Origin of the sequence: Polaromonas sp. AET17H-212 (genome assembly GCF_002379085.1) — a bacterium.
GTDB lineage: Bacteria > Pseudomonadota > Gammaproteobacteria > Burkholderiales > Burkholderiaceae_C > Polaromonas.
In genome coordinates, this window is sequence record NZ_NBZW01000006.1 from 55,798 (window position 1) to 159,532 (window position 103,735).

Genomic DNA, 103,735 nt, shown 5'->3' on the forward strand with positions numbered 1-103,735 from the left:
CTTTGGTCATGCAGGCCAAAGGACTGGTCAAGCGCTACGGCCAGGTCACTGCGCTGGACGGTACCGACTTCGAGTTGCGCGCCGGTGAAATCCTGGCCGTGATCGGTGACAACGGCGCCGGCAAATCCTCGCTGATCAAAGCTTTGTCGGGCGCCACCGTGCCCGACGAAGGCGAGCTGCTGCTTGACGGCAAGCCGATGCGCTTCAAGTCACCCATCGATGCGCGCCGCGCCGGGATCGAAACCGTCTACCAGGACCTGGCCGTAGCCCCTGCCATGAGCATTGCGGAGAACCTGTTCCTGGGCCGCGAACTCATCAAGCCCGGCCCCCTGGGCCGGTGGCTGCGCCTGCTCGACAAGAAAAAGATGCTGGAACAGGCCATTGCCCGCATGCAGGAGCTCAAGGTCGGGATTCGTTCGATGACGCAGGCCGTGGAAACACTCTCCGGCGGCCAGCGCCAGTGCGTGGCCGTGGCACGCGCCGCTGCCTTTGCACAGCATGTGGTGATCATGGACGAGCCCACGGCCGCACTGGGCGTGAAAGAGGGAAACATGGTGCTGGAGCTGATTCGCCGGGTGCGCGACAAGGGCCTGCCCGTCATTTTGATCAGCCACAACATGCCGCATGTGTTTGAAATCGCCGACCGCATTCACATCCAGCGCCTGGGCCGCCGTGTGGCGGTCGTCAACCCCCGGACCATCAGCATGAGCGACACCGTGGCCGTGATGACGGGCGCCAAGACGGCCGAAGAACTGCCGGAGTCCGCGCTTGCTTGACTTATTGGCCCCCACGCTTGTCACTGCGTGTACTGCGCGAGGCCTTGCAGGCCGCCGCTCGCCAGAGGCCTCGCTTCTGTCGTCTGTCCAAACCTGCTCAAGCAGGTTTGGAGCCGCAGACTCCAGCCCCTCGGGGGCGCTGCGCCTGCGGCCCGGCGAAGCCGGTTCCGCGGCCCCGGCTGGTAAAGAGGAAACCCCCACGCTTGTCACTGCGGAACGCACGAGACCCACCCATGCTTAAAGGCATTGACCCCCTGCTCACGCCCGACCTGCTCAAACTGCTGGCCGAGATGGGCCATGACGACGCGCTGCTGCTGGCCGACGCCAACTTCACAGCCATGAGTGTGGGTGCGGGCAAACCCGTGCTGCGCCTGCCTGGCCACGGCATGGCGCGGACAGCGCGGGCTGTGGCTTCGCTGCTGCCCCTGGCCGAAGACGTGGATCATCCGGTGGCCTACATGCAGGTCAGTGGTACCGAGGCACCCTACCGTTCGGATCTGCAGCGCGAGGTACTGGCACTGCTGGCCCCGGGCTGGCTGCCGCACCAGCAGGCCGAGGCTGTTGAGCGCCATGCGTTTTATGAACGGGTACGCCAGGCCTATGCCATTGTGGTGACAGGTGAATTGCAGCCTTTTGGCAACTTCATCCTGCGCAAAGGGGTCATCGGCGAAAATCTGCGTCCATGACCGAGTCCCCTGCCACCGCCGCCACTCCCGCCGAATCCGAAACAGCCACTCCCGTGTGGCTGCGCCAGCGCGGCTCCAACCACGTGGGCATGCGCCAGTTCAATGAACGCGTGGTGCTGCAAGCGATCCGCCTGCACGGCAGCGTGCCCAAGGCCGAACTGGCCCGCCTGACCGGTCTGACCGCACAGACGATCGGGCTGATCACTACCCGGCTTGAAGAAGACGGCCTGTTGATCCGGCACGACCGCGTGCGCGGGCGCATTGGCCAGCCCTCGGTGCCGCTGGCGCTGAACCCCGACGGTGCTTTTTCCGTGGGTATCAAGATTGGCCGGCGCAGCACCGACTGGCTGCTGGTCGACTTCACCGGGCAGGTCCGCCAGCGCCTGTCGCTGGCCTATGCCTTCCCCGATGCCGACACGCTGCTCCCCGTGATCGGCCAGAATCTGCTCACCCTGCGTGAGCAACTCGGTGCACTGGCTCCGCGACTGGTAGGCGTGGGGGTGGCCGCGCCCTTCCAGCTCGGTGGCTGGCACCGGATGCTGGGGCTGTCGGCGCAGCAGTCGGACCGGTGGAACCGCATCGACCTCAGCGCGGAGGTGCAGGCCATGACCGACCTGCCCGTGAGTTTTGCCAAAGACACCTCGGCGGCCTGCGTGGCCGAACTGGTGTCAGGCCGCGGGCGCGACCTCAAGAGCTTTCTCTACCTGTTTGTCGACACCTTTGTTGGCGGCGGCCTGGTCATCAATTCACAACTCCACGCCGGCATCCACAACAACGCCGGCGCCGTGGCATCGCTGCCATTGCAGGTGGCCCAGGCGCCCGACGCGCCGCCCCAGCTGATCAGCCAGGCCTCTCTCTGGGAACTGGAGCAGTGTTTCAAGGCGCGCGGGCTTGACCCGGCTGCAGCCTACGACGAACGCGCCATGCAGCCGCCGTTCGAGTCCGACACCCAGGCCTGGGTGGCCAGCGCCGCCAATGCACTGGCCCACAGCGTGGTCAGCGCAACGGCTCTGCTGGATTTCGACGCCGTGGTGATGGATGGGTCCTTTTGCCGCCCCCTGCTGCAGCGCCTGATTGAAGCCACGGGCGCAGCACTGGGCCGCTACAACTGGGAGGGCCTCTGGCCCGCCCAGGTGATGGCCGGCAGCATTGGCTCCGATGCTCGCGCACTGGGCGGTGCCATGCTGCCTCTGCATGCCAACTTTGCCCCCGACCGCGACCTGTTTCTCAAGGGTGGTCGCTGATCCGCGCTTCGGGGCGGTACATGGCCTCGATCTCCTGCGCAAAACGCTTCATCAGGTTGTTGCGTTTGAGCTTGAGCGTCGGGGTCATCAGCGCGTTTTCGACCGTCCACGGCTCGCTGGTCAGCAGCACGGCGCGCGGCATGGCATAACGCGCGAAATTCGCGGTCTGGGCCGCCATGCGCTTGAGCGCGGCCCGGCGCACCGCTGGCAGGTTCAGGCTGGCCGCGTCATCCGGGTCGACCCCGAGCGCCTCGGCCAGTCGGCGCCATTCCGCCGGGTTCACCACCGCCACGCAGGCGATGAAAGGCTGGTTCTCACCGACCACAAACACCTGTGCGAACAGGGGATCGACCGCGATGGCCAGTTCCAGGTCGCCCGGCGGCACTTTTTCGCCGGTCGAGGTGACGATGATTTCCTTGATGCGGCCCATGATGCGGATGCGCCCGTCCGTGATGTCCGCCTGGTCGCCGGTGGCCAGCCAGCCGTCGGGCGTCAGCACCCGCGCCGTGTCTTCGGGCCGTTTCCAGTAGCCCCGCATCACTGACGGGCCACGCACCTGCAGCTCGCGGTTCTCGCCCAGGCGCACCTCCACCCCCGGCAAGGCCCGGCCCACGGTGGCCGGGTCGTTGTCTTCCACGCCGTTGGCCGCCACCACCGGCGAGGTTTCCGTCATGCCGTAACCCTGCAGCAGGGGCAGTCCCAGCCCCAGAAAGCAGCGGGCCACCGCGTGCGACAGCGGCGCACCGCCGCTGACGGCCACCCGCACACGCCCGCCAAACTGCGCACGCAGGGTGCGCGCCACCAGGCGATCCAGCAAGGGCCACACCAGCGGGTCCAGCCAGGCCCAGCTACTCCCCTCGCCCGGGGCGAGCGGCAGGCCCTGCGACCGGCAAAAACGCCGCCAGCCCACGGCTTGGGTGGCTTCGAACAGGCGGGTCTTCAATGGTGAGGTGGCCAGTGTTTCCTGCAGTTTGGCAAACACCCGCTCGTAGATACGGGGTACCGAGATCAGCACCGTGGGGCGCACGGTTTTCAGGTCCTCGGCCAGCAAGGGCACCGAACGCGCATAAACCACGCAGCTTCCGGATGCCATCGGCAGGTAGTAGCCCGCGGTGCGTTCGAAGGTGTGGGACAACGGCAAAAACGAGAGGAACACATCGTCCGGCGTGGGCACCACGCGCGCCAGGATGGCCTGCACATTGGCCACCACGTTGCGGTGCGTGAGCATCACCCCCTTGGGTTTGCCGGTGGTGCCCGAGGTATAGACGATGGCGGCCAGGTCGTCGCCGGACGGCGGCACCACAGCGCCATCCGTGCCCTGCCCGGCCGTCAGCCAGTCGGCCAGCGAACACACGGGCACGGCCGCGCCAGAAGGAATCGGCGCCACGGTCTCGCCGGTGACCACCACGCGCCTGAGTGCCGGCATGGCCACACCGAGCCCCTCGATGCTGCGCCACTGGGCGAGAGTCGAGACCATGAGCAGCGCCGCCTCGCAGTCCGCCAAGATGTAGGCAATGCTGCCCGGGTTGTCCAGCGCATGCAGCGGCACGGGCACATGGCCCAGCGCCAGGGCCGCCTGGTCGAGGCTGACGGCATCCAGCCCGTTGGGAAGCAGGATGGCAATGCTGGCGTGTTTCGGCAAGTCCATGGCCGCCAGCGCCTGGCGCCATTGGGCAAACCGTTCACTGGCCTGCGCCCAGCTGGTCGCGACCCAGCGGCCGGCGCCGGCATCAAATTCGCGGTAGGCCTCGGCCTGCGAGCTGCGGGCCACCCGAAAAGCCAGCAGCTCGGGGAGGGTGCGGACGGTGGAAAAATCGATCGCGGTGACAGTCATGGGCAGCTTGTTGGAAACGGGGGAGTTCCCCGGGGCAGTGTGCACCGCGCAGACGCGCCCGCCCTGCCCTGGGTCAATACAGCGGGTAAAAAACCCGTCAGTGCGCCGGTTGCCGGGCGGACCGGCTGGCTTTCCAGGCGCCGTACAACACAAACAGCCCGGGAATCAGGATCATGGCCCAGATGATCTTGCTCAGGTTGGCCTGCACCCAGGGCAGGTTGCCGAAGAAATAACCGGCCGAGCACAGGCCCACCACCCAGATCAGCGCGCCCACCACGTTGTAGGCGGTGAATTTGCTGCGGCTCATCTCGGCCACGCCCGCCACAAAAGGCGCAAACGTGCGAATGAAAGGCATGAAGCGCGCAATGATGATGGTGATGCCGCCATAACGCTCGTAAAACTCGTGCGCCTGGTTGAACGCGCGTTTGTTGAAAAACCGCGACTGCTCCCACTGAAACACCTTGGGCCCGAAGTGCCGGCCTATCGAATAGTTGCACTGGTCGCCCAGGATAGCTGCCACCAGCATCACGGCGATGGCCACCGGCAGGCTGAGCAGACCGACCCCGCAAAGGGCGCCCACCACGAACAACAGGGAATCGCCGGGCAGGAAAGGCATGACCACCACGCCGGTTTCCACAAAAATGATCACGAACAACAGGGCATAAACCCAGGTGCCGTAGCTTTGTGTAAAGGCCTCCAGGTGTTTGTCCACATGCAGGATGAAGTCCATCAGAAAAGCGAGAAGTTCCATGGGGGTGATTATCACTGCCCTGAAAGCACCCTTCGCGCCACAGGTTCATACGGCGCAGTACTTCTCCTGAATTTCTGCGTTGGCCAGCAATTCAGCGGCATCACCCTGATGCACGATCTGCCCCTGGTCGAGGATGTAGGCGCGGTCTGAAATGGAGAGGGCCCTCTCCACGTTCTGCTCCACCAGCAAGATAGTGGTGCCCTGCTGCTTCATGCGGGAAAACAGCTGAAACATTTCATGCACCAGCAAGGGCATGATGCCCTCCGAGGGCTCGTCCAGCAGAATCATGCGGGGCCGAGCCATCATGGCGCGCGCGATAGCCAGCATCTGCTGTTCGCCGCCCGACAGCGAGGTGCCGTCCTGATGCAACCGTTCCTTGAGGCGGGGAAAGGTTTGCGCAATTTCATCAATCATGGCATCCATTTCGCCACGCCGGGAACTGGCCAGCAGACCGAGCTGCAGGTTCTCCAGCACCGTCAGGCCGGGGACGATGCGGCGCTCCTCCGGCACATACGCCAAGCCGTGGTGAAAGCGTTCATGGGGTGGCAAACCCAAAAGACTTACGCCATCAAACGTCACCGCGCCACTGCATTTGTCCAGCAGGCCCATGATGGTACGCAGGGTGCTGGTCTTGCCAGCGCCGTTGCGTCCCATCAGAGTGACAATCTCTCCGCGTTTGACTTCAAAACTCAGGCCCTGGATCACGTGGCTGTGGTCGTACCAGGCATTGAGTTGTTCAACTTTCAGCATGATGGCCCTTCAGTTCTGACCCAGATAGACACGTTTGACTTCCGCGTTGGTGCGAATTTCCTCAGGGCTGCCATCCGCCAGCAGCTCCCCGTGGTGCAGAACGATGAGCCGCTTGCACAGCCCCATCACCATCTTCATCTTGTGCTCCACCAGAATCACCGTGCGCTCCGCCGACAGTTGGAGAATCAAATCCATCATGACCGTCGTTTCCTGCGGCGACATGCCTGCAGTGGGCTCATCCATCAGCAGCAGCCTGGGGTCGCACGCCAGCGCCATGGCCACTTCCAGCGAACGCTGCTGGCCATGCGCCAGATCGCCGGCCAGCTTGTTGCGACTGTCCGTCAGGCCCACTCTCTCCAGCAGCGCATCGGCTTGTTCTATCAATGTCACATAATCCTCGCGCGGTCTCAGGATCTGGAAACGCGTGGTACGCATCTGTAGCGCCACGCGCACATTCTCGTGACCGCTGAGCTGCTTGAAGACATTGGTAATCTGGAAACTCTTGGCAATGCCGAGGCGGGCAAAGTCATGGGGAGCCAGCCCGGTGATGTCGCGGCCCTCAAACAGCACCTGGCCCGCGCTGGACGGGATGCCCCCGCTGATCACATTGAAGAAGGTGCTTTTGCCAGCCCCGTTCGGGCCGATGATGGCGGTCAGCTCGCCGGGACGAAATGCCACGCTGATATTGTTGAGTGCCTGAAACTTGCCAAAGTAACGCGACACTGCTTTCGCTTCGAGAATGGGTGCGCCGGTCATACAGATCCACCCTGGCGACGTTGCCATCGCTCAATTTGATGCAGCAGCGTGCCCCATATGCCCTTGGGGAAAAACAGCACGAACACCATAAATATCGCACCAACCACGCCCATCCAGTAACGCGTCAGGTTGGTCACCACGTCCTCCAGATAAAGAAAGACAGCGGCACCAACGAAGGGACCAAAAAACGTGCCCATGCCCCCCAACAACGCCATCATGACCGCCTGACCCGATTGCAGGTAATGCAGCGAATCAATCGGAACAATCGACAGATGCAGTGCCCGCAATGCACCCGCCAGGCCACAGATGCCCGCCGACAGCACAAACACCAGCAACTTTGCGCGCGCCACGTCATAGCCACACGCGGCTGCGCGCTTTTCATTTTCGCGAATCGCTTCAATTACGGCGCCAAACGGCGAATTGAGCAGGCGCGACACGAACCACAGGGCCAGCGCCACAAACACCAGGATCACGTAGTACTTGTTGAGCGGGTTCAGAAAGTCAATGCTGATGCCCGGCAGGTTGATAGCTTCCACCTTGACACCACGCAGCCCATTTTCTCCGCCGGTCCACCTCTCGGCCTTGTAGAAAACGTAGTAAACAATTTGAGCCAGCGCCAGCGTCACCATCGAGAAATAGATGCCCCGCGTCCGGATGGCCAGGAAGCCGATGACCAGCCCGGCCAGGCATGATGCGGCAACCCCCACCACAATGGCAGCCCACCAAGGCCACCCCGCATGCACCACCGAAATGCCCGCCAGGTAGGACCCGACGCCCAAAAACGCGGCATGTCCAAACGACAGCATGCCGGTATAGCCAAACAGCAAATTGAAGCCCACGGCATACAGGCCGAAGATCAGGATATTGACGGACAGGGCGTCGTAGGGCATCAGAAACGGAAAAACCAGCAAAAAGGCAAGTGCCGTGGCAACACGATGTTGCCGCGCAAAGACAATGGAAGCAATGACAGTATTTTTCATGGCGTTTGTTATGACGTTCCGTCAGCTCATCAATCCGGCCTTGCCGAAAAACCCTTGCGGGCGGATCAGAAGCACCAAGGCCATCAGGACGAAAATCGACAGCTCGGCGTATTCGGGGGCCACCAGCGAGGTCATGGCAAACACCACCCCCACCAGCAGGCCCGCCACCACGGCACCAGGCAATGAGCCCATGCCGCCCACCACCGTCACGACAAACGATTCCGCCAGAATAGGTATCCCCATTTCCGGGTTGACTGCTCGCGTCGGGGCGGCCAGCAGGCCCGACAGGCCCGCGATCGCGGTGCCGATGCCAAACACCAGCCACCAGACCTTCGCAATATCGATGCCCAGCACCTTCACGATCTCAGCGTCCCGCGAACCCGCGCGGATGATCAGGCCGTAGCGCGTCTTCTCGATGAACAACCACAAGCCCAGCACGATCACGGCGGTCGCGGCAATAAGGAACAGGCGGTAGAGCGGGAAGTGCCCAAAACCCAGAAACACCGACCCCCGGAGCTCGGCCGGCGTCGACGTGGGCAAGCCTTCAATGCCAAAAGTAAAGCGCATCAGATCAATCAGCACATAGGACAGACCGAAGGTCAGCAACAAGGGGTAGTCGATGCCCCGGCCATACAGAGGCCGCACCAGAAACCGTTCGCACACCAGCCCGATGGCCCCGGTCGCCAGCGGCACCAGCAACAGGCTAAACCAGAAATTTCCGGTCAAACCAAGGCTGTAAACCCCGAGAAACGCCCCGACCATGAAGAAGGCACCATGGGCGAAATTCACCACAGTCAGCATGCCAAAAATCAGCGACAGGCCGATCGCCAGCAATGCATAAACAGCGCCCAGGGCAATGCCGGTCATCAACTGAAGCGCAAACAGTTGCGGTGTGATATCAAACATGCGGACTCTTCAGGGTTGGTCAAAGACACTCATGGCGCGCGCTGCGCGCCATGAGTCACGGACTTGCGAGGATCGTTCAGGTGGTGACCTTGTGGCCCAGCTCATCACACGAGCGCAGGTTTTTCTCGTCTGCTGCCTCGATGGCCAGCACATTGAAGACGTCGTATTTGTCTTTCATGTTTTTGGACTTGGACTCCACAATCACCACCGACTGCACCGACTGGTGATCACACTTGCGGTAGAACTGCTCGCCCTTGTACCAGTTGTAGCGCAGCTGGCGCAGCGCGATGCTGACCTTGACCGACTCGGTGGACTTGGCCTCACGCACCGCTTGCAGCACGCTGCGCACACCGGCATAACCCAGTGCACCGTAGTCGGACGGCACTGAGCCACCGTAGGCTTTGCGGAACTTGTCGTTGAACGCCTTGGCCGCCGGGATCTTGTCTTCCATGCCCCAGTAGTAGGACGTGCCGCCGAGGATGCCTTCGAAGGCTTCAGCGCCGCCGGCCTGACGGGAGGTGTAGAGCAGGACAGGCGCGATGATTTTGGTATTTGCCTTGATACCGAAATCGGTGGCCTGCTTGGCCGAGTTCACCAGGTCGCGACCGAAATTGCAGAGCACCAGAATGTCCGGCTTGAGCGACTGGATACGCGGCAGGAAGGCCGAGTAGTCAGCCGCACCTATTGGATGGCGGATATCAGCCAGCGTTTGTGCGCCCATCGCCTGGCCGGCACGCTGGAAGCCGCGCACCATTTCGTGGCCGTAGGCATAGTCGGCCGTCAGGTAAACCACCTTCTTGCCGAACTTCGGGAAGGCGTAACGGGCCACTGCACCGGCGGTCAGATGGGGGTTGAGCGCCTCATGGAAGGTGTACATGCTCCAGTCCTTCGCCTCATTGATGGCATCGGACTGGCTGATGGAGTTGAAGATGATCTTGCGGTCACGGCAAACCGCGTTGATCGACAACTGGGTTGCTGCCGACAACGAACCAACGACAAAATCCACCTTGTCTTTCTCGATCAGTTCGAGCGTACGGGTCGCCGCCTCGCCCGGATTGAGCTTGTCGTCACGCACCAGCAATTCGGCCTTGCGTCCGTTGAAGCCGCCACTCTCGTTGAACTCCTTGACGGCGATTTCCGCCGCACGCACCTGATCCTGCGCCTCGGCCGAAAAGGCACCTGTCAGCGGCACGGGAAAACCTATCTTGATAGGGGTGGTCTGCGCGCGGGCCATGCCGAGCCAAGCCGGGGCTACAGCTACAGCGGCGCCTCCGACGATGAGCGAACGGCGACCTGGGTTGAGGGGAGTTCTATTCAATGTCATGGTTGTCTCCGGTAGTTTTTTAGGGGCGAGGGGAAATTATTGGGGCTAGGCGTGCACTGCATCAGAGGCCCGGGCTGGGGCCTCAGGCGTGACTGACAAGTCAATCGCTGTCTCCATCATCACGTCATGGGCGTCGCGGACCAGCTGGTTCTCGCCCGTTCCTGAACTGGCGTGGGCCTGCATGTAAGCCCCCAGCCGGCGGGCGCGTCCCACGGCCTCTTGTCCGGGCTGCAAGCGGAGCTGCTCGAAAGCCAGCAAGGCGCGGGCCGTGGCACCGTGGGCCGTGATGCAGTCCGTCAGCGCCATCGCATCCTGCGCCGCCTTGGTCACGCCCATGCCTACATGAGGACGCGCGACAAAGGCCGCATCTCCCATCAGGGCAACGCGATCAAACGCAATGCGCTGACTGCTGCAGTCGTAAATCGGCTGCAAAAAGGGTTGGGCCGTTTTTTCCAGCATCTCTGCGAATTGAGGGGCCAGCTGCTCACGCGCGGCCTGCCTGGCAGCCGCCACATGCCGCCATGACACCTTGTTGGGCGGGAGACCCAGCGGATGATGATGCCCGTCGGCATCCGTCATGAGGGATTGCAGGGTGCCATCGTCCGGGGCGGGACGGTACCAGACAAAGTTGTAGCGGCGTTGCCCACGCTGCACCGAATTGCCGGCACCAGCGACCGGGTAGCCAATCAATTGCTCGCCAGGCGGCAAGCCAAAACCAAAGGTCTCGAACACGCTATCCAGCGTCAGTTGCGACAGCACCGATTCATCGCAAACGCCACGCCAGGCCACGTAACCCGCGTACTTCACCTCCACGTCAGGCGCCAGCTCGTTGCGCACCGCAGAACGAATACCGTCTGACGCTACGACCACATCGGCATCAAAGCTGCGACCATCGTCGCAAAGCGCCGTCACACCCTGCAAGTTTTGGCGAACCTGCCTGACGGATGCGCCCTGCATATAACAATCCGAAGGAAATGCCGCCAGCAACAAGGCGTAGAGACGACTCCAGGAGGTCAGGACCTGCGGCACGGTGCCCCGGGTGACGATACGGCCCTCGCGGTCCAGCACCACGCGTTGATCAATCGCAACCCCCAGTGGGGCATCAGGCGGTATGCCACAGCGCGTCAGTGCCGCCACCAAGGGGCGGTGCGTAACAATACCCGCACCGCGACCGTCCAGCGAATTCGCCGCCTTTTCAAGCACACGGACCTCATGACCGGCGCGACACAGCATGTTGGCGGCCATCAAGCCACCCAGTGATCCGCCGATGATGAGGATGCGGGCCATCAGTCCTTTGCCCCGGCGACCCTGGCATCCAGACGGGTCTTCTCGTCGGCCGGGTAGTTGAGCTCAACCACGAGTCCACAGGGATCGTCCAGAAACAGCTGGTGCAACCCAATGGCAGGAACCGTACGCTCACGACAGGCCACCCCCAAACGCTTCAGATGTGCCAGCATCGCCTCCAGCCCCGTTGTCATGAGCGCAATGTGATCCACGGCACCCGTGCCGTGCAGCGAGGAAACATCCCGGTCACCCAGGTAACGCTTCAATCCTTCGGGATCGTTTTTGTCAATGCCAATGACATGCACCATTGCATTGGCCACATTGGCGTGATCGCCGTTGTAGAGCCACAGGCCAGGGAACGGAAACGGCGGGCGCGGCCCCACCGTCAACCCCAGAACGGACTCATAGAACACACGCGTCGCATCAAGGTCAGTCGTACGGATCGAGAAATGATTCAGTGAATAGGTCATGACAGAATTTCCTTGGCTAATTCAGATGGGGAACCGGCGCGGCTGCTGGAACCTGCCAGCGGTTTTTTCCTGGAGACTGGCACATCGGCGTTCGACACAGGCGCCTTGACTACCGTACGGGTGGTCCCCATCACCTCATCGAGCGACAGCAAATAACCCCGCACACGATCGTGAATGAAGCTCTCATCAAAGGCCGCGGTGTCGCCGCCTTCAGCAGCATGGCCATAGACCCAGCGACGCATGCCCATGTAAAAAATGCCGCCATGCAACCCCATCAGCAATTCAAGCTCTCGCGCGGTCGGCTTGCCGCGATGGTTCAACCCCCGGTACCGGCGACTCTCGCGCACCAGTCGGGGGAACAGTTTCTCCCCCAGCATCGAGAAATAACGCTCGGTGATGTATCGGTCACTCAAGCCCGAAAAAATGAACACACGAACCCAGTCACGCTCCAGGATCACCCTGGCATATTCCACATAGAAGCGGGTGAACTTGGTCTCGACATCCAGGGATTTGTCGTCCAGCATGGTTTCCCATTCGGTGCGCCAGCGGCCTTCGAACAAATCGGAATAAACACGCTCGATCAGGGCCTGCTTCGTCGGGAAATAGTGGTACAGCAAGGTATGCGTGATCCCCAGCCCGCGGGCCAGATCTCGTAGCTGGCCATCGAGCCCGTGCTCCGAAAAAAACCGGACCGAACCATCCACGATCATGCGTTCGCGTTCGGACGGCAAAAGCCGTCGCCGCGGCGCACTGGTGCGGCCCGTTGCGGGACCTGCAGGGTTTTTCCGGATGGTTGACATCGAACGGCTGGTTGATAGTTGACCCTAATTTAACGGTTGGTCAATAAGCGTCAAATTGGGACAAACCCCAAGCCGCACCAAACAGATTCATCAAGGTACCGACATGGAACTCCAAGGCAGCGTGACCATTCCCGCAGCACCCCAGCAGGTCTGGCAAGCGCTCAACGATCCGGAAATCCTGAGACTGTGTATTCCCGGCTGCGAGGAGGTTCGCCAGATTTCCCCCCAGGAAATGCATGCCCGGGTTTTACTGAAGCTCGGTCCGGTCCGCGCCAACTTCGTCGGCAAGGTGTTATTGACCGATGTACGCCCTCTGCTCGGCTGCACCCTGAACTTCGAAGGATCGGGCGGCAGCGCGGGTTTTGCCCGCGGCAGTTCAGTCATCACCTTGAATGCCATCGCTGAGGACACGCGCCTGGACTACACGGCGCAGGCTTCGGTGGCGGGCAAACTCGGCCAGATTGGCGGACGGCTGATGGACGCCTCGGCCCGGCAGATGGCGGACCGGTTTTTCGCGGCCTTCAAGGCGCAAATCGCAGGCGTGGCAACCGGAGAACGTCCGATTGCCGTAGCAGAGTCCGCGGGGGCGGAGGCAACGACGGCTGCCCCGACTCATTTTCCTGTTGTGGCGCGGGCCGCAAGCGCCGCACAGAGCTCCCAGGGCGAGAGCTGGCTCGACAAGGAGAAGCCGCGGCTCCTGTGGTTTGTAGCGGGCGTGGCTGCCACCACCATCGGTGTGTGGATGGGTGCGCACTGGCTGCGTTGAAAACATTCCGGGAAGATCAACCGTCAAAGGTACCTCGACATGAAAGCTCCCCCGTTTTCCTACGCCCGGCCCAGACGACTGGCCGACGTGCTCTCCCTGCTTGAAAAGCACGGCGACGAAGCCCGCCTGCTGGCCGGCGGCCAGACCCTGCTGGCCACATTGAACATGCGCCTGTCCGAGCCATCCCTGTTGATCGACATGCAGTCGGTCCAGGAACTCAAGGGACTCAGCGTGACCGGCAACGGGTTGCGCATTGGTGCGATGGTGACCCACAGCGAAATCGAGTCCTCCGTACTGGTGGCGCAGCATGCGCCACTGCTGAGCCTGGCCGCCCCCCATATAGCGCACCGTGCCATTCGGAATCTGGGCACCTTTGGCGGCTCCATTGCCTACGGCGACCCGGCCGCCGAATGGCCAGCCTGCCTGTTGGCACTCGATGGCATGGTGATCGCCCGCAGTCTGCAGGGCGAACGGCGCATTGCCGCGCGCGATTTTTTCACCGGCCTGTACACCACCGAGCTGGCCGCCAACGAACTCATCGTAGCCTGCGAAATCCCTGTGGCGACACCCTCCCAGCGTTTCGCCTTTCACGAGTTGGCCCGCCGCCATGGCGACTATGCCGTTGTGGGCCTGGCCGCTTCAGCCCAATGGAACGACGGTGAGCTTGACCAGGTTCGCCTCGCCTGGATAGGCGTTGGCAACATGCCCCTGCGCTCCAGCGCCACGGAACAGATCCTGCAGGGGCAGTGCCTGTCGGATGCCCTGCTCGCCCAGGCGCTGCAAACCCTGCGCTCCGAGCTGCATGCCGAAGCCGATCTGACGCACAGCGCTGCGGCCAAGCAGCATCTGGCCGGCGTCATGCTCAAGCGTGCACTGAACACGCTGGGCAGGCCGCGCCAGCTTGCAGAAAATTCGAACATCGTCTGACAGACCACCCCACAAGGAAGACCATGACTGACCAGGAACAAGCCCCGGATGATCTGGCGACCGACGCCCGCGCCGTCAGCATCACGATCAACGGCACGTGCAGCCAGCACCATGTGCAGCCCCGAACCCACCTGGTCGATTTCCTGCGCGAGGGTCTCGGACTCAAAGGCTCGCATCTGGGCTGTGAACATGGCGTCTGCGGCGCCTGCACCGTGCAGCTCGATGGCCAGGTCGTTCGCGGCTGTCTGGTGCTGGCCGTGCAGGCCGACGGCCGGTCTGTCAACACCATCGAGGGCTTGAGTGACAGCGGTGCCATCCGTGAACTGCAGCAGGCCTTTGTACGGCACAACGCGCTGCAATGCGGCTTTTGCACCTCGGGCATGCTGATGGCCGCCCACGAACTGCTTGAAAAGAATCCCGATGCCAACCGCGAACAGGTGCGGGAATGGATCTCGGGCAACTACTGCCGCTGCACCGGCTACCAGGCCATTGTCGATGCGATTTGCGATGTGCTGGCCAGTCGCAAGACGGCGCAGCGTGAAGGAGCAGCAGCATGAACGCACCCGAAAGCCGCGAGCTGCGGCTGGCGCTGGCCGTTGCGGCCGCCAGAGCCGAGGCGCCGCACAGCCCGCCGGCAGACCCTGTCGCAGCGCCCCTCGCAGCGCCACTGCAGGATGCACGCCACATCGGCCAGGCCATCCCGCGCCCCAACATCGAACGCCTGACCCAAGGGCGCGGCCAGTATGTGGACGACATCGAACTGCCGCGCATGGCGCATGTGGTGTTCTGGCGCTCGCCGGTGGCGCATGCCCGCATCCGGCACATCGAGCGCGACTTTGCCCGCATGATGCCGGGCGTGCTGGCTGTCTACGACGGCAAAGACCTGGCCACCATCTGCAAGCCGTGGGTCGCCACCCTCACCCACCTGGCCGGCATCAAGTCGGCGCCGCAATACCCGATGGCGATTGACCGTGCCTGCTGGCAGGGCGAGCCCGTCGTGGCGGTCGTGGCCAAGACCCGCGCCGAGGCCGAGGACGCCCTGCAGTATGTGCAGGTCGAGTGGGAAGCCTTGCCGGCGGCGCTTGACATGAACACGGCCCTGGACCCCGACACGCCGGTGATCCACCCAGAACTCGGCGACAACCTGTGCTTCAGTCGCAGCCTGGACACCGGCGGCGTGGATGAAGCCTTTGCCCGCGCCGACGTGGTGGCCGAGGCCACCTTCGACTTTGGTCGCCACACCGGCGTGACACTGGAGCCGCGCTGCCAGATTGCCGACTACAACCCGGCCTCGGGCCAGCTCACGGTCTACCATTCGCAGCAGGCGCCGCACATGATGCAGGACCTGTACGCGCGCCAGTTCGATCTGCCCGAATCATCGGTGCGCGTGATTTGCAAGGACGTGGGCGGCTCGTTTGGCATCAAGGTGCACGCCTACCCCGACGACTTTGCGACGGTGGCCATGTCCATCCTGCTCAAGCGTCCGGTCAAGTTCGTGGCCGACCGGCTCGAATCCTTCGTGAGCGACATCCACGCGCGCGAGCACCGCATCAAGGGGCGCATTGCCGTCAGCAAGGACGGTGAGATTCTGGCCTTCGAGATCGACGACGTCACCGGCATTGGCCCGTTTTCGATGTTCCCGCGCACCAGCGGCATCGAGGGCAACCAGGTCGTCAACCTGACCGGCGGCCCCTACAAACACAAGGCCTACCGCGCCACGCTCAAGGTGGTTTTTCTCAACAAGACCCCGACCTGCCAGTACCGCGGCGTCGGCCACCCGATTGCCTGCGCCGTAACTGAAGGGCTGGTCGATCTGGCCGCTGCCAAACTCGGCATGGACCCGCTGGAGCTGCGAAAGCGCAACGTCATCCCTGACGACGCCTACCCCGCCACCGGGGCGTCGGGCATCAAGCTCGAAGTGCTGTCGCACCAGGCCTGCCTGCGCAAGATGGAGGCCCTGATGGACTACCCCGCTCTGCTGGCGGAACAGCAGGCCCTGCGCGCCAAGGGCATTTACCGCGGTATCGGTTTTGCCACCCTGATCGAGCTCACCAACCCCGGCGCGGCTTTTTACGGCGTGGGCGGGGCCCGCATCTCGGCGCAGGACGGCGCCACGGCGCGGCTCGAGCCCGGCGGCGGCGTGGCCGTGATGGTCAGCGTGGGCGAACAGGGCCAGGGCAGCGAGGCCATCTTCGCCCAGATTGCGGCCGACGCCGTGGGCGTGCCCATGAGCCAGGTGCGGCTGGTCACCGGCGACACTGAAACCGTGCCCTATGGCGGCGGCACCTGGGCCTCACGCGGCGCGGGCATCGGCGGCGAGGCCGTGCTGCAGGCCGGGCTGGCCCTGCGCGCCAACATCCTCAAAGTGGCCGAGGCCATCCTGAAGCGCGAGGTGCAAAGCCTCGCGTTGCTCGACGGCGTGGTCATCGATGTGGCCACCGGCGAAGCCTTGCTGCCCCTGCACGAGCTGGGCCGGGTGGCCTACTACCGGCCCGACACCCTGCCGGCCGGCTTCACGCCTGAGCTGATGGTGACGCGTCACTACGCGCAGCGCGACTACCCCTTCATCTTCACCAACGGTGTGCAGGCCTCGTACGTCGAGGTCGATACCGAGACCGGTTTTGTCAAGCTGCTCAAACACTGGGCGGTGGAGGACTGTGGCCGCGTGATCAACCCGATGCTGGTGGACGAGCAGATTCGCGGTGCCATCGTGCAGGGCATTGGCGGCGCGCTGTTCGAAGAGTGCCTGTACGACGATGCGGGCCTGATGAAAAACGGCAGCATGGCCGACTACCTGGTGCCCATGGCCGCAGAAATGCCAGACATCGTTGTGGCCCACATCGAGACGCCCACACGCAGTTCCATGCTGGGCGCCAAAGGCGCCGGCGAGGCCGGCACCGCCGGTGCGCCCGGGGCCGTGGTCAACGCCATCAATGACGCGCTGCGGCCTTTGAGAGCCGAAGTCTGGTCACAACCGGTCACGCCCGAAAAAATCCTGCGAGCGCTGGGGCATATCTGAACAACAGCCATGAACACCACGTTGGAAAGACTTGTCTGGTGATCGAAAACAACGGGTGGTGCTGCCAGCGGGCAATTAGGTGCAGGCGTATTTGGATGTAAGCCACCGCGACGCCGTCAGCAACTTGAAGATCGAGCGCCCCGAGCCCGATCTTTGTTGCGGGTGCGTCATCGCCCATGCGGGCGGGTAGCTTAAGAATCGATCGTTCCCCACCCCTGGAGCCCGCCGCGTTGAAGCGAGGCTCTTTTCAAAAGCATCGTTGACCGATTGCTTCAGAGGGAAGCCGGCTATGGCTGGTCTTGGCCAATTCCGAAAGATCGCTGCGCGCCCTAAAATGGCTGCGTGAACGCCATCCCGACCCCCTCCCCCCGCCGCCCCATCCGCGAACTGCCCGACGAGTTGATCAGCCAGATCGCGGCCGGCGAGGTGGTGGAACGTCCGGCGTCGGTGGTGCGGGAACTGGTCGACAACGCGCTGGACGCCGGCGCGCGGCAGGTCACGGTGCGGCTGCTGGCCGGCGGCGTGCGGCTGATTTCGGTCGAGGACGACGGCCTGGGCATCCCGCGCGAGGAACTGGCGATTGCGCTGCGCCGCCACGCCACCAGCAAGATCGCCTCACTGCAGGACCTCGAATCCGTGGGCACCATGGGTTTTCGCGGCGAGGCGCTGGCCGCCATCAACTCGATCGCCGACATGAGCCTGCTGTCGCGCAGTGCCGAGGCCTCGGCCAGCGGCGACGCGGGGCACGCCTGGCAGCTCGATGGCCGCTCCGGCGAACTGACACCGGCCGCGCGCGCGCGCGGCACCACGGTGGAGGTGCGCGAGCTGTTTTATGCCACGCCGGCACGCCGCAAGTTCCTGAAAACCGACGCCACCGAGCTGGCGCACTGCATTGAAGCCGTGCGCCGCCACGCGCTGGTTCGGCCCGATGTGGGTTTTGCGATCTGGCACGAAGGCAAACTCGTCGAACAGTGGCGCGCCTGCAGCGGCGAGAGCGCCCACGACCAGCGCCTGGCCGATGTGCTGGGCAGCGAACTGCTGGAGCAGAGCGTGGCGGTCGACTACAGCGCCGGCGCCCTGCGCGTGACCGGCCGCGCCGGCATTCCGGACGCGGCACGGTCGCGTGCCGACCAGCAGTTTGCCTACGTCAACGGCCGTTATGTGCGCGACAAGGTGATGACCCATGCCGCACGCAGCGCCTACGAGGACGTGTTGCACGGCCACCGCCAGCCGGTCTACGCGCTCTACGTCACCATGGACCCGACGCGGGTGGACGTCAATGTGCACCCGACCAAGATCGAGGTGCGTTTTCGTGACAGCCGCGAAGTGCACCAGGCGGTGCGGCACGCGGTCGAAAACGCCCTGGCAGCGCCGCGGGCGGCTGCGGCGGCGTTGGCCGCGGCCAGCGGCACGCCTGCACCAAACTTTGAATCAAATCAACCTACAGCCCTTTCCCCCTGGGCGCAACCAGCTATCAATTTCGGAGCAAACCCGCCTTACCGGCAGAACCCGCATGTCTCCGACTTTGAGGCGATGTGGCCCGTCAGGCCGCACGACACGCAGGGTGGAATGGCCACTGAGACGCGGCCTGCCTCGCCGGACAGCCCTTCGACGGGCTCAGCACGAACAGAAAATGCGGGCACGGAAAACACCGACCTGCCGCCCGGCGACTGGCCGCTGGGCCGCGCCGTCGCCCAGCTGCAGGGGATTTACATCCTGGCCGAAAACATCCAGGGCTTGGTGATTGTGGACATGCATGCGGCCCACGAACGCATCGTCTACGAGCGGCTGAAAAGCCAGCTGGACAGCGCCAGCATTGCCAGCCAGCCCTTGCTGATTCCGGCCACTTTTGCCGCCACGCCGCAGGAAGTCGCCGCCGCCGAGGCGCATACCGACACCCTGAAAGCGCTGGGCCTGGAAATCACGCCTTTTTCGCCACGTACCCTGGCGGTGCGCGCCGTGCCGACCAGCCTGGCCCAGGGCGATGCGGTGGAACTGGCCCGCAGCGTGCTGGCCGAGCTGGCGCAGCACGACGCCAGCACGGTGATCCAGCGCGCACAAAACGAATTGCTCTCGACCATGGCCTGCCACGGGGCGGTGCGCGCCAACCGCAAACTCACCATCGATGAAATGAACGGCCTGCTGCGCCAGATGGAAGCCACCGAACGCTCCGACCAGTGCAACCACGGCCGCCCGACCTGGCGGCAGATCACGGTCCGGGAACTGGACAACCTGTTCCTGCGCGGGCGCTGAGCCTCAGCGCGCCCGCGCCTTCACGGCCGTGTCCGGGAAGTCGCTGAACACGCCGTCCACGCCCATCTCGAAAAACTTTTTGTACTCCGCGGAAGCATCACCGCGGTAGTCGGACACCAGGCGTTTGGCCTCGCTGCGGAAGGTGAACGGGTGCACGAACAGGCCGGCGGCATGTGCGTCCCGGACCACCGGCGTGGGCGGCAGCAGCACGCGATCGCGCTCGTCGATCACGCCGTCGCCGTTGAGGTCGTCGGGCTTGCCGTCGCCATTGGCGTCCACCTGCCGCGCCGGCAGCAGGTAAGCCTTCCAGGGGCCGATGCCGTCGGCGTAGGTTTTGATCTCCTTCAGGCCAACGGGCGTCAGCAGGTCGGCAAAGGTGCGGCTGTCCCTGGCAAGGGCAAAGTCGTAAGGCTTGTCGAACGGCGGCTTGAGCGTGACCTGGCCCTGGGCATCCACACCATCGCCATCGATCAGCTGCACCAGGCGCAGCGCGGTCTTGCTGCGCAGGTACTTGAGGTTGGCCACTTCAAACGACTGCACGATGACCGGCGAGTCCTTGGCCGTGTAGCCGTACTCGGCCAGCAGCGCGAGCAAGCGGTCTTCCAGCGCCAGCCCGGCGTTCACGTGGTAAGTCGGGTGTTTGGTCTCGGGGTAGACACCGACCGTGCGGCCGGCGCGTGCGCCGTCGCTACGCGCCAGCGCCAGCACCTCGCGCAGGGTCGGAATGGTGTACTTCCCGTTGTGCGATTGGTCACGCTCCGCCATGGGCTGCCGGGTACGCAGGGTCTTGAGCTCGGCCAGCGTCAGGTCGGTGGTGAACCAGCCGGTTTCCGCCACCCCATCGACCTGCCGGGTGGTCTTGCGGCCGGCAAACTCCGGCCGCATCGACACGTCGGTGGTGGCCGTGATGTTGGGCTCGTGCCGCACCACGAGTTCACCGTCCTTGGTGGCCACCACATCGGGCTCGATGAAGTCGGCGCCCAGCTCGATGGCGCGCTTGTACGATTCCAGCGTGTGTTCCGGCAGATAGCCGCTGGCGCCGCGGTGCCCGATGACCAGCGGCGCCTGGCCGTCCAGGGTGGGATAACGGCCCGGTGCAGCGCTCGTACCGCCGGCACAGGCTGCCAGGCCCAAGAGGCCGGCAACGGCCAGACCGGCCGCCAGGATGCGCAATGAATACATGGGGGTCTCCGTGAATAAAGGTCCCACTATGGTGCATGCAAGTGACGGTTTGATGAATGAAGCGCTGTTGCAGGGGCTTAGCCCGCAGGCTGGCGGCTTTGCCGGAGCTTCACACCCCAGACATGGCGGGAAACCTGCATGCCGGGGAAAATTCCTGACAACGCGAACTTTTTGCCTCTCTGGCCACTCAGTCATGCTTATGAAACGCTGGACCCTGCTCGCCGCCACCGCCCTGTCCCTTGGCATTGCCGTTCTCGCCGGCTGCAGCACGCTCGATGAGCGGCAGCGCGCCTGGATCTTCCAGCCCAGCGACCGCAGCTGGAGCGGCGGCCTCGCCGCGGCCGAAGGCATGGACGACGTCTGGATCGGTTTCAAGGCCAAAGCCACCGGTGACGAACAGGCCACCCTGCACGGGCTGTGGCTGCCTGCCGAGCAGTCCGGCGGCCCCATTCTTCTGTACCTGCACGGCGCGCGTTACAACGTGACCGGCTCGGCCCCGCGCATGCGCCGCATGCAGGAGCTGGGCTTTTCGGTGCTGGGCGTGGACTACCGCGGCTTCGGCAAAAGCACCCAGGCCCTGCCCTCGGAAGCGTCCGCCTATGAAGATGCCCGCGCCGCCTGGGACTGGCTCGCCAGAAAATACCCGGACCGGCCCCGTTATGTCTTTGGCCACTCGCTGGGCGGCCCGATTGCCATCCACCTCGCCACCGAGGTCAACGACGAAAGCGGCACGATTGTCGAAGGCACCTTCAGCTCGATGGCCGACGTGGTCAGCACCTCCAAATGGGGCTGGATGCCGGTGTCGCTGCTGATCACCCAGCGCTTTGAGGCCGCGCGCAAGGTCGGCAAGATCGGCTCGCCGCTGCTGGTGGTGCACGGCGGCGAGGACCGGCTGATCCTGCCCGACCTCGGGCGCAAGCTGTTCGAGGCCGCCGCGCAGCCCAAGCTGTTCATGCTGGTCGAGGGCGGCTCGCACCACAACACCAACTCCGTCGGCCAGGCGCAGTACCGCCAGGCGCTGGCGCAGCTGTTCAGCCTGAAATAGGCCGGCGCCAGCACACACACTCCGAACCCCGCGCCGCCACCCGGCGTGCGGCTATCTGATACGCTCAGATCAATGTCCGCCACACCCCCTGCTCCTGCCTCCATTGCCCCCGCGGTGGCCGCCGAATCACCAGCCATGTCGCCCGCGCTGATTGTGCTGGTGCTGTCCCTGCTGCTCGGCATCCAGCCCATCACCACCGACCTTTATTTGCCGGCGCTGCCGGCGCTGACCGAGGGTTTTGCCGCACCCATGGCGCAAGCCCAGCTCACGCTCACCGGGCTGCTGCTGGCCTTCGGCGTGTCGCAGCTTTTCTGGGGTCCGCTGTCGGACCGGTTCGGGCGCCGGCCGATCCTGCTGTGGGGCCTGGGCGCCTACGTGCTGGCGGCCATAGGCGCCGCGCTGGCGCCGTCGATGGCGCTGCTGATCGGCTGGCGCATCGTGCAGGGCGCGGCCATGGGGGCGGCCGTCATGTGCGCGCGCGCCATCGTGCGCGACCTTTACACGCCGCTGGCCGGTGCACGCGCCATGTCCCGGGGCCTGAGCGGACTCGGCGTGATCGCCTGCCTGAGTGCGCCGCTGGGCGGTCTGTTGTCCGACGTTTTCAACTGGCGCGTGGCGCTGCTGGCGCTGGCCGTGTTCGGCGCGGCGGCGCTTGCCATGATTGCCCTGCGTTTCGAGGAAAGCATTGTCCACAAAAACCCGCGCGCGCTGGAGCCGGCCACCCTGGTGCGCACCTGGTGGGCGATTGTGCGCAACCCGACCTTTGTCGCGTTCTCGGCGCTGTCCACGGCGTCGTACGGCGGGCTGTTCACCTTTCTCGCCGCCTCGTCCTTTGTTTTCATCAAGGTGCTGGGTCTGTCCAAAACACAGTACGGCCTGGTGATGTTTTCGATGGCCTTGATTTATGTGCTGGGCACCTTCTGGTGCCGCCGGCTGCTGCCGCGCTTTGGTGTGCGCCGTTCGGTGGCCATGGCCGGCGGGCTCACCCTCAGCGGCGGCCTGCTGATCAGCGCGCTGGCCTGGGCCGGTGTCCACAACGTCTGGGCCCTGCTGCTGCCTTACTACCTCTTCATCTTTGCGCACGGCGTGCACCAGCCCTGCAGCCAGAGCGGCGCCGTCGGTCCGTTTCCGGGCGCGGCGGGCGCGGCCTCGGCGCTCAACGGCTTTCTGATGATGCTGGCGGCCTTTGCCATGGGCGGCTGGCTCGGCAGCCACCTGGACGGCACGGTGTATCCGCTGGCCTACGGCGTGTTGTTCTGGAGCGTCTGCATTGCAGTGATTTCCTGGACGCTGGTACAGCGCCATGGCGAGCCGACGGCGCTGGCCACGCCCGCGCATTCATGACGGCTTCACGCTGGATCGGACTGGCGGGACCCACCGCGTCGGGGAAAACCGCCGCGGCCTTTGCCATTGCCGAGCGCCACCCGGTGGAAATCATCAGCGTCGATTCGGCGCTGGTCTACCGCGGCATGGACATCGGTACGGCCAAGCCGACACCGGCCGAACTCGCCTTTGTTCCGCACCACCTGATCAACATCCGCGACCCGTTGCAGGCCTACAGCGCGGCCGAGTTCGTCGCCGATGCCACGCGCCTGATCGACGACATCAGGGCGCGCGGCAAGCTGCCGCTGCTGGTGGGCGGCACCATGCTGTATTTCAAGGCCCTGTCCGACGGGCTCGACGACATGCCCAAGGCCGACCCGGCAATTCGCGCCACCCTGCTGGCCGAGGCTGGCGAAAAAGGCTGGCCCGCGCTGCACGCGGAGCTGGCCGCGGTGGATGCCGTGACAGCCGCGCGGCTGGCACCCAACGACTCGCAGCGCATTTCCCGCGCGCTCGAGGTGTTCCGCCTGACGGGGCTACCGCTGTCGTCGTTCCAGAAAAAAATTGCTATCGAAAAAGTAGCTGGCGGCGCAATACCTACAAGGGCTGGAACCCTGATTTCCCTTGAACCGCAAGACCGCGCCTGGCTGCACGAACGCATCGCCCAGCGCTTTGACGCCATGCTGGCGGCCGGTTTTCTGGACGAGGTGCGGGCCCTGCGGTCGCGTGGCGACCTGCACCCCGACCTGCCGTCCATGCGCTGCGTCGGTTACCGCCAGGCCTGGGAAGCTCTTGATGGCGCCGTCCCCATGGGCGAACTGCGCGAGCGGGGCATTGCCGCCACGCGCCAGCTCGCCAAACGCCAGATCACCTGGCTGCGCTCCATGCCCCAGCGGCAGGTGGTCGCCTGTGACACACCGGATGCGGTGCAGCAGGTGCAGGCTCTGGTGAACCAAGCCTTATGAGCCTCATCGTCCAGAACCTCAGCAAACACTACGGCGACGTCGTGGTGTTCAACAACGTCTCGCTGCAGGTCGCGCCCGGCGAGTTTGTCGCCATCGTCGGCGAGTCGGGTGTTGGCAAATCGACGCTGCTCAACTGCATGGCCGGGCTGGACAGCTGGGACGCGGGTTCGGTGTCGCTCGATGGTGTGGACCTGGGCACGCTCGGCGACGACCAGCGCGCCCTGCTGCGCCGTGAAAAAGTCGGCTTCGTTTTCCAGGCCTTTCATGTGTTGCCGCACCTGGACGTGGCGCAAAACGTCGCCCTGCCCCTGTTGCTGCTCGGCCAGCACGACGATGCACGGGTGCAGGCCATGCTGGCCGCCGTCGGCCTGGCGGGCCTGGGCGAGCGCCTGCCGCAACAGCTCTCGGGCGGGCAGCTGCAGCGCGTGGCAATCGCGCGCGCCCTGATCCACCACCCCCGCCTGCTGCTGGCCGACGAACCGACCGGCAACCTCGACCCCACGACCGCCGCCAAAGTCATGGACGCGCTGGTGGCGCAAACCCGTGAACACGGCGCCGCACTGGTGCTGGTCACCCACTCGGAAACCGCGGCCGCGCGCGCCGACCGCGTGCTGCACCTGAGCAGCGAAGGCATCACCGGCTGAGAGGGCGCGGCCCTGCAGACAGCAGCTTGTCAACCACGCACCCGGCCCCACCTGTGCATCAGCAACCACCCGCCCGCCCCATGAACGCCGCTCCGCTCGAAACCCTGGAACTCCTGCCCGCCACCCCGCCGCGCCAGCTGTTTGTGCTGCTACATGGCGCCGGCGGTTCGGCGGTGGACATGCTGGACCTGGCCACCCGGCTCGGTGAGTCTTTTGCCGAGGCCGCCATCGTGATGCCGGAAGGCGTCGAAACCATCCACCTCGGCAAGACCGAGCGCCACTGGTTTCCGGCCTTCGAGCTGACCGATGCGAACCGGGCCGAACGGGTGGCCCAGGCCGTGCCGGCGCTGGCCCGTTTCATCCGCGAGCAGCAGGAGCGCTTCGGCATCCTGCAGTCCGACACCGCGCTGGCCGGTTTTTCGCAGGGCGCCACCATGGCGCTGGCGCTCAGCGACCAGCACGACGGGCTGGTCGGCCGCGTGCTGGCCTTTTCGGGGCCTTATGCGGCCTGGCCCGACAAGGCCCCCAGCCTCACCACCATCCATCTGCTGCACGGCCAGCTCGACACCGTGGTGCCGGCACAACTGGCCCGGCAGGCCTACGCCGCGCTGATGGCGCTGGGCGCCGATGCCACCTGCGACATCGCTTCGAGCATCGGCCACGAGCTGCACCCGGCACTGATGGCGCAGGCCGTGCACCGGCTGCAGACCTGCGTGCCGCTGCGTTTCTGGCGCTCGGCCTGACCGGGGCCGGTGAACGCCGCTGTCTGTCCCCCCTGCGGAGCCTTTTTTTGAAATCGATTTGACATTTCTCAAGGACAGGTGGCGCGCCGGACACTATAGTGAAAACGTATCTTGCAGGTTTTGCTCAGCAAAGCCAGTGGGGTACGGAGCTGGGGGGGTCGAGTCATCGATCCGAGTTCCGGTGTGCTACACCGGGACGGATGAGGACGTCCCCAGACGAGTCAGCCCGACACACTGACCCGGGGTCCTCACCACAGCCGCCAGCCCCTGAAAAGGCTGGCGGGTCAGTTTCAGGGGTTTGCATTGATGCCTGACCTTGCGGACAAGCTGACTTTCCTGCAACGGTCCGAGGCCTACGGCGATGCAGCGCAGCGCCCGCAATGCATCGAAACCCACATGTCCTGGGTGTTCCTGGTCGGCGACCGGGTTTACAAGCTCAAAAAACCGGTGCGTTTTCCCTTCCTCGACTTCACCACACTGAAGGCTCGCGAGTTTTATTGCCGCGAAGAAGTCAGGCTGAACCGGCGCCTGGCCCCCGGCGTTTACCTGGGACTGATGGCGCTGCAGTGGCATGACGGCACCTTCGAACTGCGGCCGCAGGCGCTGGCCAACAGTCCCGAAAACACCGTTGACTGGCTGGTCTGCATGCGGCGCCTACCCAAAGACCGAATGCTGGATCAGCTGATCGCGCAAGGACGTGTGGCGCCTGGGGACATCGACGCGCTGGTCGCCGTGCTGGGCGCGTTCTACCGCAGCGTACCCGCCGCGACATTGAGCCCGGACGACTACCTGGCCCGCTTCCAGTACGAACAGGCCGCCAACCGGGAAGTCCTGCTGCGCCCGCAGTTCCACCTGCCCGATGCCGCGCTGGCCATCGACCGGCTGGACCTGGCCCTGGCGCAGGGGGCCGGCCTGCTGCGCGAGCGCGCGAGCGGCCAGCGCGTGCTCGACGGGCACGGCGACCTGCGCCCCGAGCACGTCTGCCTGCTCCAGCCCCCGGTGGTTATCGACTGCCTGGAGTTCAACCCGCAGCTGCGCCAGGCCGATCCTTTTGATGAACTGGCCTACCTCGGCATGGAGTGCGAGGTGGCGGGCGCACCGTGGATCGCCCAGCGCCTCGCCTCGGGCTGCGCCGCCGCCCTGGGGGACGACCCGCCTCCGGCACTGTTGCAGCTGTACACCGCCTACCGCGCTCTGGTGCGCGCCCGCCTGGCGATGGCGCATCTGCTCGACCCGGTGCCACGCCTGCCCGAGCAGTGGCCGCCGCGCGCCAGCCGCTACATCGCCTGCGCCATGGCCGCGCTGGACGCGCTCGCCGGGCCGGCCGGCATTGCGCCCGTCAGCGCTGCCATGCCGCATGGGTCGTGCTGATGGCCCGTGCAAACAGCGGCGCGGCGGACGCCACCAGCAGCTTGCCAAGTGCCGCGGCCGTGGCCGGCAGGCGAAAGGCCGGCACGCTGTCGGTCACGATGATGCTGGCGATGCTGTCATCCCCCAGCACCTCGCCCGCCTGGCCTGTGAAAAGGCCGTGCGCTGCAAACGCCAGGACCTCGCGCGCGCCCGCAAGGCGCAAGGCCACGGCCGCACGCCGCATGGTGTCGCCGCTGGCCACCAGATCATCGAGCAGCAGCACGGTGTTGCCGTTCACATCACCGGCCACCAGGTTGTCGCTGCTGACCACGCCGGCGCTGCGGCGCTTGTCCACCATCGCAAAGCCGACATGCCGCTGCAGGGCATGCTCCAGCGACTCGCGCCACAGCTGTGCCCGCTTCACCCCGCCGGGGTCCGGCGAGGCCACGGCCAGCGGCCCTTCACCGACCAGTTTGGGTACCAGGGCATCAAACACCCGGTGCGCTTCCAGATGCACGGTGGTGCAGCGAAAGGCGTTCTGGAAGGCCGCCACGTTGTGCGCTTCAAGCACGATCAGCTGCGCCGTGCCGACCGCCTCGAACAGCTGGGCGACATAACGCAGGGTGACCGGGTCAAACGGCTTGGTCTGCCGGTCCTTGCGGGCATAGGCCAGGTAGGGCACCACCGCCGTCACCCGCGCCGCGCCATGTTCGCGCAGGGTGGCCATGAACAGCAGCAGATGGCAGAGCTTGTCGTGCGGACTGTCCGCCGGTCCGCCATGCAGGCTGTGGATCACGTAGGCATCCCGGCCGCGCGGGTCCCCCAAGGGCCGGAGCTTGTGCTCGCCGTCGTCGAAGCTGCGGTCTTCGTGCGGCGCCAGCGGCACGGCCAGGGCGGCCGCCAAGGCGTGCGCAAAGGTGGCGTCGGAGTCCAGCGAAAAAAGCAGCATGGCCCAGTTCCCTCCCCGGGTGCCGGCGCGCCACAGGCGGCCGCAGGTTGTACCGATCAAGCAGCCATTGTTGAAGAGGCCGCGCAGCCTGCGTTGACAAAGGTCAAGCCGGCAGTTTTTTTACCGGGCGCTGTGGACAGGGCGGCAAACATCGCACTGCGAATCGCACCCCCTTTGCGGATGGTCAAACCCGCCTTCGATGCCCAGGCGCATAAATGAAGGCCAGAGCACACCCCGCCTTCCTTTGCCACAGCCACCATGGACAGCCATTGGGAACACTTCGAGCACGGCGCCGACATCGGCGTGCGCGGCCTGGGCGCGACCAAGGCCGCCGCCTTCGAGCAGGCGGCGCTGGCGCTGACGGCCGTGATCACCGACCCGCCCCGCGTTGTCCCGGTCACGACCGTGCAGATCCGTTGCACGGCGCCGGACGACGAGCTGCTGCTGGTCGAGTGGCTCAATGCACTCATTTACGAGATGGCGGTGCGCCGCATGCTGTTTGGCCACTTCCATGTGGCGCTGGACGGTACCCGCCTGGAGGCACAAGCCACCGGCGAGCCGGCGTCGGTGCAGCGCCACCAGCCGGCGGTCGAGATCAAGGGCGCGACCTACACCGCCTTGCGGGTGGCCCCTTCTGACGGCGGCTGGCTGGCGCAAACCGTGGTGGATGTCTAGGCATTTTCAAAGCCATGGACCTGAAGCTTTTAAAACAACACGCGCCCTGTGCCTGGGAAATCCCGGCGCAGGGAAAGATGCGTGTGCCGGCCCTGATCTATGCCAGCGAAGAACTGGTGCGCGCCATGGACCACAAGGTCTGGGAGCAGGCGGTCAACGTGGTCATGCTGCCGGGCATTGTGGGCGCCTCGTACGTGATGCCCGACGCCCACTGGGGTTACGGCTTCCCGATAGGCGGCGTCGCGGCGTTTGACGCCGATGCCGGCGGCGTGGTGTCGGCCGGCGGCGTCGGTTTTGACGTCTCCTGCGGCGTGCGCTGCCTGCACACCGGGCTGCGCCGCGAACACATCCTGGCGGTGCAAAACAAGCTCGCCGACACGCTGTTCGAGCGCATCCCGGCCGGTGTCGGCAGCACCGGGGCGATCCGGCTGGGCAGCACGCAGATGGACGCCATGCTCAGCGGCGGCGCGAAATGGGCAGTCGGGCGTGGCTGGGGCACCAGCGCCGACCTGGAACGCGTCGAGGAGCACGGCCAGATGCTGCACGCCAAACCCAAGTTTGTTTCGGAGCAGGCCAAGAAGCGCCAGCGCGAGGAGATGGGCACGCTGGGCAGCGGCAACCACTACCTGGAAGTGCAGGAGGTGACCGCGGTGTACGACGAGGCCATTGCAACAGCCTACGGCCTGGCGCTCGGCGACGTGGTGCTGATGATCCACTGCGGCTCGCGCGGGCTCGGCCACCAGATCGGCACCGAGTTCCTGCGCCGCATGGTCGTGGCGGCCCCCAGCCACGGCTTGGTGCTGCCCGACCGCGAACTGGCCTGCGCGCCCCTGCATTCCGACCTGGGCCAGGAATACCTGGGCGCGATGCGCGCCGCCATCAACTGTGCGCTGGCCAACCGGCAGATCCTGACCCAGCTGGTGCGCGACGTGTTCGCCGACCTGCTGCCTTCGGCCCGCCTGCCGGTGTTGTACGACGTGTCGCACAACACCTGCAAGCTGGAGACGCACAAGGTCGATGGCCACCAGCGCGAACTGTATGTGCACCGCAAGGGCGCGACGCGGGCCTGGGGCCCCGGCCACCCCGAACTGCCGCAGGCCTTGCGTGCCTCGGGCCAGCCGGTGCTGATTGGCGGCTCGATGGGCACGGGCTCCTACGTGCTGGCGGGCACCACGGCCTCGGAGTCCCTGGCGTTTTCGTCCGCCTGCCATGGCGCCGGGCGGGCCATGAGCCGGAACCAGGCGCTCAGGACCTGGGACGGCCGCACCGTGGTCGACGACCTCGCCCGCCGCGGCATCCTGGTGCGCAGCCCCTCCATGCGCGGCGTGGCCGAAGAGGCACCCGACGCCTACAAGGACGTGCGCGCGGTCGTCGATGCAGCCGATGCGGCCGGCCTGGCGCGCAAGGTGGCGCGGCTGGAGCCGCTGGTGTGTGTCAAGGGTTGAGGCATGGCTGCCAGCCAGGACCTGCTCACCCTCTGGCTCGCCGGCGACGTGATGACCGGGCGCGGCATCGACCAGATCCAGGCGCACGCCGTTGCGCCGGTGCTGTACGAGAGCTGGGTGCACGATGCACGCGACTACGTGCGGCTGGCCGAACGTGCCAACGGGCCGGTACCGGCCCCCGTCGCGCCGGACTACATCTGGGGCGACGCCCTGGCCGAGATCGAACGGCGCCAGCCCGCGCTGCGCATCATCAATCTGGAGACGGCGATCACGACGGCCAGCAAGCCCTGGCCCCGCAAGGGCATTCACTACCGCATGCATCCGGCCAACATCGGCTGCCTCACGGCCGCGCGCATCGACGGCTGCGTGCTGGCCAACAACCATGTGCTGGACTGGGGAAGGGAGGGACTGATCCAGACCCTGCACACCCTGCAGCAGGCCGGCATCCGCACCGCAGGCGCCGGCAGCCACCTGGAGGCCGCCTGCACACCCGCCGCCTGGCCTGTTGGTGAAGACGCGCGCCTGCTGGTGTATGCCTGGGCGGCGCCAGACAGCGGCGTGCCGTCGGACTGGGCCGCCAAACCGGGCAACGCCGCGGACAGCGTCGGCGTCGCCCTGCTGCCCGCGTGGGACGAGGCCAGCGCGCAGCAGGTCGCCGCACAGGTGGCGCAGCAGCGCCGGGCCGGGGACCTGGTGGTGGTCTCGTTGCACTGGGGCGGCAACTGGGGCGCCGAGGTGCCCCGGCTGCACCGCCGCTTTGCGCGGCGCCTGATCGACCTGGGCGCGGCCGATGTGGTCCACGGCCACTCGTCGCACCATCCACGGCCTGCCGAGGTTTACCGCGGGCGGCTCATTCTGTATGGCTGCGGCGACCTCATCAACGACTATGAAGGCATCTCGTTCGAAAATGGTTTTGATGCCAGCGCCGTGTGCCTGTATTTTGCGCAGCTGTCACGCGCGAGTGGTGCGCTGCAGCGGTTGGACATCGTGCCCATGCAGTTGCGCCGACTGCAGCTCAGGCATGCCGACGCCGCGGCGCGGCATCACCTGCAATCGCTGCTGGAATCCGGCGGCCGGGAATCGGGCACCGGGGTGGAACTGCAGGCCGACGGTAGCTGGCAACTCAGGTGGTGACGGGTCTGGGCCTGTTGCCTATTGCCGCATCTTGCGTTCGCGTTTGCCTTCGCTGTCGACCGTGCCCACCAGCAGGCTCAACTCCTCGGACAGGACGCCGAGCACATCGTCGAGTGTCACCACACCGATCAGTTCGTCCTGCCCGCCCACCACCGGAACGCGGCGCACCCCCTTGCGGCGCATGCTGCGCATCAGGTCAATCAGCGAGTCGTCCTCGCGCGCGGTGACCAGATCGGTGGTCATCACGTCGTCAACGGTCAAGGTCGTGGCATCGATTCCCGGCGCGACCACGGCGGTCACGATGTCACGGTCGGTGAGCACACCCACCACGATGCGCCGGCCGTCCACCTCATCGACCACCACGAGGCAGCCGACATGGTTGTCCCGCATCAGGCGCGCCGCGCCATCGACGGAGGTTGTCCGGAAAGCGATGGTCACACTGCGTGTGCAAATTTCTCCTGTCGTCAGACGTTCGCCCATGTTTTTCTCCCGATGGCCCAGACGTGTCACATGTTGTCAATTTCTGTCAATTCCTGTCCATTCATATTGGCCGCTCAACCCATGCCGTGTTTGCCCAGGCTCACGCGCCTGGCCTGCAGGCCCTCGTCGCCGGCCTCTGGAAGAAACTGCACGGCGCTGCCGGTCTCCATGTGTTCAAAAGGTGTGCCGGCCACGTTGTCGCGGCTGAAGTAATACTCGTTGCCATCAGGGGTGCGGATGAAGCCGAAGCCGCCTTCACCATCGAGGCGCACGACCTCGCCGTGCAAGGGCACGGCATGCTGCTTTTCATCGCCCCTGCGCTGGCGCACCACCTCTTCGATCTGGCGCTTCATGTTGTCGAAGGCATCCCGCAAGGCAACATACACATCCCCATCCTGGTCCCGGTTTGCCACGAGTTCATGGCCGGGCAGCGTGAGGTCAATATGCACGCTGTAAGGCCGCCCCTGGTGCTGGTGTTTTTGCGACAGCTCGATGGTCACCCGACAACTCATGATGTCCGGCGCAAACGTCTCCAGCTTGTCGGCATGTTCGCGGGCACTGGCCTCCAGCGCCTCGGAAGGCGGCATGCCGCGAAACTGGATATGGACTGGAACCTGCATCGTCGTCCCCCGTGAATGGCAGATGTTTCCATTGTGGGCAGGTGCCGAAAAAGAAACTTGCGATTTGTCAATGCAGCCCCACAAACCAGCCCGATCCCGGGCCAGGGCGGGGGCGGACGGGGCGGCTGCCTCAGCGCACGGCCAGCAGGTCGGCGTAACGCGCCAGATCCACATTGCCGCCGCTCACGATCACGCCGACCCGGGCGCCCCGGATCGCCTGCGCGTCCGTGCAGGCGCCGGCAAACGCCAGGCAGCCGGTCGGCTCCACCACCATCTTCATGCGCTCTGCAAAAAAACGCATCGCTTCCACCAGTTGCGCATCACTGACGGTGAGGATGTCGTCCACATCGCGGCGGATGATGCCGAAGGTGTACTCGCCCAGGTGCTGGGTCTGCGCGCCGTCGGCGATGGTCTGCGGCACCGGAATATGCACGATGCGCCCGGCACGCAGCGACTGCTGCGCGTCGTTGCCGGCTTCGGGCTCGACGCCGTACACCTTGCACTGCGGCGCCAGCGCGCGGGCGGCCAGCGCCGAGCCGCTGGTCAGCCCGCCGCCGCCGGTGCACACGTACAGGCGGTCCAGCGGGCCGGTCTCCTCGATCAATTCTTTCGCGGCCGTGCCCTGGCCGGCGATCACATCGGGGTGGTCGTAGGGCGGGATCAGCGTCATGCCGCGCTCCGCCGCCAGCCGCAGGGTCAGCGCCTCGCGGTCTTCGGTGAAGCGGTCGTACAGCACCACCTCGGCGCCGTAGCCGCGTGTGGCCGCCAGCTTGGTCGAAGGCGCGTCTCGCGGCATCACGATCAGCGCCGGCATGCCCAGCAGCCGTGCCGACAGCGCGACCGCCTGCGCGTGGTTGCCCGAGGAAAACGCGATGGCCCCGGCGCGCCGCTGCGCGGCGTCAAACCGCGACAGCGCATTGAAGGCCCCGCGGAACTTGAAGGCACCCATGCGCTGGAAGTTCTCGCACTTGAAGAAAAACTGCACGCCCCAGCGCGCATCGGCGGTGGCCGAGCGCAGCACCGGCGTGTGGTGCGCATGGCCTGCTATCCGCGCGGCGGCGGCAACAACATCGTCGTAGGTGGGAAGCTGCATGGCGAGGGGGCTTTCATTCAATGGCTGGGAAAGACCATAGCTTAATCACCGTTGGCAGACTGGGGGGCACAATCCACCGCATGCTCGCCCTTCTTTCCACCTTTTCCTGGCAGGAGCTGCTGCACCACAAGTGGCGCAATGCGGCGGCCGTGGTGGCTGTCATGCTGGGGGTGGCGCTGGCGTTTTCGGTGCAACTGATCAATGCCTCGGCGCTGGCCGAGTTTTCCCAGGCCGTGCGTTCGGTCAACGGCCAGCCAGACCTGGAGCTGCGCGCGGTGCGCGGCGGCTTTGACGAAGCGGTCTATGCGCGGGTGGCCAAGCACCCGCAGGTGACGCTGGCCAGCCCGGTGCTGGAGTTCAGCACCTACGCCGTCGCTCCGGGCGGCCAGCGTGTGGCCTTGCGCGTGGTCGGTGTCGATGCGCTGGTGGTCGCCGCACTGGCCCCGGCGCTGATGCCGGTGCCCGCGGCCGGGGCCGAACGCCTGGCCCTGCTGGCCCCCGGCGCGGTTTTTCTCAATGCGGCAGCGCGGCAAAGCCTGCCCGGCGAACGGCTGCAGCTGCAAAGCGGCCTGCAGCTGCTGGACGCCCGGGTGGCCGGCAGCGTCAGCGCCGGCGGTGCCGCGCTGGCGGTGATGGACATCGGCGCCGCGCAGGAACTGTTCGGCCGGCTCGGCCAGCTCTCGCGCATCGACATCCGCCTGCAGGCCGGCGCCGACCGTGCCGCCTTCATCAGTTCGCTGCAACTGCCGGCCGGCATCACGGCCACCGAGCCGGGGGACGACGCGCAGCGCGTGAGCAACCTGTCACGCGCCTACCGGGTCAACCTGACGGTGCTGGCGCTGGTGGCGCTGTTCACCGGCGCCTTCCTGGTGTTTTCGGTGTTGTCGCTGAGCGTGGCCAAACGTGCGCAGCAGTTTGCCCTGCTCGGCGTGCTGGGCCTGACCGGCCGCGAACGCCTGCGCCTGGTGCTCTGGGAGTCGGCGCTGCTGGGCACGGTCGGCAGCGTCGCCGGCATCGCGCTGGGCACGGCGCTGGCCGCGCTGGCGCTGCGGGTGCTGGGCGGCGACCTGGGCGGCGGCTACTTTTCCGGCGTGGCCCCGGCCCTGCAGTGGAATGCCGGCGCGGCCGCGGTGTACGGCCTGCTGGGTGTGGCCGCGGCGCTGGTGGGCGGCTGGTGGCCGGCGCGCGCCGCGCAAAAGCTGCCGCCGGCGCAAACCCTCAAAGGCCTGGGTGCACCACCGGCCGGCGGCACGCCCTACCGGCTCAGCCTGCTGCTGATGGCCGCCGCCGGCTTGCTGGCCTTGACGCCACCGGTCTTTGGCATCGCGCTCGGCGCCTACCTGTCGGTCGGGCTGTTGCTGGTCGGCGGCATCAGTGCGCTGCCCTGGCTGATCGCCCTGCTGTACGACCGCATCGCCCCGCATGTGTCGCGCCGCCTGCTGCCGCTGCTGGCGGTGGAACGGGCGCGCCGTGTGCGCGGCAGCGCAGCGGTCGCCGTCAGCGGCGTGGTCGCCTCGCTGAGCCTGGCCGTGGCGCTGACGGTGATGGTGGCGAGTTTTCGTGACTCGGTCACCCACTGGCTGGACGTGGTGTTGCCGGCCGACCTGTATGTGCGCACTGCCAGCACCAGCGCAGCCAGCGACACCGTGTTTTTCTCGCCGACCTTTGTGCAGGCGCTCGCGCAGCTGCCGGGCGTGGCGCGCCTGAGCACGCTGCGCGTGACCGCCCTGCTGCTGGACCCCGACCAGCCCGCGGTGGCGCTGATTGCCCGCGACCTGCAGGACCCGGCCGGCAGCCTGCCGCTGGTGGGCAGCCCGCTGCCGGTGCCGGCCGGTCACGTGGCGATTTATGTGAGTGAACCCATGGTTGACCTGTACGGCGCCCGCCCGGGCACCGTGTTCACCCGAATTTCAGGATATTTTGAGGCTCTGACCCTTGATGCGCGGTCGCAAGCAGCTATGAATTCAGGAGCACCCCAGGCACACCCGAAGTTCTACGTGGCCGGTGTCTGGCGTGACTATGCGCGCCAGTTCGGCGCCATTGCCATGGACAGGCGCGACTTCGAAGCCCTCACCGGCGACCGGCGCGTGAACGACCTGGCCTTGTGGCGCGCGCCCGGCGCGGGTGACGCGCAGCTGCAGCAGGCCGTGCGTGCGCTGGCGCAGGCGCAGGCGGGCTCGGGCGAGCTGATCGAGTTTGCGTCCAGCGGCCAGATCCGCGCCACCTCGCTGCGCATTTTCGACCGCAGCTTTGCCGTGACCTACTGGCTGCAGGCCGTGGCCATTGCGATCGGCCTGTTCGGCGTGGCGGCCAGCTTCAGCGCGCAGGTGCTGGCGCGGCGCAAGGAGTTTGGCCTGCTGGCCCACCTGGGGCTCACGCGCCGGCAAATCCTCACGCTGGTGGCCGGCGAAGGCGCCGCCTGGACGCTGGCCGGCGCCTTGGCCGGGCTGGGCCTGGGGCTGGCCGTGTCGCTGGTGCTGGTGCATGTGGTCAACCCGCAAAGCTTTCACTGGACCATGGACCTGGCCCTGCCCTGGGCGCGGCTCTTGGGCCTGTGCGCGGCGGTCATCCTGGCCGGCACCGTCACCGCCTGGCTGGCCGGCCGTGCAGCCGCAGGCAGGGACGCGGTGCTGGCCGTCAAGGAAGACTGGTAGCGCCTGAACCCCATCACCTGCCACCCCATGGCGACACAGGGCGACACAGGCGGCAGGGTTTTTCGGGACTGGCCGCAAAAGTTGGCGGCAAGGCTATCTGCCGAAATGGCGCGCTACTCCCCTTTCATTTGCTTACCAACTGCCCCTCACTGAGACGTGGAATTTTGAGGATTGTCATGACGCCGTCGCAAGGTAAACCTACGATGGTCGCAAAACCTCAGGAAGGCACATTCACCATGACTCCCGCTCAATACCGCATTGAAAGCAGGAACGCGCTGCGTGGCAGTTTGCTCCCGCCCACCGCCCTCAGTCAACTCTATACAGACCGCTCGCTGGCCGTGGCCGTGGCCGTCAAAAGCCTGGCCGACCCGACCTGCCAGGAGGTCCGCGTGGTGCACGTGCCCAGCGGCGAAGTTGTTTTCCAGACCGCACCCACTCACTGAGCCCCGTCAAGCCTGGCGGAACTGCGCCAGCGTCGGCAGCAGGTTGCGCGTGGCGCCGGCCACTGCTTCCGGCGGCTTGAGCGGAACCACCTGCACCCTCTGGTGCAACTGCTCGCCGACATGCGCCAGCGGCAACACCGCCGCACCGTCATCCGCGGCCAGCAGGCTTTTCATGGTCTCGTTGTGGTTGAGTTCGATGCGGGTGCGCGGGCTCAGCCCCGCGTCGGCAAACCACTCCAAAATCCCAGTGCACAAGGCCGTCAACCGGCGTAGCATGAAGCGTGTGTTTCCAGGCGTTTTTTCGGGAGGTGCTGCATCATGAACATCGTCTTGGCGGCCATTGTTCTGGCCCTTGTCTGTCTGCTGGTGATCTGGCTGCTGCCAAGCTGGCGTGCGCTGGGCGCGCAACTCGGCAACCTGTTTCCCGGCGCGCCGGCCCCGGATGCCGACGTTGCGCCAGCCAAACCCGTGCAGCGGCTGCGCGCCGGCAAGCAGCCCCCCGTGCATGCGCCGACGCGCCAGCATGGCAGCAAGCGGCACACCGTGCTGCCGCACCAGACGCGGGGACGGTAGGGGCCGTCGTGCTGACCGTCAAGGACGGCCGGCAAGTCACCCCGGCGCCCCGGGTCTGTTCCGCGCCGGCCTGAAGAACCCAGTCAGAGGCTGAGAGTTTTTTGGTCGTGCCCGAGTAGCGCGTCAAAACGTGCCCAATCGAGGCACAAAGCACAGCCATGGCTCGGGCCATGGCGCGCATTTGCAACGACGAGTGGGTGCGTTTTGGCGTGATAGGCGGGTATGAACAAAAGACTCTCAGCCTCTCAGTCCCCGGCCAGCGCCGTGATGATCGGGCAACGGCCATCGGCCTGTGGCGTGTCACATTGATGGATCATTTCGACAAGAGCCGATTGCATCTTCAGCAGGTCCTCCAGCTTGGCCTGCACCATGCCCAGCTTGCGCGACGCCAACTGGCGGGTTTCGGAGCAGGCCGTCGCTTTGTCGAGCTGCAGAAGCGTGGCGATTTCTTCGAGCGTGAAGCCCAGGGTCTGGGCCCGCTTGATAAAACGGATGCGCTGCACATCCCCGCTGCCGTAGGTCCGGTAGCCACTCAGTGGTCGTTGCGGTTCATGGATCAGGCCGCTGCGCTGGTAAAACCGGACCGTCTCCAGGTTCACGCCGGCCGCACTGGCCAAGCGGCCGATTGTCAATGTCTGGTCTGGGGGCTTGACTCCGTACATAAGTACAGAGTTTACATTCGACCTCATCTGAAAAATGCAATTTTTATGACCACGGACACAAACACAAAAGCCACGCTTGCCGCGGGCGGCCTGGCGGCGATTCTGGCCTCGGCGTGCTGCCTGGGTCCGCTGGTGCTGGTATCGGTCGGCCTGGGCGGCGCCTGGCTCGGCAACCTGGCCAGCCTGGAGCCCTACCGGCCCTATTTCATCGGCGCCGCCCTGCTTGCCCTGTTGTTGGCCGGCCGGCGCATTTACCGGCCCGAGGCCGACTGCAAGCCAGGGGACATCTGCGCCCTGCCCGCCGCAAGAACGGGCTACAAGGCGGTGTTTTGGGCGGTGGCCGGCCTGGTCGTTATCGCGTTTTCCTATCCCTACATCGCGCCGCTTTTTTATTGACCCACACGACCCATCGAGGATTGACCATGCTGCCCAAAAAATTGACCCTCCACGCCACCTTGCTGGCTCTGCCGCTGCTCGCGGCGCAGGCACAAGCGGCCATCCAGACCGTGACGCTGGACGTGCCCGGCATGACCTGCTCTACCTGTCCCCTCACCGTCAAACAAGCCCTGTCAAAAGTCAAGGGCGTGACCGGCACCCAGGTAAGTTATGAAAAACGCCAGGCCGTGGTCACTTTTGATGACACCAAAACCTCGGCTCCCGCGCTGGCCAAAGCGACCGGGAATGCCGGCTACCCGTCCACCGTCAAAACGCAGCCATGAGCGGCGTCATTCTTGAGTCACTGCTGGCCTGTCCGATGTGCGGCCATGCGGCAACGGAAACCATGCCGACCGACGCGTGCCAGTTTTTTTATGAGTGCGCGGCCTGCAAGGCCTTGCTGCGGCCCAAGACGGGCGATTGCTGCGTGTTTTGCTCTTACGGCTCGGTCAAATGCCCGCCGATACAAGAACAGCGCGGCTGCTGCGGCTGACCGGGCCGGCCCCGAGCCCGGGGCTCAGAGGCTGAGCCTCTCAGTGCGTGATGACCACCAGCACGCTGCAAGGCGCGTGTTCGATCAGCGACTTGGACACCGAACCACGCCACCAGCGCGCCGCCCAGCCATCCAGATGTTTGTGACCCACGACGATCAGGTCGGCATTGATCTTTTTCGCGTACTTGGTGATTTCGTCAACGGTTTCGCCAACCACCACCTCGCCTTTGGCCTGGTGGCCCGCCCCGGCCAGCTGGCGCAAGCCCTCGCCCAGAATGGCGGTGTACTTTTCCTTCTCGTGTTCGGCCAGGCTTCTGTCGTACACGCCGCCTTCCACGCCGATCAGGTCCATGTAGAGCGGCGTCACGGCCATCAGGGTCAGCGAGGCCTGGCTCCACTGCGCAATCTCCTGGCAGTCCAGCAGCGCCTTCTGCCCCGCCTTGGAGCCGTCATACGCCAACAAAATTTGCTTGTACATGGGTGCATCTCCTGCAGAGAGTCAAAGGGAAGGTCAAAGGAAAGGGTTTCATCAACGCTTCAAGGATAGACCTTACACCCGGGCCTCGCAACCCGGAGTTGTCCGGCACGCCGGCCGTGCTTGCTGCGAGAATGATTTGATGCGCCCCCTCGCCACACCTGCCCCACTTGCGCACAGCCCGGTGCGCCGCCGCCTGTTGCAGGCACTGGCGGCGGGCATGGCGGCCGGTGCCGGCCCGGCCTTTACGCTGCCCGCCAGGGTGCTGCAGTTTCCGCGCGACTTTGGTGCCCACCCCGACTTTCGCACCGAGTGGTGGTACATCACCGGCCATGCAAACTCGGGGACACGCCAGTTTGGTTTCCAGCTCACGTTTTTCCGCTCGCGCGTGGACGGCACGCAGGGCATGGCGTCAAAGTTTGCCGCCAAACAACTGATCTTCGCGCATGCTGCCGTTACCGATGTGGCGGGCAACAAACTCTGGCACGACCAGCGCATTGCGCGCGAAGGGTTTGACATTGCCAGCGCCAGCACGCAGGGCATGGCCCTGAAGCTGCGCGACTGGTCGCTGCAAAGCCAGGGGCGCACCCACAGCGCCCGCCTGCCCGCCACCGACTTTGCGCTGAACCTGCAGTTCACCGAAACGCAGCCCGTGCTGCTGCAAGGCCAGCAGGGCCTGTCGCGCAAGGGGCCCGAAGAAAAGCAGGCCAGCTACTACTACAGCCTGCCGCAACTGGCCACCAGCGGCAGCCTGCAGATCAAGGGCCAAAACTTCGACGTGAGCGGCAAGGCCTGGCTGGACCACGAGTGGAGCGAAGAGATCCTGCACCCCGACGCCACCGGCTGGGACTGGATAGGCATGAACCTCGACGACGGCAGCGCCCTCACCGCCTTCCGCCTGCGCGACAAGGCCGGCAACACCTTGTGGGACGGCGGTTCGTTTCGCTCCTCCCAAGGCGATGTTTACCCCTTCAGCAAAGGCGAGGTAATTTTCAAACCCGTGCGCCGCTGGAAAAGCCCGCTGAGCCAGGCCAGCTACCCGGTCGAGTGGCTGGTGCGCACCCCGGCCGACATCTACACCGTGCGCGCCGTCATCGACAACCAGGAGCTCGACAGCCGCCAGTCCACCGGCGCGATTTACTGGGAGGGTCTGAGCGAGTTGATTGACAGCAACGGCAAACGTGTGGGGCGCGGGTATCTGGAGATGACGGGGTATGCGGCGGCGTTGAGGTTGTGATGGCGCGGTGATTGGCTGGCTGACGGCAATGTGTACTTATCGATAGTTGGCTACGTTCGGTTGGCTATGTCTGCTATCGCTGCATTGCGGGCGCTCAAGCGGGATCCGCTGACCGGCGGCTTTGGGCCCATTGCGGGCTCAGCCAATGCTCGAATTGCTCCCCTGTAGCCGCCGCTCGCGCTGATGTGGCGCGGGTGCCATTCACACCGTGGCGCGGATCCGCACGTTTGCCCCGGATCGTCGGGATTTCCGGGCGTCACTAGACCCTGATTGCACCCATTCTAAGAAAATCTGTAAAATTGGAGCAAATCTGAGCAATCCTGAGCGTCGCGCCGCCTTAGAATGTCTTTGAAATTCATTTCAAGCCGTTGATTTAATTGAATTTACCCCTATTTTTCAGGAGTATAAGGAGTAGGAACAAGTGGAACTGCCAAGAATCACAGACCTTGCCGCCCGACAGGCCATCGACTCGACACGCTTGTTTCGGGAGTTCGTGCGCGTGCGGCGCGAACTAGAGGCCTTCGAGGGGAGCCTGTTTTTCAAGAAGGCGGGCGCCTACGAGTACCTGCTACACAAAGTGCGCGGCGTCATCCACCGCAAGGGCAAGAGGTCGCCGGCTACCGAGGCGGAGCGCGCCGACTTCCAGGCGACGAAACACCGCCTGAAGGCACGCCTCGAGATCCTGAAGGAAAACGTCGAGACCAACCAGCGCATGAACAAGGCCGTCCACGCCGGCGCGGTGCCCACGGAGGTTATCGAGGTCCTTACGCAACTTGAGCAGCACGGACTCGCCGACAAGAGCGTCATCCTGGGCTGGCCGGCGCTCTACGCCTACAGTCAATCGTCCGGGGTCAAGCTGGAGGGCCAAAAGGGGAAGCTGCTGGCGAGCCATCCCGACGCGCTGCGCGTTCTCATCCAATCCCCGAAGGACGGGCCGGCCGATCTGCTGCGGCAGCTGAAGCATTCCCTGAGGGCAGTCGCGGAGGTCGAGGCAAGCGCGGTGCCTCATTCCCTGTGGTGGGATTTGAACGTCCGCTTCGCGCCTTCAATGCCCAAGGCCGCCGCCAAGACGAAGGCAAGCGCCAAGACCAGGAAGTCCCCTGAGGACGGCCTGACCGCAGCGAAGGCGCGGAAGGTGATGCTCTTCCGGGTCAAGGCGGCTGCGTCGCAGCATGCGACGCATACCGACGCCTGGGTCAAGCTGCTCGGGCGCGCGCCCACCTATGAGCAGGTGGTCGTTGGCAAGACCGGGAAAATGGCCGTGATGCGCACCCTCGATCCGAAGGTCTTTGTGAGCTGGGAACACGCGCGTCAACTGCGCAGGGGCACGTGCGCGGACAGCGAGCAGACAGAGCAGCAAATCCGGCTCGTGGAGGGATTGCTCGAATCCTCGATGGTGGCCACCAAGCTTGACGACGCCGCCAGCGAAGCCCTGAACAACGAAGTCCTTGCCCTCGCCGCGGCCGGCGAGGTCGCCCCCGATCGCGTCTGAAGCGCGGCCGGCCAGCGATCAGGAACGATCCGCCGCCGGCTACTCGAAACCCAATGGAGACTATGTTTTGACGTATGCCCTCCTTGAAGACGATGCAATTCAGCAGCTCGCCGCGTCGGCGGCGGCCTTCGACCGGCACGCCGCCGCGGTCCAGACGCTGCAAAGCCGCTACTCGGCGGAGATGAGCTGGCAGGAACGCGACGGCATCCTGCAGCTGATCAAAACGCAGAGCGACGGCCGAGAACACTCGCTCGGCGATCAAACCGACGAGCGGGTCGCCCTGCACAACAAATACTTGGCGGACCAGCTCGCAGCCAAGCAGGCGCTCGAGCTGTCCACCAAAGACTTGCGAGTCGCGCGAGGCCGCAACGTGTCGATGGGGACCGCCCGGGTTCCTACCATCGTCATCCAGATCCTCAACGAACTCGAGAACAAAGGTCTGGGCGGCTACTACCGCGTGATCGGCACGCACGCGCTCTATGCCTACGAAGTCGCCGCAGGCGTGGCATTCGATGCGGAGAGCACGGCGACTCGGGATGTGGACCTGCTCTGGGATGTGCAGCAGCGCATCAGGCTGGTGGCCAACCTGGACGCCGCCGGGCTGACCATGCTCCAGCTGCTGCAGCTCGTCGACACTTCGTTCGAGCGCATGGAGGATCAGAAGGAATCGGCTGTGAATGCCGAGGGCTTCGCCGTCGACTTCCTGAGGCGAAGGGCCAGACGACAAAGTGGCAGATTCCATATCCGGCAAGGAAGGAGACGTCCTCCCGGTGCCAGCAGAAAACTCCCAGGAATTCCTGAACTCACCGCCCTACGAACAGGTGGTCATCGGCGGCGATGGCTCCATGGCGCGGATGCGCACGGTGGACCCCGGCATCTTCGTGGACTTCAAGCGGTGGCTGGCCAAGCTGGATACGCGCGAGCAGATCAAGCGCCGTCGCGATCAGCGCCAGGCCGACGCCGTCGAGCAGCTGCTCCGCGAGGGGCGCCTGGTGTCCAGCGTCAGGCCGTGATCGCAAGGGGCACAAGTGAAGGGCTGTCGAAGAAAGAGATCCACCGGTGCCGAAAGCGCTCATCGTTCGTGAGCTGTACCTACTCATCCTGGCTGATCTAAAGGATTCTGCCTCTTCTGCTTGACATAGGAGCGTCAACGCCGGCATATCTGACCGCGCATGCCGACCGCAGCGGACCGGCGCGGCCAAGCAGGTCCTTGGCAAGTTCCAGGCAGCAACGAGCACCTCGCGGACGCATGTTGGTAGGGTGTCCAAAAGCTGACCTTGGTCACTGGCAGCTAGTGGCCGATAGCGGAAACGGCTCTCTTAGGCAGCTAACTAGCAATAATTACATATTCTCGATAGCTACCGAATCGACTAACAACTGCAGAAGATGGAACTGAATGACTTAGGCCGCCAGCCTTTTTTTGGCGGGCGCAACTAGCTATCAAATATATAGCGCCGTTCCACGCGCCGTGGACAATGTCCCACCAGCCCTACTCCGCCGGTTTCGTTGTGGCTCCCAGGACTTCCCCGCCGCTGACCAATAAACGCTAAACACCGTAGGGGAGCTTGGAGGCCATCATCTTCCTGCGGTCCATCTTGCGCCCATCAACAATGAAGGTGCCGTCGCCGACAGCATGAACCGTGCGCTTCTCCTTGCGCGTGGTATCGATCCAGGCGGCCACTGCCTCTAGAACAACAATGTTGTGTTTTTTGACGATGTCGATGACCTTGCACTCGATGTTGGCGAGGCACTCCTTGATCAGGGGCGACTTGACGACCTTGCCCGGCACCGGTGTGAGCTTGAATTTGCCGAACTTGTCGGTGTCTTTCCCGGAACACGTCCCGATGCCAACCACCTTGTCCAGCATGTCCACCGTGGGAATGGCAATGACGCACTCCCTGTTTTTTCGCAACGCCGCGTAAGAGTGATTCCATTCCCCCGTGGTGATGGCAAATACCGGCGTGAAATCCATCACCATGGTCCAGGAGATCGTCATGATGTTGTCCTTCCGCCCATCATGCGTCGTCACCAGGACAACAGGCCCTGGCTCCATCAGGGTAAAGGCTTTGCTCAGTTCCAGTTCATGCATGAGGCACCTCTTGACATTCGTTTGACCGGCGGTCGGGTCGCGCGCTTGTCGTCATTGACGACGCGCCCTACCCCGCCGGCACCTGCACCGGCTGGCTCATCTGGTCTTTCAGCGCCAAGCCCGAGCGTTGTTGAACACGCATCTGGTTCAGCAGCCAGGCGATCTTGGCCGCTGCGGCCTGCGGGGCCAGGCCCTGGGGCCGGATGTTGGAGACGCAGTTGCGGTCGGCGTCGCTGGTGGCTGCGCCGGGCGCCCAGGTGATGTAGGCGCCCAAGCTGTCGGGTGACGACAGGCCCGGCCGCTCGCCGATCAGCACCAGCACCGCCTCGGCCTGCAGGCTGCGCGCCACCACATCGCCGGCGGCGACGCGGCCGTGGTGCAGCACCACCACTGGCGCCAGCGCCCAGCCCTGCGCCTGCAACAGCGGCAGCAACGCTTCGAGCACCGGCAGGGCATGGCGCTGCGTGGCCTGGGCCGACAGGCCGTCGGCCAGCACCACGGCCAGGCCGCCGCGCGAGCCGCTGGCTTGCAGCAGCGCCAGCGCATCGGCATCGAGCTGGCGCCCCAGGTCGGGCCGCATCAGGTAGGTGCGCCGGTCGGCGGCGGCGCTGCGGCAGACCAGCACGGGCTGGCCCATCAGAAGCGACAGGCCGGCCAACAAGGCACTGGCATCCAGCGCGGCGCCGACGGCATCCCGCGCCCGGGCGTGGGCCAGGCGAAAGTCCAGCAGTGCGGGGGTGCCCAGCGAGGCGCCGCTGCGCGGCAGGCCGATGCGCGCGGCGGTCAGCGGGCGCAGCGCCGCCCACAGCTCGGCCATGCCGGCAGGCGCATCCACTTCGGCCGAGAGCTGCTGCGTGTCGTTCATGGCTTGGTGCTGTTGCCCAGCAGTTGCCGAAACGGCAGCGGCACGGCGCCCGGCCGCACGCGGCCCTGGCCGTCCACCAGGCCCTGCGCGGCCAGCCATAACTCGAACTCGGGTGCGGGCCGCTTGCCCAGAAAATCGCGCATGGCCAGCGCGTCGTGGAAAGAGGTGCTCTGGTAACCCAGCATGATGTCGTCGGCGCCGGGCACCCCCATAACGAAGTTGACGCCCGAGGCCACCAGCAGCGCCAGCAGCGCATCCATGTCGTCCTGGTCAGCCTCGGCGTGGTTGGTGTAACAAACGTCGCAGCCCATGGGCAGGCCCAGCAGCTTGCCGCAGAACTGGTCTTCCAGCGCGGCGCGCGTGATCTGTTTGCCGTCGTACAGGTATTCGGGGCCGATGAAGCCGACCACGGTGTTCACGAGGAAGGGCTTGAAGTGGCGCGCCACGGCATAGGCGCGCGCCTCCATGGTCTGCTGGTCCAGGCCGTGGTGCTGCCCGGCCGACAGCGCGCTGCCCTGCCCGGTTTCAAAATACATGAGGTTGCTGCCGACCGTGCCGCGCCCCAGCGACTGGGCGGCGTCGTGCGCCTCCTGCAGCAGCGCCAGGTTGATGCCGAAGCTGCGGTTGGCGCCCTCGCTCCCGGCGATGGACTGGAACACCAGGTCCACCGGCGTGCCGCGGGCGATCAGGTCCAGCGTGGTGGTGACATGCGCGAGCACACAGCTTTGCGTGGGGATGGCGAGCTTGCTGCGCACTTCGTCAAGCAGGCACAGCAGCGCGTGGGCGCTGTCGGGGCTGTCGGTGGCGGGGTTGATGCCTATCATCGCGTCGCCGGCGCCCAGCAGCAGGCCGTCGAGGATGCTGGCCGCAATGCCGCGCACGTCATCGGTCGGGTGGTTCGGCTGCAGCCGCACCGAAAAGCGCCCGGGCAGGCCGACGGTGTTGCGAAAACGCGTGACCACGCTGCATTTGGCGGCGACGATCATCAAATCCTGCAGGCGCATGAGTTTGCTGACGGCGGCCACCATCTCGGGCGTCAGGCCGGGCGCCAGGGCGCTCAAGACGGCGGTGTCGGTGCTGTCGGCCAGCAGCCAGTCGCGCAGGCCGCCCACGGTGAGGTGCGCTACGGGCGCAAAGGCGGCGCTTTCGTGGCTGTCGATGATGAGCCGGGTGACCTCGTCGGTTTCATAGGGCACGAGGGCGTGGCGGAGAAAGTCTTTCAGCGGCACGTCGGCCAGTGCAAACTGCGCCGCCACCCGCTGCTCGGCCGAGGTGGCCGCCAGCCCGGCCAGCACGTCGCCACTGCGCAGCGGCGAGGCACACGCCATCAGCGTGGCGAGGTCGCTGAAGACATGGGTTTCTTGACCAACCGGCATACGGTACATCGCTGTGGGCCCAGGTTGCGGCGGCCGCACCGGGGCGGCCGGTGCGCGTGACGCCAGCCCCTATCGTAGGGGAAGCGGGCCGAGCCGTGCGGCAGAACGCGCGCGGCTTCGCAGGCCCGCCTCACCGCCCCACCACGGCGGGGCGAAGTCCATGCATGTTTTATGCCTGCAGCCCTTATTGCACCTGCGCCAGTAGCTATCACATACATAGCAATCCGACTCCCCTTCAAGCGCCGGCAGCTTGGGCTGACGGGCGCTGCGGCGGCATTGGACTCAGGGTCGCGGGAATTGGCTGGAAGCGCTCCAGGTGGGCGAATTCACTTGCGGTCTTTGCTGGCGCGGGCATGGGCATCCATCCCGCCGCGCGCTTTCCATTCGCCATAACCGCCATGCAGGATGCGCACGTTTTCATAGCCGGCCATTCGCAGTGCCATTGCCACCTGGCCTGAAAACGAACCGGTGTTGCAGTACGCCAGGATGGTCTTGTCCCTGGGCAGCTTGGCGCGCTCGGCAAAGACCTTGCGCCATTCGATGTTGCTTGCCCCCGGAATGTGCTCTTTCGCGAACTGGCCCGCGTCGCGCACGTCCAGAACGTAAAACCGCTTGTAGTCCTCGGCCGGAATCTGTTCGGCGGCGATGGTGCCGCTGTTGTAGTCGGAAAATTCGAAGTAGGTCTCCAGCGCCTCAGTTGCGGCCTTGTCGAGCTGGGCATGCGCGACGACCGGCAGCACTGCGAACACGCTCAGGGCAGCGGATGCGGCCAGGCGGCGCGAACAGAGGGCGAGGTACGTCAATGTCATGGATGGTCTCCGGGTTTTCCAAAAGCTGGGGGGAATCAAGGCGTCAATGCAATGCGTCGATGCGTCAGTGCGCGGGGCTGAGCCGGGGGTGGGTTTCTTCACCCCAGTGATGGAGCACAGCACCGGACAGCAGCATCGCCACGGCGACGAACCAGAAGGCGGTCTCGATGCGTCCGCCCAGGGCTGCGGCCGCGCCCAGACCCAGGGCGCCAATGCCGTAACCGAGGTCGCGCCAGAAGCGATAGATGCCGATAGCCGACGCGCGCCAGTTGGGGTGGGCGATGTCGGCCACCGCCGCGCTGAGGTTGGGGTACAGCATGGCCATGCCCAGGCCGGCGATGGCGGCCGCGGCGCTCCACCAGGCCGAGCCATGGCCCAGCGGCAACAGCGCGACACCGGCGCCACACAGCCACATGCCCCAGACGTTCAGGCGGTGCCGGCCGACGCGATCGGACAACTTGCCAGTGAAGAACTGCGCCCCACCCCAGGTGAAGCCGTAAACACCGACGATCCAGCCGATGCCGGGCAGGCTCACGCCTTGCTGGTGCAGATACACCGGCCAGAAGGCCCAGACCAGCGCATCGACAAACTTCTCGACCATGCCCGCCTGGCACAGCGCGGCCATGCGGCGGTCGCCCCAGCTCATGAGGGCAAACATTTCCCGCGTGGTCGGCCGCTCGCTGATGCCGGTCGGGTAGCGCGGCCGCAAGGCATGCGCCGCAGGGGCCGCAGCGTGGCGCTTGACCTCGGCATGCGCCCAGGGCAGCGTCTCCTTCACGCCCAGCCAGGCCAGCAGCGTGGCCAGGCCGATGACGGCCGCACCAAACCACAACAAGCCTTCGCGCGGGCCCAGCAGCGAGGCGGCATAACCCGTCACCACGCCGGCGATGGCGACACCCACATAACCGGCAAACTCGTTGAGTCCGATGACCAGTCCGCGCTGGTCGGCCCGCGTGAGGTCGAGCTTGGCCGTCTGTGTCATCGACCAGGTCAGCCCCTGGTTGATGCCCAGCAGGATGGTTGCCAGGACAATCCAGCTCCACGACGTGGCGAAGTAGACGATCAGCGGAATCGGCAGCGCCACCAGCCAGCCCAGCAACAGCACGCGCCGGCGGCCCAGGCGTTCAGCCAGGCGGCCGGCGGCAAAGTTCATGGCGCCCTTGACGAAACCGAAGGCGACAACGAAGGCCGCCAGCAGCATGAAGGAGCCGCGCGGCACGCCGAACTCGGTTTCGGCCAGCGCCGGAACCACGTTGCGCATCATCCCGATGGTCATGCCGACGAGCAGCACCTGCAGCAGTTGCTGCAGGACCTGGCTGAGATTGGCGCGGATGCCGTATTCCATCTGCATGCAGCTCAGGCGTGCGCCGGCTCCGGCGCCGTTCCACGCAGGTTGGCCGCCACGATGCGGGCCATGTCCTGCGGCTGCGGCGGAATTTCGGCCGTGAGCGCATCCACGAAGTCCTCACGCGCCATGGCGAGCATGGGGTTGAAACGTTTCTCGAAGCCAAGGGTCGATGCGGGTTTGCCGGACAGGCCCGCACCGCAGGCGCTGCCGGCCTGGTGGCCGGGATAGATTTCGAGGCCGGCGGGCAGGCTCAGCAGCTTGCCATGCAAGGTATCGTGCAGCTGGCCCGCCATCTCCCGTTCGCGGCCCGCCAGGTCGGGGCGCCCTACCGCGCCAACAAACAGGGTGTCACCGGTGATGACGAACCAGGGCTCATCGCCCCGGCGCATGTCGCGCACCAGCAGGCAGATGCTGTCTGGCGTGTGCCCGGGCGTGTGCAGCACGTCAACCACCACGTTGCCAGCCTCGAGCCGCTGGCCGTCCGCGACTGGCGCGAATTCGAACAAGACCCGCCCCTGGTTGCTCTCGTGCAGGTAATACGGCGCGCCGGCCCGCCTGGCCAGTGCCGGGCCACCCGAGTAGTGGTCGGCATGCACATGGGTGTCGATGACGTGGGCGATCCTGACGCCCGCCTTCTCGGCCTCGGCCAGGAACCAGTCCTCGTCGCCGGCCACCACGTCAACGGCCACGGCTTTTGCCAGGCCCGCGCAGCCAAAAAAATAGGACAGGGTGGCGTTCTCCGCCGGTCGTTGTTTGAAGAACATGTTTGCCTCCTGAATCAGAACACCAGGACCTTGTCGGCCCAGACCGTCCATTGGGTGAGCTCGTCCAGGGTGCTGCGGTGCGCGCCCGGGATGAGGTCTTCGATGCTGATGCCGCGTGCATCCATGCAGGTGCCGCAGGCGCCGATCACACCCGCGTGGCTCACCACCGAACCGAGCATCACTTCAAGGTTGTAAAAGCCGGTGGGCACCTTCTGGAGGCGGTGCGCGGCGGCTGCGGCGTCACCAATCAGGAAAACCCGGACCTCGTTGCCTGGCTGCCGGGCCAGCGCACCGGCCAGGCGCGCCCCGTTGTAGGTGCGCTCGCTGCCGTAGGGAGCGTCATTCAGGATGAGCAGTGTGTTCATGTCGTGCCTCAGGTTGCCTGTTCGAGGGGCAGGCCACGGGCGCGCCATTCGGCCACGCCGTCGGTCAGGTGAAAGGCGCGGTAGCCCCGTCTGCGCAGCAACTCGACGGCGTCCCTGGCCATCAGGCAAAACGGGCCGCGGCAGTAGGCAACGACGGGAACATCCTTGGGAAGCTCTTTCAGCCGCTTCCTGAGCTCGTCCACGGGCAGCGAGCGGGCGTGGGGCAAATGGGCGCTGGCGAATTCTTCTTCCGGCCGTACGTCCAGGACCAGGACCTCCCCGGCCTTGGCTTTCTTCAGGATTGCCGCCCGGTCGATGCCCTCGAGTTCATCGCCGTGCTCGACGATGGAGGCCAACGCAACCTGCAATTCGACCAGCCGCTCCTCGGCTTCGGCGCGCAAGTTCACCCAGAGGTCAGCCACACTGGTGCTGGCCAGGCGGTACAGGACGTACTTGCCTTCCTTGCGCGTATCGACGAGTCGCGCCATGCGCAGCTGCTTGAGGTGGGCGCTGGCCAGCTTGACGCTGATTTCCGCCTGTGCCGCGAGCACTTCGACGGTCTTCTCGCCCTGGCAAAGCAACTCGACCAGCTCCAGGCGCTTGGGACTGGCGACGGCCTTGCCGATGCGGGCGACCTGCTCGTAAAGATGGTCCTTGATTTGTCTCATGCCATCAATCTAACGTTTGTTAGATTGTTTGTCAACCTCCAAAGACTGGCCCACGGCAGGAAGGCCGCCGGGCCACGGGAAGAGCGTCAGTGTCAGTAACAGTCCCGACACAAGCAGCGAGCCGCCCCGGTTTCCGGCGCGGGCTCAGATCTGCACCCGCGTCCCCAGTTCAATCACGCAGTTGTTGGGCAGCCGGAAGAAGGCGGCCACGCTGCCTGCGTTGCGGGACATGATGGCAAACAGGGCTTCACGCCAGTGCGCCATGCCGGCACCCCGGGTCGGCACCACAATTTCCCGGCTTAGGAAGTAGATTGTGGTGGCTGGATTTTTTGCAAAACCGGGCCACGCCCGGACCGCCATGGGACCCTGTTTGGGGTCTGCGTGTACCCACGCGACTACCGCGTCTGGCCGGAAGAAGCACAGCAGCTGTGCTCCAGCGTCCAGATCGTCGCGCCGATACCGAGCAACAACCTGACATCGTCTTCGTAGGACAGGCTCGCCTTGTCCAGGCGGTCGATCATGGTCGCAACATGGGAAACCGCATCTTGCGGCGAGACTGCCCCACCTATGCGGGCCATCTCGACGATCGCCAGCACCGCGTCGACCCGGTTCATGCCCGGGAGTTTTTTCCGGAAATCTTCAGGATCCAGGGGTGTCATTTTTCTGGCCGTATCAAGCAGACGCTCACTGGCGCGCCTTCGGTTCGAGGCGTCGCAGGGCCAGGTAAATTTTCTTCAGAAGAGCTCGCTGGAGATAGGCGAACCCGGCTTGGCTCACTGCCGACGCTGTCCACGGCCGCTCGCAGCTCACGCTCGGTGCATTTCAGTTCGTGGCGCCGGGCAAGCACAACGAGTGGCCCAACCCGGCAAATGCGGTCGAAGGTGGTGGCTGCGGTAGAAGATGGATGGGTCATGAAGACGCCCTTTCAAGGGGGCGATTTCATTGTGGTCAGTCGACGCGCTGGAGACCAGGGCCGTTGGGCCCAATCAGTGTAAGGAATTGTGCCGTTTCGTCCGCCTGTCCCCCCGACATGACGGGCTCCAGGGGCGGCGGAAGACAGGCTACAGGCTTTCTGGGTCCCCACAAGAACGTGTCGCCCCAGGCCGGGAACGGATTCAGCCCAGATCCGGTCCCGGTGGACTCCGCCTGTCCGGCCGCCGGACAACGGGGCCGGACGCCGGACTTTGTCGTGCGGATGCTGCGTTTCAGCCTGCCAGCTTCCACATTTCCCCACACGCCGGGTCCAAACGGGAAGGACGTGGCTATATTGCTGCCATGACCACTGCAAGCCGACACCAGGGCAACCTCATCAGCCGCATCTTCCGGCGCGACCGGGAAGAACGCCTCGCCCAGGCAGCGGGCGGCCTCACGTTCACGATGGTGGTGTCCATGGTGCCGCTGCTGGCGGTGAGTTTTGCCGTGTTCGCGCGGACCCCGTTCCTGCGCGCGGCCGGGGAAGCGATTCGCGAGCACCTGCTGCGCGGCCTGCTACCGGCCGACATCGCCAGGACGGTGCTCAAGCACCTGGCGCAGTTCGCGGGCAACGCCAGCGGGCTCACGCAGGTGGGCTTTGCGGTTTTGCTGGTGTCGGCCCTGGGCCTGCTCCTGAGCGTGGAGAACACGCTCAACCGGATCTGGCGAGTGAAGAAGCCGCGCACGGTGCTGCGCCGGCTGGCCCTGTACGCTGGCATGCTGCTCACCGGCCCGGTGATCATCGGCGCGAGCTTGTGGGCCGCGTCCTATCTTCTGGCAGCCTCCAGCGGACTGGTGGGCACGCGGCCTGCCTGGCTGCCGCATGCCCTGAACCTGGGGCCGGTGGTGCTGAGCGTGGCCGGCTTCGCCTGTCTGTTTCGCTTCGTGCCGCACACCGTGGTGCGGTGGCGCGATGCGATCGCGGGCGGCCTGCTCGCCGGCATCGCGTTTGAAGTGGGCAAACACGGCTTTGCGATTTACCTTGCCAACGTGCCCACCTACCGCACGATCTACGGCGCCTTCGCGCCTTTGCTGGCTTTCCTGGTGTGGGTGTATTACTCGTGGCTGGTCACGCTGGCCGCGGCACTGGTCAGCGCCAACCTGCCGGGTGGCGCGGCGCAACCGGCACGGCGGCTGTCAGGGGCGTAGCGGTGCCACACCGGGTTTGCAAGCCTTTCAGACCTCCGCCCCTTGAGCGGCATGCGCAAGCAGCTATCAAATAAATAGCAAATCGCGGTCAGCCTCAGCGTGCCAGATAGCCGCCGTCCACCGGGTAATAGGACCCGGTCACAAACGAAGCCTTGTCCGAGGACAGCCAGGCCACCAGTTCGGCCACTTCTTCCGCGCGGCCCAGCCGGCCGATCGGGTGGGCGCCGACCAGCATGGCGTTGATGGCGGGGTCTTCTTCCATCCCGCTGATCATGGGGGTGTGGATGAAGCCGGGACCCACGGCGTTGACACGCACGCCGTGGGCGCTGTATTCCAGCGCGGCCGCTTTTGTCAGCCCCACCACGCCGTGTTTGGCGGCGGTGTAGGCCGGGGCGCCGGCAAAACCGACGGCGCCGAGGATGGAGGCGACGTTGACGATGGCGCCACCGCCGTTTTTGAGCATGGCGGCAATCTGGTACTTCATGCCATAAAACACGCCCGACAGGTTGATGTTGATGACCTGGGCCCAGCCGTCGAGCGGGTAGTCGGCCGTGGGGGCTTGCGGGCCGCCTATGCCGGCGTTGTTGCAGGCGATGTCGAGCCGGCCGTGCAAGGCCATGGTGCGCGCCACCAGGGCCTCGCCGTCCTGCGGTTTGCCAACGTCGGCCGCCACAAACATGGCGTCGCCGCCCAGCGCCCGCACCAGCGATGCGGTTTCCTCGCCGGCCTGTTCGTTGACGTCCGACACCACCACCCGGGCGCCCTCGCGCGCCCAGACCAGCGCAATGGCGCGGCCAATGCCCGACGACGCGCCGGTGACCAGGGCGACCTTGTTTTTCAGCATATGTTGATCCTTTATGTGTTGCGCGGCCTGGTGCCGCCGCCCCTGCAGCCTGGCAACCCGGACGCTGCGCCCGGTGAAACTGCCGTGTCCATTGTGGGCCACACCCCGGCAGCGCGCTTGATCTATGACAAGCCCCGAAAGGCCTTCGGGGCCTCTCGCCTGAGCCCGCCCGGCCGTGCCGACTAAACTCCCGTCATGGCTACTTCCTCTCGCTCCGACGCGCCCAAGGGCTCGCCGCGTTCCCTCTCCGGCCTCGTGCCCTTTCTGCGCCCTTACCGCGGCCGCATCGGCGTGGCCATCTTCTTTCTGGTGATGGCGGCGGTGGCCACGCTGGTGTTTCCGCTGGCGCTGCGTGGCCTGATCGACGGCGGCCTGGGCGCGGGCGACAAGGGCGCGCAGCTGATGGCGCTGCGCACCCACTTCTTCGAGCTGTTTGCGGTGGCGGCGGCGCTGGGCCTGTTTTCAGCCGGGCGCTTTTACATGGTGAGCTGGCTCGGCGAGCGCGTGACGGCCGACCTGCGCAACGCGGTCTACGCGCATGTGGTGCGGCAAAGCCCCGAGTTTTTTGAAACCACGCAGACCGGCGAGGTGCTCTCGCGCCTGACCGGCGACACGACACTGGTGCAGACGGTGGTGGGCTCGTCGCTCAGCATGGGCCTGCGCAATGCCGTGATGGGCGTTGGCGCGCTGGGCATGCTGGTGGTGACCAACCCCTACCTGATGGTGCAGGTGCTGGGCGGGCTGGTGCTGATCGTCGTGCCCTCGGCGTGGTTTGGCCGGCGCGTGCGCAAGCTCTCGCGCGCCAGCCAGGACCGCGTGGCCGACTCCAGCGCGATTGCGGCCGAGGTGCTCAATGCCATTCCCGTGGTGCAAAGCTACACCGCCGAAGCGCGCGAGGCCGCGCGTTTCGACGAATCGACCACCAATGCCTTCAACACGGCGATCCGCCGGACCCGGGCGCGCTCGGTGCTGGTGGCCTTCATCATCATCGCCACCTCGGCGGCGCTGCTGTGGGGCCTGTACCAGGGCACGCAGGCGGTGATGCGCGGCGACATCACGGCGGGCCATCTGGGCCAGACGGTGGTGTACGTGATCATCCTGGCCAGCGCCACCGCAGTGCTGGGCGAGGTGTATGGCGACCTGCTGCGCGCCGCCGGCGCCACCGAACGGCTGATGGAGCTGCTGGAAACCCGCTCCCCCGTGACATCCCCATCAAATCCGGTCCCGCCCCCCGTGGTACGGGCGGGAAGCGCTATTAAATTCGAAGCAGTGACCTTCCACTACCCGTCGCGTCCAGCGCAGGCCGCGCTGAGCGACTTCTCCCTGAACGTGGCGCCCGGCGAAACCGTGGCCATCGTGGGGCCCAGCGGCGCCGGCAAAAGCACGGTGTTCCAGCTGCTGCTGCGTTTTTACGACCCGGCCTCGGGACATATCGAGCTTGACGGCGTGCGCACCGCCGACATGGCGCTGCACGACCTGCGCCAGCGCATCGGCATCGTGCCGCAGGACGCGGTGATTTTCTCGACCAGCGCACTGGAAAACATCCGCTACGGCAGGCCTGGCGCGAGTGACGACGAAGTCCGGGCGGCGGCGCAGGCGGCCTTTGCGCATGAGTTCATCATGGCGCTGCCGGAAGCGTATGACACCTTTCTGGGCGAACGCGGCGTGCGCCTGTCGGGCGGGCAGCGCCAGCGTGTTGCGATTGCACGCGCCATGCTCAAGAACCCGCCGCTGCTGCTGCTGGACGAAGCCACCAGCGCCCTGGATGCCGAAAGCGAACGCATGGTGCAGGCGGCGCTGGAGTCGGCCATGCAGGGCCGCACCACGCTGGTGGTGGCGCACCGCCTGGCCACCGTGCAGAAGGCCGACCGCATCCTGGTGCTGGACCACGGCCGCCTAGTGGAGCAAGGCACCCACGCCGAACTGGTGAGCCGCGGCGGCATTTATGCGCGGCTGGCCGCGCTGCAGTTCAACGCCTGAGGCCAGGCGTTTCCGCGGGGCACGGCGCCGGCGGAGCAGGCTGCGGGAGCATGGTTTTTCAACCCCAAACCATGGTTATGCGTTTCATGCATAACAACCCATAAACCCGGCCTTGGACAGTTGGACACGGCGAGCCTAAGCTCGGCGCATTCATCTTCCACCAGGAGTTTTTGATGTCGCAAGCTTCCAGCCCCGCCGGCGCCCCCGCGCTTTTGCACCCCCTGCCCTCCTACCTGCAGGCCGACAAGCTCGGCCCCTGGGGCAATTACCTGCAGCAGGTCGACCGCGTGATTCCGCACCTGGGCAGCCTGGCGCGCTGGGCGGAAACACTCAAGCGGCCCAAGCGCATCCTGATTGTCGACGTGCCCATCCACATGGACGACGGCACGGTGGCGCACTTTGAAGGCTACCGCGTGCAGCACAACGTCTCGCGCGGTCCGGGCAAGGGCGGCGTGCGTTTTCACCAGGATGTGACCTTGTCGGAAGTGATGGCGCTGTCGGCCTGGATGTCGATCAAGAACGCCGCGGTGAACGTGCCCTACGGCGGCGCCAAGGGCGGCATCCGCGTGGACCCGAAGAAACTCTCGCGCGGCGAGCTCGAACGCATGACACGTCGCTACACCAGCGAGATCGGCATCATCATCGGCCCGAACAAGGACATCCCCGCGCCCGACGTCAACACCAATGAGCAGATCATGGCGTGGATGATGGACACCTACTCGATGAACACCGGCTCGACCTCGACCGGCGTGGTCACCGGCAAGCCGGTGGACCTGGGCGGCTCGCTGGGTCGGCGCGAAGCCACCGGCCGCGGCGTGTTCACCGTCGGCGCCGAAGCGGCCAAACACATCGACCTGGACATCGCGACCGCCCGCGTGGCGGTGCAGGGTTTTGGCAATGTGGGCGGCGTGGCCGGCAAGCTGTTTGCCGAAGCCGGCGCACGCATTGTGGCCGTGCAGGACCATGGCGGCACGATTTACCGCGAAGCCGGGCTGGATGTGCCCTCGCTGCTCAGGCATGTGGCGGCGACCGGCAGCGTGGCCGGCTTTGCGCAGGCCGAAGTCATCGCCGACGACAAGTTCTGGGATGTCGACTGTGAAATCCTGATCCCCGCCGCATTGGAACAGCAGATCACCAGGGACAACGCCGGTCGCATCAAGGCGCGCATGATCATTGAAGGCGCGAACGGGCCGACCACCCCCGAAGCCGACGACATCCTGCAGGAACGCAATGTGCTGGTGTTGCCCGACGTGATAGCCAATGCCGGCGGCGTGACCGTCAGCTACTTTGAATGGGTGCAGGACTTTTCCAGCTTCTTCTGGGACGAGGCCGAAATCAACGCCCGCCTGGTGCGCATCATGAAGGAAGCCTTTGCCGGCGTCTGGCAGGTGTCCCAGGACCACAAGGTCAGCCTGCGCACCGCGACCTTCATCGTGGCCTGCAAACGCATTCTGCACACGCGCGAACTGCGCGGTTTGTACCCCTGAAGCATGTGACCCCCACGGTCGCTCACTGCGTGTAGCTCCCTGCCCCCCGAGGGGGCCGCTGCGCCTGCGGTCTGGCAAAGCCAGTCCCGCGGCCCCTGCTTGACTGCGACCGGGAGCTCGTGGCTGCTTACTGAAGCGTTTCCTTGACCAAGGCCGGTAGAGGCAGCGGCATCACCTCGATGCCCTCTTCCAGCAGCTCGACCGCTTCGGCGCGGCTGGCCTGCCCGCGGATGCTGCGCTGCTCGGCGTCGCCGTAATGCATGGCACGGGCCTCGTCGGCGAAGCGTTCGCCCACGTCCTCGGTGTTGGCCATCACGTGGCGCAAGGCCTTCAGGAACTCGGCCTGCACGGCCGGGCTGCCGGCGGCAGCCATCACCTCATGCACCGGGCTGCCGGCCGGCGCGGCCGCAGGCACGGACAGTTCACGCGAAGATGAAGCCACTGCCGGCTCCGCGCCCGTGGCGCCCAGATTGAGCCGGGGCGCGCTCGGCATTTTCCGCACGGCCGGGTCGGCGCACAGCGGGCAGGTCACCAGGCCGCGGGCCAGCTGGCCCTGAAAGTCATCTTCCGACGCAAACCAGCCTTCAAAGGCGTGCTGGTGCGAACACTGGAGGTTGAGGACTTTCATGCGCTGATTATCAGGCCCCGGCGCGGGAAGCGCCGGTCTGCCAGTCCAGCGACCATGCGCCCGACAGGACGTTTTGCAGCCACAGCGCGCCCGTCAGCGTCTTGCCGTCGGTGACACGGCCGTCGCGGCACCACTGCAGCAACTCGGCCGGCGTGGCCGTGAACACGTCGAGAAACTCGCCCGCGTCGAGCTTGCGCTCCCCGAGGGTCAGGTCCCTGGCAAACCAGATATCGATGAACTCGGTCGAGTAGGAAATCACCGGGTGCATGACACCGGCATGGGCCCAGGACGCCGCGCTGTAACCGGTTTCCTCGCGCAGCTCGCGCTGCGCACAGGCCAGCGCTTGCTCGCCGGCATCGAGCTTGCCGGCCGGAAACTCCAGCATCACGGCCTGGACCGGGTAGCGGTATTGCCGCTCCAGCACCAGGCGGCCGTCGCCGAGCTGGGCAATGACCATGACCGCCCCGGGATGACGCACATATTCGCGTGAGACTTCGCGCCCGTCCGGCAGGCGGACCGTGTCGCGGAAAGCGTGGAGGAAGTGGCCGTGCAGCAGTTCCTGGCTGTCGACCTTGTGCTCGATCAGATGGCTGTCGGCCGGACCAGGGGGTTCTGCGGGATGCTCAGGCATGGCGGAGGACCGGGCGGGGACCGCGCTCAACGATGTTTGAACAGGTAACGAAACACAAAGCCCGGAAAGGCGAAGGTGATGAACAGCGTGGCCGTGATCGCATAGAACTCCCAGCCCTGCGGCGCGATCTGGCCGGCGCGCTGCTCCAGCAGCAGGGCGATACCGCCCACCACGACGTACCAGAACACCATTTCGGCAACACGCACCGCCAGATTCTTGGGGCTCTTCAGCCGGTACACCAGCAGCACGCGGTTGCTGATGAACGGCAGGTTGGCGGCCAGCAGGGCCAGCGCCACCACCAACCATATCGAGACAGTCTGGTTCATGCGCCGAGGGACTTCACAACGCTGGCGATCGCCTGCTGGCACAGCGTCATCAGGCCGCCGGGCATGACACCCAGCAGCAGCACCAGCGCACCGTTGATGGACAGCACCACGCGGGCATCGGCCGGGGCCAGGATGGCCGTGGGCATGCCGACGTTGGGCGCGTCAAAATACATCACCTTGACGATACGCAGGTAATAGAAGGCGCCGACCAGCGACATCAGCACCGCAAAAACCGCCAGCACGAGGTAGCTGGTCTGCTGCGAGGACAGCAGGGCCTGCAACACGCCGAGCTTGGCGTAGAAGCCAACCACAGGCGGCACGCCGGCCAGCGAGAACATGCTGATGGCCATGATGCCGGCAAACAGCGGGCTGCGCTGGTTCAGGCCGGCCAGGTCGGTGATTTCCTCGGACTCGTGGCCAGCACGCGCCAGCAGCAGGATGATGCCGAACACCGCGAGTGTGGTCAGCACATAGGTGATGGCGTAGAACATGGCCGCGCCGTAGGCGTACTCGGCATTGAGCGGCCTGCCGGGAACCACCGCGGCCAGCAGCGCCAGCAGCAGGAAGCCCATTTGCGAGATGGTGGAGAACGCCAGCATGCGCTTGAGGTTGGTCTGCGCCACCGCCGCCAGATTGCCCACCAGCAGCGAACCGATGGCCATCAGCGCCAGCATCTGCTGCCAGTCGATGGCCAGCGGCAGCAGGCCCTGCACCAGCAGGCGGATGCAGATGGCAAAGGCGGCAAACTGCGGCGCCGCACCGATCAGCAGCGTGATCGCCGTGGGCGCGCCCTGGTAAACGTCGGGCAGCCACATGTGAAACGGCACGGCGCCCAGCTTGAAGGCCAGGCCGGCCACGATGAACACCAGGCCGAACACCAGCACCTGGTGGTTCACCTGGCGGCTGGCAATGGCCCGGTACACCTCGTTGACGTCCAGCGAGCCGGTGGCACCGTACATCATGGACAGGCCGTACAGCAGGAAACCCGAGGCCATGGCGCTGAGCACAAAGTATTTCATCGCAGCTTCGGTGGCCGTTGCGTTGTCACGGCGCAGCGCCACCAGGGCGTAGCTGGACAGCGTCATCAGTTCCAGGCCCATGTAGAGCACCAGGAAGTTGTTGCCGGAGATCATCACGAAGATGCCCAGCAGCGCAAACATGCCCAGCGTGAACAGCTCGCCGCCGCGCAGCATGTCGCGGTCTGCCGCATACCCGCGCCCGTACACCAAGGTGACCATCATCGCAATCGAGGCGAAACACTTGAGCCAGTTGCCCATGGGGTCGCTCACAACCATGTTGCCGAAGCCGTAGAACGTGTTGCCCTTGACGGCGTACACCGCCTCCAGTGCCGCCACGGCAGCCAGCGTCAGCAGGGTCAGCACATAAGTCAGGGTGCGCTGCGGACTTTTCACGCCGAGGTCGACCAGCGCGATCACGCAGGCCATGACCAGGAGCACGATTTCCGGGTACACCGATAGCCAACTGAGTTTGTCAATCATCTGGATTCTTTGAAATGGTTGCTTATTGCAGTTTGGAGGCCGCGACGTGTTTCAGCAGGTCGATGACCGAACTGTCCATCACATCGGTGAAGGGCTTGGGATAGACACCCATGAACAACACGGCAATGGCCAGCAGGGCCAGCATCAGGAACTCACGGCTGTTGATGTCGGCCAGGCCCTTGACATCGTCGTTGGCGACCGGTCCGAGGTAGACGCGCTTGAACATCCACAGCGTGTAGGCCGCGCCGAAAATCAGCGCCGACGCGGCGGCCGCGCCAATCCAGAAGTTGAACTTGACCGCGCCCAGGATGACCATCCACTCGCCGACAAATCCGGCGGTGGCCGGCAGGCCGCAATTGGCCATCGCAAACAGCAGCGCAAAGGCCGTGAACTTGGGCATGGTGTTGACCACGCCGCCGTAACTGGCGATCTCGCGCGAATGCACGCGGTCGTACAACACGCCGATGCACAGGAACATGGCGGCCGAGACAAAACCGTGCGCAATCATCTGCACAATGCCGCCGGACACGCCGATGTCGTTGAAGATGAAAAAGCCCAGGGTGACAAAACCCATGTGCGCCACCGACGAATAGGCCACCAGCTTCTTCATGTCCCGTTGGACCATGGCCACCAGGCCAACGTAAATCACGGCGATCAGCGACAGGGCAATCATGAGCCCGGCCCATTCGCGCGCGGCGTCGGGCGCAATCGGCAGCGAAAACCGCAGAAAGCCGTAGGCGCCGAGCTTGAGCATGATGGCGGCCAGCACGGCCGAGCCGCCGGTGGGCGCCTCGACGTGCACGTCGGGCAGCCATGTGTGAACCGGCCACATCGGCACCTTCACGGCGAACGCGGCCAGGAAGGCGAAGAACAGCAGCGTCTGCGCGGTGGCGCCCAGGGGCAGCTTGTACCAGACGGCCAGGTCAAAACTGCCGCCCGACTTGACGTACAGGAAAATCAGCGCGATCAGCATCAGCAGTGAGCCGAGCAGCGTGTACAGGAAGAACTTGAAGGCCGCGTAGATTTTTCTCGGCCCGCCCCAGACGCCGATGATCAGGTACATCGGGATCAGCGTGGCTTCGAAGAACACATAAAACAGCATGCCGTCGAGCGCCGCGAAGACACCGATCATCAGGCCGCTGAGGATCAGGAAGGCGGCCATGTACTGGTTGACGCGGCTGGTGATCGACTCCCAGCTTGCGATGATGACGACCACGTTGATGAAGGCCGTCAGCAACACAAACCACAGCGAGATGCCGTCCACGCCGAGGTGGTAATTGACATTGAAACGCGCGATCCACGGGGCCTTCTCGACAAACTGCATGGCCGACGTGCCGACTTCAAAACCGCCGTAAAGAGGAAGCGTCACAAGGAAACTGACGATGGCACCGACCAGTGCGATCCAGCGCACGCTGCGCGCCTGGTCGTCACGTCCGAGGGCCAGCAGGATGACGCCGAAAAAGATCGGCGTCCAGATGGCAAGGCTCAACAATCCCATTTTTATTATTCCTCTTGTCGCTTATTTGCTGAGCAGTTCTTTGATCATCGGCCAGGTCGAGAAATAACTGACCAGAATGAAAATACCGACGATCATGGCCAGCGCGTAGTGGTAGATGTAGCCGGTCTGCACCTTGCGCACCACACCCGACACCCAGCCAACCAGCTTCCAGGAGCCGTTGACCAGCGCGCCGTCGATCAGCTTCTCGTCGCCGCCCTTCCACAGGCCGATGCCCAGGCCGCGCGCACCGCGTGCGAGAACGTTCTCGTTGAACCAGTCCATGTAGTACTTGTTCTCGAGCAGCGTGTAGAGGGGTTCGACGCGGCGCTTGATGGCCGCCGGCAGGGCCGGGTTGACCATGTACATGTAATAAGCTGAGGCGACGCCCGCAAGTGCCAGCCAGAACGGCGCGGTCGTGAGGCCGTGCAGGGCCATCTGGGCCGGACCGTGGAACATTTTTGCCAGTTCGGCCATGGCCGGGTGTTTGGCCGCGTTGACGATGATGGCGTCTTTCAGGAAGTCGCCGAACAGCATGGCGTCGATGCTCATGAAACCGATCACCACCGAGGGAATGGCCAGCAGGACCAGCGGCGCGGTCACCACCCAGGGCGACTCGTGCGGCACATGGGCGCCATGGTGCGCATCATGGCCATGGTGGTCGTCGTGGTGCGCATCGGGGTTCTGGTCAAAACGCTCCTTGCCGTGGAACACCAGGAAATACATGCGGAAGGAATAAAAGGCCGTCACAAACACACCGGCAAGCACCGCGAAGTGCGCAAAGCCGGCGCCCGGCAGGTTGCTGAAATGCACCGCTTCGATGATGCTGTCTTTCGAATAGAACCCGGCAAACAGCGGGGTGCCGATCAGCGCCAGGGAACCGAGCAGCGCCGTGATCCAGGTGATGGGCATGTACTTGCGCAGCCCGCCCATCCAGCGGATGTCCTGGTTGTGGTGCACCCCCATGATGACGGAACCCGCCGCCAGGAACAGCAGCGCCTTGAAGAAGGCGTGGGTCATCAGGTGAAAAACGGCGACCGAGTAGGCCGAGGCGCCGAGCGCCACCGTCATGTAGCCCAGCTGGGACAGCGTGGAATAGGCCACGACGCGCTTGATGTCGTTCTGGATGATGCCCAGGAAACCCATGAACAGGGCCGTGATGGCGCCGATCACCATGATGAAGCTCAGCGCGGTGTCGCTGAGTTCGAACAGCGGCGACATGCGGGCCACCATGAAGATGCCGGCCGTGACCATGGTAGCGGCGTGGATCAGTGCGGAAATGGGCGTCGGGCCTTCCATGGAGTCTGGCAGCCAGACATGCAGCGGGAACTGGGCCGACTTGCCCATGGCACCGATGAACAGGCAGATGCAGATCACGGTGATCAGCATCCAGTCGGTGCCGGGGAAGCCGAGCTTGGCGATGTCGCCCGACTTGGCGAACACCTCGGAGTAGTTGAGCGAGCCGGCGTAGGCCGCGAGCAGGCCAATGCCGAGGATGAAACCGAAATCACCGACCCGGTTGACCAGGAAAGCCTTCATGTTGGCGAAGATGGCGGTCGGCTTGTTGAACCAGAACCCGATCAGCAGGTAGGACACCAGGCCCACGGCCTCCCAGCCGAAGAACAGTTGCAGCAGGTTGTTGCTCATCACCAGCATCAGCATGGAGAAGGTGAACAGCGAGATGTAGGCAAAAAAGCGGTTGTAGCCTTCGTCTTCTTCCATGTAGCCGATGGTGTAGATGTGCACCATCAGCGAGACAAAGGTCACGACACACATCATCATGGCGGTCAGGCCGTCCACGAGGAAGCCGATTTCCATCTTCAGGCCACCCACGACCATCCAGGTGTAAAGCGTTTCATTGAAACGCGCACCGTCGATGGCGACACTCTTGAGTGTCATGGCCGAGATGATGAAGGCCACCAGCACGCCGACGATGGTCAGCGTGTGCGACAGGCGGCGGCCTATCCAGTTGCCACCGAAGGTGGTGCCGAAAATACCGGCCAGCAGCGAGCCTGCCAGGGGTGCCAGGGGAACGGCCAGCAGGGTGGCGGCGGAGAGGGTCTGACTCATGTTGTTGTTAACCCTTGAGCGTGTTGAGTTCGTCCACGTTGATGCTGGCCTTGTTGCGGAACAGCAAAACGAGAATGGCCAGGCCGATGGCCGATTCGGCGGCTGCGACGGTCAGGATGAAAAACACGAACACCTGGCCGGCCAAGTCGTTGAGGTAGTACGAGAAAGCCACGAAGTTCATGTTGACGGCCAGCAGCATGAGCTCGATCGCCATCAGGATGATGATCAGGTTTTTCCGGTTCAGGAAAATGCCGATGACCGACAGCGCAAACAGCATCGCGCCCAGTGTCAGGAAGTGTCCCAGCGTGAGCATCATGCTTTTTCCTCCGGTGCGACAACCACAGGGGCCGCCTGTGTCGCCTTGATCTTGACCAGGCTGACGCGATCGCCGCGCTTGACGCGGATCTGGTCGGCCGGGTTGGTGCTTTTGGAATCCTTGCGCGCGCGCAGGGTCAGCGCAATGGCAGCAATGATGGCCACCAGCAGAATCACTGCCGCGATTTCGAGCGGATACAGGTACTCGGAATACAGCAACTTGCCGATCTCTTTGGTGTTCGAATACTGCGCGGCGGCCTGCCCTGCCACCACGGCCGACTTGGGCGCCTCGCTCAGGCGGAAACCGCCCATCAGCACGGCAGACATTTCCAGTGCAATCAGCGCGCCGACGCTGGCAGCCAGCGGAAAGTGTTTCCAGAAACCCTTGCGCACCCCTTCCATGTTGATGTCCAGCATCATCACGACAAAGAGGAACAGCACCATCACGGCGCCGACATACACCAGCACCAGCGTGATGGCCAGGAATTCGGCCTTGAGCAGAATCCACAGGGCCGACGCCTGGAAGAAGGCCAGCACCAGGTACAGGGCGGCATGCACGGGATTGCGCGCCGTGATCACCCGGAATGCGGCAAACAGCAGCACCAGGGCGAAGAGATAAAAGAGACCTGTTTTAGCGTCCATGTTCTGCGAATCTTTCTTGAGCCAACGACCGGGGAGTGGTGTCAGCGGTACTTGGCATCCGCGGCGCGGCTGGCAGCGATTTCTTTTTCGTAACGGTCACCGACAGCCAGCAGCATGTCCTTGGTGAAATACAGGTCACCGCGTTTTTCGCCGTGGTATTCGAAGATGTGGGTCTCGACGATGGAGTCCACCGGGCAGCTTTCCTCGCAGAAGCCGCAGAAGATGCACTTGGTCAGGTCGATGTCGTAACGCGAGGTGCGGCGGCTGCCGTCTTCGCGCACATCCGATTCGATCGTGATGGCCATCGCCGGGCAGACGGCCTCGCACAGCTTGCAGGCAATGCAGCGCTCTTCGCCGTTTTCATAACGGCGCAGCGCATGCAGGCCGCGAAAACGCGGACTCAGCGGCGTCTTTTCTTCCGGAAACTGGATCGTGATCTTGCGCTTGAACATGTACTTGCCGGTCAGGGCCATGCCCTTGAACAGCTCGGTCAGCATGAAGCTGGATATGAAGTCTTTGACAGAGGCAACTGCACTCATGATGATTTCCTGAGAGCTAGGCTAAGTGAGCGAACGTGGGGGCTCATATTCATTTCCAGAGGCTGTACGGGGTCTGCATCCAGGCCCCGATGACCACCAGCCAGACCAGGGTCACAGGAATGAAAATCTTCCAGCCCAGACGCATGATCTGGTCATAACGGAAGCGCGGGAAGGTGGCGCGCACCCACAGGAACAGGGTGACCACCACAAAGGTCTTCAGGCCCAGCCAGATCCAGCCCGGCACCCAGTTGAAAAGCGCACTGTCGATCGGCGACAACCAGCCGCCGAGGAACAGGATCACGGTCAGGATGGACACCAGAATCATGTTGGCGTATTCGGCTAGGAAGAACATGGCGAAGGCCATGCCCGAGTACTCGACCATGTGGCCGGCCACGATTTCCGACTCGCCCTCGACCACGTCAAACGGGTGGCGGTTGGTTTCGGCCAGGCCGGCAATGAAAAACACCACAAAAATCGGCAGCAGCGGCAGCCAGTTCCAGGACAGGAAGTTCAGGCCTTTGCTGGCCGCCATGCCGATGGACTGGCCCATCACGATGTCGGTCATGTTCAGGCTGGCCGAGACCATCAGCACCACCACCAGGCAAAAACCCATGGCGATTTCGTAGCTGACCATCTGCGCCGACGCCCGCATGGCGCCCAGGAAAGCGTATTTGGAGTTCGACGCCCAGCCGGCGATGATGACGCCGTACACCTCGAGCGAGGTGATGGCCATCAGGAACAGCAGGCCGGCGTTGATGTTGGCCAGCGCCACATCGGGCCCGAAAGGCACGACCGCCCAGGCCGCCAGCGCCGGCATGATGGTCATGATGGGGCCAAGCACAAACAGGCCCTTGCTGGCCGCCGTCGGAATGATGATTTCCTTGGTCAGCAGCTTGAGTGCGTCGGCAATCGGCTGCAACAGGCCAAAGGGGCCGACACGGTTCGGGCCCAGGCGGATCTGGGTAAAACCGATCGCCTTGCGCTCCCACAGCGTGAGGTAGGCCACACAGCCCATCAGCGGCAGCAGCACCACGACAATCTTGATCAGGGCCCAGAGCACCGGCCAGACCGTGCCGGGCCAGATGCCGCCCATCAACCCCTGGCCGAAGCCGAAAATCGCGTCAATCATGCGGTGGCTCCTTCTACGTGCGCGGCCTGCCGCGCATCGGCCGTCAGCTGCAGCGAGGTGGCGCGCCTGACCAGGCTGTCGAGCTGGTAAATGCTGGCCACGGCAGGCGCCGCGCCGGCCGCCGTCAGTTGGACCGCCGCCTGCGTTGTATTGCCAAGCCGCTGCGCCGGCACCATCGCACCGTCGGCACCGGGAATCTGCCCGAGCACATCCTGCGCGGACTCGAAATCAAAGCCCGGCAGGCCGAGCAGGTTGGCCAGCACGCGCAGCACCTTCCAGGCGGGGCGTGTTTCACCGAGTGGCTTGACCACGGCATGAAAGCTCTGCACGCGGCCTTCGGCGTTGACAAAGGTGCCGGGGGTTTCGGTGAACGGTGCAATCGGCAGCAACACGTCGCTGAAATCCATGTTCGCCTTGAAGGGGCTCAGGGTCACCACCATGTGCGCGCTGTTCAGTGCGGCCTTGGCCGAAGCCCCGGCCGCCGAATCGAACTCGGGCTCGTTGTTGAGCAGAATGACGGCCTTGAGCTTGCCCGCCAGCATCTGGCCGGCATCCAGGCCCTTGCCCGCCGGGAGCGCACCAGCGAGCTGTGCGCCGACGGTGTTGGCCGCTTCCGTGAGGTAACCGACGGTCGCGCCGGTCTGCTCGCCGATCCAGTTGGCGAGGGCCAGCAGGCTGGCGGCGTTGGCATGGTGCGCGGCGGCATTGCCCAGCAGGATGGCCTTGCGCTCCCCGCCCTGCAGGGACTTGGCCACTGCCTTGGCGACGTCCGTGGCCTGGCCGGCGGCCGGCGCCGCAATACCCTTGTCCGCCGCAATCGCTGCGGCCACATCGGCCAGGGCCTGCGCCCAAGCGCCCGGCTCGGCCAGGACGGCGTTGGCCACCGGCATCGCCCAGGCGTCGGCCGAGGCCAGCTCCGCTACAGAAGTGATAGCACTCAGCGCACCACCCTTGCGGACAGACTGCCGAATTCGCTGGGCAAACAGCGGGTGGTCCTTGCGCAGGTTGGAGCCCACCACCAGCACACGCTGCAGATTGGTCAGTGACGCGATCGGGGTGCCCAGCCAGCGCACGGAGGTTGACGGCGCAAATTCAGCATGGCGCAGGCGGTAGTCGATGTTGTCGCTGCCCAGGCCGCGCATCAGCGAGGCGGCGAGGAACAGCTCTTCGAGCGTGCTGTGCGGGCTGGCCAGCGTGCCCACGCTGTCGGCACCGTGGTCGGCCTTGATCTGCTTGAGCCCGTTGGCGACATATTCAAGCGCGGTCTGCCAGTCCACGGCCTTCCACTGTCCGCCCTGCTTGAGCATGGGGGTGGTCAGGCGCTCGTCGCTGTTCAGGGCTTCGTAGGAGAAACGGTCGCGGTCGGCAAGCCAGCATTCGTTGACGTCTTCGTTTTCGAGCGGCACGACACGCATCACCCGGTTGTTCTTGACCTGGACAATCAGGTTGGCACCGGTCGAGTCGTGCGGGCTGACCGACTTGCGGCGCGACAACTCCCAGGTGCGGGCGCTGTAGCGGAAAGGTTTGCTGGTCAGCGCGCCCACCGGGCAGAGGTCGATCATGTTGCCCGACAGCTCGGAGTCCACCGACATGCCGACAAAGGTCTCGATCTCGGCGTGTTCCCCGCGGTGCGACATGCCCAGCTCCATCACGCCGGCAACTTCCTGGCCAAAACGCACGCAGCGCGTGCAGTGGATGCAGCGGCTCATCTCTTCCATCGAGATCAGCGGGCCGACATCCTTGTGGAAAACCACGCGTTTTTCTTCCTCGTAGCGCGAACCGCTGCTGCCGTAGCCGACCGCCAGGTCCTGCAGCTGGCACTCGCCGCCCTGGTCGCAGATCGGGCAATCGAGCGGGTGGTTGATCAGCAGGAACTCCATCACGCCCTTCTGGGCCTTGATGGCTTTGTCGCTCTTGGTGTGCACGATCATGCCCTGCGTCACGGGCGTGGCGCAGGCCGGCATCGGCTTGGGCGCCTTTTCCACATCGACCAGGCACATGCGGCAGTTGGCCGCGATGCTGAGCTTCTTGTGGTAGCAGAAGTGCGGAATGTAGGTACCGGCTTTTTCGGCCGCATGCATCACCGTGCTGCCTTCGAGCACTTCCACTGTCTGACCGTCGAGTTGGATTTCAACCATGGTGATATTGCTTTGAGGGAGGCGCTGTTATGCGTAAACCGGGACCAGGCAGGTCTTGTGGGTGATGTGGTGCTCGAACTCGGCGCGGAAGTGCTTGATCATGGCGCGCACCGGCATGGCTGCGGCGTCGCCGAGCGCGCAGATGGTGCGGCCCTGGATGTTGTCGGAAATCGAATTGAGCATGTCCAGGTCGCTCTCGCGGCCATGGCCGTGTTCAATCCGGTCCACCATGCGCCAGAGCCAGCCCGTGCCTTCGCGGCAAGGCGTGCACTGGCCGCAGCTTTCGTGCATGTAGAAGTAGGACAGGCGCAGCAGGCTCTTGACCATGCAGCGGGTCTCGTCCATCACGATCACCGCACCGGAGCCGAGCATGGAGCCGGCCTTGGCGATCGAGTCGTAGTCCATGTCGGTGGCCATCATGATGTCGGCCGGCAGCACCGGCATGGACGAGCCGCCGGGAATCACCGCCTTGAGCTTGCGTCCGCCGCGCATGCCGCCCGCGAGCTCCAGCAGTTTGGCAAACGGCGTGCCCATCGGGATTTCGTAGTTGCCCGGGCGCTCGACGTCGCCGCTGATGGTGAAAATCTTGGTGCCGCCGTTGTTGGGCTTGCCGCAGTCCAGGTAGGCCTGGCCGCCGTTGCGGATGATCCAGGGCACGGCGGCGAAAGTTTCCGTGTTGTTGATGGTGGTCGGCTTGCCGTACAGGCCGAAACTCGCGGGAAACGGCGGCTTGAAACGCGGCTGGCCTTTTTTGCCCTCCAGCGATTCGAGCAAGGCGGTTTCCTCGCCGCAGATGTAGGCGCCGAAACCGTGGGCCGCATGCAACTGGAAACTGTAGCTGCTGCCGAGGATGTTGTCGCCCAGCAGGCCCGCGGCGCGCGCTTCTTCCAGCGCCTCTTCAAACCGCTTGTAAGTGGTGAAGATTTCGCCGTGGATGTAGTTGTAGCCCACATTGATGCCCATCGCGTAGGCGGCGATCGCCATGCCTTCGATGACGATGTGCGGGTTGTACTGCATGATGTCGCGGTCTTTGGCGGTGCCCGGCTCGCCTTCGTCCGAGTTGCAGACCAGGTATTTCTGGCCCGGAAACTGGCGCGGCATGAAGCTCCACTTCAGGCCGGTCGGAAAACCCGCGCCGCCACGCCCGCGCAGGCCGCTGCCCTTGACCTCGGCAATCACCTGGTCCTGCGTCAGGCCTTCGCCGCCATCCTGGCCGAGGATCCTGCGCAGGGCCCGGTAGCCGCCGCGCGCTTCGTAGTCTTTCAGGCGCCAGTTGCTGCCATCGAGGCCCGCCATGATTTGCGGGTCGATATGGCGGCCATGGAACGAGGTCTGAACGCCGGTGGCCTCAAACTGGGAAAGGATGCTGGAAGCAGACATGGTTACTTTGCCTCGGCGGATTTAAGGCCATCGATCAGCTGGTCGAGCTTGTCGTTGCTCATGAAGCTGCACATGTGCAGGTCGTTGACCAGCATGACCGGCGAGTCGGCGCAGGCGCCCAGGCACTCGGACTGCTGCAGGGTGAACAGGCCGTCGGCGGTCGTGCCGCCCATGGTCACGCCCAGCTTGTGCTCCAGATAGGCCAGCGCCTTAGTGCCCTCGCGCAGCTGGCACGGCAGGTTGGTACAGACGTTGATCTTGTACTTGCCCACCGGCTGCTGGTTGTACATGTTGTAGAAGGTCGTGACCTCGTGCACGGCAATCGGCGCCATGCCGAGGTAGGCGGCGACCAGCTTCTCGCTCTCGGCGCTCACGTAGCCCTGCTCTTCCTGCACGATGGCCAGGCAGGCCATGACGGCTGACTGCTTCTGGTCGGCCGGGTACTTGGCGACCTCGCGGGAAAAACGGTCCAGGGCCTGTGCTGACAGCGCAGGCGTGCGCGTTGGGTTGGATTCAGAAGTCATAGATTTTCAGCGGTCAATTTCGCCAAACACAATGTCCATCGTGCCGATGACGGCGACCGCATCGGCAATCATGTGGCCACGCGACATTTCGTCCATGGCCGCCAGGTGCGGAAAACCGGGCGGACGGATCTTCAGGCGATACGGCTTGTTGGCCCCGTCGCTGACGATGTAGATGCCGAACTCGCCCTTGGGGTGTTCCACGGCGGCATACGCCTCGCCTTCGGGCACATGGAAGCCCTCGGTGAAGAGCTTGAAATGGTGGATCAGCTCTTCCATGTTGGACTTCATGGATTCGCGGTCGGGGGCGGCCACCTTGTGGTTGCTGGTGATCACCGGGCCGGGGTTCACGCGCAGCCAGTCCACACACTGCTTGATGATGCGGTTGGACTGGCGCATCTCCTCGATGCGGACCAGGTAGCGGTCATAACAGTCGCCGGTCTTGCCGACCGGGACGTCGAAGTCCATCTGGGCATACACGTCATAGGGCTGCTGCTTGCGCAGGTCCCAGGCAAAACCGGAGCCCCTGAGCATGGGGCCGGTGAAGCCGAGGTTCAGCGCGCGCTCGGGCGACACCACGCCGATGCCGACCGTGCGCTGTTTCCAGATGCGGTTGTCGGTCAGCAGGGTTTCGTACTCGTCCACATAGCCCGGAAACTTGTTGGCGAAGTCGTCGATGAAGTCCAGCAGGGAGCCCTGGCGGTTTTCGTTGAGCGCCTCGATCGCCTTGGCGTTCTTGATCTTGCTGACCTTGTACTGGGACATGGTCTCGGGCAGGTCGCGGTAAACGCCGCCCGGCCGGAAATAGGCCGCATGCATGCGCGCACCGGAGACGGCCTCGTACATGTCGAACAGCGCCTCGCGCTCACGGAAGCAGTAAATCAGGATGTTCATCGCGCCGCAGTCGAAACCGTGCGCACCGAGCCAGAGCAGGTGGTTGAGCAGGCGCGTGATCTCGGAGAACATCACGCGGATGTATTGCGCGCGCACCGGCACGTCCACGCCAATGAGCTTTTCAATGGCCAGGCAGTAGGCATGCTCGTTGGACATCATCGACACGTAGTCGAGGCGGTCCATGTAGGGCAGCGACTGGATGTAGGTCTTGCTCTCGGCGAGTTTTTCGGTGGCGCGGTGCAGCAGGCCGATGTGCGGGTCGGCGCGCTGGATCACCTCGCCGTCGAGTTCGAGAACGAGACGCAGCACACCGTGGGCGGCAGGGTGCTGCGGCCCGAAATTGAGCGTGTAGTTTTTGATTTCAGCCATGGGGTATCTCTTGCCTCGCTGCTTACTGCAGTCCGCCGTAGTTGTCTTCACGGATCACGCGCGGGGTGGTTTCTCGCGGCTCGATCGTCACCGGCTGGTAGATCACGCGTTTCTGCTCGGGGTCGTAACGCATCTCGACATGACCCGTGGTCGGGAAGTCCTTGCGGAAAGGATGGCCGATGAAGCCGTAGTCGGTCAGGATGCGGCGCAGGTCGTTGTGGCCTTCAAAGATGATGCCGAACAGGTCGAACGCCTCGCGCTCGAACCAGTTGGCCGAATTCCACACCTCGGTGATAGAGGCCACGACCGGGAAATCGTCGTCGCCGCAGAAGACCTTGAGCCGCACACGCTGATTCAGGCTGACCGACAGCAGGTGGGAGGCCACACAAAAACGACGGCCGTCGTAACGGCCGTCGGCGTATTCGGAGTAGTCGATGCCGCACAGGTCGATCAGTTGCTCGAACTGGCAGCCCGGGGTGTCGCGCAGGATCAGCGCAGCGGCGAGGTAATCGGGCGCAGCCACGACGACCGTCAGCTCACCAAACGCAACGCTCACGCGTCTGGCTTTTTCACCGAGGGCGGCAGCAACAGTCGTTGCGAGTTGTTCAGCAGTAGCAGGATGCAGAGGACCCATCAAGCCCTCGCAATGGTGTTGGTGCGGCGGATTTTCTGCTGCAGCTGGATGATGCCGTACAGCAGTGCTTCGGCCGTCGGCGGACAACCCGGCACGTACACATCGACCGGCACGATGCGGTCGCAGCCGCGAACGACCGAATAACTGTAGTGGTAATAACCGCCACCGTTGGCGCAGGACCCCATGGACAGCACCCAGCGCGGCTCGGACATCTGGTCATACACCTTGCGCAAGGCCGGACCCATCTTGTTGCACAGCGTGCCGGCGACGATCATCAGGTCGGACTGGCGCGGGCTGGGCCGGAACAACATGCCGAAGCGGTCGATGTCGTAACGCGCGGCGCCGGCGTGCATCATCTCGACGGCGCAGCAGGCCAGGCCGAAGGTCATGGGCCAGAGCGACCCGGTCTTGGCCCAGTTGACCACCGAGTCGTAACTCGTGGTCATGAAGCCTTCGTTGAAAACACCTTCTAGTGACATACCCGTCCCTTTGTGGCGGCTGCGCGTGCAACCGCTGAGTCTTGGTGAGCTATTCCCAGTCCAGGGCGCCTTTTTTCCACTCGTAAGCAAAGCCGACGACCAGAATGCCGAGGAAAATCATCATGGACCAGAAGCCCACCGGACCGATTTCCTTGAGCGCCACGGCCCACGGAAACAGGAAAGCGATTTCTAGGTCGAAAAGAATGAACAGGATGGCGACGAGGTAATAACGCACATCGAACTTCATGCGGGCATCTTCAAACGCCTCGAAGCCGCACTCATAGGGGGAATTTTTTTCGCTGTCCGGCTTGTTCGGACCGAGCAGACGACCCAGCAGCTGGGGCACCACGCCGACAGCCACGCCCACCAGGATAAACAACAGGACGGGGAGGTATTGGTCGAGGTTCATCGTCGATTCAACTTCTGCAAGCCGCTTGTGCTGGATGCCAGTTTGCTGTTCAAGGCCTGGGCCCTGCCTGCGCAGTGCTGGCCAGTGCCTGTAGGTGGTGCGGACGGCGAGACTCGAACTCGCACAGCTTTCGCCACTACCCCCTCAAGATAGCGTGTCTACCAATTTCACCACGTCCGCGGTTTTTAGCTGTCCGGATTGCATGAGGAACCTTGCGGCTTTTGGCTTTCCGGGCAGTCTCAGAGTTTACCCTGAATTTGCACCGTTCCCTGAGCAGAACGGCACCTTTGTGGCGCTATTTCGTCGGGATCTGGCCTGCACCAGAAGCTGCCGGCGCAGGCGGCACGGCAACCGCACCGGCTGTGGGTGCGGGGGTGGCCGTGCCGGGGATCTGGCCGGCACCGGGAGCGACCGGCGCTGGCGCCATGGTGGCCGCACCTTCCAGCACGCTGGTGCCGGTCTGTGGACGCGCGTTGCCGAAGTAGGCCAGCGCCAGGGTACAGACAAAAAACACGGCCGCCAGGACAGCCGTCGTGCGCGACAGGAAGTTGGCACTGCCGCTGGCGCCAAACAGGCTGCCGGAACCGCCGCTGCCAAAAGCCGCCCCCATGTCGGCGCCCTTGCCGTGCTGCACAAGGATCAGGCCGATCATGCCCAGCGCGGTGATCATCTGGACCGCCAGAACAATGGTTAACAAAACGTTCATGTTTACTCCTAATTGAATAGCGTGCTCCGCCCGTCAGACGGCGGCTGCAGCAATAATCGTCAAAAAATCGGGGGCTTTGAGCGACGCGCCGCCGATCAGGCCGCCGTCGATGTCGGGCTGGCTCAGCAGCGTTGCGGCATTGGCCGCATTCATGCTTCCGCCATACAGAATTTTCACGCGCGCGGACTGGTCCGTCGCCGCCTTGAGCTGGGCCCTGAGCACCGCGTGCACGGCTTGCGCCTGCTCGGGTGTCGCGGTCCTGCCGGTGCCGATCGCCCAGACCGGTTCATAGGCCACGACGATTTCGCTGATGCAGTGGCCATTGGCATGGATCACGGCCGCCAGCTGGCGTTTGACAACACTTTCCGTCTGCCCTGCTTCGCGTTCTGCCAGCGTCTCGCCGACACAGACAATCGGCGTGATGCCCAGTGCCAGCGCCTGCTGCGCCTTCTCGGCGACCAGCGCATCGGTCTCGAAGTGGTACTGGCGGCGCTCCGAGTGGCCGACGATGGCGTAACGGCAGCCGAAGTCCTTCAGCATGGACGCGCTGACTTCACCGGTGTAGGCCCCGGAAGCCTTGGCCGAGACGTCCTGCGCACCCAGGTCAACGGCAGCCAGCGCCGGCAAGGCCTGGGCCAGCGCCTGGAACTGTGCCAGATACGGCGCCGGAACACACACAGCCACCGCACAGCCCGGCCGCGCCGGCAAACCGGCCGCCAGGGCCTGCAGCAAGGCTTCATTGGCAGCCAGGCTGCCGTTCATTTTCCAGTTTCCCGCAATCAGTTTTTTCATGTTGCCGGTGCCTGCCAGGTCAAAACAATTTTTCCGATGTGCTGGTTCGACTCCATCAGCGCATGGGCTTTGGCCGCGTCGGCCGCCGCAAACGTGCTGTGAATCACGGGTTTGATCGCGCCGCTGGCCAGCAGCGGCCAGACCTTGTCCCGCAGCGCTGCGGCGATCGCGGCCTTGAACTCGATCGAACGCGGCCGCAGGGTCGAACCGGTGACGGTCAGGCGCTTGCGCAGCACCAGGCCGGCATTGAACTCGGCCTTGATGCCGCCCTGCACGGCAATGATCACCAGGCGGCCGTCTTCGGCAAGGCACTCGACTTCACGCGCCACGTAGCTGCCGGCGACCATGTCGAGAATGACATTGACGCCCTGGCCTGCCGTGCGCTTCTTGACCTCTTCGGCAAAGTCGCTGGTCTTGTAGTTGATCGCGTGGTCGGCGCCCAAGGCCAGGCAGGCGGCGCACTTGTCGTCGCTGCCGGCCGTGACCAGCACCGTGGCGCCCAGCGCCTTGGCCATCTGGATGGCCGTCACGCCGATGCCGCTGGAGCCGCCCTGGATCAACAGGGTTTCGCCCTTTTGCAGGCGCACCCGGTCAAAGACATTGCTCCAGACGGTAAAAAATGTTTCGGGCAGCGAGGCTGCCTCGATATCGCTGAGGCCCGCCGGCACCGGCAGGCACTGGCCCACTGGCGCCACACACAGTTCGGCGTAACCGCCGCCCGCCACCAGCGCGCAGACACGGTCGCCCACGTTCAGGCCGGCTTGCGCCATGGCCGCGGCGTCGCCGCCAACCACCACGCCAGCCACTTCCAGCCCGGGAATATCCGACGCCCCGGGCGGCACCGGGTAGTTGCCGGTGCGCTGCAGGACATCGGGGCGGTTCACCCCGCTGGCACTGACGCGGATCAGCAACTCGCCTTCGCCGGCAACCGGCGCCGGCCGCTCGCCCAGACGCAGGACGTCGGGCGGACCATAGGAGGTGATTTCAACGGCTTTCATTGAATTTTCCAGTCATTTGTGGCCGCAGCCCCCGACTGGCGGGCGCGAGCAGCTACAAATAAAATAGCAGATCAGCCCTGGTCCTGGCCTTGGGCCGGACGGTCGAGCAGCGCCTTCATGGACAGCTTGACGCGGCCTTTTTCGTCGGTCTCCAGGACCTTGACCTTGACGATCTGGCCTTCGCTCAGGTAGTCGGTGACGCGCTCGACACGTTCGTGGGCGATCTGGCTGATGTGCAGCAGGCCGTCCTTGCCGGGCAGCAGGTTGACGAGGGCGCCGAAGTCCAGGATCTTGGTGATCGCGCCTTCGTAGACCTTGCCGATTTCAACTTCGGCGGTGATCTCGGCGATGCGGCGTTTGGCTTCGTCGGCCTTGGCGCTGTCGTTCGACGCGATCGTGATGGTGCCGTCTTCCTCGATGTTGATCTGCGTGCCGGTTTCTTCGGTCAGCGCACGAATGACGGCGCCGCCCTTTCCGATCACGTCACGGATTTTCTCGGGGTTGATCTTCATGACATACAGGCGCGGTGCGAAGTCAGAGACCTCGGCCTTGGCTTCGCCCATGGCTTCCTGCATCTTGCCGAGGATGTGCATGCGGGCTTCCTTGGCCTGGGCCAGCGCGACCTGCATGATTTCTTTCGTGATGCCCTGGATCTTGATATCCATCTGCAGCGCGGTGATGCCGGCGGTGGTACCGGCCACCTTGAAGTCCATGTCGCCCAGGTGATCTTCGTCACCCAGGATGTCGGTCAGCACGGCAAAGCGGTTGTCTTCCTTGATCAGGCCCATGGCGATGCCGGCCACGTGGGCCTTCATCGGCACGCCGGCGTCCATCAGCGACAGGCAGCCGCCGCAGACGGAGGCCATCGACGAGGAGCCGTTGGACTCGGTGATCTCGCTGACGACACGCATGGTGTACGGGAACTCTTCCTTGGTCGGCAGCACGGCGATCAGCGCGCGCTTGGCGAGGCGGCCGTGGCCGATTTCGCGGCGTTTCGGGCTGCCCACACGGCCGGTTTCGCCGGTGGCGAACGGAGGCATGTTGTAGTGCAGCATGAAGCGGTCTTCGTAGTCGCCCGACAAGGCGTCGATGCGCTGTGCGTCGCGCTCGGTGCCCAGCGTGGTGATCACCAGCGCCTGGGTCTCGCCGCGCGTGAACAGGGCCGAACCGTGGGTACGGGGCAGCACGCTGTTGCGGATTTCGATGGGGCGCACGGTGCGCGTGTCGCGGCCGTCGATACGCGGGTCGCCGGCCAGGATCTGGCTGCGCACGATCTTGGCTTCGATGTCGAACAGCATGCCTTCGACGGCAACACCGTCGAATTCGACGCCTTCGGCCTTCAGGCCCATCTTGGTCCAGGTCGTCACTTCGCGCGTGGCGTGGGTGCGGGCCTGCTTGTTGCGGATCTGGTAAGCCTTGACGAGCTTTTCTTCGGCCAGCGCGACCACCTTGGCGATCAGCACCTCGTCCTTGGCAGGCGCACGCCAGTCCCAGACCGGCTTGCCGGCATCACGAACGAGTTCGTGGATGGCGTTGATCGCGATGTTGCCCTGCTCATGGCCAAACACGATGGCGCCGAGCATGATTTCTTCGGACAGCTGCTGGGCTTCGGACTCGACCATCAGCACGGCGGCTTCGGTGCCGGCCACAACCAGATCCATTTTCGAATCTTTCAGCTGGGTCTTGCCGGGGTTCAGCACGTACTGGCCGTCGACGTAGGCCACGCGGGCCGCGCCTATCGGGCCATTGAAAGGAATGCCGGAAATGGCCAGCGCGGCGCTCGATGCGATCAGCGCGGGAATGTCGCCTTCGATTTCAGGATTGAGCGACAGCACATGGATCACGACCTGCACTTCGTTGAAGAAGCCTTCGGGGAACAGCGGGCGGATCGGGCGGTCGATCAGGCGCGAGGTCAGCGTTTCAAACTCGCTGGGACGGCCTTCGCGCTTGAAGAAGCTGCCGGGAATGCGGCCGGCGGCGTAGGTTTTTTCCAGGTAGTCGACCGTCAGGGGAAAGAAGTCCTGGCCGGGCTTGGCCTCGGTTTTGGCAACCACGGTGGCCAGCACCACGGTGCCATCCATATCCAGCAACACGGCGCCGCCGGACTGGCGTGCGACTTCGCCGGTTTCCATCGTGACCTTGTGCTGACCCCATTGGAAAGTCTTGCTGACTTTGTTGAAAATGCTCATGTTTTTTTCTCCACTTGACTGGGTGCATGAGGCTGCACCTGAAGCCCGGAGCGGGGACAAATCGAACACGATGCCATTCCACAAAACACCTGTGCCCAGGATTTTTCTTGTGGAATGACACAGCGCGTGCTCTTTTTGCCTTGCTCCGAAGTAAGCCAGTTATGCCTGCGGCATTCCTGGAATTTTGTACATTTTGAAGTAAAAAACGCCTGAGCTAGTGAACTAACTCAGGCGCTTTGCAGTCGTTTTAGCGCTTATTTGCGCAGGCCAAGCTTGGCGATCAACGCAACATAACGGGCTGCGTCCTTGGACTTCAGGTAATCCAGCAGCTTGCGGCGGCGGCTCACCATGCGCAACAGGCCACGGCGACCGTGGTGATCCTTGGCGTGGGTCTTGAAATGGGGCATCAGTTCATTGATGCGGCCGGTCAGCAGGGCCACTTGAACTTCCGGGCTGCCGGTGTCGCCAGCGGCGCGTGCGTTGGCCTGAACGATGTCGGCCTTGATGGATTTCGCGATCATGGGTTTTCCTTGGAAATTACTTGCGAGCGGTACAGTGTTCCCGACGTGGGAGTTGACCGTGGCCGCCGTGTTCTGCAACGCACCGCTTCATCAGAATGAAAAAGCACGCTTTTGCGCAGAGCCTTGGATTATAGCCCAGTCGCCGGGCCGGCTCAGGCGCCCGGCAGCCAGCGGGCCAGGCGCTCCACGCCCTGCCCCAGCCTGGCGACGTCCCGGCTCGCAAAACACCAGCGCAGCCAGCCCTGGGCCTCGGGCGCCGGGTTGACCATGAAGGCATTGCCGGGGGCCAGCCCGAGGCCGGCCTCCAGCACCAGGCGTTTGGCAGTGGCCAGCGAATCGCCGAAGCGCGCCTGGTCCGACAGCCTGAAAAAGGCATACATGCCGCCCCGGGCCGGGGCCACTTCCACGCCCGGCAACGCCTGCAGCAGCGGCACCAGCGTGTCGCGGCAGGTTTTCAGGTGCGCCACCAGCTGCGGCGTCACGTCGTCGGTTCTTGCCAGCGCCACCACGGCGGCCCGCTGGACGAACACCGGGGCGCACGAGGTGTTGAACTCCACCAGCTTGCCCATGTGCGGCGTCATGCCAGGCGGCATCACCAGCCAGCCCAGGCGCCAGCCGGTCATCAAAAAGCTCTTGGAAAAGCTGTGCACGACCACCAGCCGGTCGTCCGGGGCCGCGATATCGAGGAAGCTCGGCGCGCAGCCATTTTCCGTGGGCTCGAAATAAAGCCGCTCGTACACCTCGTCGGCCAGAATCCAGGTGCCGGTGCGGCGGCAGTGCGCGAGCAGGGTTTCCTGCTCGGCGCGGCTCAGGGTCCAGCCGGTCGGGTTGTTCGGTGCGTTGACGATCAACAGCCGGGTCCGGGGCGTGATGGCCGCCAGCAACTCGTCCATGTCGAGTTGCCACTGGCCGGCCACCGGCCGCAGGCTCACGCAGCGCAGCTTCGCGCCCATGATCAGCGGCTGCGCGGTCAGGTTGGGCCAGACCGGCGTCACCGCCACCACCTCATCGCCGGCATCCACCAGCGCCTGCATCGCCAGCATCAGGGCGTTCACGCCGCCGGAGGTAACAGCAATACGGTCCGCCTCAATCGCCGCCGCGCCGGCGCAGCGCAAGCCCGTGGCGTAACGCGCAATCGCTTCGCGCAGCTCCGGCAGGCCCAGGTTGTGCGCGTAGAAAGTCTCGCCCTGCTGCAGCGAGGCGATGGCGGCATCGCGGATGAAGGCGGGCGTGACCTCGTCACTTTCACCAAACCAGAACTTGAGCACATCGCTGCGCCCCATGCCGGCATTGGCCACCTGGCGGATCATCGATTCTTCGAGGTCTAAAACGGCTTGTCTCATGCGGGTCTTTCAGCGGAGGGTGCGTTGGCGTGCGGCTCAGGGCCGCTGCATCTTGCAGTTGTGCGGCTGGCTGGAGCGCGCGGCATCAATGGTCTTGATCACGCGAAAACCATAACCCGAGCCCTCCACATCGAACCTGACGCCGGGTGCCCCCTGCTTGTCCATCACCGCCACCAGCAGCGGCTGCTGGAACTGGTGGTCGGCGCCGCGCATCACACCCTTGTGGCCGGCCAACAGCACCGTCGCCTTTTCCAGCTGCGCGGCGACGGCGCCGGACTCCACCGTGCGGGCTTTTTCGATGCTCTGTGCCAGGGCTTCAACCATCAGTTGCATGCGCATGTGCACATAGTCGTCCTGGGGTTTCGGAAAACGCTGGCGGAAGGACTGGTAAAACGCTTCGGACTGGACACCCGGTTCATTGGGAAACCAGTCGGCCACAGCGATGACCTTGCCGACGCCGGCATCCCCCAGCGCGGCGGGCACGCCCAGTGCATTGCCGTAAAACGTGTAGAAGCTGCCTTCAAAACCCACATCCCGCGCGGCCTTGACCAGCAAGGTCAGATCGTTCCCCCAATTTCCGGTGAGCACGGCCTGCGCGCCGCTGGCCTTGATCTTGGCGGCATAGGGCAGAAAGTCCTTGACGCGGCCCATCGGGTGCAACTCGTCGCCGACGATCTGCACATCGGGGCGCTGGGCTCCCAGCTGCCGGCGGGCTTCGCGCAGCACGGCCTGGCCAAAGCTGTAGTCCTGCCCGATCAGGTAGATGCTCTTGACCGCCTTGTCTTCCTTGAGCACATCCATCAGCGCGGCCATGCGCATGTCGGCGTGGGCATCGAAGCGGAAGTGCCAGTAGCTGCATTTTTCATTGGTCAGCACCGGATCCACCGCGGAATAATTCAGGTACAGCGCGCGCTGGGTCGGCTGACGCTCATTGTGTTTGTTGATCGCATCAATCAGCACCGCGGCCGTCGACGACGAATTGCCCTGGGTCACCAGCGTGATCCCGTCATCCAGGGCGGAGCGCAGGGCCGACAGGGCCTCCTCGTTCTGGCCCTTGCTGTCGTAGCGCTCGAACACCAGCGGGCGATTGCCGCCCGGCAGCTTGAGGCCGCCGCGTGCATTGACGCGCTCCGCCGCCCACACCAGGTTGCGGAACACGGCTTCGCCGGTATTGGCAAACGGCCCGGACAGGCTCTCGATCAGCGCCACGCGGACCGGGGCGGGCGCCGCCGCGGGCTGCTGTGCAAAGGCACTGGCCGACCACAGACAGGCGCTCGCGCCTAGGGCCAGTGCGGCACGTTTCAAGAGTTGATGACTGAAAAAATACATTCTGGAATTTCCTTGAAATACGCCTTGGCACGCTTACCTGCTGTGTGTGCGGCGATCACGATTGGGAGCCGCGAAGTGTAAGGGGAAAAATTTCCCGCCCAACCCAACTGGAGTCCTCATGTTTTATTCACTTGCCGGCCGTCCTGCACGCAGCCTTCAGCGTCCCGCCTCCTCGCTGGTCAGCAACGGCGCCCTCGACAAATTCCTGAGCGACACCTTGGGCGCCCTGTCCGACAGCCGCCCCGCCCAATCGGCGTCGGTGGAAGACGGTGACAAGGCCTATTCACTGCAACTGGACGTTCCGGGCTTGGCCAGGGACCAGCTGGACATCGGCATCGAAGGTGATGTGGTGCGTATTGCCAGCAAGGCCGATGCCGCACGCAAGGTCAAGGCGGCTTACCGCTTTCCGGTCGAAATCGACGCGGCGGCCAGCACCGCGAAACTGGAAAACGGCGTGTTGACCTTGACGCTGGGCAAAAAAGTCCCGGTCAGCAATGTGGCCCAGCTGACGATCCAGTAGAACTGGCCCCCACTTTCGCTCACTGCGTGTAGCTCTCTGCCCCCCGAGGGGGCGCGTTTTTCCTTGGGGCGGCCCGGCGGAAAAACCTGGCCGCCACGGTCGCTCACTGTGTGTAGTTCTCTGCGCCGCCGCCAAACCATGTCAGGCGGTGATTTCCGCCAGCCCCCAGCGCGGCTTCACGTCAAAGGTGTAGCCGCGCTGCAGGTTTTCCAGGCCAGCCTGCAGCCGCATGCCGGCCGCCAGCGCGATCATGGCACCGTTGTCGGTGCACAAATGCATTTCCGGGTAATGCACCCGAATCCCCTTTTTGCTGCAGGCCGCGTTGAGCTGTTCACGCAGCAAGGCATTGGCCCCCACGCCACCGGCCACCACCAGCCGGGTCAAGCCGGTCTGCTCCAGCGCTTTCAGCGATTTTTTGACCAGCACTTCCACAATGGCCGCCTGCGTCGAGGCCGCCAGGTCGGCCCGGGCCTGCTCGCCCATGGGCTCGCCGAGTTTTTTGGCCTGCGTCAGCACCGCGGTTTTCAGGCCGGAAAATGAAAAATCGAGGTCGCCGCTGTGCAGCAGCGGCCGGGGCAGCTTGAAGGCCTGGGCGTCGCCGCCCAGCGCCAGCCTGGCCAGGTGCGGCCCGCCGGGGTAAGGCAGGCCCAGCAACTTGGCCGATTTGTCAAAGGCCTCACCGGCGGCATCGTCAATGGTTTCGCCCAGCAGCTCGTAGCTGCCCACCCGGTCCACCCGCATCAGCTGGGTGTGGCCGCCCGACACCAGCAGCGCCACGAAGGAAAACTGTGGCGGGTCGGCGCTCAAAAAAGGCGAGAGCAAATGCCCCTCGAGGTGATGCACGCCCATCACCGGCTTGCCCAGCGCGGCCGCCAGTGAACAGGCCACGCCGGCGCCCACCAGCAGCGCGCCGGCCAGGCCCGGGCCGCGCGTGTAGGCCACCACGTCCACGTCGGCCAGCGAACGCTGCGCCTGGCCCAGCACCTCGCTGATCAGCGGCAGCACCCGCCGGATGTGGTCGCGACTGGCCAGTTCGGGCACCACGCCGCCGTAAGCCTGGTGCATGTCGATCTGGCTGTGCAGCGCGTGCGCCAGCAATGCCGGCACGCCCTGGCCCGCGGCGTCGACAAGCGCCACGCCGGTTTCGTCACAACTCGATTCAATTCCCAGTACAAGCATGGCACCCAGTGTAAAGCGCGGTGTGCCGTTCGCCCCGGATCCGGGTCGAAAACGGCCCGGGGCATGAATGTTGCTGGACAATAACTGACCTTCCTTCCTTTGACTGAAACGATGAAATCCGGATTGAGCTTTCTGATTGCCGCCAGGCGCTGCGAAATCAACGACCTCGAGCAACTCACCCGCACCAGCGCATTGGTCAACGTGATCGGGCGGCTGGTCCACGCACTGCAGAAGGAACGCGGCATTTCCAATGTTTTTCTGGGCTCGCAGGGCGCCCGGTTCGCCGCGCAGTTGCCGCGCCAGGTGCTCGATTGCCGGCAGGTCGAGGACGAGTTGCGCGCCAGCTTCGACCACCTGGACACCGATGCCGGCCACCTGAACAACGGCGCGCGGCTGTTCAGCCGCATTGCCTTTGTCCTGCATGAGCTCGACGCCCTGCCCGCCCTGCGGGCCCGCATCGGCGCGCAGGACGTGGCCGCGGCCGAGGTCACCACCGCATTCGTCAAGCTGATCGCCGGCCTGCTGGCCGTGGTCTTTGAAGCGGCCGACAGTGCCACCAACCCCGAGATTTCGCGGCTGCTGGTGGCCATGTTCAACTTCATGCAGGGCAAGGAGTTTGCCGGTCAGGAAAGGGCTTTCGGCGCGGCCACCTTCGCGTCGGGCCAGACCGACAGCCAGCGCCAGCAGCAATGGCTGCACCTGATCCAGTCGCAGGAACGCTGCGTGCAGGTGTTCAGCGACTTCTCGACACCGGCGCTGCGCGAACTGTGGCAAACCAGCCAGAGCCCCGCCACGCTGGCAGAGCTTGAACGCCTGCGCCGCATCGCCTGCTCGGTGGCGGCCGGCGCCCTCGACCCCAACCTGAGCCAGACCTGGTTCGACTGCTGCACCCACCGCATCGACGCCATGAAAGCCGTCGAGGACCAGCTGGCGGCCGAACTGCTGCAGCTGTGCGAACAGAAGATCGTGCAGGCCCGTGCCGAACTGCGCGACCACCAGATGATCCTCGCCGCGCTCACGGCGCAGGGCGGCAACCTGCCCGTCGGGACGGGCCAGGCCGGTCCCGCGGCCACTTCCTACGGTCCGCACCTGGACCGCTCCATCCTCGAGCTGGTCCAGGACCAGGCGAGCCGGCTGCAGGCCATGAGCGACGAACTCGAAACCGCACGGGCTTCGCTCAACGAGCGAAAAGTCGTCGAGCGTGCCAAGGGCCTCCTGATGGCGCACCGCAAGCTCAGTGAAGAAGAGGCCTACAAGATGCTCCGGCAAACCGCCATGAACCAGAACCGGCGCCTGACCGACGTGGCCGAAGCCGTGCTGGCCATGGCGGACTACCTGGCCACCGGAACGCCCTGATTCAGCACAAGGCCTGTGCCGCCTGAGGGCATCCGCACCATCATGGCGCAACCCGGCTGAGCGTGTCTTGCGCTCCCGGCGCCGCGGCGTCAAGCCGTTTTTCAGAGGCAAACACCAGCCCATTCCCCCCATCAAAATCATCTGGCACGGTTGCTGCTTAGTTGAAGGCATGAATGGGCCAACGGCGGTCCGTTTCAAAGTCATCCATGGCTTCACAGGACAACGGCGTCCATTTCCAGCCTGCTTGTGCAGGCACGAAATGGGCGCCGTTTTGTTTTTCCGCTTTTTTTGACCTTCTGCGCTTCTTTTTTTCAGTCTTCTGTTTTGTCACTCAAGGAGTTCCACATGACGCAAACCTCCCCCGCTCCAGGCAAGCCGACACGCCGCGACTTCATCCGCAAAGCCGGTGCACTGGGCGGCGCCGCCACCTTCGGCATCGGCAACCCCGGCGCCTGGGCGGCCGGCTCCGATGCGCCCGAGAAGAAGGAAGTCAAGATCGGCTTCATTCCGCTGACCGACTGCGCCAGCGTGGTCATGGCTTCCGTCATGGGTTTTGACAAGAAACACGGCGTCACCATCATTCCCAGCAAGGAAGCCAGCTGGCCCGGGGTGCGCGACAAGCTGGTCAACGGCGAGCTCGACTTTGCCCATGTGCTTTATGGCCTGATTTACGGCGTGCACATGGGAACTGCCGGCCCCAAGAAAGACATGGCCGTGCTGATGAACCTGAACCACAACGGCCAGGCCATCACCCTCTCCAAGAAAATCGCCGACAAGGGCGCCGTGGACGGCGCCGGCCTGGCCAAATTGATGGCTTCCGACAAGCGCGAATACACCTTCGCGCAGACCTTTCCCACCGGCACCCATGCGATGTGGCTGTACTACTGGCTGGCCGCCAACGGCATCAACCCGATGAAGGACGCCAAGGTCATCACCGTGCCGCCACCGCAGATGGTGGCCAACATGCGCATCGGCAACATGGACGGTTTCTGCGTGGGCGAGCCCTGGAACCACCGCGCCATCATCGACGGCATCGGCGTGACCGCCACAACCACCCAGGACATCTGGAAAGACCACCCTGAAAAGGTGCTGGGAACGACGGCCGACTTCGCCAGGAAGTACCCCAACACGGCGCGCGCCGTCACCGCCGCCATCATCGAAGCCGGCAAATGGATAGACGCCAGCCTGTCCAACAAGAACAAGATGGCTGAAACCATCGCCGAAAAAAGCTATGTCAACACCAGCGTCGACGCGATCAACCAGCGCATCCTGGGGCGTTACCAGAACGGCATGGGCAAGACCTGGGACGACCCGAACTACATGAAGTTCTTCAACGACGGCGCGGTCAACTTCCCCTACCTGTCCGACGGCATGTGGTTCCTGACGCAGCACAAGCGCTGGGGCCTGATCAAGGACCACCCCGACTACCTGGGCCTGGCCAAACAGATCAACCAGATCGACATCTACAAGGACGCCGCCGCTGCCGCCAAGGTCAGCGTGCCCAAGGACGTGATGCGCAGCCACAAGCTGATGGACGGCACGGTCTGGGACGGCAAGGACCCGAAAAAGTACGCGGACAGCTTCAAGATTCGCGCCTAGTCGCGCCGCCTGAAGCACCCATTGAATCCAAAGCCAGGAGGTCACGCCATGGTCAGTGCCGTATTCCACAGCCCGCTTGAAGCTGCCACGCCGGCAGCCCGCAGCGGCGACAAACCCAGGGATCCGTCAGCTACACATTTAATAGCTGACGGCACCCATAACACGGGCGCTACAGCCCAAAACAACATGAAAACTACCGTGCCAGCCGCCGCGCCAGCGAAACCACCGCGGGACGCCTCCGTGCTCTGGCTGGGCATTCTGCCGCCGCTGCTGGGCCTGGGTTTGCTGCTGCTGGTCTGGGAACTGGTGTCCATGGGCACCGGCGCCAGCATCCCCTCGCCGAAAGACACCTTCATCCAGGCCATCGAGATTTTCAAGGACCCGTTCTACAGCAAGGGGCCGAACGACCAGGGCGTGGGCTGGAACGTGCTGTCCTCGCTCAAGCGTGTGGCCATGGGCTTCGGCCTGGCGGCCGTCGTGGGCATCCCGGTGGGTTTCATGATCGGCCGCTTCAACTTCCTGAGCCGCATGTTCAACCCCTTGATCAGCCTGCTGCGTCCGGTGTCCCCGCTGGCCTGGCTGCCGATCGGCCTGCTGGTGTTCAAGGGCGCCGATCCGGCCGCCATCTGGACCATCTTCATCTGCTCGATCTGGCCCATGATCATCAACACCGCCGTCGGCGTGCAGCGCGTGCCGCAGGACTACATGAACGTGGCGCGTGTGCTCAACCTCAGCGAATGGAAGATTGTCACCAAGATCCTGTTCCCCGCCGTGCTGCCCTACATGCTGACCGGGGTGCGCCTGGCCGTCGGCACCGCCTGGCTGGTCATCGTCGCGGCCGAAATGCTGACCGGCGGCGTCGGCATCGGCTTCTGGGTCTGGGACGAGTGGAACAACCTCAACGTCAAGAACATCATCATCGCGATTTTCGTGATTGGCATCGTCGGGCTGGTACTGGAATTTGTGCTGATCAAGGTCGCCACGGCCTTCACGTTTGAAGAAGTGAAAAGTTAGGCCGCCGGCCTGCCAACCAAGGACGCATCATGAGTTCATTGACCACCAAATACATCGAGATCCAGGGCGTCGAGCAGACCTTCAAGACCAAAAAAGGCCCGTTCCGCGCGCTGCAGAACATCAACCTGACGGTCGCGAAAGGGGAATTCGTCGCGCTGATCGGCCATTCGGGCTGCGGCAAGTCCACGCTGCTCAACCTGGTGGCCGGCCTGACCACGCCAACGCAGGGCACGCTGCTCTGCGCCAACCGCGAAATCTCCGGTCCGGGTCCCGAGCGCGCCGTGGTGTTCCAGAACCACTCGCTGCTGCCCTGGCTCACCTGCTTTGAAAATGTCTACCTCGCGGTGGAGCGGGTGTTTGCAGCCAAGGAGAACAAGGCGCAACTCAAGGCCCGCACCGACGCGGCGCTGGCCATGGTCGGTCTCACCGCGGCAGCGCAAAAACGCCCCGGTGAAATCTCGGGCGGCATGAAGCAGCGGGTCGGTATTGCCCGCGCACTGTGCATGGAGCCCAAGGTGCTGCTGCTGGACGAGCCGTTTGGCGCCCTCGACGCCCTGACCCGCGCCAAGCTGCAGGACGAGCTGCTGCAGATCGTCGCGACCACCCAGAGCACCGTGGTCATGGTCACGCACGATGTCGATGAAGCCGTGCTGCTGTCCGACCGCATCGTGATGATGACCAACGGTCCCTCGGCCACCATCGGCGAAGTGCTGCACGTCGAGCTGCCGCGCCCGCGCGACCGGGTCGCCCTCGCCGAGAGTTCGCAGTACCTGCATTACCGCAAGGCAGTGATCGATTTCCTCTACACCCGCCAGGGCCACGTCGAAAAAGCCGCGTAACCGCCGGCCGACAGGGCACACCACCCCGGGCCGTAACTGACACCGCGGCAGCCCGGACGGGCCAGGCCGGCTTGGCGAAGGTGGTGCCCCTCGCCGGTCGGGCCGTGTGCCTGTCTGACGCCCGACCGCCTCGATCTCGAGGGTAACTTCACCCCCGTTTTGCAGGCGCCACGAACTTCTGGCCCCGTGCAGCCTGGGACCGCAGCCGCACGCGGGCTTTCGCTTGCCGTCCGAGCTCCCCCAGCCCTCCGCACCATCCCTACTCGCCATGGCCATCGGCCAGGGCCAGCGCTGGTCGCTTTCTGAGCCCTCATCCCATGAGGGTTTATTGACGGCCAATGCAACAAACCGTAATAAGTATTACATTTCAGTCTTTGATGTAACTACTTGGTATTTAAATGAACACTCAAGTCTTAACCAACTACCAGTGGACCCTGGTCGCCCTCTCGTTCCTGATTTCGGTAACCGGCGCCTTTGTCGCGCTGACGGCCGCCACGCGCATCCAGCAGAACTCCGCCCACCGCACCATCAACACCCTGGCAGCCGGCGTGGCACTGGGCGGCGTTGGTGTCTGGGCCATGCATTTCGTCGGCATGCTGGCGCTCGATCTCGATGTGGCAAGCAGCTTTTCGATGATCGAAACCGGCGTTTCGCTGGCGGTGGCCGTCCTGGCCGCCTCACTGGCACTGGGTTTTGTCGCCAAGGCGCCGGACAGCCTGCCGCGCATGCTGGGTGCCGGTGCGCTGCTCGGGACCAGCGTGGCTTTCATGCACTACCTGGGCATGTACGGCATGAAATTCGGCGGCTACATCCAGTGGAACTACGGGATGGTGGCGATCTCGCTGGTCATTGCCGTGGTCGCGGCCACCGCCGCGTTGTGGCTGGCCTTCAACTCCGACAGTCTCGCGCGTCGGGCCGGCGCGGCACTGGTGATGGCGGTCGCGGTGTGTGCCATGCATTACACCGGCATGGCGGCTGCGGAGTTTGTCTGCACCACGCCAAACCGTACAGCCATTCCTCAGGGTTTTGGCTACATCAGTTCATTCAACCTGCCGAGCCTGGTCATCATTGCCGCGTTCGCCATGGTGCTCCTGATCTCCCTGGATCAGTTTTTGCAGCGCAGCATGACCACGCTTCCGAACACCATCAAAACCCGTCGCTGACCCGGGTGGCGTGCCGCCGACAGGCCGGGCCTGCCGGACGCGGCGTCCCGGCGGCACGCAGCCACCCGACCAGGTACAGGCGGCACGGCAGGCCGACCGCGCTGGTAAGCTTCCCGCCATGACGCTTGCTTTGATGGAATGAAGAGATGGCCCTGATTGTGGTCATCGATGACGACGAGGCGATCCGTACCCTGATCGCTACCGCCCTGCGCCTTGAAGGCTATGAGGTGGCGGAGGCGGACAACGGCGCCTCCGGGCTGGCGCTGGTGCGGAGCAATGCGCCAGACCTGGTCGTCAGTGATGTCAACATGCCGGTGATGGACGGTTTTGCCATGCTGCAGGCGCTGCGCACCGACCCCGCCATCCAGGCCACGCCCGTCATCCTGCTGACCTCGCTGCAGGAACGCGCACATGTCCGCACCGGCATGACCAGCGGCGCCGACGACTACCTGACCAAACCCCTGGTTTTCGGGGAGCTGCTCGAAGCAACCGCCGCCCAGCTCAACAAGCAGCTGATGCGCCAGTCCGTCCAGCAGCAGGCCGTCGGTGCGGCGGTCGGTGAAGCACTGAAGGAACAGGAAAAAAAGCTGGGCCGCCTCTACGAAAAACGGATGCTGGCCGAACTCGCCGACAAATGGCCCTCGGCACAGGCGCTGGTCACGGACCGGCGGTTTTCCAGCGCCAGCGTGCTTTTTGTCGACGTGGTTAATTTCCCGGCGCTGGCTGAAAAACTCTCCAGCACGGAACTCAGCGAGGTCGTGCGCGAGTTCTACAAAAATGCGGGCGACACCCTTTATCTCTTCGGCGTCTTCCACATGCAGTTTGTCGGCGAAGGCCTGCTGGCCGTGTTTGTGGACAGCACGGACACCGACACCGTCAACCATGGCCTGCGTGCCACCCGGGCGGCCCTGGGCCTGATCGACGCCGCCCAGCGGGTGCAGGGCTTTTTGCTCAGCCATTTTGCCGGGCGCTCGCTGCCGCGTTTTGAAATCTGCGTGGGCCTGAACAGCGGCCCCGTGACGCTGGCCAAACTGGAGGACCCGCTGTGGGGCAGCGCGCAGGTCCTGCCGGTCGGCGACAGCGTCAGCACCACCCTGCAGCTGCAGAAACAGGCGACCTCGGCCGGCTGGAAGATTGCGGCGAGCGCCAGCTTGCTGCGCGAGGTCGCCGGCACCGTGAAAACAGGCCGGCGCAAGCGCTTTTCCCTGCCGGGCCGCAGCGGTGTCATGGACGGCACCGAAGTGCTGGGCATCGCGCTTTAAGCGTCAGGACCTCTCTTCAGTCAGCTTCCCGCGAACGGGTACAAGGAGCGCGACGCGGACAGGCCCTGCACCATGACAAGCCCTGTGCATGCCCGCCTTTGGTGCGGGTGGCGAGCAGTCCGGGCAAATCTGGCAACCAGCGCTGTGTCAGACAGACATGCCGCGCACGGGGCAGAACCGGCCGGCCCTCCCGGGCGCGCCACGGCCACGCCCTCAGGCCCGTCACTGACGCCAGCGCATGGCACAACTTTTGCGTAAGCCTTCACGGGCGCAACGACGCGTCCACCCGCAACCAGCACACTGCGGGTTCTGCGCATAACGACGTGCGTATTGGTGTACCTCATGCCGGCCACAGCCGGGTCCCTGTTCTGCAGGAGAGAGCATCATGGTTTTTACCTCCCCTTTTTCGCAAGCCGGCATGGCTTTGGCGCTTGCGCCGACGGCACCGGCCCCCACTGGAGTGGCACGATGAAAAAATCAAAACTGGTCATGGTCGGCAACGGCATGGCGGGCGTCCGTACCATCGAGGAACTGCTCAAGGTCGCGCCCGAGCTGTATGACATCACGGTGTTCGGCGCCGAGCCGCACCCCAACTACAACCGCATCCTGCTGTCCCCCGTGCTGGCCGGCGAACAGACACTCGACGAAATCGTCCTCAACAGCTGGGACTGGTACAAGGACAACCACATCACCCTGCACGCCGGCAAGAAGGTTGTCGAGGTGGACCGCATCAAACGCATCGTGCGCGCCGAAGACGGCACCGAAGAAGAGTACGACCGCCTGCTGATGTGCACCGGCTCCAACCCCTTCATCCTGCCGGTGCCCGGCAAGGACCTGCAGGGCGTGATCGCCTACCGCGACATCGCCGACACCAACGAAATGATTGCAGCGTCGGAAAAATACAAAAAAGCCGTGGTCATCGGTGGCGGCCTGCTCGGCCTGGAAGCGGCCAACGGCCTGATGCTGCGCGGCATGGCTGTCAGCGTGGTGCATGTGATGCCGACGCTGATGGAGCGCCAGCTCGACAGCGTGGCCGGCAAGCTGCTGCAGAAATCGCTGGAAGAGCGCGGACTGACCTTCCTGATGGGAGCGCAGACCCAGGAACTGGTGGGTGGACCGGACGGCCGTGTCACCGCCATCAAATTCAAGGACGGCACGGAAGTGGCCACGGACCTGGTGGTCATGGCGGTCGGCATACGCCCGAACACGCAGCTGGCCGAAACCATGCGCCTGCATTGCAACAAGGGCATTGTGGTCAACGACACCATGCAGACGGTCACCGACGCCCGCATCTACAGCGTGGGCGAATGCGCGGCGCACCGTGGCATCGCCTACGGCCTGGTGGCGCCGCTGTTCGAGCAGGCCAAGGTGGCGGCCAACCACCTGGCGCAGTTCGGCATCGGCCGCTACACCGGTTCGCTGACATCGACCAAACTGAAAGTGACCGGCATCGACCTGTTCTCGGCCGGCGAATTCATGGGCGGCGAAGGCACGGAAGAAATTGTCATGAGCGACCCCTTCGGCGGCGTGTACAAAAAGCTGGTCATCCGGGACGACAAGCTGATTGGCGCCTGCCTCTACGGCGACACCGTGGACGGCTCGTATTACTTCAAGCTGCTGCGCGACGGCCGCAGTGTCGGCGACATCCGCGACCGGCTGATGTTCGGCGAGTCCAACATCGGCGATGCCGGCCACGAAGGGCACAACAAGGCCGCGGCCATGCCCGATGAAGCCGAAGTCTGCGGCTGCAACGGCGTGACCAAGGGCACGATCTGCAAGGCCATCAAGGAAAAAGGCCTGTTCACGCTCGACGAGGTGCGCAAACACACCAAGGCCAGCGCGTCCTGCGGTTCCTGCACCGGCCTGGTCGAGCAGATCCTGATGGCCACCGCCGGCGGCGACTACTCGGCCACGCCCAAGCTCAAGGCGATGTGCGGCTGCACCGACCATGGCCACCAGGCGGTGCGCGACGCGATCCGCGCCAACAAGCTACTGAGCATTGCGGAGGTCTACCAGTTCATGGAATGGCGCACGCCGAACGGCTGCGCGTCCTGCCGGCCGGCCGTCAACTACTACCTGATCAGCACCTGGCCCAAGGAAGCGAAAGACGACCCGCAAAGCCGCTACATCAACGAACGCAGCCATGCCAACATCCAGAAGGACGGCACCTACAGCGTGATCCCGCGCATGTGGGGCGGCGAAACCACGGCCAGCGAGCTGCGCCGCATCGCCGATGCGGTGGACAAGTACAAGATCCCGACCGTCAAGGTCACCGGCGGCCAGCGCATCGATCTGCTGGGTGTGAAAAAGGAAGACCTGCAGAACGTCTGGAAAGACATCGGCATGCCGTCCGGCCACGCCTACGCCAAGGCGCTGCGCACGGTGAAGACCTGTGTCGGCAGCGAGTGGTGCCGCATGGGTACGCAGGACAGCACGCAGATGGGCAAGGACCTGGAGCGCGCCATGTGGCGCATGTACGCGCCGCACAAGGTCAAGTTCGCGGTCAGCGGCTGCCCGCGCAACTGCGCCGAGTCGGGCATCAAGGACGTCGGCATCATCGGTGTCGATTCCGGCTGGGAGATGTACATCGCCGGCAACGGCGGCATCAAGACCGAGGTGGCGCACTTTTTCACGAAGCTGAAAACAGCTGCCGAGGTGCTGGAATACACCGGCGCCTTCTGCGAGCTCTACCGCCAGGAGGGCTGGTACCTCGAGCGCACGGTGCACTACGTCAACCGCGTCGGCCTCGACTACGTGAAGAAAAAAATTCTCGACGACCATGAAGGTCGCAAGGCCCTGTGGGAGCGGCTGCAGTTTGCGCTCGATGGCGAACCCGATCCGTGGTTCGACCTGAAGGAAGCGGCCGTTGATACGCGGCAGTTTTCCGCACTTCCCGCTTGAAGCCCGCGATGTTCAGGATGAAAACACCGATGACCTACTCCCTTCAGCGCCGCGTTTTCTGCGGCTTCGCCCTGGCTGCCGTGGTCCCCGTCCACGCCCAGGTTGCCGGACTCGGCGACGCCATCAACAAGGCTGGACGCCAGCGCATGCTGTCGCAGCGCATGAGCAAGGCCTGGTTCGGCCTGGGCCAGGGCATCCAGGCTGAAACTGCCCGCCGTGTACTGGACCAGTCCATGGCCCTGTTCGACCGGCAACTGGTCGAACTCAAGACGTTTGCACCGGCCGGCGAAACCCGCGATACCTACGTCTTGCTGGAATCGGCCTGGTCGGACTACAAAAGCCTGCTGGTCGGCGCCGTGCCGTTGCAGGACCGAGCCAAGTCGGTGCTCGACCAGGCCGGCAAGGTGCTGGCCCTGGCACACAAAGGCACAGGACTGTTCGAGCAGCAGGCCGGCAAGCCGGGTGCCAAGCTGGTGAACGTCGCAGGCCGGCAGCGCATGTTGTCACAGCGCATGGCGCAGTTCTACCTGGCCAACAGCTGGAACGTGGAAAGCGCACTGAGCCTGCGGGAAATCAGCAAGGCGCGCGAAGAGTTTGTGCCGGCGCTGGAACTGCTGCGCAATGCGCCGGAGGCCACCGCCGAGATCAGGCAGGAGCTGGTCCTGGCCGACAACCAGTGGCTCTTCTTCGACAACGCGCTGAAGGCCCGCGTGACGAGCCTCAAGGCCGCCGCCGATGTTTTTGTGAGCAGCGAAAACCTGCTTCAGGTCATGGACCGGGTCACCGGCATGTACGCCCGCGTTCTCGGCTAGAAATAAAGGGCCCCTCATGAGCGAATGGAAAAAAATCTGTCTGGTGACCGACATCCCTGTGCTGGGCGCGCGCCGCGTGGCGCGGGAGCGCGGCATCGACGTCGCAGTTTTCCGCAACGCCGACGACCAGGTGTTTGCGTTGCTGGATCGCTGCCCGCACAAGGGCGGCCCGCTGTCGCAGGGCATCGTGTTCGGTACCAGCGTGGCCTGCCCGCTGCACAACTGGACCATCGGCCTGGCCGACGGCTGCGCCCAGGGCGCCGATGAAGGCTGCACGCCGAAATTTGCCTGCAAGGTAGAGGCCGGCCAGGTGCTGCTGGACCCGATCGAGCTGGCCACGCTGGCCCTGGACCTGGTACCGCCGCGCGCCGGCCCCTGTGCATCCACAGGCGCACTGGGCGACGAGACCTTTGACGTGCAGGCTCCGCAGACCGCGTGATGCCCAAGGAAACCAGATCCACCTGCCCTTACTGTGGGGTGGGATGTGGTGTGATCATCGAGTCCCAGGGCGACGAGATCACGGGTGTGCGCGGCGACCCCGATCACCCGGCCAATTTCGGGCGACTCTGCACCAAGGGCTCGACCCTGCACCTGACGGCCTCGAACATCGTCACGCGCCAGACCCGGTTGCTGCACCCGATGCAGCGCGAGCAGCGCGGCGCCGCGCCGCAGCGCATCAGCTGGGACAGCGCGCTGGATGTGGCCAGCGAAGGTTTCGCGCGCATCATCCGCGAACACGGGCCGGACGCGGTCGGCTTCTACATCTCCGGCCAGTTGCTGACCGAGGACTATTACGTCTTCAACAAGCTCGCCAAGGGCCTGATCGGCACCAACAACATCGACACCAACTCGCGCCTGTGCATGAGCAGCGCGGTGGCGGGCTACAAGCAGACCCTGGGCGCCGACGCGCCGCCCAGCTGTTACGACGACGTCAACCATGCGCAGTGCATCTTCATCGTCGGCAGCAACACCGCCTACGCGCACCCCATCCTGTTCCGCCGCATCGAGGACGCCAAGGCCGCCAACCCGGCCATGAAAATCATCTTCTGCGACCCGCGCCGCACCGACACCGCGGGCATCGCCGACCTCTACCTGCCCATCCAGCCCGGCACCGACGTCGCGCTGTTCAACGGCATGCTGCACATCATGCTGTGGGAAGGCTGGACACAAGCGGCTTACATCGCCGAACACACGGGCGGCTTCGACGCGCTGAAAACCACGGTGCGCGACTACACGCCCGACCTGGTGTCGCAGACCTGCGGCATCACGAAAGACGATCTGTTCACCGCCGCGAAACTGTTCGCCACCTCGGCCTCTACCCTGAGCCTGTACTGCCAGGGCCTGAACCAGTCGAGCAGTGGCACTGCCAAGAACGCGGCACTGATCAACCTGCACCTGGCCACCGCGCAGATCGGCAAGCCTGGCGCCGGGCCGTTTTCACTGACCGGTCAGCCCAATGCCATGGGGGGGCGTGAGGTCGGCGGCCTGGCGAACCTGCTCAGCGCCCACCGCGACCTGGCCAACCCGCAGCACCGCGCCGAAGTCGCCACACTCTGGGGCATCCCTTCGGTGCCTGACCAGCCCGGCAAGACCGCCGTGGAAATGTTCCAGGCCGCGGCCGACGGCGAGATCAAGGCGCTGTGGATCGCCTGCACCAACCCGGCGCAGTCCATGCCCGACCAGGCCACCGTGCGCCGGGCGTTGCAGCGTGCAGAGCTGGTCATCGTGCAGGAAGCCTTTGCCACGCCGGCCACCTGCGACTACGCCGACCTGCTGCTGCCGGCCACCACCTGGGGCGAAAAAACCGGCACCGTGACCAACAGCGAGCGCCGCATCAGCCGCGTGCGTCCGGCGGTGGCCGCGCCGGGTGAAACGCGGCACGACTGGTCGATTGCCGTGGTTTTTGCGCAGCGGCTTGAAAAACTGCTGCCGGTGCAAAAAATCAGCACGCTGTTTCCCTGGTCCGCCGGCGACGAGGCCGCCGCCGTGGAGGGCATCTGGAACGAACACCGCGAATCCACGCGCGGGCGTGACCTCGACATCACCGGCATGAGTTACGCCATGCTGGACACCGCGCCGCAGCAGTGGCCACTCAAGGAAGGTGAAAACACCGGCAAGGTGCGGCTTTACGAAGACGGCATCTTCCCGACCGACGACGGCAAGGCGCGTTTCGTGAACACGGTGTACAAGCCGGCGGCCGAGCCGCGCGAATCGCGTTACCCCTTCTCGCTGACCACCGGCCGGCTGCGCGACCAGTGGCACGGCATGAGCCGCACCGGCACGCTGGGCCGCCTGTTCGGCCATGTGGCCGAGCCGGCCCTCCAGATGAATGCGCAGGACATGGCGCGCCGCCTGCTCAAAGACGGCGACCTGGTCTACGTGACGTCCAAACGCGGCTCCATCGTGGTGCCGCTGCAGGCTTCACCCGAAGTGGCGGTCAGCCAGGCCTTCATGGCCATGCACTGGGGCGGGGAGTACCTGAGCGGCCTGTCCAGCAGCGGCGAACCGCTGGCCGGTGTCAACGCGCTGACCACTTCCGCCTACTGCCCGAGTTCCAAACAGCCCGAACTCAAACACGTGGCCGTCAAGATCCTCAAGGCCGAGCTGCCCTGGTCGCTGCTGGCCATGGCCTGGCTGCCGCAAGACCAGGCGCTGGCGGCGCGCGAGCAGCTCAAACCGCTGATGGCGAGTTTTGCCTTCAGCAGCTGCGTGCCTTTCTCCAACGAGGTGCCGCTGGGAGAAGCCGGCCGCCAGCGCACAGGCGTGCTGTTTCGCGCTGCCGGTTTTGAAGCGCCGCCCGAAGGCCTGCTGCAAAAAATCGAAAGCATTCTCGGCCTGGGCGGCGCTGATGCCCTGCGCTACGTGGACAGGAAAAAAGGCCAACACCGCACGGCGCGGTTGGTGCACAGGGGCGAAGACGCCGAGCTGGCCGGCTTTGTCCTCGCCGGGGATGTCAGCGCGCAAGCCTGGATCAAGACCCTGCTGCAGGACGAACTGCCGGCGCAGAGTTATGGCCGGCTGTTGCTGCTGCCGGGTGCCAAGGCACCGGTGGCCCTGCAGGCGCGCGGCAAACCGGTGTGCACCTGTTTCAGCGTCACCGATGCCGAGATCGGCGCCTGCCTGACGGACATCACCCACGCGGTCGGCGGCGCCGGCTACCTGGCCAGCGACGACGAACGGCTGCAGGCGCTGCAGGACAAGCTCAAATGCGGCACCAACTGCGGCTCCTGCGTACCCGAGATCAAGCGCCTCATCCGGACCGCCGGCCAAGCCCGGCCCGCGGCCGCCAGCGGCGGCCGGCCCGTGATCCCGATCAAGGTACTCGCCTGAAGAACACCGGCTTAAGCTCATAACGGAAAGTTATCTGCCTTCGCCGACAATCACGCATGTCCATCGCTCAGTACATCAAGGTCATAGGCCGCGGCAAAGACGGCGCACGGCCGCTCACGCGTGAGCAGGCAGCCGACCTGTTCGGCCAGGTGCTTGACGGCACGGTGACCGACCTGGAGATAGGCGGCTTCTGCCTGGCCATGCGCATCAAGGGCGAAACACCCGAAGAGATGGCGGGTTTCCTGGACGCCACTTACCAGCGCATGCGGCGTTTTCCGGCAAGCAACCGACCCGTGGTGGTGCTGCCGAGTTACAACGGCGCGCGCAAGCTGCCGGTGCTGACGCCCTTGCTGGCGCTGCTGCTGGCGCGCCACGGCCTGCCGGTGCTGGTGCACGGCACGGCCACCGAATCGAGCCGCATCTTTGCATCAGAAGTGCTCTCCGCCCTTGACATACATGCGCTGACAGCTATCAAGACCATAGCAGACGGCGAAGTCGTTTTTGCCGCCACCGAGCTGCTGTGCTCGGGCCTGAAACGCCTGCTCGATGTGCGGCGTGCCGTCGGCCTGCGCAACCCGGCGCACAGCCTGGTCAAGATCATGAACCCCTGCCAGGGCAAGGCGCTGGTGGTCAGCAGCTACACCCACCCCGAGTACGCGATCTCCATGGGCCAGACCTTCGAGCTGATTGAAGCCAACGCCCTGCTGCTGCGCGGTACCGAAGGCGAGGTCGTCGCCGATGCGCGCCGCACGCCGCAGATGCAGGCCTTCATCGCAGGCCGGCGCACCCTGCTGCAGGAAGCGCAGCCCGGCACCCTGGCGAGCGTGCCGGACCTGCCCGCCGCCATCGACAGTGACAGCACCGCCGCCTATATCCGCGCGGTGATGTCGGGCTCCGCTGCCGTACCGGCATCGATTGCCCGACAGGTGGAACATATCTTGCAACTGACATTGCAACTATGACCAGCAGCAAACACAAGCTCTCTTCCAACGGCCGGTGCACCCTGGTCGGCGCGGGTCCGGGCGACCCGGAACTGCTGACGCTCAAGGCGCTCAAGGCGATTCAGGCCGCCACCGTGCTGCTGGTCGATGACCTGGTCAGCGACGAGATCCTGGCTTATGCCAAGCCCAGTGCACGCATCGTGCATGTGGGCAAACGCGGCGGCTGCAAATCGACGCCGCAGGAGTTCATTGAAAAACTCATGGTCATGGCGGTGAAGGAAGGCGAAAACGTGGTGCGGCTCAAGGGCGGCGACCCCTTCATCTTCGGCCGCGGCGGCGAAGAGGTTGAACATCTGCAGGCCGCCGGCATCGCCGTCCAAGTCGTCAACGGTATCACCGCCGGCCTGGCCGCGGTGACCTCGTTGGGTGTGCCGCTGACGCATCGCCAGCATGCGCACGGCGTGGTGTTCGTCACCGGCCACGCCAAGCCGGGCGACGTGGGCACGGACTGGCGCGCGCTGGCTGACACGGCGCACAAGGCCAAACTCACGCTGGTGATCTACATGGGCGTCAGCGGCGCCGGGCGCATCCAGGACGAACTGCTGACCGGCCTGCCGGCGACCACGCCGGTGGCCGTGATCCAGAACGCCTCGCTGCCGACGCAGCGCCACATCACCACCACCTTGGGCCAGCTGGCCGATGCGATCGGCGCGTCCGGCCTGGCCAGCCCGTCGGTCATCGTCGTCGGCGATGTGATCAGCGGCGTGGCGGCGGCGGGCGAATTTCCGCAGAGCGCTCCGGCGCAGTTCCGCGCCGCCTGAACGTCACGGGCGCCGGGGAGGCCCGGCTACACTCCTGAGTCCCGGTCGGGCCAGGTTGCTATATATTTCATGGCTACTCTCGCCCGTACCTATTGGGCTGGAGGCCGATTTGACCCATAAATTTGACGTGGTGGTGGTGGGCGCCGGGGCAGCCGGGCTGTTCTGCGCCGGCATCGCCGGCCAGCGCGGCCTCAAGGTGCTGCTGGTGGACCACAGCGAGAAAGTCGCCGAAAAAATCCGCATCTCGGGCGGCGGCCGCTGCAACTTCACCAATCGCGACACCACACCGGCCAACTTCCTCAGCGAGAACCCGCATTTTTGCCGCTCGGCCCTGTCGCGCTACACGCCGCAGGAGTTCATGGCCCTGCTGCAGCGCCACGGCATCCCGTTTCATGAAAAACACAAGGGCCAGCTGTTTTGCGACCGTTCGGCCGAGGACGTGATCAACATGCTGCTGGCCGAGTGTGATGCCGGCGGCGTCACGCGCTGGCAGCCTTGCAGCATCAAAAGCATCACCGGCCCTGAGCAGCCGGGCGCAGGCAGCTACCAGATCGAGAGCGACCGCGGCCGCATCGAGGCACCGCAGGTGGTGATCGCCACCGGCGGCCTGTCCATCCCCAAAATCGGGGCCACCGATTTTGGTTACCGCATCGCGAAACAGTTCGGCCTGCGCCTGGTTGAGCCGCGCGCCGCGCTGGTGCCGCTGACCTTCGACGGCGAGGCCTGGGCACCGTATGCCCAGCTGGCCGGCTTGGCCCTGCCGGTGCGGATCGAAACCGGACCGCCGGATGCCACCCCGAAACAACGCAAAAAAGCCGTGGTCTTTGCCGAAGACCTGCTCTTCACCCACCGCGGCCTGAGCGGGCCGGCGGTGCTGCAGATCTCCAGCTTCTGGCGCGAAGGCCAGCCGGTGCGCATCAACCTCGCGCCCGGCGTGGACCTGCCCACCCTGCTGCTGCGCGCCAAGGCCAGCTCGAAAAAGCTGATCGCCAACGAGTTGGCGGCGCTGGTGCCCGCCCGTCTGGCCGATGCCTGGGCCAGCCGCGACCCGGCCTGGCAAAAACCCGTCAGTGAGGCCACCGACAAGGCCCTGACGACGCTGGCCGAGCGGCTGAGCGACTGGCAACTGACACCAACCGGCACCGAAGGCTACAAAAAAGCCGAAGTGACGCTGGGCGGCGTCGACACCCGGGATCTGTCATCCCAAACCATGGAGTCGAAGCAGCCGGGCCTGTATTTCATCGGCGAAATCGTCGACGTCACCGGCTGGCTCGGTGGTTACAATTTCCAGTGGGCCTGGGCGAGTGCCCACGCCTGCGCGATGGCTCTGGCGGAAAATTCGGGGGCAGTGGCAAAAAACTGACCCGGACGGGTGCGCCGCCCGTCGGTGTTTCAAGGACTTGCCTTGAAATCCCGCTATAATCTAAGGCTTTGCTAGCAAACCCGCGTCTGGCCTGATTCTGATCAGATCACTAAGGACGCAAAATTTTGGATCACTTCATCAATGACGACTATTCGTGTAAAAGACAATGAGCCCTTCGACGTGGCTCTGCGCCGTTTCAAGCGCACCATCGAAAAACTCGGTCTGCTGACCGACCTGCGCGCGCGCGAGTTCTACGAAAAGCCCACCGCCGAGCGCAAGCGTAAAAAAGCTGCTGCCGTCAAGCGCAACTACAAACGCATCCGCTCCATGCAGTTGCCCAAGAAGCTGTACTAAGCCAGTACACGCCTTCCGGCACCTCACCAAGCCCGCTGAAGGACGCTCCAGCGGGCTTTTTACTTTTTTACCGTTGGAGAAACCCATGTCCCTCAAAGACCAGATCACCGAAGACATGAAAACCGCCATGCGCGCCAAGGACAGCGAGCGCCTGGGCACCATCCGCCTGCTGCTGGCGGCGCTCAAGCAAAAAGAGGTGGACGAGCGCGTGGTGCTCGACGATGCCGCCGTGGTCGCTATCGTCGACAAGCTGATCAAGCAGCGCAAGGACTCGATCGAGGCCTTCCAGAAGGCCGAGCGCAAGGACCTGGCCGACAAGGAAGCCGCCGAACTGGTGGTGCTGCAGGCCTACCTGCCCGCGCGCCTGAGCGCCGAGGAGGTTGCTGCCGAGGTCAAGGCCATCGTTACCGAACTGGGTGCCAGCGGCCCCGGCGACATGGGCAAGGTCATGGGTGCGGTGAAAGCCAAACTCGCTGGCAAGGCCGACATGGGGCAGGTCTCAGCGGCGGTCAAAGCGGCTCTGGCTGGCTAAGAACAGCGACAGTTCGCGACAGCCCTCTTCAATCAAGCAGGGGCCGCGGATCTGGCTCTGCCAGTCCGCAGGCGCAGCGGCCCCCGAGGGGCTGGAGCCTGCGGCTCCAAACCTGCTTGAGCAGGTTTGGACAGGCGACAGAGGCGAAGCGTCTCGCGAGCCGCGGCCTGCAAGGCCTCGGGAGCTACGCGAAGCGAGCGAACGTGGGGGCTTAAGATCCGGCAATCTTCATCCGGTTGATGAGGATGGAGCCAACGCTCTTGGCACCGTAGTTGTAGACATCGGCACCCACGGCCTGGATGCCCATCAGCATGTCCTTGAGGTTGCCTGCAATCGTGATTTCTTCCACCGGAAAGGCAATCTGTCCTTTCTCGACCCAGAAACCCGAGGCGCCGCGCGAATAGTCGCCGGTCACGTAGTTCACGCCCTGGCCCATCAGCTCGGTCACAAACAGGCCGGTGCCCAGCTTTTTCAGCATGGCGTCGAGGTCGTCGCCGGCTTTGGTCTGGCGGCTGCTCAGCACCAGGTTGTGCGAGCCGCCGGCATTGCCGGTGGTGCGCATGCCGAGCTTGCGTGCCGAGTAGGTGCTTAAAAAGTAGCCGCGCACAATGCCGGCCTCGACCACCTGGCGTGCGCGCGTTTTCACGCCCTCTTCGTCAAACGGCGCGCTGCCCTTGCCCTTGCGCAGGTGCGGGTCTTCGCTGATGTCGATGTGCGCCGGAAATGCCGGTTTGCCGAGGCTGTTCAACAGGAAGGTGCTTTTGCGGTACAACGCGCCGCCGCTAACGGCCTGCACAAAGCCGCCCAGCAGGCCGGCGGCCAGCGGCGACTCGAACAGCACCGGGCACTGCACGGTCTTGATCTTGCGGCTGTTCAGGCGCGCCAGCGCGCGTTCGGCGGCGTAGCGGCCGACCGCCTCGGGGCTGGCCAGTTCGCTGGCGTCGCGCATGGAGCTGTACCAGGCATCACGCTGCATCTGGCTGCCCTTGCCCGCGATCGGCGCGACGGAGATGCTGTGGCGCGAGCTGGCGTACCCGCCGCGGAAACCGCGCGTGTGCGCGCTGAAAAAATGGCTTTGCTGGGCCGACACACCCGCGCCTTCGCTGTTGGTGATGCGCTTGCTGGTGGCCAAGGCGGCCGCCTCGCATTGCAGCGCCAGGCGGGCCGCGCCTTCCGAGTCGATGGCCCAGGGGTGGAACAGGTCCAGCTCGGGGTGCACACGTGCGATGTCGCGGTCGGCCGGCAGGCCGGAGGTCTTGTCTTCGGCGGTGAAACGCGCAATGTCATAGGCCGCCTTGACGGTCTGCTCGATCGCTGCCTTGGAAAAATCGCTGGTCGAGGCGTTGCCGCGTTTCTGGCCCACGTACACCGTGACGCCCAGCGACTTGTCGCGGTTGCGCTCGACGTTCTCAAGTTCACCCTTGCGCACGCTGACACTCAGGCCGCAACCTTCGGAAGCCTCGGCGGCAGCATCGGTGGCACCGATTTTTTTGGCGTGCGCAAGCGCGCTGTCCACCAGTTCCTCGAAAAAATCGCGGTGGTAACTGAAGCCCTTTTCCGGTTGGGAAGAAGGCCGGGCCGCCTGTTTGGCGCCGGAGGATGTCTTGGAAGTCTTGAGGGTCATATGGGTAGCTATGATACTGACTGCTATGAACAACAAGACTCCTAAGGCTATCAAGGGCTACTGGTCCCACGGCCGCTTCGTGAAACCCGAAGAAATTGCGCTGGAAGAGGTTGGCCCGCCCAGCAAGACCCAGCTCAAAGCCGAAGCCGACGAAAAACAGGCCCTCGGCGAAGCCCTGCTCACCCTGCGTGCCGACCTGATGGCGCGGCTGGACCTGCCCGAAAAACTGCTCGACGCCATCGCCCAGGCCCGGAAAATCACCAATTTCGAGGGCAAGCGGCGGCAGATGCAGTTCATCGGCAAGCTGATGCGCCCGCTGGACCCCGAACCGATTCGCGCGGCGATTGACGAGCAGAAAAACGGCTCGGCGCAGCTCACGCTGGCGCTGCACCTGGCCGAGCAGTGGCGCGACAAGCTGATCGCCTCCGACGATGCGCTGGGCGACTGGCTCAACGAACACCCGGACACCGACGCGCAGCAGCTGCGCGCCCTGGTGCGCCAGGCCCGCAAGGACGCCAAGCCCGAAAAGCCCGGCGAAGCGCCGCGCCACGGCAAGTCCTACCGCGAGATCTTCCAACTGGTGCGGCAGACGCTGGCGCCGGAGGCCCCCTGACCATGGCCCACGATGCAGTGAAAATCGGCATCGTCTCGGTCAGCGACCGGGCCTCCAGCGGCGTCTACGAAGACAAGGGCCTGCCCGCGCTGAAAGACTGGCTGGGCCGCGCGCTGCGCAACCCGATCGAGTTTGCCGAGCGCCTGATTCCCGATGAGCAGGCGCAGATCAGCGCCACCCTGATCGAGCTGGTCGATGCCGGCTGTTCGCTGGTGCTGACCACCGGCGGCACCGGCCCGGCGCTGCGCGACGTGACGCCCGAAGCAACGCTGGCGGTCGGCCACAAGGAAATGCCGGGTTTTGGCGAGCAGATGCGCCAGATCAGCCTGAAGTTCGTGCCCACCGCCATCCTGTCGCGCCAGGTCGCCGTGATCCGCGACCGGAGCCTGATCCTGAACCTGCCCGGCCAGCCCAAGGCGATTGCCGAAACACTCGAAGGCCTGAAAAATGCCGACGGTTCGCAGGCAGTCGCCGGCATTTTTGCCGCCGTGCCGTATTGCGTCGACCTGATTGGCGGGCCTTACCTGGAAACCGACGATGCGGTGTGCAAGGCGTTCCGGCCGAAGTCGGCGATTCGGGCGACTTCTGCCTGAGTCTTTGATCGAATCGGCACTTGGCCCTTGTTTGGCGGGCGCCACAAGCTATTAAATCAATAGCATCCCCAGCATCACGCTGCGTCGGTTGTCTGCCCTGGACAGTAGGCGCAACTCCCCACTCCCACCCCTAACCCCTGCCCTCGCCCCGCTGGGCGATGGAGGGGGACTTCATTTGGCAACGTGTGCTGCAACCGCGTGCAAATACACGACGGTCGCGTGCCCCCCGACATGACGCGCTGCGCGCGTCATGTCTCCCCGCACCCGCATTTGTTCCCCCACCCGTCGGGCTGGGCCGAGGAGCGCAGCCGAAAGCGGATCAGGGCGAGCGATTGTCTGAGCGAAGCGAGTTCGAACTCGACCCCGCTTTTGGCGAGCACCGCAGGTTGCCCGGAGCGAAGCGGAGGGACCCAGACCATCGGGTCGCCTTTTCTTTGGGTACTTTCTTTTGGCGAAGTGTATAGACCGGGGACATAGGTGACAGGTGTGCGGGGACATGGTTGACACTTTCCGGCGAATTTGCCGGAGGGTCACCATGCCTTGGAAAGCACAAGACACCATGAGTCTGAAACAGGAATTTGTTGCACTG

Annotated in this window: 104 protein-coding genes, 1 tRNA gene and 1 pseudogene (1 of these 106 cut by a window edge); 48 read left to right on the plus strand and 58 right to left on the minus strand. The window is 64.7% G+C overall.

Translation table 11 applies throughout. The annotated features are described in order from the left end of the window. The 3 genes from B7G53_RS07225 to B7G53_RS07235 all read left to right on the plus strand — a co-directional run. Window positions 1-776, plus strand: the 3' portion of a protein-coding gene (locus tag B7G53_RS07225; protein ID WP_096665754.1) for an ATP-binding cassette domain-containing protein. The gene continues 34 nt to the left of window position 1, outside the view; the window shows 776 of its 810 coding nt (coding positions 35-810); its start codon lies beyond the left edge, outside the window; the stop codon is at window positions 774-776. A 233-nt stretch (window positions 777-1,009) separates the two neighbouring features. Continuing rightward, window positions 1,010-1,462, plus strand: a complete 453-nt coding sequence (locus B7G53_RS07230) for an RbsD/FucU family protein (protein ID WP_096665757.1) — start codon at window positions 1,010-1,012, stop codon at window positions 1,460-1,462. After that, window positions 1,459-2,706: an ROK family transcriptional regulator gene (locus tag B7G53_RS07235; RefSeq protein ID WP_096665760.1), complete on the plus strand. Its 1,248-nt coding sequence runs from the start codon at window positions 1,459-1,461 to the stop codon at window positions 2,704-2,706. The genes B7G53_RS07230 and B7G53_RS07235 overlap by 4 nt, the downstream gene beginning before the upstream one ends. Here the strand turns inward: B7G53_RS07235 and B7G53_RS07240 are convergent. The 10 genes from B7G53_RS07240 to B7G53_RS07285 form a co-directional block, all read right to left on the minus strand. After that, the gene (locus tag B7G53_RS07240; RefSeq protein WP_096665762.1) at window positions 2,690-4,540 is read right to left on the minus strand and encodes an AMP-dependent synthetase/ligase; all 1,851 of its coding nucleotides are present in this window, start codon (window positions 4,538-4,540) and stop codon (window positions 2,690-2,692) included. The two genes, B7G53_RS07235 and B7G53_RS07240, sit on opposite strands and share 17 nt — an antisense overlap. Window positions 4,541-4,637: 97 nt before the next feature. Then, entirely contained in the window at window positions 4,638-5,291 is a 654-nt protein-coding gene (locus B7G53_RS07245) for a DedA family protein (RefSeq protein ID WP_096665765.1), read from the minus strand. Between the two features lie 45 nt (window positions 5,292-5,336). Continuing rightward, a complete protein-coding gene (locus B7G53_RS07250; RefSeq protein WP_096665767.1) occupies window positions 5,337-6,041 on the minus strand; it encodes an ABC transporter ATP-binding protein in 705 nt (234 codons plus the stop codon). 9 nt (window positions 6,042-6,050) lie between these two features. After that, window positions 6,051-6,797, minus strand: coding sequence for an ABC transporter ATP-binding protein (locus B7G53_RS07255; protein WP_096665770.1), 747 nt, complete (start codon window positions 6,795-6,797; stop codon window positions 6,051-6,053). Continuing rightward, window positions 6,794-7,777, minus strand: coding sequence for a branched-chain amino acid ABC transporter permease (locus B7G53_RS07260; RefSeq protein WP_096665773.1), 984 nt, complete (start codon window positions 7,775-7,777; stop codon window positions 6,794-6,796). Before B7G53_RS07260 ends, B7G53_RS07255 begins: the two co-directional genes overlap by 4 nt. 21 nt (window positions 7,778-7,798) lie before the next feature. After that, window positions 7,799-8,683, minus strand: coding sequence for a branched-chain amino acid ABC transporter permease (locus B7G53_RS07265; protein WP_096665776.1), 885 nt, complete (start codon window positions 8,681-8,683; stop codon window positions 7,799-7,801). Between the two features lie 76 nt (window positions 8,684-8,759). Continuing rightward, complete coding sequence (locus tag B7G53_RS07270) at window positions 8,760-10,007, minus strand: ABC transporter substrate-binding protein (protein WP_096665779.1); 1,248 nt, start codon at window positions 10,005-10,007, stop codon at window positions 8,760-8,762. Between the two features lie 45 nt (window positions 10,008-10,052). Then, window positions 10,053-11,294, minus strand: a complete 1,242-nt coding sequence (locus tag B7G53_RS07275) for an FAD binding domain-containing protein (protein ID WP_096665781.1) — start codon at window positions 11,292-11,294, stop codon at window positions 10,053-10,055. Continuing rightward, window positions 11,294-11,761 (minus strand): VOC family protein, encoded by a 468-nt coding sequence (locus B7G53_RS07280; RefSeq protein WP_096665784.1) that lies wholly within the window; start codon window positions 11,759-11,761, stop codon window positions 11,294-11,296. The genes B7G53_RS07275 and B7G53_RS07280 overlap by 1 nt, the downstream gene beginning before the upstream one ends. Next, entirely contained in the window at window positions 11,758-12,561 is an 804-nt protein-coding gene (locus B7G53_RS07285; protein WP_096665787.1) for a TetR/AcrR family transcriptional regulator, read from the minus strand. Before B7G53_RS07285 ends, B7G53_RS07280 begins: the two co-directional genes overlap by 4 nt. Before the next feature lie 103 nt (window positions 12,562-12,664). Here B7G53_RS07285 and B7G53_RS07290 point away from each other — a divergent pair, with 103 nt between their 5' ends. The 5 genes from B7G53_RS07290 to mutL all read left to right on the plus strand — a co-directional run bounded on the left by B7G53_RS07290 (window position 12,665) and on the right by mutL (window position 19,526). Then, the gene (locus tag B7G53_RS07290; protein ID WP_096665790.1) at window positions 12,665-13,327 is read left to right on the plus strand and encodes a CoxG family protein; all 663 of its coding nucleotides are present in this window, start codon (window positions 12,665-12,667) and stop codon (window positions 13,325-13,327) included. Window positions 13,328-13,366: 39 nt separating this feature from the next. After that, entirely contained in the window at window positions 13,367-14,254 is an 888-nt protein-coding gene (locus tag B7G53_RS07295; RefSeq protein WP_096665793.1) for an FAD binding domain-containing protein, read from the plus strand. Window positions 14,255-14,277: 23 nt separating this feature from the next. After that, a complete protein-coding gene (locus B7G53_RS07300) occupies window positions 14,278-14,811 on the plus strand; it encodes a (2Fe-2S)-binding protein (protein ID WP_096665796.1) in 534 nt (177 codons plus the stop codon). Beyond that, window positions 14,808-17,273, plus strand: coding sequence for a xanthine dehydrogenase family protein molybdopterin-binding subunit (locus B7G53_RS07305; protein WP_096665798.1), 2,466 nt, complete (start codon window positions 14,808-14,810; stop codon window positions 17,271-17,273). The genes B7G53_RS07300 and B7G53_RS07305 overlap by 4 nt, the downstream gene beginning before the upstream one ends. Before the next feature lie 342 nt (window positions 17,274-17,615). Further along, window positions 17,616-19,526, plus strand: coding sequence for a DNA mismatch repair endonuclease MutL (mutL, locus tag B7G53_RS07310; protein ID WP_096665801.1), 1,911 nt, complete (start codon window positions 17,616-17,618; stop codon window positions 19,524-19,526). A 3-nt stretch (window positions 19,527-19,529) separates the two neighbouring features. On the opposite strand, the gene B7G53_RS07315 is transcribed toward mutL, so the two are convergent. Next, the gene (locus B7G53_RS07315; RefSeq protein WP_096665804.1) at window positions 19,530-20,708 is read right to left on the minus strand and encodes a glycerophosphodiester phosphodiesterase; all 1,179 of its coding nucleotides are present in this window, start codon (window positions 20,706-20,708) and stop codon (window positions 19,530-19,532) included. Between the two features lie 199 nt (window positions 20,709-20,907). Here B7G53_RS07315 and B7G53_RS07320 point away from each other — a divergent pair, with 199 nt between their 5' ends. The 6 genes from B7G53_RS07320 to B7G53_RS07345 all read left to right on the plus strand — a co-directional run bounded on the left by B7G53_RS07320 (window position 20,908) and on the right by B7G53_RS07345 (window position 26,799). Then, window positions 20,908-21,753 (plus strand): alpha/beta hydrolase, encoded by an 846-nt coding sequence (locus B7G53_RS07320; protein WP_096665807.1) that lies wholly within the window; start codon window positions 20,908-20,910, stop codon window positions 21,751-21,753. Window positions 21,754-21,825: 72 nt separating this feature from the next. Then, window positions 21,826-23,097: a multidrug effflux MFS transporter gene (locus B7G53_RS07325; protein WP_096665810.1), complete on the plus strand. Its 1,272-nt coding sequence runs from the start codon at window positions 21,826-21,828 to the stop codon at window positions 23,095-23,097. Continuing rightward, window positions 23,094-24,041 (plus strand): tRNA (adenosine(37)-N6)-dimethylallyltransferase MiaA, encoded by a 948-nt coding sequence (miaA, locus tag B7G53_RS07330; RefSeq protein WP_096665813.1) that lies wholly within the window; start codon window positions 23,094-23,096, stop codon window positions 24,039-24,041. Before B7G53_RS07325 ends, miaA begins: the two co-directional genes overlap by 4 nt. Continuing rightward, the gene (locus B7G53_RS07335; protein ID WP_096665815.1) at window positions 24,038-24,685 is read left to right on the plus strand and encodes an ABC transporter ATP-binding protein; all 648 of its coding nucleotides are present in this window, start codon (window positions 24,038-24,040) and stop codon (window positions 24,683-24,685) included. The genes miaA and B7G53_RS07335 overlap by 4 nt, the downstream gene beginning before the upstream one ends. A gap of 80 nt (window positions 24,686-24,765) precedes the next feature. Beyond that, a complete protein-coding gene (gene ypfH, locus B7G53_RS07340; RefSeq protein ID WP_096665818.1) occupies window positions 24,766-25,428 on the plus strand; it encodes an esterase in 663 nt (220 codons plus the stop codon). Between the two features lie 306 nt (window positions 25,429-25,734). Then, complete coding sequence (locus tag B7G53_RS07345) at window positions 25,735-26,799, plus strand: hypothetical protein (protein WP_217992597.1); 1,065 nt, start codon at window positions 25,735-25,737, stop codon at window positions 26,797-26,799. Here B7G53_RS07345 and B7G53_RS07350 read toward each other — a convergent pair. Beyond that, window positions 26,768-27,727: a ribose-phosphate diphosphokinase gene (locus B7G53_RS07350; RefSeq protein ID WP_096665821.1), complete on the minus strand. Its 960-nt coding sequence runs from the start codon at window positions 27,725-27,727 to the stop codon at window positions 26,768-26,770. The genes B7G53_RS07345 and B7G53_RS07350 overlap by 32 nt on opposite strands. A 258-nt stretch (window positions 27,728-27,985) precedes the next feature. Here B7G53_RS07350 and B7G53_RS07355 point away from each other — a divergent pair, with 258 nt between their 5' ends. From B7G53_RS07355 to B7G53_RS07365, 3 genes are read left to right on the plus strand one after another with little or no spacing between them, the layout of a single operon-like run. Further along, window positions 27,986-28,402, plus strand: coding sequence for an archease (locus tag B7G53_RS07355; protein WP_096665824.1), 417 nt, complete (start codon window positions 27,986-27,988; stop codon window positions 28,400-28,402). Between the two features lie 14 nt (window positions 28,403-28,416). Beyond that, window positions 28,417-29,847 carry an RtcB family protein gene (locus B7G53_RS07360; protein ID WP_096665827.1) on the plus strand — a complete coding sequence of 477 codons (1,431 nt, stop codon included), beginning with the start codon at window positions 28,417-28,419 and terminating at the stop codon, window positions 29,845-29,847. 3 nt (window positions 29,848-29,850) lie between these two features. Continuing rightward, window positions 29,851-30,981 carry a CapA family protein gene (locus tag B7G53_RS07365; RefSeq protein ID WP_096665830.1) on the plus strand — a complete coding sequence of 377 codons (1,131 nt, stop codon included), beginning with the start codon at window positions 29,851-29,853 and terminating at the stop codon, window positions 30,979-30,981. A gap of 18 nt (window positions 30,982-30,999) precedes the next feature. On the opposite strand, the gene B7G53_RS07370 is transcribed toward B7G53_RS07365, so the two are convergent. From B7G53_RS07370 to B7G53_RS07380, 3 genes are all read right to left on the minus strand, one after another. Further along, window positions 31,000-31,461 (minus strand): CBS domain-containing protein, encoded by a 462-nt coding sequence (locus B7G53_RS07370; RefSeq protein ID WP_096665832.1) that lies wholly within the window; start codon window positions 31,459-31,461, stop codon window positions 31,000-31,002. A gap of 74 nt (window positions 31,462-31,535) precedes the next feature. After that, window positions 31,536-32,081 (minus strand): HPF/RaiA family ribosome-associated protein, encoded by a 546-nt coding sequence (locus B7G53_RS07375; RefSeq protein WP_096665834.1) that lies wholly within the window; start codon window positions 32,079-32,081, stop codon window positions 31,536-31,538. A gap of 130 nt (window positions 32,082-32,211) precedes the next feature. Then, window positions 32,212-33,174, minus strand: coding sequence for a threo-3-hydroxy-L-aspartate ammonia-lyase (locus B7G53_RS07380; RefSeq protein WP_096665837.1), 963 nt, complete (start codon window positions 33,172-33,174; stop codon window positions 32,212-32,214). An 80-nt stretch (window positions 33,175-33,254) separates the two neighbouring features. On the opposite strand from B7G53_RS07380, the gene B7G53_RS07385 reads away from it, so the two are divergent. Together B7G53_RS07385 and B7G53_RS22470 are read left to right on the plus strand one after the other, a co-directional pair. Further along, window positions 33,255-35,828, plus strand: coding sequence for an ABC transporter permease (locus B7G53_RS07385; RefSeq protein WP_096665839.1), 2,574 nt, complete (start codon window positions 33,255-33,257; stop codon window positions 35,826-35,828). A gap of 236 nt (window positions 35,829-36,064) precedes the next feature. Beyond that, window positions 36,065-36,271: a hypothetical protein gene (locus B7G53_RS22470; RefSeq protein WP_141396309.1), complete on the plus strand. Its 207-nt coding sequence runs from the start codon at window positions 36,065-36,067 to the stop codon at window positions 36,269-36,271. Window positions 36,272-36,277: 6 nt separating this feature from the next. On the opposite strand, the gene B7G53_RS23160 is transcribed toward B7G53_RS22470, so the two are convergent. Next, window positions 36,278-36,547, minus strand: coding sequence for a LysR family transcriptional regulator substrate-binding protein (locus tag B7G53_RS23160; RefSeq protein ID WP_141396310.1), 270 nt, complete (start codon window positions 36,545-36,547; stop codon window positions 36,278-36,280). Between the two features lie 42 nt (window positions 36,548-36,589). On the opposite strand from B7G53_RS23160, the gene B7G53_RS23165 reads away from it, so the two are divergent. After that, window positions 36,590-36,844 (plus strand): hypothetical protein, encoded by a 255-nt coding sequence (locus B7G53_RS23165; RefSeq protein WP_141396311.1) that lies wholly within the window; start codon window positions 36,590-36,592, stop codon window positions 36,842-36,844. A 245-nt stretch (window positions 36,845-37,089) separates the two neighbouring features. On the opposite strand, the gene merR is transcribed toward B7G53_RS23165, so the two are convergent. Beyond that, complete coding sequence (gene merR / locus B7G53_RS07395; protein ID WP_441338968.1) at window positions 37,090-37,476, minus strand: Hg(II)-responsive transcriptional regulator; 387 nt, start codon at window positions 37,474-37,476, stop codon at window positions 37,090-37,092. Between the two features lie 75 nt (window positions 37,477-37,551). Here merR and merT point away from each other — a divergent pair, with 75 nt between their 5' ends. From merT to B7G53_RS23170, 3 genes are read left to right on the plus strand one after another with little or no spacing between them, the layout of a single operon-like run. Then, window positions 37,552-37,902 carry a mercuric ion transporter MerT gene (merT, locus tag B7G53_RS07400; RefSeq protein WP_096665845.1) on the plus strand — a complete coding sequence of 117 codons (351 nt, stop codon included), beginning with the start codon at window positions 37,552-37,554 and terminating at the stop codon, window positions 37,900-37,902. 26 nt (window positions 37,903-37,928) lie between these two features. Next, complete coding sequence (gene merP, locus B7G53_RS07405; protein ID WP_096666041.1) at window positions 37,929-38,225, plus strand: mercury resistance system periplasmic binding protein MerP; 297 nt, start codon at window positions 37,929-37,931, stop codon at window positions 38,223-38,225. Beyond that, window positions 38,222-38,434, plus strand: a complete 213-nt coding sequence (locus B7G53_RS23170; RefSeq protein WP_096665848.1) for a GDCCVxC domain-containing (seleno)protein — start codon at window positions 38,222-38,224, stop codon at window positions 38,432-38,434. Before merP ends, B7G53_RS23170 begins: the two co-directional genes overlap by 4 nt. A gap of 40 nt (window positions 38,435-38,474) precedes the next feature. On the opposite strand, the gene B7G53_RS07415 is transcribed toward B7G53_RS23170, so the two are convergent. Next, window positions 38,475-38,912, minus strand: coding sequence for a universal stress protein (locus B7G53_RS07415; protein WP_096665850.1), 438 nt, complete (start codon window positions 38,910-38,912; stop codon window positions 38,475-38,477). Window positions 38,913-39,051: 139 nt separating this feature from the next. On the opposite strand from B7G53_RS07415, the gene B7G53_RS07420 reads away from it, so the two are divergent. The 3 genes from B7G53_RS07420 to B7G53_RS23420 all read left to right on the plus strand — a co-directional run bounded on the left by B7G53_RS07420 (window position 39,052) and on the right by B7G53_RS23420 (window position 42,752). After that, window positions 39,052-40,146, plus strand: a complete 1,095-nt coding sequence (locus B7G53_RS07420) for a lipocalin-like domain-containing protein (RefSeq protein ID WP_096665853.1) — start codon at window positions 39,052-39,054, stop codon at window positions 40,144-40,146. Window positions 40,147-40,567: 421 nt separating this feature from the next. Continuing rightward, on the plus strand, window positions 40,568-41,638 hold the full coding sequence (locus tag B7G53_RS07425; RefSeq protein WP_096665856.1) for a hypothetical protein: 1,071 nt from the start codon (window positions 40,568-40,570) through the stop codon (window positions 41,636-41,638). 67 nt (window positions 41,639-41,705) lie between these two features. Beyond that, the gene (locus B7G53_RS23420; protein WP_096665859.1) at window positions 41,706-42,752 is read left to right on the plus strand and encodes a GSU2403 family nucleotidyltransferase fold protein; all 1,047 of its coding nucleotides are present in this window, start codon (window positions 41,706-41,708) and stop codon (window positions 42,750-42,752) included. Window positions 42,753-43,184: 432 nt separating this feature from the next. Here B7G53_RS23420 and B7G53_RS07435 read toward each other — a convergent pair whose 3' ends face one another. The 11 genes and pseudogenes from B7G53_RS07435 to B7G53_RS23365 all read right to left on the minus strand — a co-directional run bounded on the left by B7G53_RS07435 (window position 43,185) and on the right by B7G53_RS23365 (window position 50,835). Beyond that, entirely contained in the window at window positions 43,185-43,727 is a 543-nt protein-coding gene (locus B7G53_RS07435) for a flavin reductase family protein (RefSeq protein WP_096665862.1), read from the minus strand. A 67-nt stretch (window positions 43,728-43,794) separates the two neighbouring features. Then, window positions 43,795-44,592, minus strand: a complete 798-nt coding sequence (gene eutC / locus B7G53_RS07440) for an ethanolamine ammonia-lyase subunit EutC (RefSeq protein WP_255249932.1) — start codon at window positions 44,590-44,592, stop codon at window positions 43,795-43,797. Next, complete coding sequence (locus B7G53_RS07445) at window positions 44,589-45,977, minus strand: ethanolamine ammonia-lyase subunit EutB (protein WP_096665865.1); 1,389 nt, start codon at window positions 45,975-45,977, stop codon at window positions 44,589-44,591. Before B7G53_RS07445 ends, eutC begins: the two co-directional genes overlap by 4 nt. A 317-nt stretch (window positions 45,978-46,294) precedes the next feature. Next, window positions 46,295-46,777 (minus strand): rhodanese-like domain-containing protein, encoded by a 483-nt coding sequence (locus tag B7G53_RS07450; protein ID WP_096665868.1) that lies wholly within the window; start codon window positions 46,775-46,777, stop codon window positions 46,295-46,297. 64 nt (window positions 46,778-46,841) lie between these two features. Further along, window positions 46,842-48,122 carry an MFS transporter gene (locus B7G53_RS07455; protein WP_096666047.1) on the minus strand — a complete coding sequence of 427 codons (1,281 nt, stop codon included), beginning with the start codon at window positions 48,120-48,122 and terminating at the stop codon, window positions 46,842-46,844. An 11-nt stretch (window positions 48,123-48,133) separates the two neighbouring features. After that, a complete protein-coding gene (locus B7G53_RS07460; RefSeq protein WP_096665871.1) occupies window positions 48,134-48,889 on the minus strand; it encodes an MBL fold metallo-hydrolase in 756 nt (251 codons plus the stop codon). Window positions 48,890-48,903: 14 nt separating this feature from the next. After that, window positions 48,904-49,254 (minus strand): DsrE/DsrF/TusD sulfur relay family protein, encoded by a 351-nt coding sequence (locus B7G53_RS07465; RefSeq protein ID WP_096665874.1) that lies wholly within the window; start codon window positions 49,252-49,254, stop codon window positions 48,904-48,906. 8 nt (window positions 49,255-49,262) lie between these two features. Beyond that, the gene (locus B7G53_RS07470; protein ID WP_096665877.1) at window positions 49,263-49,922 is read right to left on the minus strand and encodes an ArsR/SmtB family transcription factor; all 660 of its coding nucleotides are present in this window, start codon (window positions 49,920-49,922) and stop codon (window positions 49,263-49,265) included. Between the two features lie 144 nt (window positions 49,923-50,066). Next, window positions 50,067-50,240: pseudogene (locus B7G53_RS07475) on the minus strand (KUP/HAK/KT family potassium transporter); the annotation flags it as partial. 77 nt (window positions 50,241-50,317) lie between these two features. After that, complete coding sequence (locus B7G53_RS07480) at window positions 50,318-50,581, minus strand: hypothetical protein (protein ID WP_255249934.1); 264 nt, start codon at window positions 50,579-50,581, stop codon at window positions 50,318-50,320. Beyond that, complete coding sequence (locus B7G53_RS23365) at window positions 50,578-50,835, minus strand: DUF3606 domain-containing protein (RefSeq protein WP_141396312.1); 258 nt, start codon at window positions 50,833-50,835, stop codon at window positions 50,578-50,580. Before B7G53_RS23365 ends, B7G53_RS07480 begins: the two co-directional genes overlap by 4 nt. 362 nt (window positions 50,836-51,197) lie before the next feature. On the opposite strand from B7G53_RS23365, the gene B7G53_RS07485 reads away from it, so the two are divergent. After that, the gene (locus tag B7G53_RS07485; RefSeq protein ID WP_255249935.1) at window positions 51,198-52,043 is read left to right on the plus strand and encodes a YhjD/YihY/BrkB family envelope integrity protein; all 846 of its coding nucleotides are present in this window, start codon (window positions 51,198-51,200) and stop codon (window positions 52,041-52,043) included. Window positions 52,044-52,137: 94 nt separating this feature from the next. On the opposite strand, the gene B7G53_RS07490 is transcribed toward B7G53_RS07485, so the two are convergent. Further along, window positions 52,138-52,887, minus strand: coding sequence for an SDR family NAD(P)-dependent oxidoreductase (locus tag B7G53_RS07490; RefSeq protein WP_096665887.1), 750 nt, complete (start codon window positions 52,885-52,887; stop codon window positions 52,138-52,140). On the opposite strand from B7G53_RS07490, the gene B7G53_RS07495 reads away from it, so the two are divergent. From B7G53_RS07495 to B7G53_RS07505, 3 genes are all read left to right on the plus strand, one after another. Then, window positions 52,888-53,073, plus strand: coding sequence for a hypothetical protein (locus B7G53_RS07495; protein ID WP_096665890.1), 186 nt, complete (start codon window positions 52,888-52,890; stop codon window positions 53,071-53,073). Between the two features lie 9 nt (window positions 53,074-53,082). After that, window positions 53,083-54,867: an ABC transporter transmembrane domain-containing protein gene (locus B7G53_RS07500; protein WP_096665893.1), complete on the plus strand. Its 1,785-nt coding sequence runs from the start codon at window positions 53,083-53,085 to the stop codon at window positions 54,865-54,867. Window positions 54,868-55,040: 173 nt separating this feature from the next. Then, a complete protein-coding gene (locus tag B7G53_RS07505) occupies window positions 55,041-56,354 on the plus strand; it encodes a Glu/Leu/Phe/Val family dehydrogenase (RefSeq protein WP_096665896.1) in 1,314 nt (437 codons plus the stop codon). Window positions 56,355-56,481: 127 nt separating this feature from the next. Here B7G53_RS07505 and B7G53_RS07515 read toward each other — a convergent pair whose 3' ends face one another. From B7G53_RS07515 to B7G53_RS07635, 25 genes are all read right to left on the minus strand, one after another. Beyond that, a complete protein-coding gene (locus tag B7G53_RS07515; RefSeq protein WP_096665899.1) occupies window positions 56,482-56,982 on the minus strand; it encodes a DUF1178 family protein in 501 nt (166 codons plus the stop codon). Window positions 56,983-56,992: 10 nt separating this feature from the next. Then, window positions 56,993-57,613, minus strand: a complete 621-nt coding sequence (locus B7G53_RS07520) for an NUDIX domain-containing protein (protein WP_096665902.1) — start codon at window positions 57,611-57,613, stop codon at window positions 56,993-56,995. A 26-nt stretch (window positions 57,614-57,639) separates the two neighbouring features. Then, complete coding sequence (locus B7G53_RS07525; protein WP_096665905.1) at window positions 57,640-57,939, minus strand: DUF2818 family protein; 300 nt, start codon at window positions 57,937-57,939, stop codon at window positions 57,640-57,642. Beyond that, window positions 57,936-59,438: an NADH-quinone oxidoreductase subunit NuoN gene (gene nuoN / locus B7G53_RS07530; RefSeq protein WP_096665908.1), complete on the minus strand. Its 1,503-nt coding sequence runs from the start codon at window positions 59,436-59,438 to the stop codon at window positions 57,936-57,938. The genes B7G53_RS07525 and nuoN overlap by 4 nt, the downstream gene beginning before the upstream one ends. A gap of 22 nt (window positions 59,439-59,460) precedes the next feature. Then, window positions 59,461-60,936 carry an NADH-quinone oxidoreductase subunit M gene (locus B7G53_RS07535; protein ID WP_096665911.1) on the minus strand — a complete coding sequence of 492 codons (1,476 nt, stop codon included), beginning with the start codon at window positions 60,934-60,936 and terminating at the stop codon, window positions 59,461-59,463. Window positions 60,937-60,957: 21 nt separating this feature from the next. Next, a complete protein-coding gene (gene nuoL / locus B7G53_RS07540) occupies window positions 60,958-63,003 on the minus strand; it encodes an NADH-quinone oxidoreductase subunit L (RefSeq protein WP_096665914.1) in 2,046 nt (681 codons plus the stop codon). A 7-nt stretch (window positions 63,004-63,010) separates the two neighbouring features. Further along, window positions 63,011-63,319 carry an NADH-quinone oxidoreductase subunit NuoK gene (nuoK, locus tag B7G53_RS07545; RefSeq protein WP_096665916.1) on the minus strand — a complete coding sequence of 103 codons (309 nt, stop codon included), beginning with the start codon at window positions 63,317-63,319 and terminating at the stop codon, window positions 63,011-63,013. Beyond that, window positions 63,316-63,960: an NADH-quinone oxidoreductase subunit J gene (locus B7G53_RS07550; protein ID WP_096665919.1), complete on the minus strand. Its 645-nt coding sequence runs from the start codon at window positions 63,958-63,960 to the stop codon at window positions 63,316-63,318. The genes nuoK and B7G53_RS07550 overlap by 4 nt, the downstream gene beginning before the upstream one ends. 41 nt (window positions 63,961-64,001) lie before the next feature. Beyond that, on the minus strand, window positions 64,002-64,499 hold the full coding sequence (nuoI, locus tag B7G53_RS07555; protein WP_096665922.1) for an NADH-quinone oxidoreductase subunit NuoI: 498 nt from the start codon (window positions 64,497-64,499) through the stop codon (window positions 64,002-64,004). A 49-nt stretch (window positions 64,500-64,548) separates the two neighbouring features. Beyond that, a complete protein-coding gene (nuoH, locus tag B7G53_RS07560) occupies window positions 64,549-65,628 on the minus strand; it encodes an NADH-quinone oxidoreductase subunit NuoH (protein WP_096665925.1) in 1,080 nt (359 codons plus the stop codon). Then, window positions 65,625-67,766: an NADH-quinone oxidoreductase subunit NuoG gene (gene nuoG, locus B7G53_RS07565; RefSeq protein WP_096665928.1), complete on the minus strand. Its 2,142-nt coding sequence runs from the start codon at window positions 67,764-67,766 to the stop codon at window positions 65,625-65,627. The genes nuoH and nuoG overlap by 4 nt, the downstream gene beginning before the upstream one ends. Before the next feature lie 27 nt (window positions 67,767-67,793). Beyond that, window positions 67,794-69,146, minus strand: a complete 1,353-nt coding sequence (gene nuoF, locus B7G53_RS07570) for an NADH-quinone oxidoreductase subunit NuoF (protein ID WP_096665931.1) — start codon at window positions 69,144-69,146, stop codon at window positions 67,794-67,796. Window positions 69,147-69,148: 2 nt separating this feature from the next. Beyond that, the gene (gene nuoE, locus B7G53_RS07575; protein ID WP_096665934.1) at window positions 69,149-69,670 is read right to left on the minus strand and encodes an NADH-quinone oxidoreductase subunit NuoE; all 522 of its coding nucleotides are present in this window, start codon (window positions 69,668-69,670) and stop codon (window positions 69,149-69,151) included. Window positions 69,671-69,676: 6 nt separating this feature from the next. Continuing rightward, on the minus strand, window positions 69,677-70,930 hold the full coding sequence (locus B7G53_RS07580) for an NADH-quinone oxidoreductase subunit D (protein ID WP_096665937.1): 1,254 nt from the start codon (window positions 70,928-70,930) through the stop codon (window positions 69,677-69,679). Window positions 70,931-70,952: 22 nt separating this feature from the next. Continuing rightward, window positions 70,953-71,564, minus strand: coding sequence for an NADH-quinone oxidoreductase subunit C (locus tag B7G53_RS07585; RefSeq protein ID WP_096665940.1), 612 nt, complete (start codon window positions 71,562-71,564; stop codon window positions 70,953-70,955). Beyond that, window positions 71,564-72,043, minus strand: a complete 480-nt coding sequence (locus B7G53_RS07590; protein WP_096665943.1) for a NuoB/complex I 20 kDa subunit family protein — start codon at window positions 72,041-72,043, stop codon at window positions 71,564-71,566. The genes B7G53_RS07585 and B7G53_RS07590 overlap by 1 nt, the downstream gene beginning before the upstream one ends. 49 nt (window positions 72,044-72,092) lie before the next feature. Beyond that, window positions 72,093-72,452 (minus strand): NADH-quinone oxidoreductase subunit A, encoded by a 360-nt coding sequence (locus B7G53_RS07595; RefSeq protein ID WP_096665946.1) that lies wholly within the window; start codon window positions 72,450-72,452, stop codon window positions 72,093-72,095. A gap of 95 nt (window positions 72,453-72,547) precedes the next feature. Then, window positions 72,548-72,632: transfer RNA gene (locus B7G53_RS07600), tRNA-Leu, on the minus strand. 115 nt (window positions 72,633-72,747) lie between these two features. After that, a complete protein-coding gene (gene secG / locus B7G53_RS07605; RefSeq protein ID WP_096665949.1) occupies window positions 72,748-73,158 on the minus strand; it encodes a preprotein translocase subunit SecG in 411 nt (136 codons plus the stop codon). 33 nt (window positions 73,159-73,191) lie between these two features. Then, on the minus strand, window positions 73,192-73,950 hold the full coding sequence (tpiA, locus tag B7G53_RS07610; RefSeq protein ID WP_096665952.1) for a triose-phosphate isomerase: 759 nt from the start codon (window positions 73,948-73,950) through the stop codon (window positions 73,192-73,194). Then, on the minus strand, window positions 73,947-74,948 hold the full coding sequence (locus B7G53_RS07615) for an NAD(P)H-quinone oxidoreductase (protein ID WP_096665955.1): 1,002 nt from the start codon (window positions 74,946-74,948) through the stop codon (window positions 73,947-73,949). Before B7G53_RS07615 ends, tpiA begins: the two co-directional genes overlap by 4 nt. A gap of 71 nt (window positions 74,949-75,019) precedes the next feature. Then, a complete protein-coding gene (gene pnp / locus B7G53_RS07620; RefSeq protein WP_096665958.1) occupies window positions 75,020-77,137 on the minus strand; it encodes a polyribonucleotide nucleotidyltransferase in 2,118 nt (705 codons plus the stop codon). A 254-nt stretch (window positions 77,138-77,391) separates the two neighbouring features. Further along, a complete protein-coding gene (gene rpsO / locus B7G53_RS07625; RefSeq protein ID WP_096665963.1) occupies window positions 77,392-77,658 on the minus strand; it encodes a 30S ribosomal protein S15 in 267 nt (88 codons plus the stop codon). A 152-nt stretch (window positions 77,659-77,810) separates the two neighbouring features. After that, window positions 77,811-79,001, minus strand: coding sequence for a pyridoxal phosphate-dependent aminotransferase (locus tag B7G53_RS07630; protein WP_096665966.1), 1,191 nt, complete (start codon window positions 78,999-79,001; stop codon window positions 77,811-77,813). A gap of 36 nt (window positions 79,002-79,037) precedes the next feature. Next, on the minus strand, window positions 79,038-80,330 hold the full coding sequence (locus B7G53_RS07635) for a branched-chain amino acid ABC transporter substrate-binding protein (RefSeq protein WP_096665969.1): 1,293 nt from the start codon (window positions 80,328-80,330) through the stop codon (window positions 79,038-79,040). Window positions 80,331-80,448: 118 nt separating this feature from the next. Here B7G53_RS07635 and B7G53_RS07640 point away from each other — a divergent pair, with 118 nt between their 5' ends. Next, window positions 80,449-80,850, plus strand: coding sequence for an Hsp20/alpha crystallin family protein (locus tag B7G53_RS07640; RefSeq protein ID WP_096665972.1), 402 nt, complete (start codon window positions 80,449-80,451; stop codon window positions 80,848-80,850). Between the two features lie 141 nt (window positions 80,851-80,991). Here the strand turns inward: B7G53_RS07640 and tsaD are convergent, their stop codons facing one another. After that, a complete protein-coding gene (gene tsaD / locus B7G53_RS07645; protein ID WP_096665974.1) occupies window positions 80,992-82,029 on the minus strand; it encodes a tRNA (adenosine(37)-N6)-threonylcarbamoyltransferase complex transferase subunit TsaD in 1,038 nt (345 codons plus the stop codon). Window positions 82,030-82,140: 111 nt separating this feature from the next. Here tsaD and B7G53_RS07650 point away from each other — a divergent pair, with 111 nt between their 5' ends. Next, the gene (locus B7G53_RS07650) at window positions 82,141-83,385 is read left to right on the plus strand and encodes a nitrate regulatory protein (RefSeq protein WP_096665977.1); all 1,245 of its coding nucleotides are present in this window, start codon (window positions 82,141-82,143) and stop codon (window positions 83,383-83,385) included. 157 nt (window positions 83,386-83,542) lie between these two features. Here the strand turns inward: B7G53_RS07650 and B7G53_RS22830 are convergent, their stop codons facing one another. Beyond that, entirely contained in the window at window positions 83,543-83,716 is a 174-nt protein-coding gene (locus B7G53_RS22830; protein WP_176491311.1) for a hypothetical protein, read from the minus strand. Window positions 83,717-83,730: 14 nt separating this feature from the next. Between B7G53_RS22830 and B7G53_RS07655 the strand changes: the two genes are divergently transcribed. The 14 genes from B7G53_RS07655 to B7G53_RS07720 all read left to right on the plus strand — a co-directional run bounded on the left by B7G53_RS07655 (window position 83,731) and on the right by B7G53_RS07720 (window position 100,316). Continuing rightward, window positions 83,731-84,984, plus strand: a complete 1,254-nt coding sequence (locus B7G53_RS07655) for an ABC transporter substrate-binding protein (protein WP_096665980.1) — start codon at window positions 83,731-83,733, stop codon at window positions 84,982-84,984. Between the two features lie 48 nt (window positions 84,985-85,032). Then, complete coding sequence (gene ntrB, locus B7G53_RS07660) at window positions 85,033-85,998, plus strand: nitrate ABC transporter permease (RefSeq protein WP_096665982.1); 966 nt, start codon at window positions 85,033-85,035, stop codon at window positions 85,996-85,998. Window positions 85,999-86,027: 29 nt separating this feature from the next. Next, on the plus strand, window positions 86,028-86,837 hold the full coding sequence (locus B7G53_RS07665; RefSeq protein ID WP_096665985.1) for an ABC transporter ATP-binding protein: 810 nt from the start codon (window positions 86,028-86,030) through the stop codon (window positions 86,835-86,837). Between the two features lie 398 nt (window positions 86,838-87,235). Beyond that, complete coding sequence (locus tag B7G53_RS07670; protein WP_096665987.1) at window positions 87,236-88,000, plus strand: MHYT domain-containing protein; 765 nt, start codon at window positions 87,236-87,238, stop codon at window positions 87,998-88,000. Window positions 88,001-88,146: 146 nt separating this feature from the next. Continuing rightward, complete coding sequence (locus B7G53_RS07675) at window positions 88,147-89,262, plus strand: response regulator (RefSeq protein WP_096665990.1); 1,116 nt, start codon at window positions 88,147-88,149, stop codon at window positions 89,260-89,262. A gap of 468 nt (window positions 89,263-89,730) precedes the next feature. Continuing rightward, a complete protein-coding gene (gene nirB, locus B7G53_RS07680) occupies window positions 89,731-92,163 on the plus strand; it encodes a nitrite reductase large subunit NirB (protein WP_096665993.1) in 2,433 nt (810 codons plus the stop codon). 29 nt (window positions 92,164-92,192) lie between these two features. Next, window positions 92,193-92,975: a type IV pili methyl-accepting chemotaxis transducer N-terminal domain-containing protein gene (locus B7G53_RS07685; protein ID WP_096665996.1), complete on the plus strand. Its 783-nt coding sequence runs from the start codon at window positions 92,193-92,195 to the stop codon at window positions 92,973-92,975. Window positions 92,976-92,991: 16 nt separating this feature from the next. Further along, on the plus strand, window positions 92,992-93,414 hold the full coding sequence (gene nirD, locus B7G53_RS07690) for a nitrite reductase small subunit NirD (protein WP_096665999.1): 423 nt from the start codon (window positions 92,992-92,994) through the stop codon (window positions 93,412-93,414). Next, window positions 93,414-96,305, plus strand: coding sequence for a nitrate reductase (locus B7G53_RS07695; RefSeq protein ID WP_096666002.1), 2,892 nt, complete (start codon window positions 93,414-93,416; stop codon window positions 96,303-96,305). Before nirD ends, B7G53_RS07695 begins: the two co-directional genes overlap by 1 nt. 56 nt (window positions 96,306-96,361) lie before the next feature. After that, window positions 96,362-97,267, plus strand: a complete 906-nt coding sequence (ybiB, locus tag B7G53_RS07700) for a DNA-binding protein YbiB (RefSeq protein WP_096666005.1) — start codon at window positions 96,362-96,364, stop codon at window positions 97,265-97,267. Beyond that, window positions 97,264-98,067 (plus strand): uroporphyrinogen-III C-methyltransferase, encoded by an 804-nt coding sequence (gene cobA / locus B7G53_RS07705; RefSeq protein ID WP_096666008.1) that lies wholly within the window; start codon window positions 97,264-97,266, stop codon window positions 98,065-98,067. Before ybiB ends, cobA begins: the two co-directional genes overlap by 4 nt. A gap of 109 nt (window positions 98,068-98,176) precedes the next feature. After that, window positions 98,177-99,430, plus strand: a complete 1,254-nt coding sequence (locus tag B7G53_RS07710; protein ID WP_176491312.1) for an NAD(P)/FAD-dependent oxidoreductase — start codon at window positions 98,177-98,179, stop codon at window positions 99,428-99,430. Window positions 99,431-99,571: 141 nt separating this feature from the next. Further along, complete coding sequence (gene rpsU, locus B7G53_RS07715; protein WP_007872347.1) at window positions 99,572-99,784, plus strand: 30S ribosomal protein S21; 213 nt, start codon at window positions 99,572-99,574, stop codon at window positions 99,782-99,784. A gap of 85 nt (window positions 99,785-99,869) precedes the next feature. Then, window positions 99,870-100,316 (plus strand): GatB/YqeY domain-containing protein, encoded by a 447-nt coding sequence (locus B7G53_RS07720; RefSeq protein WP_096666012.1) that lies wholly within the window; start codon window positions 99,870-99,872, stop codon window positions 100,314-100,316. A 211-nt stretch (window positions 100,317-100,527) separates the two neighbouring features. Here the strand turns inward: B7G53_RS07720 and pmbA are convergent, their stop codons facing one another. Then, complete coding sequence (gene pmbA / locus B7G53_RS07725; protein ID WP_096666015.1) at window positions 100,528-101,940, minus strand: metalloprotease PmbA; 1,413 nt, start codon at window positions 101,938-101,940, stop codon at window positions 100,528-100,530. A gap of 25 nt (window positions 101,941-101,965) precedes the next feature. On the opposite strand from pmbA, the gene yjgA reads away from it, so the two are divergent. Beyond that, complete coding sequence (gene yjgA, locus B7G53_RS07730) at window positions 101,966-102,553, plus strand: ribosome biogenesis factor YjgA (RefSeq protein WP_255249936.1); 588 nt, start codon at window positions 101,966-101,968, stop codon at window positions 102,551-102,553. A 2-nt stretch (window positions 102,554-102,555) separates the two neighbouring features. Next, the gene (gene mog, locus B7G53_RS07735) at window positions 102,556-103,146 is read left to right on the plus strand and encodes a molybdopterin adenylyltransferase (RefSeq protein WP_096666022.1); all 591 of its coding nucleotides are present in this window, start codon (window positions 102,556-102,558) and stop codon (window positions 103,144-103,146) included. Window positions 103,147-103,735 lie beyond the last annotated feature (589 nt).

Bases quoted from the DNA above. Each gene is read 5' to 3' on its own strand.
- B7G53_RS07230 (WP_096665757.1), top strand. From the start codon at position 1,010: ATGCTTAAAGGCATTGACCCCCTGCTCACGCCCGACCTGCTCAAACTG.
- B7G53_RS07235 (WP_096665760.1), top strand. From the start codon at position 1,459: ATGACCGAGTCCCCTGCCACCGCCGCCACTCCCGCCGAATCCGAAACA.
- B7G53_RS07240 (WP_096665762.1), bottom strand. From the start codon at position 4,540: ATGACTGTCACCGCGATCGATTTTTCCACCGTCCGCACCCTCCCCGAG.
- B7G53_RS07245 (WP_096665765.1), bottom strand. From the start codon at position 5,291: ATGGAACTTCTCGCTTTTCTGATGGACTTCATCCTGCATGTGGACAAA.
- B7G53_RS07250 (WP_096665767.1), bottom strand. From the start codon at position 6,041: ATGCTGAAAGTTGAACAACTCAATGCCTGGTACGACCACAGCCACGTG.
- B7G53_RS07255 (WP_096665770.1), bottom strand. From the start codon at position 6,797: ATGACCGGCGCACCCATTCTCGAAGCGAAAGCAGTGTCGCGTTACTTT.
- B7G53_RS07260 (WP_096665773.1), bottom strand. From the start codon at position 7,777: ATGAAAAATACTGTCATTGCTTCCATTGTCTTTGCGCGGCAACATCGT.
- B7G53_RS07265 (WP_096665776.1), bottom strand. From the start codon at position 8,683: ATGTTTGATATCACACCGCAACTGTTTGCGCTTCAGTTGATGACCGGC.
- B7G53_RS07270 (WP_096665779.1), bottom strand. From the start codon at position 10,007: ATGACATTGAATAGAACTCCCCTCAACCCAGGTCGCCGTTCGCTCATC.
- B7G53_RS07275 (WP_096665781.1), bottom strand. From the start codon at position 11,294: ATGGCCCGCATCCTCATCATCGGCGGATCACTGGGTGGCTTGATGGCC.
- B7G53_RS07280 (WP_096665784.1), bottom strand. From the start codon at position 11,761: ATGACCTATTCACTGAATCATTTCTCGATCCGTACGACTGACCTTGAT.
- B7G53_RS07285 (WP_096665787.1), bottom strand. From the start codon at position 12,561: ATGTCAACCATCCGGAAAAACCCTGCAGGTCCCGCAACGGGCCGCACC.
- B7G53_RS07290 (WP_096665790.1), top strand. From the start codon at position 12,665: ATGGAACTCCAAGGCAGCGTGACCATTCCCGCAGCACCCCAGCAGGTC.
- B7G53_RS07295 (WP_096665793.1), top strand. From the start codon at position 13,367: ATGAAAGCTCCCCCGTTTTCCTACGCCCGGCCCAGACGACTGGCCGAC.
- B7G53_RS07300 (WP_096665796.1), top strand. From the start codon at position 14,278: ATGACTGACCAGGAACAAGCCCCGGATGATCTGGCGACCGACGCCCGC.
- B7G53_RS07305 (WP_096665798.1), top strand. From the start codon at position 14,808: ATGAACGCACCCGAAAGCCGCGAGCTGCGGCTGGCGCTGGCCGTTGCG.
- B7G53_RS07315 (WP_096665804.1), bottom strand. From the start codon at position 20,708: ATGTATTCATTGCGCATCCTGGCGGCCGGTCTGGCCGTTGCCGGCCTC.
- B7G53_RS07320 (WP_096665807.1), top strand. From the start codon at position 20,908: ATGAAACGCTGGACCCTGCTCGCCGCCACCGCCCTGTCCCTTGGCATT.
- B7G53_RS07325 (WP_096665810.1), top strand. From the start codon at position 21,826: ATGTCCGCCACACCCCCTGCTCCTGCCTCCATTGCCCCCGCGGTGGCC.
- miaA (WP_096665813.1), top strand. From the start codon at position 23,094: ATGACGGCTTCACGCTGGATCGGACTGGCGGGACCCACCGCGTCGGGG.
- B7G53_RS07335 (WP_096665815.1), top strand. From the start codon at position 24,038: ATGAGCCTCATCGTCCAGAACCTCAGCAAACACTACGGCGACGTCGTG.
- ypfH (WP_096665818.1), top strand. From the start codon at position 24,766: ATGAACGCCGCTCCGCTCGAAACCCTGGAACTCCTGCCCGCCACCCCG.
- B7G53_RS07345 (WP_217992597.1), top strand. From the start codon at position 25,735: ATGCCTGACCTTGCGGACAAGCTGACTTTCCTGCAACGGTCCGAGGCC.
- B7G53_RS07350 (WP_096665821.1), bottom strand. From the start codon at position 27,727: ATGCTGCTTTTTTCGCTGGACTCCGACGCCACCTTTGCGCACGCCTTG.
- B7G53_RS07355 (WP_096665824.1), top strand. From the start codon at position 27,986: ATGGACAGCCATTGGGAACACTTCGAGCACGGCGCCGACATCGGCGTG.
- B7G53_RS07360 (WP_096665827.1), top strand. From the start codon at position 28,417: ATGGACCTGAAGCTTTTAAAACAACACGCGCCCTGTGCCTGGGAAATC.
- B7G53_RS07365 (WP_096665830.1), top strand. From the start codon at position 29,851: ATGGCTGCCAGCCAGGACCTGCTCACCCTCTGGCTCGCCGGCGACGTG.
- B7G53_RS07370 (WP_096665832.1), bottom strand. From the start codon at position 31,461: ATGGGCGAACGTCTGACGACAGGAGAAATTTGCACACGCAGTGTGACC.
- B7G53_RS07375 (WP_096665834.1), bottom strand. From the start codon at position 32,081: ATGCAGGTTCCAGTCCATATCCAGTTTCGCGGCATGCCGCCTTCCGAG.
- B7G53_RS07380 (WP_096665837.1), bottom strand. From the start codon at position 33,174: ATGCAGCTTCCCACCTACGACGATGTTGTTGCCGCCGCCGCGCGGATA.
- B7G53_RS07385 (WP_096665839.1), top strand. From the start codon at position 33,255: ATGCTCGCCCTTCTTTCCACCTTTTCCTGGCAGGAGCTGCTGCACCAC.
- B7G53_RS22470 (WP_141396309.1), top strand. From the start codon at position 36,065: ATGACTCCCGCTCAATACCGCATTGAAAGCAGGAACGCGCTGCGTGGC.
- B7G53_RS23160 (WP_141396310.1), bottom strand. From the start codon at position 36,547: ATGCTACGCCGGTTGACGGCCTTGTGCACTGGGATTTTGGAGTGGTTT.
- B7G53_RS23165 (WP_141396311.1), top strand. From the start codon at position 36,590: ATGAACATCGTCTTGGCGGCCATTGTTCTGGCCCTTGTCTGTCTGCTG.
- merT (WP_096665845.1), top strand. From the start codon at position 37,552: ATGACCACGGACACAAACACAAAAGCCACGCTTGCCGCGGGCGGCCTG.
- merP (WP_096666041.1), top strand. From the start codon at position 37,929: ATGCTGCCCAAAAAATTGACCCTCCACGCCACCTTGCTGGCTCTGCCG.
- B7G53_RS23170 (WP_096665848.1), top strand. From the start codon at position 38,222: ATGAGCGGCGTCATTCTTGAGTCACTGCTGGCCTGTCCGATGTGCGGC.
- B7G53_RS07415 (WP_096665850.1), bottom strand. From the start codon at position 38,912: ATGTACAAGCAAATTTTGTTGGCGTATGACGGCTCCAAGGCGGGGCAG.
- B7G53_RS07420 (WP_096665853.1), top strand. From the start codon at position 39,052: ATGCGCCCCCTCGCCACACCTGCCCCACTTGCGCACAGCCCGGTGCGC.
- B7G53_RS07435 (WP_096665862.1), bottom strand. From the start codon at position 43,727: ATGCATGAACTGGAACTGAGCAAAGCCTTTACCCTGATGGAGCCAGGG.
- eutC (WP_255249932.1), bottom strand. From the start codon at position 44,592: ATGAACGACACGCAGCAGCTCTCGGCCGAAGTGGATGCGCCTGCCGGC.
- B7G53_RS07445 (WP_096665865.1), bottom strand. From the start codon at position 45,977: ATGTACCGTATGCCGGTTGGTCAAGAAACCCATGTCTTCAGCGACCTC.
- B7G53_RS07450 (WP_096665868.1), bottom strand. From the start codon at position 46,777: ATGACATTGACGTACCTCGCCCTCTGTTCGCGCCGCCTGGCCGCATCC.
- B7G53_RS07455 (WP_096666047.1), bottom strand. From the start codon at position 48,122: ATGGAATACGGCATCCGCGCCAATCTCAGCCAGGTCCTGCAGCAACTG.
- B7G53_RS07460 (WP_096665871.1), bottom strand. From the start codon at position 48,889: ATGTTCTTCAAACAACGACCGGCGGAGAACGCCACCCTGTCCTATTTT.
- B7G53_RS07465 (WP_096665874.1), bottom strand. From the start codon at position 49,254: ATGAACACACTGCTCATCCTGAATGACGCTCCCTACGGCAGCGAGCGC.
- B7G53_RS07470 (WP_096665877.1), bottom strand. From the start codon at position 49,922: ATGAGACAAATCAAGGACCATCTTTACGAGCAGGTCGCCCGCATCGGC.
- B7G53_RS07480 (WP_255249934.1), bottom strand. From the start codon at position 50,581: ATGACACCCCTGGATCCTGAAGATTTCCGGAAAAAACTCCCGGGCATG.
- B7G53_RS23365 (WP_141396312.1), bottom strand. From the start codon at position 50,835: ATGACCCATCCATCTTCTACCGCAGCCACCACCTTCGACCGCATTTGC.
- B7G53_RS07485 (WP_255249935.1), top strand. From the start codon at position 51,198: ATGACCACTGCAAGCCGACACCAGGGCAACCTCATCAGCCGCATCTTC.
- B7G53_RS07490 (WP_096665887.1), bottom strand. From the start codon at position 52,887: ATGCTGAAAAACAAGGTCGCCCTGGTCACCGGCGCGTCGTCGGGCATT.
- B7G53_RS07495 (WP_096665890.1), top strand. From the start codon at position 52,888: ATGTTGATCCTTTATGTGTTGCGCGGCCTGGTGCCGCCGCCCCTGCAG.
- B7G53_RS07500 (WP_096665893.1), top strand. From the start codon at position 53,083: ATGGCTACTTCCTCTCGCTCCGACGCGCCCAAGGGCTCGCCGCGTTCC.
- B7G53_RS07505 (WP_096665896.1), top strand. From the start codon at position 55,041: ATGTCGCAAGCTTCCAGCCCCGCCGGCGCCCCCGCGCTTTTGCACCCC.
- B7G53_RS07515 (WP_096665899.1), bottom strand. From the start codon at position 56,982: ATGAAAGTCCTCAACCTCCAGTGTTCGCACCAGCACGCCTTTGAAGGC.
- B7G53_RS07520 (WP_096665902.1), bottom strand. From the start codon at position 57,613: ATGCCTGAGCATCCCGCAGAACCCCCTGGTCCGGCCGACAGCCATCTG.
- B7G53_RS07525 (WP_096665905.1), bottom strand. From the start codon at position 57,939: ATGAACCAGACTGTCTCGATATGGTTGGTGGTGGCGCTGGCCCTGCTG.
- nuoN (WP_096665908.1), bottom strand. From the start codon at position 59,438: ATGATTGACAAACTCAGTTGGCTATCGGTGTACCCGGAAATCGTGCTC.
- B7G53_RS07535 (WP_096665911.1), bottom strand. From the start codon at position 60,936: ATGGGATTGTTGAGCCTTGCCATCTGGACGCCGATCTTTTTCGGCGTC.
- nuoL (WP_096665914.1), bottom strand. From the start codon at position 63,003: ATGAGTCAGACCCTCTCCGCCGCCACCCTGCTGGCCGTTCCCCTGGCA.
- nuoK (WP_096665916.1), bottom strand. From the start codon at position 63,319: ATGATGCTCACGCTGGGACACTTCCTGACACTGGGCGCGATGCTGTTT.
- B7G53_RS07550 (WP_096665919.1), bottom strand. From the start codon at position 63,960: ATGGACGCTAAAACAGGTCTCTTTTATCTCTTCGCCCTGGTGCTGCTG.
- nuoI (WP_096665922.1), bottom strand. From the start codon at position 64,499: ATGAGTGCAGTTGCCTCTGTCAAAGACTTCATATCCAGCTTCATGCTG.
- nuoH (WP_096665925.1), bottom strand. From the start codon at position 65,628: ATGATTGACGCGATTTTCGGCTTCGGCCAGGGGTTGATGGGCGGCATC.
- nuoG (WP_096665928.1), bottom strand. From the start codon at position 67,766: ATGGTTGAAATCCAACTCGACGGTCAGACAGTGGAAGTGCTCGAAGGC.
- nuoF (WP_096665931.1), bottom strand. From the start codon at position 69,146: ATGTCTGCTTCCAGCATCCTTTCCCAGTTTGAGGCCACCGGCGTTCAG.
- nuoE (WP_096665934.1), bottom strand. From the start codon at position 69,670: ATGACTTCTGAATCCAACCCAACGCGCACGCCTGCGCTGTCAGCACAG.
- B7G53_RS07580 (WP_096665937.1), bottom strand. From the start codon at position 70,930: ATGGCTGAAATCAAAAACTACACGCTCAATTTCGGGCCGCAGCACCCT.
- B7G53_RS07585 (WP_096665940.1), bottom strand. From the start codon at position 71,564: ATGGGTCCTCTGCATCCTGCTACTGCTGAACAACTCGCAACGACTGTT.
- B7G53_RS07590 (WP_096665943.1), bottom strand. From the start codon at position 72,043: ATGTCACTAGAAGGTGTTTTCAACGAAGGCTTCATGACCACGAGTTAC.
- B7G53_RS07595 (WP_096665946.1), bottom strand. From the start codon at position 72,452: ATGAACCTCGACCAATACCTCCCCGTCCTGTTGTTTATCCTGGTGGGC.
- secG (WP_096665949.1), bottom strand. From the start codon at position 73,158: ATGAACGTTTTGTTAACCATTGTTCTGGCGGTCCAGATGATCACCGCG.
- tpiA (WP_096665952.1), bottom strand. From the start codon at position 73,950: ATGAAAAAACTGATTGCGGGAAACTGGAAAATGAACGGCAGCCTGGCT.
- B7G53_RS07615 (WP_096665955.1), bottom strand. From the start codon at position 74,948: ATGAAAGCCGTTGAAATCACCTCCTATGGTCCGCCCGACGTCCTGCGT.
- pnp (WP_096665958.1), bottom strand. From the start codon at position 77,137: ATGAGCATTTTCAACAAAGTCAGCAAGACTTTCCAATGGGGTCAGCAC.
- rpsO (WP_096665963.1), bottom strand. From the start codon at position 77,658: ATGATCGCGAAATCCATCAAGGCCGACATCGTTCAGGCCAACGCACGC.
- B7G53_RS07630 (WP_096665966.1), bottom strand. From the start codon at position 79,001: ATGAGACAAGCCGTTTTAGACCTCGAAGAATCGATGATCCGCCAGGTG.
- B7G53_RS07635 (WP_096665969.1), bottom strand. From the start codon at position 80,330: ATGTATTTTTTCAGTCATCAACTCTTGAAACGTGCCGCACTGGCCCTA.
- B7G53_RS07640 (WP_096665972.1), top strand. From the start codon at position 80,449: ATGTTTTATTCACTTGCCGGCCGTCCTGCACGCAGCCTTCAGCGTCCC.
- tsaD (WP_096665974.1), bottom strand. From the start codon at position 82,029: ATGCTTGTACTGGGAATTGAATCGAGTTGTGACGAAACCGGCGTGGCG.
- B7G53_RS07650 (WP_096665977.1), top strand. From the start codon at position 82,141: ATGAAATCCGGATTGAGCTTTCTGATTGCCGCCAGGCGCTGCGAAATC.
- B7G53_RS07655 (WP_096665980.1), top strand. From the start codon at position 83,731: ATGACGCAAACCTCCCCCGCTCCAGGCAAGCCGACACGCCGCGACTTC.
- ntrB (WP_096665982.1), top strand. From the start codon at position 85,033: ATGGTCAGTGCCGTATTCCACAGCCCGCTTGAAGCTGCCACGCCGGCA.
- B7G53_RS07665 (WP_096665985.1), top strand. From the start codon at position 86,028: ATGAGTTCATTGACCACCAAATACATCGAGATCCAGGGCGTCGAGCAG.
- B7G53_RS07670 (WP_096665987.1), top strand. From the start codon at position 87,236: ATGAACACTCAAGTCTTAACCAACTACCAGTGGACCCTGGTCGCCCTC.
- B7G53_RS07675 (WP_096665990.1), top strand. From the start codon at position 88,147: ATGGCCCTGATTGTGGTCATCGATGACGACGAGGCGATCCGTACCCTG.
- nirB (WP_096665993.1), top strand. From the start codon at position 89,731: ATGAAAAAATCAAAACTGGTCATGGTCGGCAACGGCATGGCGGGCGTC.
- B7G53_RS07685 (WP_096665996.1), top strand. From the start codon at position 92,193: ATGACCTACTCCCTTCAGCGCCGCGTTTTCTGCGGCTTCGCCCTGGCT.
- nirD (WP_096665999.1), top strand. From the start codon at position 92,992: ATGAGCGAATGGAAAAAAATCTGTCTGGTGACCGACATCCCTGTGCTG.
- B7G53_RS07695 (WP_096666002.1), top strand. From the start codon at position 93,414: ATGCCCAAGGAAACCAGATCCACCTGCCCTTACTGTGGGGTGGGATGT.
- ybiB (WP_096666005.1), top strand. From the start codon at position 96,362: ATGTCCATCGCTCAGTACATCAAGGTCATAGGCCGCGGCAAAGACGGC.
- cobA (WP_096666008.1), top strand. From the start codon at position 97,264: ATGACCAGCAGCAAACACAAGCTCTCTTCCAACGGCCGGTGCACCCTG.
- rpsU (WP_007872347.1), top strand. From the start codon at position 99,572: ATGACGACTATTCGTGTAAAAGACAATGAGCCCTTCGACGTGGCTCTG.
- B7G53_RS07720 (WP_096666012.1), top strand. From the start codon at position 99,870: ATGTCCCTCAAAGACCAGATCACCGAAGACATGAAAACCGCCATGCGC.
- pmbA (WP_096666015.1), bottom strand. From the start codon at position 101,940: ATGACCCTCAAGACTTCCAAGACATCCTCCGGCGCCAAACAGGCGGCC.
- yjgA (WP_255249936.1), top strand. From the start codon at position 101,966: ATGAACAACAAGACTCCTAAGGCTATCAAGGGCTACTGGTCCCACGGC.
- mog (WP_096666022.1), top strand. From the start codon at position 102,556: ATGGCCCACGATGCAGTGAAAATCGGCATCGTCTCGGTCAGCGACCGG.